This window comes from Superficieibacter sp., from assembly GCF_032071645.1.
GTDB lineage: Bacteria > Pseudomonadota > Gammaproteobacteria > Enterobacterales > Enterobacteriaceae > Superficieibacter.
In genome coordinates, this window is record NZ_DAMAPU010000004.1 from 57,672 (window position 1) to 173,014 (window position 115,343).

The 115,343-nt window shown below is 56.8% G+C and carries 101 protein-coding genes, 7 tRNA genes and 1 pseudogene (2 of these 109 cut by a window edge); 70 read left to right on the forward strand and 39 right to left on the reverse strand.

Features of this window, described 5'->3' with window-relative positions:
* A protein-coding gene (gene fur, locus RT197_RS09370) for a ferric iron uptake transcriptional regulator (RefSeq protein ID WP_312949627.1) crosses the window boundary here: on the forward strand, nt 1–8 show its 3' end. Its footprint begins 445 nt before the window's first position; only the last 8 of its 453 coding nucleotides appear in the window; the start codon falls outside the window, past its left edge; its stop codon occupies nt 6–8.
* Nucleotides 9–56: 48 nt separating this feature from the next.
* On the opposite strand, the gene chiP is transcribed toward fur, so the two are convergent.
* The 3 genes from chiP to nagE form a co-directional block, all read right to left on the reverse strand.
* On the reverse strand, nt 57–1,463 hold the full coding sequence (gene chiP, locus RT197_RS09375) for a chitoporin ChiP (protein WP_312949629.1): 1,407 nt from the start codon (nt 1,461–1,463) through the stop codon (nt 57–59).
* Nucleotides 1,464–1,863: 400 nt separating this feature from the next.
* Nucleotides 1,864–3,528, reverse strand: coding sequence for a glutamine--tRNA ligase (gene glnS / locus RT197_RS09380; protein WP_312949631.1), 1,665 nt, complete (start codon nt 3,526–3,528; stop codon nt 1,864–1,866).
* Between the two features lie 160 nt (nt 3,529–3,688).
* Nucleotides 3,689–5,638, reverse strand: a complete 1,950-nt coding sequence (gene nagE / locus RT197_RS09385; protein ID WP_312949633.1) for a PTS N-acetyl glucosamine transporter subunit IIABC — start codon at nt 5,636–5,638, stop codon at nt 3,689–3,691.
* Nucleotides 5,639–5,965: 327 nt separating this feature from the next.
* On the opposite strand from nagE, the gene nagB reads away from it, so the two are divergent.
* The 12 genes from nagB (at nt 5,966) to RT197_RS09445 (ending at nt 13,225) form a co-directional block, all read left to right on the forward strand.
* Nucleotides 5,966–6,766: a glucosamine-6-phosphate deaminase gene (gene nagB / locus RT197_RS09390; RefSeq protein WP_312949636.1), complete on the forward strand. Its 801-nt coding sequence runs from the start codon at nt 5,966–5,968 to the stop codon at nt 6,764–6,766.
* Between the two features lie 52 nt (nt 6,767–6,818).
* Nucleotides 6,819–7,967: an N-acetylglucosamine-6-phosphate deacetylase gene (nagA, locus tag RT197_RS09395; RefSeq protein WP_312949637.1), complete on the forward strand. Its 1,149-nt coding sequence runs from the start codon at nt 6,819–6,821 to the stop codon at nt 7,965–7,967.
* 9 nt (nt 7,968–7,976) lie between these two features.
* The gene (locus tag RT197_RS09400) at nt 7,977–9,197 is read left to right on the forward strand and encodes an N-acetylglucosamine repressor (protein WP_312949639.1); all 1,221 of its coding nucleotides are present in this window, start codon (nt 7,977–7,979) and stop codon (nt 9,195–9,197) included.
* A 173-nt stretch (nt 9,198–9,370) separates the two neighbouring features.
* The gene (locus RT197_RS09405) at nt 9,371–10,123 is read left to right on the forward strand and encodes an HAD-IIA family hydrolase (RefSeq protein ID WP_312949641.1); all 753 of its coding nucleotides are present in this window, start codon (nt 9,371–9,373) and stop codon (nt 10,121–10,123) included.
* A 244-nt stretch (nt 10,124–10,367) separates the two neighbouring features.
* A complete protein-coding gene (gene asnB / locus RT197_RS09410) occupies nt 10,368–12,032 on the forward strand; it encodes an asparagine synthase B (RefSeq protein WP_312949643.1) in 1,665 nt (554 codons plus the stop codon).
* Between the two features lie 207 nt (nt 12,033–12,239).
* Nucleotides 12,240–12,316 (forward strand) — tRNA-Met (locus RT197_RS09415).
* Nucleotides 12,317–12,323: 7 nt separating this feature from the next.
* A tRNA-Leu gene (locus RT197_RS09420) sits at nt 12,324–12,408 on the forward strand.
* A 77-nt stretch (nt 12,409–12,485) separates the two neighbouring features.
* Nucleotides 12,486–12,560: transfer RNA gene (locus RT197_RS09425), tRNA-Gln, on the forward strand.
* Between the two features lie 36 nt (nt 12,561–12,596).
* Nucleotides 12,597–12,671 (forward strand) — tRNA-Gln (locus RT197_RS09430).
* A gap of 17 nt (nt 12,672–12,688) precedes the next feature.
* Nucleotides 12,689–12,765, forward strand: a tRNA-Met gene (locus RT197_RS09435).
* A 44-nt stretch (nt 12,766–12,809) separates the two neighbouring features.
* A tRNA-Gln gene (locus tag RT197_RS09440) sits at nt 12,810–12,884 on the forward strand.
* A 266-nt stretch (nt 12,885–13,150) separates the two neighbouring features.
* Nucleotides 13,151–13,225: transfer RNA gene (locus RT197_RS09445), tRNA-Gln, on the forward strand.
* Nucleotides 13,226–13,416: 191 nt separating this feature from the next.
* On the opposite strand, the gene ubiF is transcribed toward RT197_RS09445, so the two are convergent.
* Nucleotides 13,417–14,592 (reverse strand): 3-demethoxyubiquinol 3-hydroxylase, encoded by a 1,176-nt coding sequence (gene ubiF / locus RT197_RS09450; RefSeq protein WP_312949645.1) that lies wholly within the window; start codon nt 14,590–14,592, stop codon nt 13,417–13,419.
* Between the two features lie 145 nt (nt 14,593–14,737).
* On the opposite strand from ubiF, the gene miaB reads away from it, so the two are divergent.
* The 9 genes from miaB to RT197_RS09495 all read left to right on the forward strand — a co-directional run bounded on the left by miaB (nt 14,738) and on the right by RT197_RS09495 (nt 23,971).
* Nucleotides 14,738–16,162 carry a tRNA (N6-isopentenyl adenosine(37)-C2)-methylthiotransferase MiaB gene (gene miaB / locus RT197_RS09455; RefSeq protein WP_312949648.1) on the forward strand — a complete coding sequence of 475 codons (1,425 nt, stop codon included), beginning with the start codon at nt 14,738–14,740 and terminating at the stop codon, nt 16,160–16,162.
* A 159-nt stretch (nt 16,163–16,321) separates the two neighbouring features.
* The gene (locus RT197_RS09460) at nt 16,322–17,362 is read left to right on the forward strand and encodes a PhoH family protein (RefSeq protein WP_312949650.1); all 1,041 of its coding nucleotides are present in this window, start codon (nt 16,322–16,324) and stop codon (nt 17,360–17,362) included.
* The gene (gene ybeY, locus RT197_RS09465) at nt 17,359–17,826 is read left to right on the forward strand and encodes an rRNA maturation RNase YbeY (RefSeq protein ID WP_312949653.1); all 468 of its coding nucleotides are present in this window, start codon (nt 17,359–17,361) and stop codon (nt 17,824–17,826) included. Before RT197_RS09460 ends, ybeY begins: the two co-directional genes overlap by 4 nt.
* A 96-nt stretch (nt 17,827–17,922) precedes the next feature.
* On the forward strand, nt 17,923–18,801 hold the full coding sequence (gene corC, locus RT197_RS09470; protein ID WP_312949656.1) for a CNNM family magnesium/cobalt transport protein CorC: 879 nt from the start codon (nt 17,923–17,925) through the stop codon (nt 18,799–18,801).
* 5 nt (nt 18,802–18,806) lie between these two features.
* On the forward strand, nt 18,807–20,342 hold the full coding sequence (gene lnt, locus RT197_RS09475; protein WP_312949658.1) for an apolipoprotein N-acyltransferase: 1,536 nt from the start codon (nt 18,807–18,809) through the stop codon (nt 20,340–20,342).
* A gap of 420 nt (nt 20,343–20,762) precedes the next feature.
* Complete coding sequence (locus tag RT197_RS09480) at nt 20,763–21,671, forward strand: amino acid ABC transporter substrate-binding protein (RefSeq protein ID WP_312949660.1); 909 nt, start codon at nt 20,763–20,765, stop codon at nt 21,669–21,671.
* 160 nt (nt 21,672–21,831) lie between these two features.
* The gene (gltJ, locus tag RT197_RS09485; protein WP_312949662.1) at nt 21,832–22,572 is read left to right on the forward strand and encodes a glutamate/aspartate ABC transporter permease GltJ; all 741 of its coding nucleotides are present in this window, start codon (nt 21,832–21,834) and stop codon (nt 22,570–22,572) included.
* Nucleotides 22,572–23,249: a glutamate/aspartate ABC transporter permease GltK gene (gene gltK / locus RT197_RS09490; RefSeq protein ID WP_312949665.1), complete on the forward strand. Its 678-nt coding sequence runs from the start codon at nt 22,572–22,574 to the stop codon at nt 23,247–23,249. The genes gltJ and gltK overlap by 1 nt, the downstream gene beginning before the upstream one ends.
* Nucleotides 23,246–23,971 carry an amino acid ABC transporter ATP-binding protein gene (locus RT197_RS09495; RefSeq protein WP_312949668.1) on the forward strand — a complete coding sequence of 242 codons (726 nt, stop codon included), beginning with the start codon at nt 23,246–23,248 and terminating at the stop codon, nt 23,969–23,971. Before gltK ends, RT197_RS09495 begins: the two co-directional genes overlap by 4 nt.
* An 86-nt stretch (nt 23,972–24,057) precedes the next feature.
* On the opposite strand, the gene RT197_RS09500 is transcribed toward RT197_RS09495, so the two are convergent.
* Nucleotides 24,058–25,008 carry a hypothetical protein gene (locus tag RT197_RS09500; protein ID WP_312949670.1) on the reverse strand — a complete coding sequence of 317 codons (951 nt, stop codon included), beginning with the start codon at nt 25,006–25,008 and terminating at the stop codon, nt 24,058–24,060.
* A gap of 175 nt (nt 25,009–25,183) precedes the next feature.
* Nucleotides 25,184–25,666: a zinc ribbon-containing protein gene (locus RT197_RS09505; protein ID WP_312950445.1), complete on the reverse strand. Its 483-nt coding sequence runs from the start codon at nt 25,664–25,666 to the stop codon at nt 25,184–25,186.
* Nucleotides 25,667–25,891: 225 nt separating this feature from the next.
* Here RT197_RS09505 and leuS point away from each other — a divergent pair, with 225 nt between their 5' ends.
* The 14 genes from leuS to lipA all read left to right on the forward strand — a co-directional run bounded on the left by leuS (nt 25,892) and on the right by lipA (nt 40,884).
* Entirely contained in the window at nt 25,892–28,474 is a 2,583-nt protein-coding gene (leuS, locus tag RT197_RS09510; RefSeq protein WP_312949673.1) for a leucine--tRNA ligase, read from the forward strand.
* A gap of 14 nt (nt 28,475–28,488) precedes the next feature.
* On the forward strand, nt 28,489–29,070 hold the full coding sequence (gene lptE, locus RT197_RS09515) for an LPS assembly lipoprotein LptE (RefSeq protein ID WP_312949676.1): 582 nt from the start codon (nt 28,489–28,491) through the stop codon (nt 29,068–29,070).
* Complete coding sequence (holA, locus tag RT197_RS09520; protein ID WP_312949678.1) at nt 29,070–30,101, forward strand: DNA polymerase III subunit delta; 1,032 nt, start codon at nt 29,070–29,072, stop codon at nt 30,099–30,101. The genes lptE and holA overlap by 1 nt, the downstream gene beginning before the upstream one ends.
* Nucleotide 30,102: 1 nt before the next feature.
* Complete coding sequence (gene nadD, locus RT197_RS09525; RefSeq protein ID WP_312949681.1) at nt 30,103–30,744, forward strand: nicotinate-nucleotide adenylyltransferase; 642 nt, start codon at nt 30,103–30,105, stop codon at nt 30,742–30,744.
* 256 nt (nt 30,745–31,000) lie between these two features.
* Nucleotides 31,001–31,318 (forward strand): ribosome silencing factor, encoded by a 318-nt coding sequence (rsfS, locus tag RT197_RS09530; RefSeq protein WP_312949683.1) that lies wholly within the window; start codon nt 31,001–31,003, stop codon nt 31,316–31,318.
* A gap of 3 nt (nt 31,319–31,321) precedes the next feature.
* Nucleotides 31,322–31,789, forward strand: coding sequence for a 23S rRNA (pseudouridine(1915)-N(3))-methyltransferase RlmH (gene rlmH, locus RT197_RS09535; protein ID WP_103677433.1), 468 nt, complete (start codon nt 31,322–31,324; stop codon nt 31,787–31,789).
* A 27-nt stretch (nt 31,790–31,816) separates the two neighbouring features.
* On the forward strand, nt 31,817–33,718 hold the full coding sequence (gene mrdA / locus RT197_RS09540; RefSeq protein ID WP_312949688.1) for a peptidoglycan DD-transpeptidase MrdA: 1,902 nt from the start codon (nt 31,817–31,819) through the stop codon (nt 33,716–33,718).
* A 1-nt stretch (nt 33,719) separates the two neighbouring features.
* A complete protein-coding gene (mrdB, locus tag RT197_RS09545; RefSeq protein ID WP_312949690.1) occupies nt 33,720–34,832 on the forward strand; it encodes a peptidoglycan glycosyltransferase MrdB in 1,113 nt (370 codons plus the stop codon).
* Between the two features lie 13 nt (nt 34,833–34,845).
* Nucleotides 34,846–36,006: an endolytic peptidoglycan transglycosylase RlpA gene (rlpA, locus tag RT197_RS09550; RefSeq protein WP_312949693.1), complete on the forward strand. Its 1,161-nt coding sequence runs from the start codon at nt 34,846–34,848 to the stop codon at nt 36,004–36,006.
* A gap of 138 nt (nt 36,007–36,144) precedes the next feature.
* The gene (gene dacA / locus RT197_RS09555) at nt 36,145–37,359 is read left to right on the forward strand and encodes a D-alanyl-D-alanine carboxypeptidase DacA (RefSeq protein WP_312949696.1); all 1,215 of its coding nucleotides are present in this window, start codon (nt 36,145–36,147) and stop codon (nt 37,357–37,359) included.
* A gap of 102 nt (nt 37,360–37,461) precedes the next feature.
* Nucleotides 37,462–37,725 (forward strand): DUF493 family protein YbeD, encoded by a 264-nt coding sequence (ybeD, locus tag RT197_RS09560; protein ID WP_015965386.1) that lies wholly within the window; start codon nt 37,462–37,464, stop codon nt 37,723–37,725.
* An 86-nt stretch (nt 37,726–37,811) separates the two neighbouring features.
* A complete protein-coding gene (gene lipB, locus RT197_RS09565; protein WP_312949702.1) occupies nt 37,812–38,453 on the forward strand; it encodes a lipoyl(octanoyl) transferase LipB in 642 nt (213 codons plus the stop codon).
* 301 nt (nt 38,454–38,754) lie between these two features.
* Nucleotides 38,755–39,708 carry a YbeF family transcriptional regulator gene (locus RT197_RS09570; RefSeq protein ID WP_312949704.1) on the forward strand — a complete coding sequence of 318 codons (954 nt, stop codon included), beginning with the start codon at nt 38,755–38,757 and terminating at the stop codon, nt 39,706–39,708.
* 210 nt (nt 39,709–39,918) lie between these two features.
* Nucleotides 39,919–40,884: a lipoyl synthase gene (gene lipA, locus RT197_RS09575; protein ID WP_312949707.1), complete on the forward strand. Its 966-nt coding sequence runs from the start codon at nt 39,919–39,921 to the stop codon at nt 40,882–40,884.
* Between the two features lie 88 nt (nt 40,885–40,972).
* Here lipA and tatE read toward each other — a convergent pair whose 3' ends face one another.
* A complete protein-coding gene (gene tatE / locus RT197_RS09580) occupies nt 40,973–41,176 on the reverse strand; it encodes a twin-arginine translocase subunit TatE (RefSeq protein WP_312949710.1) in 204 nt (67 codons plus the stop codon).
* A 127-nt stretch (nt 41,177–41,303) separates the two neighbouring features.
* Nucleotides 41,304–42,092, reverse strand: coding sequence for a deaminated glutathione amidase (locus tag RT197_RS09585; protein ID WP_312949712.1), 789 nt, complete (start codon nt 42,090–42,092; stop codon nt 41,304–41,306).
* A 77-nt stretch (nt 42,093–42,169) separates the two neighbouring features.
* On the opposite strand from RT197_RS09585, the gene crcB reads away from it, so the two are divergent.
* Nucleotides 42,170–42,550, forward strand: coding sequence for a fluoride efflux transporter CrcB (gene crcB / locus RT197_RS09590; RefSeq protein WP_312949714.1), 381 nt, complete (start codon nt 42,170–42,172; stop codon nt 42,548–42,550).
* Nucleotides 42,551–42,614: 64 nt separating this feature from the next.
* On the opposite strand, the gene cspE is transcribed toward crcB, so the two are convergent.
* From cspE to RT197_RS09625, 7 genes are all read right to left on the reverse strand, one after another.
* Nucleotides 42,615–42,824: a transcription antiterminator/RNA stability regulator CspE gene (gene cspE / locus RT197_RS09595; protein WP_000034826.1), complete on the reverse strand. Its 210-nt coding sequence runs from the start codon at nt 42,822–42,824 to the stop codon at nt 42,615–42,617.
* Between the two features lie 193 nt (nt 42,825–43,017).
* On the reverse strand, nt 43,018–43,599 hold the full coding sequence (gene pagP, locus RT197_RS09600) for a lipid IV(A) palmitoyltransferase PagP (protein ID WP_409529684.1): 582 nt from the start codon (nt 43,597–43,599) through the stop codon (nt 43,018–43,020).
* A gap of 107 nt (nt 43,600–43,706) precedes the next feature.
* Nucleotides 43,707–46,826, reverse strand: coding sequence for an efflux RND transporter permease subunit (locus RT197_RS09605; protein ID WP_312949724.1), 3,120 nt, complete (start codon nt 46,824–46,826; stop codon nt 43,707–43,709).
* On the reverse strand, nt 46,823–48,256 hold the full coding sequence (locus RT197_RS09610; protein WP_312949726.1) for an efflux RND transporter periplasmic adaptor subunit: 1,434 nt from the start codon (nt 48,254–48,256) through the stop codon (nt 46,823–46,825). Before RT197_RS09610 ends, RT197_RS09605 begins: the two co-directional genes overlap by 4 nt.
* Entirely contained in the window at nt 48,253–49,509 is a 1,257-nt protein-coding gene (locus RT197_RS09615) for a TolC family protein (RefSeq protein WP_312949728.1), read from the reverse strand. Before RT197_RS09615 ends, RT197_RS09610 begins: the two co-directional genes overlap by 4 nt.
* A gap of 12 nt (nt 49,510–49,521) precedes the next feature.
* Complete coding sequence (locus RT197_RS09620; protein WP_312949730.1) at nt 49,522–49,833, reverse strand: copper-binding protein; 312 nt, start codon at nt 49,831–49,833, stop codon at nt 49,522–49,524.
* Between the two features lie 57 nt (nt 49,834–49,890).
* Nucleotides 49,891–50,283, reverse strand: coding sequence for a DUF2946 domain-containing protein (locus RT197_RS09625; protein ID WP_312949733.1), 393 nt, complete (start codon nt 50,281–50,283; stop codon nt 49,891–49,893).
* A gap of 353 nt (nt 50,284–50,636) precedes the next feature.
* Between RT197_RS09625 and dcuC the strand changes: the two genes are divergently transcribed.
* The 7 genes from dcuC to ptsP all read left to right on the forward strand — a co-directional run bounded on the left by dcuC (nt 50,637) and on the right by ptsP (nt 59,356).
* On the forward strand, nt 50,637–52,010 hold the full coding sequence (dcuC, locus tag RT197_RS09630) for an anaerobic C4-dicarboxylate transporter DcuC (RefSeq protein ID WP_312949734.1): 1,374 nt from the start codon (nt 50,637–50,639) through the stop codon (nt 52,008–52,010).
* 106 nt (nt 52,011–52,116) lie between these two features.
* Complete coding sequence (rna, locus tag RT197_RS09635; protein WP_312949736.1) at nt 52,117–52,911, forward strand: ribonuclease I; 795 nt, start codon at nt 52,117–52,119, stop codon at nt 52,909–52,911.
* A 187-nt stretch (nt 52,912–53,098) separates the two neighbouring features.
* A complete protein-coding gene (locus RT197_RS09640; RefSeq protein ID WP_103677414.1) occupies nt 53,099–53,428 on the forward strand; it encodes a PTS fructose transporter subunit IIB in 330 nt (109 codons plus the stop codon).
* Between the two features lie 20 nt (nt 53,429–53,448).
* The gene (locus tag RT197_RS09645; RefSeq protein WP_312949740.1) at nt 53,449–54,696 is read left to right on the forward strand and encodes a PTS fructose transporter subunit IIC; all 1,248 of its coding nucleotides are present in this window, start codon (nt 53,449–53,451) and stop codon (nt 54,694–54,696) included.
* 16 nt (nt 54,697–54,712) lie between these two features.
* The gene (gene ypdF / locus RT197_RS09650) at nt 54,713–55,807 is read left to right on the forward strand and encodes an aminopeptidase (RefSeq protein ID WP_312949741.1); all 1,095 of its coding nucleotides are present in this window, start codon (nt 54,713–54,715) and stop codon (nt 55,805–55,807) included.
* Complete coding sequence (ypdE, locus tag RT197_RS09655; protein ID WP_312949742.1) at nt 55,798–56,838, forward strand: aminopeptidase; 1,041 nt, start codon at nt 55,798–55,800, stop codon at nt 56,836–56,838. Before ypdF ends, ypdE begins: the two co-directional genes overlap by 10 nt.
* 22 nt (nt 56,839–56,860) lie before the next feature.
* The gene (ptsP, locus tag RT197_RS09660) at nt 56,861–59,356 is read left to right on the forward strand and encodes a phosphoenolpyruvate--protein phosphotransferase (protein ID WP_312949744.1); all 2,496 of its coding nucleotides are present in this window, start codon (nt 56,861–56,863) and stop codon (nt 59,354–59,356) included.
* A 3-nt stretch (nt 59,357–59,359) separates the two neighbouring features.
* On the opposite strand, the gene RT197_RS09665 is transcribed toward ptsP, so the two are convergent.
* Complete coding sequence (locus tag RT197_RS09665) at nt 59,360–60,208, reverse strand: AraC family transcriptional regulator (protein WP_312949746.1); 849 nt, start codon at nt 60,206–60,208, stop codon at nt 59,360–59,362.
* Between the two features lie 82 nt (nt 60,209–60,290).
* Nucleotides 60,291–61,121 (reverse strand): alpha/beta hydrolase, encoded by an 831-nt coding sequence (locus RT197_RS09670; protein WP_312949749.1) that lies wholly within the window; start codon nt 61,119–61,121, stop codon nt 60,291–60,293.
* 243 nt (nt 61,122–61,364) lie between these two features.
* Between RT197_RS09670 and rnk the strand changes: the two genes are divergently transcribed.
* A complete protein-coding gene (rnk, locus tag RT197_RS09675) occupies nt 61,365–61,775 on the forward strand; it encodes a nucleoside diphosphate kinase regulator (protein WP_312949751.1) in 411 nt (136 codons plus the stop codon).
* Between the two features lie 186 nt (nt 61,776–61,961).
* The gene (gene uspG, locus RT197_RS09680; protein ID WP_312949754.1) at nt 61,962–62,390 is read left to right on the forward strand and encodes a universal stress protein UspG; all 429 of its coding nucleotides are present in this window, start codon (nt 61,962–61,964) and stop codon (nt 62,388–62,390) included.
* A gap of 64 nt (nt 62,391–62,454) precedes the next feature.
* On the opposite strand, the gene ahpF is transcribed toward uspG, so the two are convergent.
* Both ahpF and ahpC read right to left on the reverse strand, forming a co-directional pair.
* On the reverse strand, nt 62,455–64,020 hold the full coding sequence (gene ahpF, locus RT197_RS09685; protein ID WP_312949756.1) for an alkyl hydroperoxide reductase subunit F: 1,566 nt from the start codon (nt 64,018–64,020) through the stop codon (nt 62,455–62,457).
* A 196-nt stretch (nt 64,021–64,216) separates the two neighbouring features.
* Nucleotides 64,217–64,780 carry an alkyl hydroperoxide reductase subunit C gene (gene ahpC / locus RT197_RS09690; protein ID WP_312949759.1) on the reverse strand — a complete coding sequence of 188 codons (564 nt, stop codon included), beginning with the start codon at nt 64,778–64,780 and terminating at the stop codon, nt 64,217–64,219.
* A 582-nt stretch (nt 64,781–65,362) separates the two neighbouring features.
* Between ahpC and citR the strand changes: the two genes are divergently transcribed.
* The 3 genes from citR to RT197_RS09705 all read left to right on the forward strand — a co-directional run bounded on the left by citR (nt 65,363) and on the right by RT197_RS09705 (nt 68,369).
* On the forward strand, nt 65,363–66,262 hold the full coding sequence (gene citR / locus RT197_RS09695) for a DNA-binding transcriptional repressor CitR (RefSeq protein WP_312949762.1): 900 nt from the start codon (nt 65,363–65,365) through the stop codon (nt 66,260–66,262).
* Nucleotides 66,263–66,534: 272 nt separating this feature from the next.
* Entirely contained in the window at nt 66,535–67,758 is a 1,224-nt protein-coding gene (locus RT197_RS09700) for a DUF3440 domain-containing protein (protein WP_312949764.1), read from the forward strand.
* Nucleotides 67,743–68,369, forward strand: a complete 627-nt coding sequence (locus RT197_RS09705) for a ParB/RepB/Spo0J family partition protein (protein WP_312949766.1) — start codon at nt 67,743–67,745, stop codon at nt 68,367–68,369. Before RT197_RS09700 ends, RT197_RS09705 begins: the two co-directional genes overlap by 16 nt.
* On the opposite strand, the gene RT197_RS09710 is transcribed toward RT197_RS09705, so the two are convergent.
* The gene (locus RT197_RS09710) at nt 68,370–69,530 is read right to left on the reverse strand and encodes a pyridoxal phosphate-dependent aminotransferase (RefSeq protein WP_312949767.1); all 1,161 of its coding nucleotides are present in this window, start codon (nt 69,528–69,530) and stop codon (nt 68,370–68,372) included. It abuts the gene before it with no gap.
* A 115-nt stretch (nt 69,531–69,645) separates the two neighbouring features.
* Here RT197_RS09710 and mtnC point away from each other — a divergent pair, with 115 nt between their 5' ends.
* Together mtnC and RT197_RS09720 are read left to right on the forward strand one after the other, a co-directional pair.
* Nucleotides 69,646–70,335, forward strand: coding sequence for an acireductone synthase (mtnC, locus tag RT197_RS09715; RefSeq protein ID WP_312949769.1), 690 nt, complete (start codon nt 69,646–69,648; stop codon nt 70,333–70,335).
* Nucleotides 70,332–70,874: an acireductone dioxygenase gene (locus RT197_RS09720; RefSeq protein ID WP_312949772.1), complete on the forward strand. Its 543-nt coding sequence runs from the start codon at nt 70,332–70,334 to the stop codon at nt 70,872–70,874. The genes mtnC and RT197_RS09720 overlap by 4 nt, the downstream gene beginning before the upstream one ends.
* Before the next feature lie 18 nt (nt 70,875–70,892).
* Here RT197_RS09720 and mtnA read toward each other — a convergent pair whose 3' ends face one another.
* Complete coding sequence (gene mtnA / locus RT197_RS09725; protein ID WP_312949775.1) at nt 70,893–71,915, reverse strand: S-methyl-5-thioribose-1-phosphate isomerase; 1,023 nt, start codon at nt 71,913–71,915, stop codon at nt 70,893–70,895.
* A gap of 104 nt (nt 71,916–72,019) precedes the next feature.
* On the opposite strand from mtnA, the gene mtnK reads away from it, so the two are divergent.
* Nucleotides 72,020–73,219, forward strand: a complete 1,200-nt coding sequence (mtnK, locus tag RT197_RS09730) for an S-methyl-5-thioribose kinase (protein WP_312949778.1) — start codon at nt 72,020–72,022, stop codon at nt 73,217–73,219.
* Between the two features lie 51 nt (nt 73,220–73,270).
* Here the strand turns inward: mtnK and RT197_RS09735 are convergent, their stop codons facing one another.
* The 4 genes from RT197_RS09735 to RT197_RS09750 are packed head-to-tail and all read right to left on the reverse strand — an operon-like array spanning nt 73,271 to nt 78,089.
* On the reverse strand, nt 73,271–74,512 hold the full coding sequence (locus RT197_RS09735) for an LVIVD repeat-containing protein (protein WP_312949779.1): 1,242 nt from the start codon (nt 74,510–74,512) through the stop codon (nt 73,271–73,273).
* Entirely contained in the window at nt 74,509–75,573 is a 1,065-nt protein-coding gene (locus tag RT197_RS09740) for a sugar ABC transporter substrate-binding protein (RefSeq protein ID WP_312949780.1), read from the reverse strand. Before RT197_RS09740 ends, RT197_RS09735 begins: the two co-directional genes overlap by 4 nt.
* A 21-nt stretch (nt 75,574–75,594) precedes the next feature.
* Nucleotides 75,595–76,590 carry an ABC transporter permease gene (locus tag RT197_RS09745; protein WP_312949782.1) on the reverse strand — a complete coding sequence of 332 codons (996 nt, stop codon included), beginning with the start codon at nt 76,588–76,590 and terminating at the stop codon, nt 75,595–75,597.
* Nucleotides 76,587–78,089 carry a sugar ABC transporter ATP-binding protein gene (locus RT197_RS09750; protein ID WP_312949783.1) on the reverse strand — a complete coding sequence of 501 codons (1,503 nt, stop codon included), beginning with the start codon at nt 78,087–78,089 and terminating at the stop codon, nt 76,587–76,589. The genes RT197_RS09745 and RT197_RS09750 overlap by 4 nt, the downstream gene beginning before the upstream one ends.
* Nucleotides 78,090–78,250: 161 nt before the next feature.
* Here RT197_RS09750 and RT197_RS09755 point away from each other — a divergent pair, with 161 nt between their 5' ends.
* The 3 genes and pseudogenes from RT197_RS09755 (at nt 78,251) to RT197_RS09765 (ending at nt 80,074) form a co-directional block, all read left to right on the forward strand.
* The gene (locus tag RT197_RS09755; RefSeq protein WP_312949785.1) at nt 78,251–79,339 is read left to right on the forward strand and encodes an oxidoreductase; all 1,089 of its coding nucleotides are present in this window, start codon (nt 78,251–78,253) and stop codon (nt 79,337–79,339) included.
* A 179-nt stretch (nt 79,340–79,518) separates the two neighbouring features.
* Nucleotides 79,519–79,704 (forward strand): annotated as a pseudogene (locus tag RT197_RS09760) (type II toxin-antitoxin system RelE family toxin); the annotation flags it as partial.
* The gene (locus RT197_RS09765; protein ID WP_312949786.1) at nt 79,679–80,074 is read left to right on the forward strand and encodes a helix-turn-helix transcriptional regulator; all 396 of its coding nucleotides are present in this window, start codon (nt 79,679–79,681) and stop codon (nt 80,072–80,074) included. The pseudogene RT197_RS09760 and the gene RT197_RS09765, both read left to right, overlap by 26 nt.
* Here the strand turns inward: RT197_RS09765 and RT197_RS09770 are convergent.
* The 7 genes from RT197_RS09770 to entC form a co-directional block, all read right to left on the reverse strand.
* Nucleotides 80,071–80,268, reverse strand: a complete 198-nt coding sequence (locus RT197_RS09770; RefSeq protein WP_312949788.1) for a YbdD/YjiX family protein — start codon at nt 80,266–80,268, stop codon at nt 80,071–80,073. The two genes, RT197_RS09765 and RT197_RS09770, sit on opposite strands and share 4 nt — an antisense overlap.
* Before the next feature lie 54 nt (nt 80,269–80,322).
* A complete protein-coding gene (cstA, locus tag RT197_RS09775) occupies nt 80,323–82,428 on the reverse strand; it encodes a pyruvate/proton symporter CstA (protein ID WP_312949790.1) in 2,106 nt (701 codons plus the stop codon).
* Between the two features lie 198 nt (nt 82,429–82,626).
* On the reverse strand, nt 82,627–83,040 hold the full coding sequence (gene entH / locus RT197_RS09780; protein WP_312950448.1) for a proofreading thioesterase EntH: 414 nt from the start codon (nt 83,038–83,040) through the stop codon (nt 82,627–82,629).
* 2 nt (nt 83,041–83,042) lie between these two features.
* A complete protein-coding gene (entA, locus tag RT197_RS09785) occupies nt 83,043–83,798 on the reverse strand; it encodes a 2,3-dihydro-2,3-dihydroxybenzoate dehydrogenase EntA (protein WP_312949793.1) in 756 nt (251 codons plus the stop codon).
* On the reverse strand, nt 83,798–84,655 hold the full coding sequence (locus RT197_RS09790; protein ID WP_312949795.1) for an isochorismatase: 858 nt from the start codon (nt 84,653–84,655) through the stop codon (nt 83,798–83,800). The genes entA and RT197_RS09790 overlap by 1 nt, the downstream gene beginning before the upstream one ends.
* A 15-nt stretch (nt 84,656–84,670) precedes the next feature.
* Nucleotides 84,671–86,281: a (2,3-dihydroxybenzoyl)adenylate synthase EntE gene (entE, locus tag RT197_RS09795; RefSeq protein ID WP_312949798.1), complete on the reverse strand. Its 1,611-nt coding sequence runs from the start codon at nt 86,279–86,281 to the stop codon at nt 84,671–84,673.
* A gap of 9 nt (nt 86,282–86,290) precedes the next feature.
* Nucleotides 86,291–87,466: an isochorismate synthase EntC gene (entC, locus tag RT197_RS09800; RefSeq protein WP_312949799.1), complete on the reverse strand. Its 1,176-nt coding sequence runs from the start codon at nt 87,464–87,466 to the stop codon at nt 86,291–86,293.
* 141 nt (nt 87,467–87,607) lie between these two features.
* On the opposite strand from entC, the gene fepB reads away from it, so the two are divergent.
* Entirely contained in the window at nt 87,608–88,606 is a 999-nt protein-coding gene (gene fepB / locus RT197_RS09805) for a Fe2+-enterobactin ABC transporter substrate-binding protein (RefSeq protein ID WP_409529685.1), read from the forward strand.
* On the opposite strand, the gene entS is transcribed toward fepB, so the two are convergent.
* Nucleotides 88,603–89,853: an enterobactin transporter EntS gene (gene entS, locus RT197_RS09810; RefSeq protein WP_312949801.1), complete on the reverse strand. Its 1,251-nt coding sequence runs from the start codon at nt 89,851–89,853 to the stop codon at nt 88,603–88,605. The genes fepB and entS overlap by 4 nt on opposite strands.
* A 144-nt stretch (nt 89,854–89,997) precedes the next feature.
* On the opposite strand from entS, the gene fepD reads away from it, so the two are divergent.
* Genes fepD through fepC form a run of 3 tightly spaced genes read left to right on the forward strand, consistent with a single transcriptional unit; the run spans nt 89,998 to nt 92,785 of the window.
* Nucleotides 89,998–91,005, forward strand: a complete 1,008-nt coding sequence (fepD, locus tag RT197_RS09815; RefSeq protein ID WP_312949803.1) for a Fe(3+)-siderophore ABC transporter permease — start codon at nt 89,998–90,000, stop codon at nt 91,003–91,005.
* The gene (gene fepG / locus RT197_RS09820) at nt 91,002–91,994 is read left to right on the forward strand and encodes an iron-enterobactin ABC transporter permease (protein ID WP_312949805.1); all 993 of its coding nucleotides are present in this window, start codon (nt 91,002–91,004) and stop codon (nt 91,992–91,994) included. The genes fepD and fepG overlap by 4 nt, the downstream gene beginning before the upstream one ends.
* Nucleotides 91,991–92,785: an iron-enterobactin ABC transporter ATP-binding protein gene (fepC, locus tag RT197_RS09825; protein ID WP_312949807.1), complete on the forward strand. Its 795-nt coding sequence runs from the start codon at nt 91,991–91,993 to the stop codon at nt 92,783–92,785. Before fepG ends, fepC begins: the two co-directional genes overlap by 4 nt.
* Before the next feature lie 60 nt (nt 92,786–92,845).
* Here fepC and entF read toward each other — a convergent pair whose 3' ends face one another.
* From entF to fes, 3 genes are read right to left on the reverse strand one after another with little or no spacing between them, the layout of a single operon-like run.
* Nucleotides 92,846–96,730 carry an enterobactin non-ribosomal peptide synthetase EntF gene (gene entF / locus RT197_RS09830; protein ID WP_312950450.1) on the reverse strand — a complete coding sequence of 1,295 codons (3,885 nt, stop codon included), beginning with the start codon at nt 96,728–96,730 and terminating at the stop codon, nt 92,846–92,848.
* 10 nt (nt 96,731–96,740) lie between these two features.
* Nucleotides 96,741–96,944 carry an MbtH family NRPS accessory protein gene (locus RT197_RS09835; protein ID WP_312949810.1) on the reverse strand — a complete coding sequence of 68 codons (204 nt, stop codon included), beginning with the start codon at nt 96,942–96,944 and terminating at the stop codon, nt 96,741–96,743.
* A 12-nt stretch (nt 96,945–96,956) separates the two neighbouring features.
* Nucleotides 96,957–98,159 (reverse strand): enterochelin esterase, encoded by a 1,203-nt coding sequence (fes, locus tag RT197_RS09840; protein WP_312949813.1) that lies wholly within the window; start codon nt 98,157–98,159, stop codon nt 96,957–96,959.
* A gap of 250 nt (nt 98,160–98,409) precedes the next feature.
* Here fes and RT197_RS09845 point away from each other — a divergent pair, with 250 nt between their 5' ends.
* The 6 genes from RT197_RS09845 (at nt 98,410) to RT197_RS09870 (ending at nt 105,652) form a co-directional block, all read left to right on the forward strand.
* A complete protein-coding gene (locus tag RT197_RS09845) occupies nt 98,410–100,653 on the forward strand; it encodes a TonB-dependent siderophore receptor (RefSeq protein WP_312949816.1) in 2,244 nt (747 codons plus the stop codon).
* 53 nt (nt 100,654–100,706) lie between these two features.
* Nucleotides 100,707–101,351 (forward strand): enterobactin synthase subunit EntD, encoded by a 645-nt coding sequence (entD, locus tag RT197_RS09850; protein WP_312949819.1) that lies wholly within the window; start codon nt 100,707–100,709, stop codon nt 101,349–101,351.
* A 135-nt stretch (nt 101,352–101,486) separates the two neighbouring features.
* Nucleotides 101,487–102,428, forward strand: coding sequence for a D-ribose ABC transporter substrate-binding protein (locus RT197_RS09855; RefSeq protein WP_409529686.1), 942 nt, complete (start codon nt 101,487–101,489; stop codon nt 102,426–102,428).
* An 11-nt stretch (nt 102,429–102,439) separates the two neighbouring features.
* Nucleotides 102,440–103,048, forward strand: coding sequence for a DUF2291 family protein (locus RT197_RS09860; RefSeq protein ID WP_312949822.1), 609 nt, complete (start codon nt 102,440–102,442; stop codon nt 103,046–103,048).
* The gene (locus RT197_RS09865; RefSeq protein WP_312949825.1) at nt 103,048–104,562 is read left to right on the forward strand and encodes a sugar ABC transporter ATP-binding protein; all 1,515 of its coding nucleotides are present in this window, start codon (nt 103,048–103,050) and stop codon (nt 104,560–104,562) included. The genes RT197_RS09860 and RT197_RS09865 overlap by 1 nt, the downstream gene beginning before the upstream one ends.
* Before the next feature lies 1 nt (nt 104,563).
* A complete protein-coding gene (locus RT197_RS09870; protein WP_312949828.1) occupies nt 104,564–105,652 on the forward strand; it encodes an ABC transporter permease in 1,089 nt (362 codons plus the stop codon).
* A 41-nt stretch (nt 105,653–105,693) separates the two neighbouring features.
* On the opposite strand, the gene RT197_RS09875 is transcribed toward RT197_RS09870, so the two are convergent.
* The gene (locus RT197_RS09875) at nt 105,694–105,846 is read right to left on the reverse strand and encodes a hypothetical protein (protein ID WP_312949831.1); all 153 of its coding nucleotides are present in this window, start codon (nt 105,844–105,846) and stop codon (nt 105,694–105,696) included.
* A 462-nt stretch (nt 105,847–106,308) separates the two neighbouring features.
* Between RT197_RS09875 and RT197_RS09880 the strand changes: the two genes are divergently transcribed.
* Complete coding sequence (locus tag RT197_RS09880) at nt 106,309–107,652, forward strand: MATE family efflux transporter (protein WP_312949834.1); 1,344 nt, start codon at nt 106,309–106,311, stop codon at nt 107,650–107,652.
* 15 nt (nt 107,653–107,667) lie between these two features.
* Here the strand turns inward: RT197_RS09880 and RT197_RS09885 are convergent, their stop codons facing one another.
* On the reverse strand, nt 107,668–108,618 hold the full coding sequence (locus RT197_RS09885) for a sugar-binding transcriptional regulator (RefSeq protein WP_312949836.1): 951 nt from the start codon (nt 108,616–108,618) through the stop codon (nt 107,668–107,670).
* A 309-nt stretch (nt 108,619–108,927) separates the two neighbouring features.
* On the opposite strand from RT197_RS09885, the gene RT197_RS09890 reads away from it, so the two are divergent.
* From RT197_RS09890 to RT197_RS09905, 4 genes are read left to right on the forward strand one after another with little or no spacing between them, the layout of a single operon-like run.
* Nucleotides 108,928–109,758: a transketolase gene (locus tag RT197_RS09890; RefSeq protein WP_312949838.1), complete on the forward strand. Its 831-nt coding sequence runs from the start codon at nt 108,928–108,930 to the stop codon at nt 109,756–109,758.
* On the forward strand, nt 109,751–110,698 hold the full coding sequence (locus RT197_RS09895) for a transketolase C-terminal domain-containing protein (protein ID WP_312949840.1): 948 nt from the start codon (nt 109,751–109,753) through the stop codon (nt 110,696–110,698). Before RT197_RS09890 ends, RT197_RS09895 begins: the two co-directional genes overlap by 8 nt.
* A gap of 35 nt (nt 110,699–110,733) precedes the next feature.
* Entirely contained in the window at nt 110,734–112,152 is a 1,419-nt protein-coding gene (locus tag RT197_RS09900) for an L-fucose/L-arabinose isomerase family protein (protein WP_312949843.1), read from the forward strand.
* A 13-nt stretch (nt 112,153–112,165) separates the two neighbouring features.
* Nucleotides 112,166–113,689, forward strand: coding sequence for an FGGY-family carbohydrate kinase (locus RT197_RS09905; RefSeq protein WP_312950454.1), 1,524 nt, complete (start codon nt 112,166–112,168; stop codon nt 113,687–113,689).
* A 791-nt stretch (nt 113,690–114,480) separates the two neighbouring features.
* Here RT197_RS09905 and RT197_RS09910 read toward each other — a convergent pair.
* Nucleotides 114,481–115,343, reverse strand: partial view of an aspartate aminotransferase family protein gene (locus tag RT197_RS09910; RefSeq protein WP_312949845.1) — the 3' portion only. It continues 475 nt past the right edge of the window; 863 of the gene's 1,338 nt are visible here — the last part of the coding sequence; the start codon falls outside the window, past its right edge; the stop codon is at nt 114,481–114,483.

Genomic DNA, 115,343 nt, shown 5'->3' on the forward strand with positions numbered 1-115,343 from the left:
GCAAATAAACAAAAAACCAGCCATCCGGCTGGTTTTTTTATCATCACATCTGACGGTCAGAAGATGGTAAACGGGGCGATGACCATAAATTTGACGTCGCGCTCATCCTGGAAGATGTTGCCGTAGCCGCCGGAATAGCTCGGAATGTCAGAATGGTTGTCATACTCGGTAAAGTGCAGTTTGAACATCGTGCCTTTTGCCCGACCGTCCTGAAGGGTATAGACCGCATCCAGGCTGTACGAAGACTCTTCGATGCTTCTGTCTTTATCGTAGTAAGCGTCGGGGTTGCTCTGCCAGGTGGACGGTTTAGCATCCCAGGCATAGACATAAGACGCGCCTACCGCGAAGCCTGGCAGATCCCAGTTTTTCAGATCGTACATCGCGCCGAAGAACACCGCTTTTTCATCGTTGGCGTTAAAGTCAGAGCGGTTATCCCACCAGATATCAAGGCGACCGTTGGAAGACGCGTAAGTCGGCGTCATACGTTGCAGGAAGTAGCCCTGCTGACCGTCCGCTTTCACCCAGGTGCCTTCCAGACGTAAATCCACCACTTCCGCCACTTTATAACCGAAGGTCAGCGCCTGAAGCCACGCCGTGCCATCATAGAGATCGTTAATGGTATGGTCATCGGCTTTATCGCGCGTGCCGTAGAACTGATAGCTGGTGGTAAACGGATTGCCGCCCAGATCGATTTTATAGCTGGCTTTGGCAAAATACTGATCGATGTACCCTTCCGCCTGACCAAAGGCCGCTTCCAGCACAAAATTATTTTTGAAATCGTATTTTGCGCCCAGGGAGTGCAGGTAATCGACGTTGGTCTTCTGGTCGTTCTGGTAGAATTTGTCCATCTCCAGATGCCACGGCGATTTGTACTCGTTGGTCCACATATACGAGAAGCTCAGCGCGCCGGTTTCGCCGTAGTCAAAGTTTGCCCCCGCTTCTGCCCCCTGATAGGTGCCGGGCATAAAGCTCCAGTGTGGAGCCAGCAGCGTCTGACCGGTTGGCTGAATATAACCCGCCCGCGCCCAGGCCGGACCGTATTTGAATTTTGCCGCCGCTTTATACAGGCTTATCCCGCTTTTATCGCCAGACCAATTTTCGTCATAGGCTTTATTACTTTTAGAGAACGCTATTTCGTTCGGGTGAGCGCTGTCTCCGTTTTCGGCCATTTCAATGGCGGTAAAAGCGGCAACATCAACGCCGAACATATCGGCGATATAACCGGACTGGAAATCAAGATTGGCGTTCCAGGTGGAGTGCGAAAGGTTGGTTTTATATTTGTCTTCGTCGGTGACGTCTTTACGATCACGCTCACGTTGCCAGTAGTAGATCCCGCCAGTTAAGGTGGAATCGTCAATAAACCCTTCAGCTCTGGCCTGCGATGCGGCCATAAAACCAGACATTGCGGTGACACCGGCAATAGCCAGCGCCAGCGTACTACGTTTGCCACTGAACGTACGCATAAGTTCATCCTCTTTGACTTTAAAAACGCCGACTAACGCGGCGATAAAAAAATAAAATTACAAGGCAGCACGCTAAAAGTGGGCGGACTGATGGCATAAAGAGTATTTTTCGCGACGCGAATTATCAACACTTTTAGAAGGGTAAAATGCAGGATTATGACGAAGCGCACATAATTAAACGCATCTTGTAACATTTATATCAGCGCCGAAGAATACCGTGCTGACGAGGTATGCGCATGATTAGCCAATACATTAGTTTGAGGAATATATTATCGGTTATTAATATGATCGGGGAAGTCAATGAGAATTAATTCGCGCCGCGAATATAACTATGATTTTTTATGCAGGCAGGAAAGTAAAAACGCCGCAGCTGCGGCGTTTTAAAAGCAAGAGCGACAATTTATTCGCCGATTTTCGCCCAGGTATCACGCAGACCTACGGTGCGGTTAAACACCAGCTTCTCTGCCGTGGCATAGCGGCTGTCGAGGCAGAAATAGCCTTCGCGCTCGAACTGATAAGCCTTACCCGCCTGCGCATTTTTCAGACCCGGCTCGGCAAAGCCCTGTTTGATCACCAGCGATTCCGGGTTGAGGGTGGCGAGGAAATCGTCCGCTGCTCCAGGGTTAGGAATGCTGAACAGGCGGTCGTAGAGGCGAATTTCTACCGGCAGCGCGTGCGCGGCGCTGACCCAGTGAATAACGCCTTTCACTTTACGTCCGTCAGCCGGATCTTTGCTCAGGGTGTCAGCATCATAAGAACAGAAGATGGTGGTGATATTGCCTTCGGCATCTTTTTCCACCCGCTCTGCTTTGATGACATAAGCATTACGCAGACGCACCTCTTTGCCCAGCACCAGACGCTTGTACTGTTTGTTGGCTTCTTCGCGGAAATCCGCGCGATCGATCCAGATTTCGGCGCTAAACGGGACTTCACGGCTGCCCATTTCCGGTTTATTCGGGTGGTTTGGCATGGTGACCATTTCGCTTTCGCCCTGGTAGTTTTCGATCACCAGTTTTACCGGATCGATCACCGCCATTGCGCGCGGGGCATTTTCATTCAGATCTTCGCGGATGCAGGATTCCAGCGAGGCCATTTCAATGGTGTTGTCCTGCTTGGTCACGCCGATGCGCTTGCAGAATTCGCGAATTGACGCGGCGGTGTAACCCCGGCGACGCAGGCCGGAGATAGTCGGCATACGCGGGTCGTCCCAGCCTTCAACGTGCTTGTCAGTGACCAGCAGGTTCAGCTTGCGCTTGGACATCACGGTGTATTCCAGATTCAGGCGCGAGAATTCGTACTGGCGCGGATGAACCGGGATGGTGATGTTGTCCAGCACCCAGTCGTACAGGCGACGGTTGTCCTGGAACTCCAGCGTACACAGCGAATGAGTAATGCCTTCCAGCGCATCGCTGATGCAGTGGGTGAAGTCGTACATCGGGTAGATGCACCACTTGCTGCCGGTCTGATGGTGATCGGCAAACTTAATGCGGTAGATAACCGGATCGCGCATGACGATAAACGGCGAGGCCATGTCGATTTTAGCGCGCAGGCAGGCTTTACCTTCTTCAAAACCGCCGGTACGCATTTTCTCGAACAGCGCGAGGTTTTCTTCCACGCTGCGGTCGCGATACGGGCTGTTTTTGCCTGGCTCTTTCAGCGTGCCGCGATATTCACGGATTTCATCGGCAGACAGCTCGTCAACATACGCCAGACCTTTGTTGATCAGTTCAATCGCATACTGATGCAGCTGATCAAAATAGTTTGAGGAGTAGCGAATGTCGCCCGACCAGTGGAAACCTAGCCACTGCACGTCATTCTTGATCGACTCAACGTATTCGATGTCTTCTTTTGCCGGGTTGGTGTCATCAAAGCGCAGATTGCACTGGCCCTGATAATCCTGAGCGATGCCAAAGTTCAGGCAGATGGATTTTGCATGTCCAATGTGCAGGTAGCCATTCGGCTCCGGCGGAAAACGGGTATGAACGGTAGTGTGCTTACCACTGGTCAGATCTTCGTCAATAATCTGACGAATAAAGTTAGTCGGGCGGGCTTCAGCCTCACTCATCGCGGGTTCCTCAAAGCATAAACAACGTATAACGGCGTATGATCTTATAAGCAGGACGGGCTGACAACTATTAAATGGGTGACGGAGAAGAATTATGGCGAGGATGGCGGTAAAAAAAGCGGCGGAGGTTTCCCCCGCCGCTTTACGCTACTGTTAGCGGTTAGCCTCTGATTTCAAACAGTGGCGTTTGCCCGGCGACAACCTGACCCTGCGCTTTCAGCACCAGTTCAGCATAATCGTCGCTGTTGCTGCATACGACCGGGCTAATCATCGAACGCGCGTTCGCGTTGAGGAACTCGAGATCCAGTTCCAGTACCGGCTGGCCTGCGGTCACGGTTGCGCCCTCTTCCACCAGCCGCTTGAAGCCCTGACCATTCAGCGCCACGGTGTCGATGCCCATATGAACCACGATTTCCGCGCCGTTTTCTGTTTCCAGGCAGAAAGCGTGGTTGGTATTGAAGATCTTCACGATGGTGCCCGCAGCAGGTGCAACCACGATTTTATCCGTCGGTTTTACCGCCACGCCGTCGCCGACGGCTTTGCTGGCAAAAGCTTCATCCGGCACCTGCTCCAGCGCCACAATCTCACCGGTGATCGGCGAAACCAGTTCAGCAATCACGCGGGCATTGGCAACTGCCTGCGGTTTAACCGCTGCCACTGTTGCTGTCGGAGCGGCGGCGTCCGCTGCGGATGCCGCGACCGGACCACGTGCCACCACGCGTTTCATCGCATCACCGATCGATTCGGCTTTCGCCCCCACAATGACCTGGATGGTTTGTTTATTCAGTTTCACCACCCCGGACGCACCGAGGCGTTTACACATCGCATCGCTGACGCGGGCAGAATCGACCACGTTCAGACGCAGACGGGTAATGCAGGCATCGATGGCTTTCAGGTTATCCGTACCGCCAACCGCCGCAATGTAGTTGGTTGCCAGTTGGGTCAAGCCTTCTTCCGTGTTGCTGTTCGCTTCTTCTTTAACAATATTGACTTCTTCATCTTCACGACCCGGCGTTTTCAGGTTGAACATGCGGATCACCGCGCTGAACACCACGAAGTAGATAGCGAAGAAGATCAGCCCCATGACCATCAGCATCCAGACGTTGCTGCTGGCGGCGGGCAGGTTGTACATCAACGCATAGTCGATGGCACCCGCAGAGAAGGAGAAGCCCGCGTGAATATTCAGCGCGGTCGCCACAAACAGGCTGATCCCGGTTAACAGCGCGTGCAGGAGATACAGCAGAGGAGCCAGGAACATGAACAGGAATTCCAGCGGCTCGGTAACACCGGTAAGGAACGCGGTGATAGCCACAGACAGCAGCATACCGCCCACCATCGGACGACGCGCTTTCGGCGCAGCAAGGTACATCGCCAGCGCCGCACCCGGCAGGCCGAACATCATGATCGGGAAGAAGCCGGACATAAACATCCCGGCCGTGCCGTCACCGGCATAGAAGCGGTTGATGTCACCGTGGAACACCACGCCCGCCGTGTTGGTAAATTCACCAATCTGGAACCAGGCGATAGTATTCAGCACCTGATGCAGGCCGGTTGGGATCAGCAGACGGTTAATAAAGCCGAAGATACCGGAACCCAGTGCGCCTGCAGAGACAATCCATTCACCACCGGAATGAATTGCGTGCTGTACCGGCGGCCAGACGTAGCCAAAAATCGCCGCCAGGATCAGGCAGAAGAAGCCCGTGGCAATCGGCACAAAGCGTTTGCCGCCGAAGAAGCTCAGGAAGTCCGGCAGTTTGATATCGGACCAGCGGTTGTACACTGCCCCGCCGACCAGACCGGTGATGATACCGGCCAGCACGCCCATGTTGATTTCCGGGTTGATGGTAACCATAGCTTTGGTCAGTACGAAATAGCCCACCGCCCCCGCCAGTGCCGCTGCGCCCGCGCTGTCTTTCGACCAGCTTGACGCCACGCCGATGGCAAAGATTAACGCCAGATTATCGAAGATTGCGCCGCCTGCCTGTGCGATAAACGGCACGTTAAGCAGATCGGGCTGACCGAAACGTAGCAGCAGCGCTGCGACGGGTAAAACAGCGATGGGAAGCTGTAACGCCCTACCCAGCCGCTGAAAAAAACCTAAAATGTTCATTCCTGTTCCCCCTATGAGACCCTGATAAGGCTTGTTTAAAACAGCCTTTTTATTGTGAGATAAATATACTAACCATCACTTACATTCACCTAGCTTATGAGTGTCTGGAAAATTAATTCGTATCGCAAATTAAACACCTCTTTTTTGTGACTCCAATCACCAAATATCGTATTAACTTCGCCATATCGCTGGTCACATGACAAAACTTATTTTATTATTCAAAAAATCAAAACGGATTGACCCCGCTCGGTGGCAAAGTGCATTACTCTTATCACTGGATACACGCTCAATCTGCACACTTTTTTCTTATACTTCAGAGGTGAAAAAATGAGACTGATTCCACTGGCAACGGCCGATCAGGTCGGAAAATGGGCAGCACGTCACATCGTTAACCGCATCAACGCCTTCAAACCGACTGCGGATCGCCCGTTTATTCTTGGCCTGCCTACCGGTGGCACCCCGCTGACTGCTTATAAAGCGCTGGTTGAGATGCACAAAGCAGGCGAAGTGAGCTTTAAGCATGTTGTGACCTTTAACATGGACGAGTACGTTGGCCTGCCGAAAGAACACCCGGAAAGCTACTACAGCTTTATGCACCACAACTTTTTCGATCACGTTGACATCCCGGCAGAAAACATCAATCTGCTGAATGGTAACGCGCCGGATATTGACGCAGAATGTCGTCGTTATGAAGAAAAAATTCGTTCTTACGGCAAAATCCACCTGTTTATGGGCGGCGTAGGCAACGATGGTCATATCGCGTTTAACGAACCGGCTTCTTCTCTGGCATCGCGTACCCGTATTAAAACGCTGACCCATGACACCCGCGTGGCAAACTCTCGCTTCTTTGATAACGACGTCAATCAGGTGCCAAAATATGCCCTGACCGTGGGCGTTGGCACCCTGCTGGATGCGGAGGAAGTGATGATTCTGGTGCTGGGCAATGTGAAAGCGCTGGCGCTTCAGGCGGCGGTTGAAGGCAACGTGAACCACATGTGGACCATTAGCTGCCTGCAACTGCATCCGAAAGCAATTGTGGTGTGCGATGAGCCATCCACGATGGAACTGAAAGTGAAGACGCTGAAATACTTCAACGAGTTAGAAGCCGAAAATATCAAAGGTCTGTAAGAATGACGTTACCGTCCTGCGGGACGGTTAATTTTTACCACCGGGGGTCGACATGTATGCATTAACCCACGGCCGGATTTATACCGGTCACGAAATCCTTGATGACCATGCGATTGTCATCGCTAATGGCCTGATCGAACGTCTCTGTCCGCTGGCAGAACTCTCACCGGATATCGAACAGCGTTCGCTGGACGGAGCCATCGTTTCCCCCGGTTTTATTGATGTCCAGCTTAATGGCTGCGGCGGCGTACAGTTTAATGACACCGCAGAAGCCGTAAGCGTGGAAACGCTTGAAATTATGCAGCGCGCCAATGAAAAATCGGGCTGCACCAGCTACCTGCCGACGCTGATTACCACCAGCGACGATCTGATGAAACAGGGCGTGCGCGTGATGCGCGAGTACCTGGCGAAACATCCGCATCAGGCGCTGGGTCTGCATCTGGAAGGGCCGTGGCTGAATATCGTCAAGAAAGGCACGCATAATCCGCAGTTTGTGCGGATGCCGGATGCCGCGCTGGTCGATTTCCTCTGCGCAAACGCCGATGTCATCACCAAAATCACCCTTGCCCCGGAACAGGTTGCACCAGAGGTCATCAGCAAACTGGCGGCGTCGGGCATTGTGGTTTCCGCCGGTCATTCCAATGCGACGGTAAAAGAAGCTAAACGCGGCTTTCGCGCCGGGATCACCTTCGCCACCCACCTGTACAACGCAATGCCTTATATCAGCGGACGTGAACCCGGTCTGATTGGGGCCATTTTCGATGAGCCGGACGTGTGGTGCGGGATTATTGCCGATGGCTTACACGTTGATTATGTGAATATTCGTAACGCCAAACGCCTTAAAGGCGATAAACTTTGTCTGGTTACGGATGCGACCGCGCCCGCAGGCGCTGATATTGACCAGTTCATTTTTGCTGGTAAAACAATATACTACCGCAATGGACTGTGCGTGGATGAAAACGGCACCCTGAGCGGCTCGTCGCTGACCATGATCGAAGGCGTGCGCAACCTGGTGGAACACGTCAACATCGCGCTTGATGAAGCGCTGCGTATGGCAACGCTGTATCCGGCTCGCGCCATCGGCGTGGACAAACAGCTCGGCAGCATTGCACCGGGAATGGTCGCTAACCTGACCGCCTTCACGCGCGATTACAAAATCATTAAGACCATCGTTAATGGTAACGAGGTCGTCAACGGGTAAAGAAAAAGTATGACATCAGGCGGACAAGCTCAGATTGGTAATGTTGACCTCGTTAAGCAGCTCAACGGTGCGGCTGTCTACCGCCTGATTGATCAGCACGGGCCTATTTCGCGCATTCAGATCGCCGAGCAAAGCCAGCTTGCGCCCGCCAGCGTGACCAAAATCACGCGTCAGCTTATTGAACGCGGTTTGATCAAAGAAGTGGATCAGCAGGCCTCGACCGGAGGCCGCCGCGCTATCTCTATCGTTACTGAAACCCGCAACTTTCATGCTATCGGCGTGCGCCTGGGTCGTTATGACACCACGCTGACGCTGTATGATTTAAGCAGTAAGGTGCTGGCGGAAGAGCACTATCCGCTGCCGGAGCGCACCCAGGAGACGCTGGAACACGCGCTGCTCAACACCATCGCCCTGTTTATTGACACCTGCCAGCGTAAAATTCGCGAACTGATTGCCATTTCGGTGATCCTGCCGGGGCTGGTCGATCCAGAAAGCGGCATTATTCGCTATATGCCGCATATCCAGGTAGAGAACTGGTCGCTGGTCGGAGCGCTGGAAAAACGCTTCAATATTACCTGTTTTGTCGGCCACGATATCCGCAGCCTCGCACTGGCGGAGCATTACTTTGGCGCAAGCCAGGACAGCGCGGACTCCATCCTTGTGCGCGTGCATCGCGGGACCGGGGCGGGGATCATCTCCAACGGGCGCATTTTCATCGGCCGCAACGGTAACGTTGGGGAAATCGGCCATATTCAGGTCGATCCGCTGGGCGAGCGCTGTCACTGCGGCAATTTTGGCTGTCTGGAAACCATCGCCGCTAACGCCGCTATTGAACAGCGCGTGCGTCAACTGCTGGAAAAAGGCCATCAAAGCCGGGTGAAGCTGGAAGAGTGCAATATTAAAGCCATCTGCAAAGCGGCGAATAAAGGCGACGCGCTGGCGATGGAAGTCATTGAACACGTCGGACGCCACCTGGGTAAAACCATCGCGATTGCCATCAACCTGTTTAATCCGCAGAAAGTGGTGATCGCCGGGGAAATCGTCGAGGCTGAAAAAATTCTCCTGCCCGCCATCGAAAGCTGCATTAATACCCAGGCACTGCAGGCATTCCGTAAAAATCTGCCGGTAGTGCGCTCTACCCTCGATCACCGTTCGGCGATTGGCGCTTTCGCGCTGGTTAAACGCGCCATGCTGAACGGCATTTTGCTCCAGCGCCTGCTGGAAAGTTAACGCTACCCTGACCTCTACCCTGAATAATTCAATTTGCAGGAAGGCGGCAAGAGAACGAATCCCGATGAGCTTACTGTAGTAAGTGATTCGGGTGAGTGAACGCAGCTAACGCACCTGCAATTTGAAGTATGACGGGTATATATTGTCACCTTATTGCCGAAAACAGGTTGTCCATGACCATTCAGAACATTATTTGTGATATCGACGGCGTGCTGATGCACGATAACGTCGCCGTGCCGGGCGCAGCGGAGTTCTTAACGCGCATTCTGGAAAAAGGCCTGCCGCTGGTGCTGCTGACTAATTACCCTTCGCAGACCGGACAGGATCTGGCGAACCGGTTTGCGACCGCCGGTATTAATGTCCCTGACAGCGTTTTCTATACCTCCGCAATGGCGACCGCCGATTTCCTGCGCCGTCAGGAAGGGAAAAAAGCCTACGTCGTTGGCGAGGGCGCGCTGATCCACGAATTATATAAAGCCGGGTTTACCATCACCGACGTTAACCCGGACTTTGTGATCGTCGGCGAAACCCGCTCCTATAACTGGGAGATGATGCATAAGGCTGCTTTCTTTGTGGCTAACGGCGCGCGGTTTATCGCCACGAACCCGGACACCCACGGGCGCGGTTTTTATCCCGCCTGCGGCGCGCTCTGCGCGGGTATCGAAAAAATCTCCGGGCGTAAGCCGTTTTGCGTTGGCAAGCCCAGTCCGTGGATCATCCGCGCGGCACTGAATACCATGCAGGCGCATTCCGAACAGACGGTAATCGTCGGCGATAATCTGCGCACCGATATCCTCGCTGGTTTTCAGGCCGGGCTGGAGACGATTCTGGTGCTCTCTGGCGTATCGACTATTGATGACATCGACAGTATGCCTTTTCGCCCGTCGTGGATTTATCCCTCGGTGGCAGAGATTGACATCATCTGAGCAAAGCCACGTCTGCGGACGTGGTTTTTTACGTTTACCCCGCATGGAAAACATCTCATTTAATAAAAACGATAAAATAATGCAGATCCGCTAATGTTAGCGCGCAAAAGGTATTCTTTTTTCAACATCCAATAATCATCATTGCACTTTTTACGATCTGGCTGCCAAAACCCTTGCGCCCTGCCCCGCTTTGCGGCATTTTCTTAAGCAGGCATTAAAGGCAACAGGGTTAACGGAGAAGGTTATGTGTTCTATTTTTGGCGTACTGGATATTAAAACTGACGCGGTTGAACTGCGTAAAAAAGCGCTTGAGCTGTCGCGTCTGATGCGTCATCGCGGTCCCGACTGGTCCGGCGTTTACGCAAGCGATAAAGCCATTCTGGCGCATGAGCGTCTGTCCATTGTTGACGTGAATGCCGGTGCCCAGCCGCTGTATAACGATAAAAAAACCCATGCGCTGGCGGTCAACGGTGAAATCTACAACCATCAGGCGCTGCGTGCCGAATATGGCGATCGCTACCATTTCCAGACCGGCTCCGACTGCGAGGTGATCCTCGCGCTGTATCAGGAAAAAGGGCCGGAGTTCCTCGACGAATTGCAGGGTATGTTCGCCTTTGTGCTGTATGATAGCGAAAAAGACGCTTACCTGATTGGCCGTGACCACATCGGTATTATCCCGCTGTATATGGGTCATGATGAGCATGGCAACCTGTATATTGCTTCAGAAATGAAAGCGCTGGTGCCGGTATGCCGCACCATTAAAGAGTTCCCGGCGGGCAGCTATCTGTGGAGTCAGGACGGCGAGATCCGCCCGTATTATCATCGCGACTGGTTTAGCTACGATGCGGTAAAAGATAACGTCACCGACAAAAACGCGCTGCGTCAGGCGCTGGAAGAATCGGTGAAAAGCCATCTGATGTCCGACGTTCCTTATGGCGTACTGCTGTCTGGCGGTCTTGATTCTTCGGTTATTTCGGCGATCACCAAAAAATTCGCCGCCCGCCGCGTGGAAGATCAGGAACGCTCTGAAGCCTGGTGGCCGCAACTGCACTCTTTCGCTGTTGGGCTGGAAGGCGCGCCGGATCTGAAAGCCGCGCAGGAAGTGGCTAACCATCTGGGCACCGTGCATCACGAGATCCACTTCACCGTGCAGGAAGGTCTCGACGCGATCCGCGACGTGATTTATCACATCGAAACCTATGATGTGACCACCATTCGCGCCTCCACGCCGATGTACCTGATGTCGCGTAAAATCAAAGCGATGGGCATTAAAATGGTGCTTTCTGGCGAAGGCTCTGACGAAGTGTTTGGCGGCTACCTTTATTTCCACAAAGCGCCGGATGCGAAAGAGCTGCATGAAGAAACGGTGCGAAAACTTCAGGCGCTGCATATGTTTGACTGCGCCCGCGCTAACAAAGCGATGTCGGCCTGGGGCGTGGAAGCCCGCGTACCGTTCCTCGACAAGAAATTCCTGGATGTGGCGATGCGCATTAACCCGCAGGATAAAATGTGCGGCAACGGCAAAATGGAAAAACATATCCTGCGCGAATGTTTTGAATCCTATCTGCCGGCGAGCGTGGCGTGGCGTCAGAAAGAGCAGTTCTCCGATGGCGTGGGCTATAGCTGGATCGACACGCTGAAAGAAGTGGCGGCGAAGCAGGTATCCGATCAGCAACTGGAAACCGCGAGCTTCCGTTTCCCGTACAACACGCCGTCGTCAAAAGAAGCGTATTTGTACCGCGAAATTTTCGAAGAGCTGTTCCCGGTGCCGAGCGCCGCTGAATGCGTACCGGGCGGTCCGTCGGTGGCCTGTTCGTCAGCGAAGGCCATCGAATGGGATGAAGCCTTCAAAACCATGAACGATCCATCAGGGCGCGCGGTAGGCGTACACCAGTCCGCCTATAAATAAGTCTGCGTTATCAATAACGGACCCTGCGGGGTCCGTTTCTTTTTTTGCCGTGCTGTTTTTGATAATCGCCGAATATTGCGTCACGCTGTTCGCAACCTAACCAAACAGTCTTTTTCAGGCCATTTTCGATGAAAAAGGTGTTGACGCTTCAAGGCCCAATACGCATAATGCGCCCCGCAACGCCGATAAGGTAACGCGGAAAAAGATGGCTACGTAGCTCAGTTGGTTAGAGCACATCACTCATAATGATGGGGTCACAGGTTCGAATCCCGTCGTAGCCACCATCTTTTTGCGGGAGTGGCGAAATTGGTAGACGCACCAGATTTAGGTTCTGGCGCCGCAAGGTGTGCGAGTTCAAGTCTCGCCTCCCGCACCATTTCCGATAAGCGTTGTACGGATGGGAACCTTCCGGTTTTATAGCCCGAAGTTTTCCCATCTGAAAAGATTTGTTGTTGGGGTATCGCCAAGCGGTAAGGCACCGGTTTTTGATACCGGCATTCCCTGGTTCGAATCCAGGTACCCCAGCCATATTTTTGATGAGTGCGGTTTTACCGCTCACGGCATTGGGGTATCGCCAAGCGGTAAGGCACCGGTTTTTGATACCGGCATCCCCTGGTTCGAATCCAGGTACCCCAGCCAGTCAAAAAGAAGTAAATGGCTACGTAGCTCAGTTGGTTAGAGCACATCACTCATAATGATGGGGTCACAGGTTCGAATCCCGTCGTAGCCACCAGATTAGAAAGTAGTGGGTCAACCCGGTATTTTCGCAAAATTTGTTGGGGTATCGCCAAGCGGTAAGGCACCGGATTCTGATTCCGGCATTCCGAGGTTCGAATCCTCGTACCCCAGCCAAATTTAAAAGACGTTCATTGCGATGAGCGCAGGTGTTGGCGTTAAGTCCAACAAACAATTGGGGTATCTCCAGGCTGTAAGGCTCCGGTTCGATTCCGGCACGCGCTGAAGAGATAACCAAAAACAATTGGGGTATCTCCAGGCTGTAAGGCACCGGTTCGATTCCGGCACAAGCTGAAGAGATAACCAAAAACAATTGGGGTATCTCCAGGCTGTAAGGCACCGGTTCGATTCCGGCACACGTTGAAGAGATAACCAAAAACAATTGGGGTATCGCCAAGCGGTAAGGCACCGGATTCTGATTCCGGCATTCCGAGGTTCGAATCCTCGTACCCCAGCCACATTAAACAAAAAAGCTCGCTTCGGCGGGCTTTTTTGTTTTCATCAATCGGCTAAATAACCGCTGCTGTCAGCGCGTTCTCAATATTATCCACCGGCTATCACAGCGCAGCGGCCAAAACTCCGGTCAACAATGCCTGTCATTTCAACGCTCAGGTTAGTGCAGGCGTTCCGGTCATGAACGCCCACGCAATTACAGCCCCAACGCGTACTTCAGCGCCCGCCGTTTCAGCACGCCCGCGCGCTGGGCGGCCATCAGCCCGACATTACGCAGCACGCGCAGCGGCCCCAGGTCATTACTGAATCCGGCATAAAACAGATCCATCCCGGACTGCATAATAAAGTTATCCGCCATGCGCCGCATCTGATAGCGTTTGAGGATCTGATGACTGGCCCAGTCCTCGCTGTGGCTGCGGGCGCTTGCCAGCACGTCCAGCAATGCAACAACGTCGCGATAGCCGAGGTTCACGCCCTGCCCCGCCAGCGGATGAATGGTATGGGCCGCGTCGCCAACCAGCGCCAGCCCTGGCTGAACGTACTTCAGTGCATGACGTCGGGTCAGCGGAAATGCCCCGGCGGCAACCGGCGTCACGTTACCGAGACGCGCCGGAAAGTGCTGCGCAATCTCGCGCTGAAGCTGCGGCAGACTCAACGCCTGTAACTGGCGAATACGCGCGGGCGAGTCGTACCACACCAGCGACGCCCAGTTATCGAACAGCGGCAGAAACGCGCGCGGTCCGGCGGCGGTAAACTGTTGCCAGGTACTGTCACCCGGCAAGTTTTCGCACTGAACGGAAATCAACATGCAGGATTGCTGATAGTGCCACGCGTGAATGCCGATTCCGGCCATCTGTCGCACCTGCGAGTTCGCACCGTCCGCGCCAATCACCAGTGCTGCCGTCAGCGTTGCGCCGTCATCCAGTTCCAGCTGGTAGCCGTTGTGGTCGCGATGCATGGCCTTCAGCGAAGCGGGCACGCGCAACGTCACCTGCGGATGCGCCTCCAGCGCCAGCCACAGCGCCACCTGGAGGATATTATTTTCCACCATATAGCCCAGTTGCGGCAGCTTCAGTTCGGCGGCGTCAAAGGCGACGTGTGCATTCTGCCATTCCCAGGTTTCAAGGCGGGAGTATGGATGCGCCCGCATCCCCTGCACCGCGTCCCAGACGCCGAGGCTGCGCAACAGCGACACCGACGCGGCGCTGATGGCGGAGATCCGCACGTCCGGCTGCGCGCTCGCATCAAAAGCGGGCGGAGCCGCCCGTTCAATCACCGTTACCGAAAATCCGTGCTGCGCCAGTCCCAGCGCCAGCGCGCCGCCGACCATCCCACCGCCAATTACGACGACTTCACCCGCTTGATTTGTCATGGTCACTCATCCTTTTGAGAGAATCCCTTAAGTTTACAGGATTTCCACTTTTATTTGGCCAGGAGATGAACTATGGTCACAACCGCGCCAAAGCATTACAATACGCGCCCTGCAATCCTGGTACTATTTTCGCAAGAGCAAGTCGATGACAAAAAAACTCCATATTAAAACCTGGGGCTGTCAGATGAACGAATACGATTCATCGAAGATGGCCGATCTGCTGGATGCCACTCACGGTTATCAACTGACCGAGATAGCGGAAGAGGCAGACGTGCTGCTGCTGAATACCTGCTCAATCCGCGAGAAGGCCCAGGAAAAAGTCTTCCATCAGTTAGGTCGCTGGCGATTATTAAAGGAAAAAAATCCTGACCTGATTATCGGCGTCGGCGGCTGCGTGGCATCGCAGGAAGGCGATCATATTCGCCAGCGCGCGAACTACGTCGATATTATTTTTGGCCCGCAAACGCTGCACCGTCTGCCGGAGATGATCAACTCCGTGCGCGGCGACCGTAGCCCGGTGGTGGATATCAGCTTCCCGGAAATCGAAAAATTCGACCGCCTGCCAGAACCGCGCGCCGACGGCCCGACCGCGTTTGTCTCCATTATGGAAGGCTGCAACAAATACTGTACCTATTGCGTGGTGCCGTACACCCGTGGTGAAGAAGTCAGCCGTCCGTGCGACGATATCCTGTTTGAAATCGCCCAACTGGCGGCGCAGGGCGTGCGTGAAGTTAACCTGCTCGGCCAGAACGTCAACGCCTGGCGCGGTGAGAACTACGACGGCACTACCGGCTCCTTCGCCGAACTGCTGCGCCTCGTCGCAGCGATTGACGGCATCGACCGCATTCGCTTCACCACCAGCCATCCGATTGAATTCACCGACGACATCATCGAAGTATATCGCGATACCCCGGAACTGGTGAGCTTCCTGCATCTGCCGGTGCAGAGCGGTTCTGACCGGGTGCTGAATCTGATGAGCCGTACCCACACCGCGCTGGAATACAAAGCGATTATTCGCAAGCTGCACGCTGCCCGCCCGGATATTCAGATAAGCTCCGACTTTATCGTGGGTTTCCCCGGTGAAACTACCGACGATTTTGAAAAGACCATGAAGCTGATTGCCGATGTCAATTTCGACATGAGCTACAGCTTTATTTTCTCCGCGCGTCCGGGGACCCCGGCGGCCGATATGGTCGATGACGTGCCGGAAGAAGAGAAAAAGCAGCGCCTGTATATTTTGCAGGAGCGCATTAACCAGCAGGCGATGGCCTGGAGCCGCCGGATGCTTGGCACCGTCCAGCGTATTCTGGTTGAAGGCACCTCGCGCAAAAGCATTATGGAGCTGTCGGGACGCACGGAAAATAACCGCGTGGTGAACTTCGAAGGCGCACCGGACATGATCGGTAAATTTGTCGATGTCGAAATCACCGATGTTTATCCGAACTCGTTGCGCGGCAAGCTGGTGCGCACCGAGGAAGAGATGGGCCTGCGCGTGGTGGAATCGCCGGAATCGGTCATTGCCCGCACCCGTAAAGAAAACGAGATTGGCGTCGGGATTTACCAGCCGTAATCTCTCCGGCCTGCCGCACGGCAGGCCTTGTTTTCCCTCCTCGCCTCCCCCATATTTATTCCAGAGCTTGCGCCTTTTCCTGCAAGGTGAATAATGATCAAACTCCGCCGCAACGCTGCTTTTATCGCGCTGTGGCTATACCGGTAAAAGAGGAACAGTTTGAATACAGAATCTCGTGAAATTACCCTTGAACCAGCCGATAATGCCCGCCTGCTAAGCCTGTGCGGACCGTTTGATGACAATATCAAACACCTCGAACGCCGACTGGGCATCGAAATCAATCGTCATGATTACCACTTTACCCTGACTGGCCGCCCGATCTGCGTGACTGCCGCAGCAGATATCCTGCGCACGCTGTATGTCGATACTGCGCCAATGCGCGGGCAGATCCAGGATATTGAGCCGGAACAAATCCACCTCGCTATCAAAGAAGCGCGGGTGCTGGAACAAAGCGCTGAAAGCGTGCCGGAATACGGTAAAGCGATTCATATCAAAACCAAGCGCGGGGTGATTAAACCGCGCACGCCGAATCAGGCGCAGTATATTGCCAATATTCTCGACCACGACATCACCTTTGGCGTTGGCCCTGCCGGGACGGGTAAAACCTATCTGGCGGTGGCGGCGGCGGTTGATGCCCTGGAGCGTCAGGAAATTCGCCGCATTCTGCTGACCCGCCCGGCGGTTGAAGCCGGTGAAAAACTGGGCTTCCTGCCCGGCGATTTAAGCCAAAAAGTTGACCCGTACCTGCGCCCGCTGTATGACGCGCTGTTTGAAATGCTCGGCTTTGAAAAAGTTGAAAAGCTGATGGAGCGCAACGTGATCGAAGTTGCACCGCTGGCCTATATGCGTGGTCGCACCCTCAACGACGCTTTCATTATTCTTGATGAAAGCCAGAACACCACCATCGAACAGATGAAAATGTTCCTGACCCGTATCGGTTTTAATTCAAAGGCGGTGATCACCGGCGACATCACCCAGGTCGATCTGCCGCGCAGTACCAAATCTGGCCTGCGTCACGCCATTGAAGTGCTGTCGGACGTCGATGAAATCAGCTTTAACTTCTTCCACAGCGAAGACGTAGTGCGCCATCCGGTGGTTGCCCGCATCGTTACCGCCTATGAAAAATGGGAAGAAGCCGATCAAAAACGCCGCGCTGAGCAGGCCGAAGAACGCAGGCGCGAAGCGCAGGAGCAAAAATGAGTGAGGTGATCCTCGATTTACAACTGGCCTGCGAAAACAACGCGGGCCTGCCGGAAGAAGCGCAGTTTCAGACCTGGCTGAATGCGGTTATCCCCGCGTTTCAGGAAGAATCAGAAGTCACGATTCGGCTGGTGGATGAAGCAGAAAGCCATGAGCTTAACCTGACCTATCGCGGCAAGGACAAACCGACCAACGTGCTTTCCTTTCCGTTTGAAGCGCCGCCGGGGATTGAACTGCCGCTGCTGGGCGATTTAATCATCTGCCGCCAGGTGGTCGAACAGGAAGCCAAAGAGCAGGAGAAACCGCTGGACGCGCACTGGGCGCATATGGTGGTTCACGGCAGTTTGCACCTGCTGGGCTACGACCACATTGAAGACGATGAGGCAGAAGAGATGGAAGCCCTTGAAACTGAGATAATGCTTGCTCTCGGTTACGAGGATCCGTACATTGCCGAGAAGGAGTAACCCGCGCGCCAGAATGCTGGCGCACAGGTTCAACGTCCGGCGCTGAGGTGACGCGGCGGACGAAATTTTAACTGACATGAGAACCCACACGACGCCATGAGCGACGACAATTCACACAGTAGTGACACAATAACTAGCAAAAAGGGATTTTTCTCCCTGTTATTAAGCCAGCTTTTTCACGGCGAACCGAAAAACCGCGATGAACTGCTGGCGCTGATCCGTGATTCCGGGCAGAACGAGCTGATCGATGAAGATACGCGCGATATGCTCGAAGGGGTAATGGACATCGCCGACCAGCGGGTCCGCGATATCATGATCCCCCGCTCGCAGATGGTCACCCTGAAACGCAACCAGACGCTGGACGAATGCCTCGATGTCATTATCGAATCCGCCCACTCGCGTTTTCCGGTGATCAGCGAAGACAAAGATCACATCGAAGGGATTCTGATGGCCAAAGATCTGCTGCCGTTTATGCGCAGCGATGCTGAAGCCTTCAGCATGGATAAGGTGTTACGTCCGGCAGTGGTTGTCCCTGAAAGCAAACGGGTTGACCGGATGCTGAAAGAGTTCCGTTCTCAGCGTTATCACATGGCTATCGTCATTGACGAATTCGGCGGCGTCTCTGGTCTGGTGACCATCGAAGACATTCTGGAGCTGATCGTCGGTGAAATTGAAGATGAGTATGACGAAGAAGAAGATATCGACTTCCGTCAGCTCAGCCGTCACACCTGGACCCTGCGCGCGCTGGCGTCGATTGAAGATTTTAACGACACCTTCGGCACCCATTTCAGCGACGATGAAGTCGATACCATCGGCGGCTTAGTCATGCAGGCGTTTGGTCATTTACCTGCCCGTGGCGAAACCATCGATATTGACGGCTATCAGTTCAAAGTGGCAATGGCGGACAGCCGCCGTATCATTCAGGTTCACGTCAAACTGCCGGAAGATTCTGCGCAACCTAAAATGGACGAGTAATATCAATGGCATGTGCCTCACTTCTTAAACGCCAGCGCGTACGTCTGCTGCTGGCGCTACTTTTCGGAGCCAGCGGAACGCTGGCTTTTTCTCCTTATGACATCTGGCCCGCCGCCCTCATTTCGCTGATGGGCCTTCAGGCGCTGACGCTCAACCGCCGTCCGCTTCAGGCGGCGGGCATTGGTTTCTGCTGGGGCTTCGGTCTTTTCGGCAGCGGCATTAATTGGGTGTATGTCAGCATCGCGCAGTTTGGCGGGATGCCGGGACCGGTCAACGTCTTTCTGGTGGTGCTGCTGGCGGCTTATATGGCGCTGTATACCGGGCTTTTCGGCGGTATTCTGGCGCGATTGTGGCCGAAAACCAGCTGGCTGCGGGTAGCCATCGCTGCACCGGTCGTCTGGCAAATTAGCGAATTCCTGCGTGGCTGGGTATTAACCGGCTTCCCGTGGCTGCAGTTTGGCTACAGCCAGATTGACGGCCCGCTGAAAGGCATGGCGCCCGTCACCGGCGTAGAAGCGATTAACTTTTTGCTGATGATAGTCAGCGGCCTGCTGGTGCTGGCCGCCGTCACCCGCAACTGGCGGCCGCTGGTGGCAGCGTTGGTGCTGTTCGCCCTGCCCATCCCGCTGCGCTATATCCAGTGGTATCAGCCGGAACCTGAGAAAACAACTCAGGTTTCGCTGGTGCAGGGGAATATTCCCCAGTCGCTGAAATGGGATGAAGATCAGCTCATCAGTACGCTCAAGATTTACCTCGATGCCACCCAGCCGCTGATGGGCAAATCTTCGCTGATTATCTGGCCGGAATCCGCCATTACCGATCTGGAAATCAACCAGCAGCCCTTGCTGAAGGAGCTGGACGGAATGCTGCGGGCGAAAGGCAGTTCGCTGATCACCGGCATTGTCGATGCCCGGCTGAACAAGCAGAATCGCTACGATACCTACAACACCATTATTACGCTGGGTAAAGATTCGCCCTACAGCTACGAATCCACCGACCGCTACAATAAAAATCACTTAGTGCCATTTGGTGAATTCGTACCGCTGGAAACCATCCTGCGTCCGCTGGCACCGTTCTTCGATCTGCCGATGTCATCCTTCAGCCGTGGCCCTTACGTACAGCCGCCGCTGTCGGTTAACGGCTATAAGCTGACGGCGGCAATCTGCTATGAAATCATTCTCGGCGAGCAGGTGCGCGACAACTTCCGCCCGGAGAACGATTTCCTGCTGACGATTTCCAACGACGCATGGTTTGGCAAATCCATTGGTCCGTGGCAGCACTTCCAGATGGCGCGGATGCGCGCGCTGGAACTGGCGCGTCCACTGCTGCGCAGTACTAACAACGGTATTACGGCGGTGATTGGCCCGCAGGGTGAGATCCAGGCGATGATCCCGCAGTTCACCCGTCAGGTATTGACCACCAACGTCACGCCCACCACCGGCCTGACGCCTTATGCCCGTACCGGTAACTGGCCGCTGTGGATCCTGACCGCATTGTTCGGCTTTGGCGCGCTGCTGATGAGTCTGCGCCAGCGCCGTTAAGGTTATTTGCCGTCAAAAATCCCTCGCGCAGAGTAGTGCGGGGGATTTTTTTGCCGCGACATTTTCTTGCCGCCGGAAATACGCCGCCGTTCTGCTCCGCTCCCCGTCATGCTCGTCCTTTCTGGCACACCCTTTGCTTAATATTCATAGCCAGCTGCGAAATTCGCATAAGCGCAACCGGGTCGCACCACAATAGCGCACTGGTGGCACCCGAAAAGTGCATTGCGCTATTTTTGCCTTTTAATGGTGCGGCGCACCTCGCAAAAATAAACATTAATGCAGCAAAATCTTTACATTAAGCCAGACTAAATGTTAACAAATAGCAATAACACTGCACGCTTAAGTCGCAGGTCATAACAACACAAACACTCACAATGGGTATCAACAGCGTCCCGGCGCTGACGATAAAAGGAGTTGGATATGCAATTATGTAAACTGGCCACGGCAATGCTGGTCATGGGCATCTCTGCGGGGGTGGTCCATGCAGAGGATGCTGCGCCTGCGGCGGGAAGCACCCTCGAAAAAATCGCCAAAAATGGCGTGATCGTGGTCGGCCACCGTGAATCTTCAGTGCCGTTCTCCTACTACGACAACCAGCAGAAAGTGGTTGGCTATTCGCAGGATTACTCCAACGCTATCGTTGAAGCGGTGAAGAAAAAGCTGAACAAACCTGATTTGCAGGTGAAGCTGATCCCGATTACTTCACAAAACCGTATTCCGCTGCTGCAAAACGGCACCTTCGATTTTGAGTGCGGCTCCACGACCAATAACCTTGAGCGTCAGAAACAGGCCGCCTTCTCCGACACCATTTTCGTGGTCGGGACTCGTCTGCTGGCGAAAAAAGGCGGCAACGTTAAAGACTTCCCGGATCTGAAAGGGAAAGCGGTCGTTGTGACCTCCGGGACCACGTCCGAAGTGCTGCTGCATAAGCTGAATGACGAACAAAAAATGGATATGCGTATCATCAGTGCGAAAGATCACGGCGACTCCTTCCGTACCCTGGAAAGCGGTCGCGCGGTGGCCTTTATGATGGATGATGCTCTGCTGGCCGGTGAACGTGCAAAAGCGAAAAAACCGGATAACTGGGAAATCGTCGGTAAGCCGCAATCACAGGAAGCCTACGGCTGTATGCTGCGTAAAGGCGATACCGAGTTTAAAAAGCTGATGGATGACACCATCGCCCAGGCCCAGACCTCCGGGGAAGCAGAAAAATGGTTTGATAAGTGGTTTAAAAACCCCATCCCACCGAAAAATCTGAACATGAACTTTGAACTCTCTAATGAGATGAAAGCGCTGTTCAAAGAGCCAAACGATAAAGCCCTGAATTAATAAGAACCAGGGGCAGGAGAACCTGCCCTCTCGATTGTCGAAACAGCACGGACAGACTATACGCCGGGGGGTCGTTCCCCACCCGACGCGAATACCGCAGTAAGCTGTTCAACAATCTTCGAGGGTAGCGCTGCTACCCTTTTTTTTCTGGAGTAGAAGTATGTCCATAGACTGGAACTGGGGTATTTTTTTACAGCAGGCCCCCTTCGGCAACACGACGTATCTGGGCTGGCTGTGGAACGGCTTCCAGGTCACCGTCGCGCTGTCGATAACCGCCTGGATCATCGCCTTTCTCGTTGGCTCGCTGTTTGGCATCCTGCGTACCGTCCCGAACCGCTTTTTATCCGGTCTCGGCACGCTGTACGTTGAGCTGTTCCGCAACGTGCCGCTTATCGTGCAATTCTTTACCTGGTATCTGGTGGTGCCTGAGCTGCTGCCGGAAGATCTCGGTATGTGGTTTAAAGCCGAACTGGACCCGAATATTCAGTTTTTCCTCTCCTCAATGATTTGTCTGGGGCTGTTTACCGCCGCACGCGTGTGCGAGCAGGTGCGCGCCGCCATTCAGTCACTGCCGCGCGGGCAGAAAAGCGCGGCGCTGGCGATGGGCCTGACGCTGCCGCAGGCTTACCGCTATGTGCTGCTGCCCAACGCATACCGGGTGATCGTCCCGCCGATGACCTCGGAAATGATGAACCTGGTGAAAAACTCCGCCATTGCTTCAACTATCGGGCTGGTGGATATGGCGGCGCAGGCGGGCAAACTGCTGGATTACTCCGCGCACGCCTGGGAATCGTTTACCGCGATCACCCTCGCCTACGTGCTGATTAACGCCATTATCATGGTGGTGATGAATTTGGTAGAACGTAAAGTACGCCTGCCGGGCAATATGGGAGGCAAATAATGTACGAATTTGACTGGAGTTCCATCGTCCCCTCCCTGCCTTATCTGCTCGACGGGCTGGTGATAACGCTTAAAATCACCGTGACCGCCGTGCTGATTGGTATCGTCTGGGGCACCCTACTGGCGGTGATGCGGCTGTCGACCTTTAAGCCGGTGGCCTGGTTTGCCACCGCCTACGTGAACGTTTTCCGCTCCATTCCGCTGGTGATGGTGCTGCTGTGGTTTTATCTGATTGTGCCGGGCTTCCTGCAAAACGTGCTGGGGCTGTCGCCGAAAACGGATATCCGCCTGATCTCCGCGATGGTGGCATTTTCGATGTTTGAAGCCGCCTACTATTCGGAAATTATCCGTGCTGGTATTCAGAGCGTCTCGCGCGGGCAGTCCAACGCGGCGCTGGCGCTGGGGATGACTCACTGGCAGTCGATGAAATTGATCATTCTGCCGCAGGCGTTCCGCGCCATGGTGCCGCTGCTGCTCACGCAGGGCATTGTGTTGTTCCAGGATACCTCGCTGGTTTACGTGCTCAGCCTCGCCGATTTCTTCCGTACCGCCTCGACCATTGGCGAGCGTGACGGAACCCAGGTCGAAATGATCCTCTTTGCCGGTGCGGTTTACTTTGCTATCAGCCTGAGTGCTTCGCTGTTGGTCAGCTATTTGAAGAAAAGGACAGTATCATGATTTCCCTGAAAAACGTTTCTAAATGGTATGGTCACTTTCAGGTGCTGACCGACTGCTCAACGGAAGTAAAAAAAGGTGAAGTGGTGGTGGTTTGCGGCCCTTCCGGTTCCGGTAAGTCAACGCTTATCAAAACGGTGAACGGGCTGGAGCCGGTGCAGAAAGGCGAAATCGTCGTTAACGGCACCAAAGTGAACGATAAAAAAACCAATCTCGCCGAACTGCGCTCGCATGTAGGGATGGTGTTCCAGCACTTTGAACTGTTCCCGCATCTGTCGATTCTGGAAAACCTGACGCTGGCGCAGGTAAAAGTGCTGAAGCGCAATAAAGCCGCCGCGCGCGAAAAAGGGCTGAAATTACTGGACCGTGTGGGCCTGTCGGCGCACGCCAACAAGTTTCCGGCGCAGCTTTCCGGCGGTCAGCAGCAGCGCGTCGCCATCGCCCGCGCGCTGTGTATGGACCCGGTCGCCATGCTGTTTGACGAACCCACCTCGGCCCTCGATCCTGAAATGATCAACGAAGTGCTGGACGTGATGGTGGAACTGGCAAACGAAGGCATGACCATGATGGTGGTGACGCACGAAATGGGCTTTGCACGCAAAGTCGCCAACCGGGTGATCTTTATGGATGAAGGGAAAATCGTCGAGGATTCGGCAAAAGAAGAGTTTTTCGCCAATCCACAATCCGATCGGGCGAAGGATTTCCTCGCCAAAATCCTGCATTAATTTTCCTCCGGTCTGACGCCCGGAGTTAATGAAGATCGCCGCATCCCTGTGCGGCGATCTTCATTATAACTACGCGAGTGTACGCATTATTTCAGCGTGCGCAGCGTCTGACTCACCACTTTGGTGGTCGGCTCTTCTTTCGCTTCATCAAATACGGACTGAACAACGTTAACCCTGCCCGGATGGGCCGGGTCGCGCTTCACCAGATCCGCGCCGGTTGCCGTTTCCTGAAGGTTGATATTAAAGGAAATACCCGGCAGGGTTTTGATCCACTGCTTTTGTTGGATATCGTACAGGTAAAGCACGCGCAGGGCGCTGCTCCACCACTGCGGGAAAAGTAATACCCGGTCACGGCCACTGTCGTCCAGCCCGGAAACGGTTTCGACACCGCCCGCCAGACACTGGGGAATTTTGACCGGTAAAACATCGGGAACGCTACTCCATAATGCGCACTCGCAGTCGCCCTCTTCCGTACACACGCCGCCGGTACGTGGATCACTGTCCGTCATCCAGACATAGCTGGTATGGCTGCCGTCGAATTTGCCTTTCGCTACCAGGCTGCTGTCGTCTTTGCTCTGCACCGCACGGGTGATACCGTCGGTTTCGCTTACAATGCGCCAGCCTGAGGTTTCTTTTTTCAGCATAAATTCCGCCGGATAGTTCTGCTCCTTATCAAGATCCAGCCCCGCACGTTTGACAAAACGGACCTGAACCCGATCCTCTTCCGCTGGCTGAATATTCAGCGTGCTGACGATGGACTGCTGATAGTTTTTATTTTTGGCGAGAAACACCTGCTGATTAGCCAGAACCTGCTGCGCGGTTAGCGTTTGCCCGAACCATTCGACCTGCGGCGCGTACAAGGACTGCGGCTGCGCCTGCTCTTGACGGTTAAGGTCGTCATTCCAGCGGTCAATAAGCGCGTTAATTTGCTGCTCATCGGCGGAGGTTAACGTAACGCTGGCCCAGGAGGAAAATGCGCAAAGGCAGAGTGATGCAGAAAAGATCCAGCGAATGAGGCTGGCAAAGCGGGTGTTCATAGTGTCCGTTCCTTGCTGGAATTGAAAAACCGTCACGCGGTAACGGGTTTTATCATAGCAGCGAGAAGCGTTATCCAGAACGGGATTTGCCGTTCTGCCAGGCAGGACACGGGAAGGTTAATCGCGGTCTGGCACGGCAGCATGACCTCTGCCGCCGCGCCCGCATGACTAATTCTTACGGCTCGAACGGCCTTCTCTGGAACTGGTCATGCCCGCATTTCGGGCACAGCGTCAGCACGTCCGGGGTGTAAACCGCTAAATGATAGTGGCACTTTTCACAGACCAGATTGCCCAGCCCCACCACTTCCCCGCTGTGATAGACCCCGTGGTGATTGAGATCCTGGAACACTTCGCGCCATTCCAGCTGCGTTTTATCGGTAATGTCGGCCAGTTGCTGCCAGACGCTTTCTTTAATGACCCGCAGGAAGACGCTATCAGCAACTTCACTCTGACTCTCTTCATAACTCATGGCGAATTCTTCGAGATCGCGGCGTACCGCCCGGATCAGCTCGTCAATCTCGGTTCGCGTTAACTCCCCGGTTTGCGTTACCCGCACCCGCGCCTGCTCCACCAGCGCGTCGATATCCCGGTCACCGTTGCGCAGCCGTTCGGTTAATGTCGCCACCAGCTCCCGGTAAAATTGAGCAACCTTGTTCATCATTTCGTCTCCTGGGTCGTTAACTACCTCTAATAATAGACGTTATTTCACCCCATCCGCCGCGACCGGCTCACAGAGTGTGTAAATTCCTGCAAGCTTTTTGCGCCTGCCAAATGTGCGAAAGGCTGTTTTGACGCGGGCGTTTGGGCTATGCTATGCGGATCTGAATTACCACATCTACAGGCTACATTTGTAGCTGTTAGCAAAACAGGACCACTGGCTGCCATGCAAGAGCAATACCGCCCGGAAGAGATAGAATCCAAAGTACAGCTTCACTGGGATGAGAAGCGCACATTTGAAGTGACCGAAGACGAGAGCAAAGAGAAGTATTACTGCCTGTCGATGCTTCCCTATCCTTCTGGCCGACTACACATGGGCCACGTCCGTAACTACACCATCGGCGACGTGATCTCCCGCTACCAGCGTATGCTGGGTAAAAACGTTCTCCAGCCTATCGGCTGGGACGCTTTCGGCCTGCCTGCGGAAGGCGCGGCGGTAAAAAACAATACTGCGCCAGCCCCGTGGACGTATGAAAACATCGCCTACATGAAAAACCAGCTTAAGACGCTGGGTTTTGGCTATGACTGGAGCCGTGAACTGGCGACCTGCACCCCGGAATATTACCGCTGGGAACAGAAATTCTTCACCGAGCTGTACAAAAAAGGCCTGGTGTACAAGAAAACGTCTGCGGTGAACTGGTGCCCGAATGACCAGACCGTTCTCGCCAACGAGCAGGTGATCGACGGCTGCTGCTGGCGCTGCGACACCAAAGTGGAACGTAAAGAGATCCCGCAGTGGTTTATCAAAATCACCGCCTACGCTGACGAACTGCTGAACGATCTGGATCATATGGATCAGTGGCCGGATACCGTGAAGACCATGCAGCGTAACTGGATCGGTCGTTCTGAAGGCGTGGAAATCACCTTCGACGTGAACGGCTACGACAACACGCTGACCGTTTACACCACCCGCCCGGACACCTTTATGGGCGCGACCTATCTGGCCGTTGCCGCTGGTCATCCGCTGGCGCAGCAGGCTGCCGCAAGCAATCCTGAACTGGCGGCCTTTATCGACGAATGCCGCAATACCAAAGTTGCCGAAGCTGAAATGGCGACGATGGAGAAAAAAGGCGTCGATACCGGCTTTAAAGCCGTTCACCCGCTGACCGGCGAAGAGATCCCGGTATGGGCCGCAAACTTCGTGCTGATGGAATACGGCACCGGCGCGGTCATGGCCGTTCCGGGTCACGATCAGCGCGACTATGAATTTGCGACTAAATACGGTCTGACCATCAAGCCGGTGATTCTGGCGGCTGACGGCTCTGAACCGGATCTGTCAGAACAAGCTCTGACCGAAAAAGGTACCCTGTTTAACTCCGGCGAATTTAGCGGACTGAGCTTCGAAGAGGGCTTTAACGCCATCGCCGACAAGCTGGCCGCCAAAGGTGTGGGCGAGCGTAAAGTAAACTACCGTCTGCGCGACTGGGGCGTTTCCCGTCAGCGTTACTGGGGCGCGCCGATCCCGATGGTCACCCTGGAAGACGGCACCGTGCTGCCGACGCCGGAAGATCAGCTGCCGGTGATCCTGCCGGAAGACGTAGTCATGGACGGCATCACCAGCCCGATTAAAGCTGATCCAGAGTGGGCAAAAACCACCGTTAACGGTCAGCCTGCGCTGCGCGAAACCGACACCTTCGACACCTTCATGGAATCCTCCTGGTACTACGCGCGCTACACCTGCCCGCAGTACAACGACGGGATGCTGGACCCGGAAGCGGCCAACTACTGGCTGCCGGTCGATATCTACATTGGCGGTATCGAACACGCCATCATGCACCTGCTCTACTTCCGCTTCTTTCACAAGCTGATGCGCGATGCGGGCATGGTTAACTCTGACGAACCGGCAAAACAACTGCTGTGTCAGGGCATGGTGCTGGCAGACGCATTCTACTACGTGGGTGCCAACGGCGAGCGTAACTGGGTTTCCCCGAAAGACGCTATCGTTGAGCGCGACGAAAAAGGCCGCATCGTGAAAGCGAAAGACGGCGCGGGCCATGAGCTGGTGTATACCGGTATGAGCAAAATGTCGAAGTCGAAAAATAACGGCATCGACCCGCAGGAAATGGTTGAGCGTTACGGCGCGGACACCGTGCGTCTGTTTATGATGTTTGCCTCTCCGGCAGACATGACCCTCGAATGGCAGGAATCCGGCGTGGAAGGGGCTAACCGCTTCCTGAAACGCGTCTGGAAACTGGTGTACGAGCACACTGCACAGGGCGACGTTGCCGCGCTGAACGTGGACGCGTTAAGCGAAGATCAGCAGGCGCTGCGTCGTGACGTCCATAAAACCATCGCTAAAGTGACCGATGATATCGGTCGTCGTCAGACCTTCAACACCGCGATTGCGGCGATTATGGAGCTGATGAACAAGCTGGCGAAAGCACCGACCGAAGGCGAGCAGGATCGCGTTCTGATGCAGGAAGCGCTGCTGGCGGTTGTGCGGATGCTCAACCCGTTCACCCCGCACATGAGCTTTACGCTGTGGCAGGAGCTGAAAGGTGAAGGCGATATCGACAACGCTCCGTGGCCGGTTGCGGACGAAAAAGCCATGGTCGAAAACAGCACGCTGGTAGTGGTGCAGGTTAACGGCAAAGTACGCGGTAAAATTACTGTTCCGGTGGATGCGACCGAAGAACAGGTACGTGAACGTGCGGGTCAGGAACATCTGGTCGCAAAATACCTTGACGGCGTTACCGTGCGTAAAGTGATTTACGTACCGGGTAAACTCCTCAATCTGGTTGTGGGTTAAACGCGGGAGGAAGCGTGCGACATCTGGTTACTGTGTTGTTATCTTTGGCGGTGCTTGCCACCGCCGGTTGTGGCTGGCACTTGCGTAGCACTACGCAGGTGCCGACAACGATGAAAACGATGATCTTTGATTCAAGCGATCCGAACGGCCCACTGAGCCGCGCGGTGCGCAACCAGCTACGGCTCAACGGTATTGAGGTCGTGGATCAGAAAGAAACAACGCGGAAAGATATTCCGTCCCTGCGCCTGGGCGCGTCGGCAGTATCGCAGGATACGGCGTCGGTGTTCCAGAACGGTCAGACGGCAGAATATCAAATGGTGATGACGGTCAGCGCGTCGGTGCTGATCCCAGGCCATGACATCTACCCGATCAACGCCCGGGTTTATCGCTCATTCTTTGACAACCCACAGCGGGCGCTGGCAAAAGATGCCGAGCAGACCATGATCGTCAATGAAATGTACGATAAAGCCGCTGAACAGTTGATTCGTCAGCTTCCGAGCGTCAGAGCCGCAGATGAAGAAGAGAATAAAGAAATTATCTCTTCCACGCCTGCCGCCACGACGCCCGCTCGCGTGACGACAACGCTGGGCCAGTAATGATTCGGCTGTATCCTGAACAACTCCGCGCGCAGCTCTCTGAGGGGCTGCGCGCGGCGTATCTGCTTTTGGGAAACGATCCGCTGCTGCTACAGGAAAGCCAGGACGCGGTGCGTCAGGCGGCTGTCGCACAGGGATTTGACGAACACCACACCTTTACGCTGGACGCCAGCACCGACTGGAACGCGATTTTCTCGCTCTGTCAGGCCATGAGCCTGTTTGCCAGTCGTCAGACGCTGACGCTGCTGCTGCCGGAAAATGGTCCCGGTGCACCGTTCAATGAACCGCTATCAACGCTTGTCAGCCTGCTGCACGACGATCTGCTGCTGATCGTGCGCGGCAATAAACTCACCAAAGCGCAGGAAAATGCTCCGTGGCTCTCCGCGCTGGCGGACCGCTGCGTGCAGGTCACCTGCCAGACGCCGGAACAGGCACAGCTTCCGCGCTGGCTGGCGGCCAGGGCAAAACAAAATAACCTTCAGATAGACGACGCGGCAAGCCAGCTACTGTGCTACTGCTATGAAGGTAATCTGCTGGCGCTGGCGCAGGCGCTGGAGCGGCTCGCGCTGCTATGGCCGGACGGCAAACTGACCCTGCCCCGCGTTGAACAGGCGGTGAATGACGCCGCACATTTCACGCCGTTTCACTGGCTTGACGCGCTGCTGGCGGGCAAAAGCAAACGCGCGCTGCACATTTTGCGCCAGCTTCAGCTTGAAGGCAGCGAACCGGCGATCCTTCTACGCACCCTGCAACGCGAACTGCTGATGCTGGTGAATCTCAAACGGCAGATGGCGCACTCGCCGCTGCGGGCTTTGTTTGATAAATACCGCGTCTGGCAGAACCGTCGTGGCATCGTTGGGGACGCGCTGAATCGCCTTAGCGAAAACCAATTGCGTCAGGCGGTCACGCTGCTCAGCCGCGCCGAACTGACACTCAAGCAGGACTACAGCCAGTCGGTGTGGTCCGATCTGGAAAGCCTTTCTCTGCTACTCTGTCATAAAGCTTTAGCCGATATTTTTATTGATGGATGATATGACCCGTTTGCAGGCACTGTTTGGCGGCACCTTCGATCCCGTTCATTATGGGCACCTGAAGCCGGTGGAAACGCTGGCGGAGCTGGTCGGGCTGACGCGGGCAATCCTGATGCCGAATAACGTTCCTCCCCATCGCCCGCAGCCGGAGGCCAGCGCCGCCCAGCGCAGAACAATGCTTGAGCTGGCAATCAGAGATAAACCGCTCTTTACCGTGGACGATCGGGAGTTACGGCGCGATACGCCGTCCTGGACTTCGCAAACGCTCCAGGAGTGGCGCGAAGAGCAAGGCCCGGATGCCCCGCTGGCGTTTATTATCGGTCAGGATTCTCTGCTGACGTTCCACACCTGGCACCGTTACGACACGATCCTCGATCACGCGCATTTACTGGTCTGCCGCCGTCCGGGCTACCCTTCAATTATGCCGGATACGGAAAAGCAGGCGTGGCTTGAGCGCCACGTAACGCACGATCCGCAGGATCTCCATACGCTGCCCGCCGGGAAAATCTACCTGGCGCAAACGCCGTGGTATGCCATTTCCTCCACCCAAATCCGCGAGCAACTGGCGCGCCATCAATCCTGCGCCGACCTGCTCCCTCAAGCAGTGCAGGATTACATTATTCAGCAAGGTCTTTACCGTTAATTTTCATCATTCCCGGCGCGCTGCTTATTGACACGCCACCGCAGGCTGTTATTCTCCGCGCCAGACTTTTCCTGCCCTTAACGCCCGCGTGAAAATTGTTTTACAAAAATGGCGATGCATTCCTGTGCAAGGGGTGGGATGATAGCCCACTTTTAAAAGCCTGATCTGAGACATTTGTGTCCCGCTGAAGCCCGCATTTCGGGTATACTGGCAGGCTGTTTATTGTTGTTAATTATCTCGTACCCAGGGGGAACTCTTGCAGGGTAAAGCACTTCAGGATTTTGTCATCGACAAAATAGACGATCTTAAAGGTCAGGACATCCTTTCTCTGGATGTTCAGGGTAAATCCAGCATTACGGATTGCATGATTATTTGTACCGGAACGTCCAGCCGTCACGTAATGTCAATCGCTGACCACGTGGTTCAGGAGTCCCGCGCCGCCGGGCTGCTGCCGCTGGGTGTGGAAGGTGAAAACTCCGCCGACTGGATTGTCGTTGATTTAGGCGATGTGATTGTCCACGTGATGCAGGAAGACAGCCGTCGCCTGTATGAACTGGAAAAACTCTGGGGTTAATGCGTGAAGCTGCAACTGGTAGCCGTCGGCACCAAAATGCCGGACTGGGTGCAGGCCGGATTTACCGAGTATTTACGTCGTTTTCCCAAAGATATGCCGTTTGAGCTGGTGGAAATCCCCGCTGGCAAACGCGGCAAAAATGCGGATATCAAACGTATTCTCGACAAAGAGGGTGAATTGATGCTGGCCGCCGCAGGCAAGAATCGCATCGTCACGCTCGACATCCCAGGTAAGCCCTGGGATACGCCGCAGCTTGCCGTTGAGCTGGAGCGCTGGAAGCAGGATGGCCGCGATGTCAGCCTGTTGATCGGCGGGCCAGAAGGGTTATCTCCCGCCTGTAAAGCAGCGGCTGAACAAAGCTGGTCTCTGTCTGCGCTGACCCTCCCTCACCCTCTGGTACGGGTGCTGGTCGCAGAGAGCCTCTACCGGGCGTGGAGTATCACCACTAACCACCCCTACCACCGCGAGTAACGATGATCAGGGTAGACTAAGCAGCGGATGAAATTACAGAATTCTTTTCGCGACTATTCGGCTGAGTCCGCGCTGTTTGTGCGCCGGGCGCTGGTCGCCTTCAGCGGGATCCTGCTGCTCTCCGGCGTGCTGGTTGCCAATCTTTATAATCTGCAAATCAATCGCTTCACCGATTATCAGACCCGTTCCAACGAAAACCGCATTAAGCTGGTACCCATTGCGCCCAGCCGGGGCATCATTTACGACCGTAACGGCACGCCGCTGGCGCTGAACCGTACTATCTACCAGATTGAAATGATGCCGGAGAAGGTTGATAACGTGCAGCAAACCCTCGACGCGCTGCGCGAGGTGGTCGATCTCAACGATGACGACATCGCCAATTTCAAGAAAGAACGCAGTCGCTCGCACCGTTTTACCTCCATTCCGGTGAAAACTAACCTGTCGGAAATTCAGGTTGCGCGATTCGCGGTCAACCAGTATCGCTTTCCCGGCGTTGAGGTAAAAGGCTACAAGCGCCGCTTCTATCCTTACGGCTCTGCCCTGACGCACGTCATTGGCTACGTCTCAAAAATCAACGATAAAGACGTTGAGCGGCTGGATAAAGAAGACAAGCTGGCAAACTACGCGGCGACGCACGATATCGGTAAGCTCGGCATTGAGCGTTACTATGAAGATATCCTCCACGGTCAGACCGGCTACGAAGAGGTTGAAGTTAACAACCGTGGGCGGGTGATCCGCCAGTTGAAAGAAGTGCCGCCGCAGGCCGGGCACGATATTTATCTGACTATCGATCTGAAACTTCAGAGCTACATTGAAACCCTGCTGGCCGGAAGCCGCGCTGCGGTGGTCGTTACCGATCCGCGCAGCGGCGATATTCTGGCGCTGGTGTCCATGCCAAGCTATAACCCGAATCTGTTCGTCGACGGCATTTCCAGCAAGGATTACTCCACGCTGCTTAACGATCCGAACACCCCGTTGGTAAACCGCGCCACCCAGGGGGTGTATCCTCCGGCGTCAACGGTGAAACCTTACGTCGCCGTTTCCGCACTAAGCGCAGGCGTCATCACGCGCAATACCAGCCTGTTTGATCCCGGCTGGTGGCAATTGCCCGGCTCGGAAAAACGCTATCGCGACTGGAAGAAATGGGGGCACGGTCATCTGAACGTCACCAAATCGCTGGAGGAATCTGCGGATACTTTCTTCTATCAGGTGGCCTATGATATGGGCATCGACCGTCTCGCGGAGTGGATGGGCAAGTTTGGCTATGGTCACTATACCGGTATCGACCTCTCCGAAGAGCGCTCCGGTAATATGCCGACCCGCGAATGGAAACAAAAACGCTTCAAAAAACCGTGGTATCAGGGCGACACCATTCCGGTGGGCATCGGCCAGGGCTACTGGACGGCAACGCCAATCCAGATGAATAAAGCCATGATGATCCTGATTAACGACGGCGTGGTGAAAACGCCGCATTTCCTGATGAACACCGTTGAGAATGGCAAACAGGTGCCGTGGACGCAGCCTGTGCAACCGCCGGTCGGCGATATCCACTCCGGCTATTGGGAGATCGCCAAAGACGGTATGTACGGTGTAGCCAACCGGCCTAACGGCACCGGGCATAAATATTTTATGGGCGCGCCGTATAAAGTGGCGGCGAAATCAGGTACTGCGCAGGTGTTCGGCCTGAAAGCGAATGAAACTTATAACGCGCACAAAATCGCGGAGCGTCTGCGCGACCATAAACTGATGACCGCCTTCGCGCCTTATGATAATCCGCGCGTTGCCGTCGCCATGATCCTTGAAAACGGCGGCGCAGGCCCGGCTGTCGGGACCATTATGCGTCAGATCCTCGACCACATTATGCTCGGTGATAACAACACCGAACTGCCCGCAGAAAACCCGGCGTCAACGGCGGCGGAGGACCAATAGCATGACCGATAATCCGAATAAAAAATCGTTCTGGGACAAGATCCATATCGACCCGGCGCTGATGCTGATTACCCTGGCGCTGCTGGTTTACAGCTCGCTGGTGATCTGGAGCGCCAGCGGTCAGGATATTGGCATGATGGAACGTAAAATCGGCCAGATCATGATGGGGCTGGTGATGATGGTCGTGATGGCCCAAATCCCCCCTCGCGTTTATGAAGGCTGGGCACCCTATCTTTATATATTTTGCGTGATATTGCTGGTGGCCGTAGACGCCTTCGGCGCGATATCCAAAGGCGCACAGCGCTGGCTGGATTTAGGCATAGTGCGTTTTCAGCCCTCGGAGATCGCAAAAATCGCCGTCCCTCTGATGGTGGCACGGTTTATTAACCGCGATGTCTGTCCGCCGTCGCTGAAAAATACCGCCATCGCGCTGGTGCTGATTTTTATGCCAACGCTGCTGGTAGCGGCGCAGCCCGACCTCGGCACCTCAATTCTGATCGCGCTGTCCGGGCTGTTCGTCCTGTTTCTTTCCGGCCTGAGCTGGCGGCTGATTGGCATTGCGGTATTGCTGATTGCCGCTTTTATTCCGATCCTGTGGTTCTTCCTGATGCACGATTACCAGCGCCAGCGCGTAATGATGCTGCTCGATCCAGAAACCGATCCGCTGGGCGCAGGCTATCATATTATACAGTCGAAAATTGCCATCGGTTCCGGCGGCCTGCGCGGTAAGGGCTGGCTGCACGGTACCCAGTCGCAGCTGGAGTTTTTGCCGGAGCGCCACACCGACTTTATTTTTGCGGTACTGGCTGAAGAGCTGGGACTGTTCGGCTTTCTCGTCCTGCTGGCGCTGTACTTGCTGCTGATCATGCGCGGGCTGTGGATCGCCGCACGCGCGCAGACGACCTTCGGGCGAGTGATGGCCGGTGGCCTGATGCTGATTTTATTCGTTTATGTATTTGTAAATATTGGTATGGTGAGTGGTATCTTACCGGTGGTGGGCGTTCCGCTGCCGCTGGTCAGCTACGGGGGTTCCGCCCTGATTGTACTCATGGCCGGGTTTGGTATCGTTATGTCGATCCATACTCACAGAAAAATGTTGTCAAAAAGCGTTTAAGGGGTGGTGCGCAATGCGGAAGCTTTGTCTCGGGATTTGCATAGCAGCAGGGCTGCTGACGTCATGTACGAATGATACCGATCAGCAGCAACAAAACGTCGCGCCTCCGCAGCCTGCGGTCTGTAACGGCCCGGTCACCGAGATCGGCGGGGCCGATCCGCGCTACGAGCCGCTGAACGCCTCGGTCAATCAGGATTATCAACGTGACGGCAAAAGCTACAAAATTGTGCAGGACCCATCGCGCTTCAGCCAGGCCGGGCTTGCCGCTATTTACGATGCCGAGCCGGGAAGCAATCTGACCGCATCGGGCGAAGAGTTTGACCCTATGCAGCTGACCGCGGCGCATCCGACCCTGCCAGTGCCCAGCTATGCCCGTATCACCAACATGGCGAACGGACGCATGATTGTGGTACGGATTAACGATCGCGGGCCGTACGGTAATGACCGGGTGATTTCACTCTCGCGCGCCGCCGCCGACCGCCTGAATACGTCCAATAATACCAAAGTGCGTATCGATCCGATTATCGTTGCCCAGGACGGCTCCTTGTCCGGCCCTGGCATGGCCTGTACGACCGTGGCGAAACAAACTTACGCTCTGCCCGATCGCCCAGATTTAAGCGGTGGCATGGGCAGCGCCTCTTCTGTACCGCAGGCCGCTTCCCAGTCGCCGGGCGACGTGCGGGCGATCGATAACAGCACGTTGCAGCCTGAAGATGGCGGTGTCGGTGCCCCAGTGAAAAGCAGCGGTTTTCTCGGTGCGCCGACCACGCTGAGTTCGGGGGTGCTGGAGAGTAACGAAGCACCTGCCGCGCAGCCTGCGGTTGCTCCGGTCAGCCAGCCTGCCGCGCCGGTCGCCGCAGCAAATAACATCGCTGCTCCGGTTGCTGCGCCCAATAACACCGCCGCGCCCGTCACCGCGCCGGCGGCCAGCGCTGCGCCCGCTGCCAGCGGCAATTATGTGGTTCAGGTTGGTGCCGTCAGCGACCAGGGCCGCGCCCAGCAGTACCAGCAACGTCTTGGCCAGCAGTTTTCGGTTCCGGGCCGCGTTGTGCAAAACGGTGCGGTATGGCGCATTCAGCTTGGGCCATTCAGCTCTAAGCAGGAAGCCACCGCGCTTCAGCAGCGTTTACAAACTGAAGCCCAGCTTCAGTCGTTTATCGCTGGCGCAAATTAATTTTCGGGGCATCTGATTTTGTCAATTTCTGTAAATGACAGCAACAAAGTCATGCGCAATGTCAGATGCCGGTCCGTATAGCTTTTGCTATAGTAGGGCACTTTTTCTAACTCCATCACGGATGTCGTTTTTCTGACCATGAAGACCACTTTTTCCGTTCGTTCCGTGCAGCGCCTGGCGCTCACGTCTGTTCTTTCCGTTGCTACGCTCGTCTCTGCCGCGCATGCCGACGATCTGAATATCAAAACCATGATCCCCGGCGTTCCGCAAATCGATGCGGAGTCGTACATCCTGATTGATTACAACTCCGGAAAGGTACTGGCAGAACAAAATGCCGACGCCCGCCGCGATCCGGCCAGCCTGACCAAAATGATGACCAGCTACGTCATCGGTCAGGCAATGAAAGCCGGGAAGTTTAAAGAGAGCGATCTGGTCACCATCAACAACGACGCATGGGCGACCGGAAACCCGGTGTTCAAAGGCTCCTCCCTGATGTTCCTGAAGCCGGGAATGCAGGTGCCTGTGGCCCAGTTAATCCGTGGGATTAACCTGCAATCCGGTAACGACGCCTGCGTGGCGATGGCCGATTTTTCCGCCGGTAGCCAGGACGCGTTTGTCGGCCTGATGAACAGCTACGTCAATGCGCTGGGCCTGAAAAACACCCATTTCCAGACCGTTCACGGGCTGGATGCTGATGGTCAGTACAGCTCTGCTCGCGATATGGCGTTGATCGGTCAGGCGCTGATCCGCGATGTACCGAACGAATACACCATCTATAAAGAAAAAGAGTTCACCTTCAACGGCATCCGCCAGACCAACCGTAATGGCCTGCTGTGGGATAACAGCCTGAATGTGGACGGCATCAAAACCGGTCACACCGACAAAGCAGGCTACAACCTCGTGGCTTCCGCGACCGAAGGCCAGATGCGCCTCATTTCCGCCGTGATGGGCGGGCGCACCTTCAAAGGCCGTGAAGCAGAAAGTAAAAAGCTGCTGACCTGGGGTTTCCGCTTCTTTGAAACCGTCAATCCGCTGAAAACGGGCAAAGAGTTTGCCTCTGAACCGGCATGGTTTGGCGACAGCGATCGCGCCTCGCTGGGCGTTGATAAAGACGTTTACCTGACCATTCCGCGCGGTCGGATGAAAGATCTGAAAGCCAGCTACGTGCTGAACAACCCGGAGCTTCATGCCCCGCTGCAAAAAAACCAGGTTGTCGGTACGATCAACTTCCAGCTTGATGGCAAAATCATCGAACAACGCCCGCTGGTGGTGCTCCAGGAGATCCCGGAAGGGAATTTCTTCGGTAAAATGATTGATTACATTAAGCTAATGTTCCACCACTGGTTTGGTTAATATTTAGCCTATTGAAAACCGGGCGCTCGCCCCCATATACTATTCATCCTGATAACTCCCGCGCCTGTGGGAGTTATTCTTTTTTGTAACGCCGGAGCTGACATGAAAACCAAACTTAACGAACTGCTGGAATTCCCTACCCCGTTTACCTATAAGGTAATGGGTCTGGCGAAACCTGAGCTGGTGGATCAGGTGGTTGAAGTGGTACAGCGCCATGCGCCTGGTGACTACTCCCCGCAGATAAAACCGAGCAGCAAAGGCAACTACCACTCGGTATCCATCACCATTAACGCCACGCATATTGAGCAGGTTGAAACGCTCTATGAAGAGCTGGGCAATATCGAAATTGTCCGTATGGTGCTGTAAACCATTCAGTTACCCGGTATCCGCCGGGTAACGCATTTTTCTGTGTGATATAATCCCCGGCACGATCCCTCCCCGGAGACTGCGTTTTGCTTCAGGACACCATCCTTATTCGTCGCCTGGGCCTTCAGCCCTATGAACCCGTTTCGCAGGCGATGCATGAATTTACCGACTCGCGCAATGAAAACACCCCGGATGAAATCTGGCTGGTGGAACATATGCCGGTTTTCACCCAGGGTCAGGCGGGTAAAGCGGAACATGTTCTGGTACCCGGCGACATCCCGGTGATCCAGAGCGACAGAGGCGGCCAGGTGACCTACCACGGCCCCGGCCAACAGGTTATGTACGTCCTGCTGAACCTGAAGCGGCGCAAGCTTGGCGTGCGGGAGCTGGTCACAGTCCTTGAGCAAACGGTCGTCAACACGCTGGCACAGTTTGCGGTCGACGCGCATCCGCGCGCGGATGCCCCCGGCGTATACGTTGGCGAAAAGAAAATTTGCTCGCTGGGTCTGCGCATTCGTAAAGGCTGTTCGTTTCACGGCCTGGCGCTCAATATCGCGATGGATCTCTCGCCTTTTTTACGCATCAATCCCTGCGGCTATGCCGGAATGGAAATGGCCCAGCTGAGCGAATGGGTGAAAGACGCCAGCACGGATTCTATTTCCCCTGTATTAGTAGGCCATTTTTTAGCGCTGCTAAACAATCCGCCTTATCAATATATCCCTACTTAACTCGTTAAGCGCGGCGGCGCGTTATTTTTGTGTCCGCCGTCTCTTTATCCCCTTTTTTCTTTACAAGTTCCTGAACTTTCTATATTTTCATTTCGCTTGATTTGTTTTAATAATGAAAGAGTTGTCGAGTGAAACGAGGCGGCGATTTTTGCGATCGCGGGCTTTTCACACATGTGACAAACAGATAAACTTTTAATATTTAAGATAAATATCATTCTCCCCTGCAATAATTGAGACGATAATAACAACAAGATCAGCATCAGCTATCATTCATATTGTGGATGAAAAATGGAGCCTAAGCGTGGATTACAACGACCTGCCAGAAAAACGAATAAAACCACTGCGTGAGGACGATAACCCGCAAATTTTTCGTACACTCCGGAATATTGACCTCAACCTCCTGACTATTTTTGAGGCGGTCTATGTGCATAAAGGGATTGTTAACGCAGCGAAAATTCTCAACCTCACGCCCTCGGCTATTAGTCAGTCGATTCAGAAATTACGGGCAATATTTCCCGATCCGCTTTTTATTCGTAAAGGCCAGGGGGTAACGCCCACCGCTTACGCCAGCCATTTACATGAGTACATTAGCCAGGGAATGGAGTCGATCCTCGGCGCGCTGGATTTAACCGGCAGCTATGATAAACAGCGCACGATCACCATAGCCACCTCGTCATCTATCGGTGCGCTGGTGATGCCGACTATTTATAAGGCGGTACGCGAAGAATTTCCGCAGTTGCTACTGCGCAATATTCCGGTCACGGATGCCATCAATAAATTAAGTCAGTTCCAGGCCGATTTAGTAATCGACAGCTATGTGCTGACCGCGCGCGCCCTCGCCCACCATGTGCTGTATACCGATAAACTGGTGCTGGTCTGCCGCGACGGCCACCCTGCGCTGGGCCAGCCGGTCGATACCGATACGCTGCGCCAGCATCAACACACGCTGCTGATGCTGGACGGACAGAGCCACGGCGACCTGCGTAAACGTATTTACGAACTGTTCCCGGATCGTCAGGTGAGCTTCAGTAGCTACAACCTGTTTACAATTGCCGCCCTGATTGCCGACAGCGATCTGATCGGTCTGATGCCGGAACGCATCTACTCGCTTTTCGCCTCCTGCTGGCCGCTACGCACCATTGACTACCCGCCGCTTAGCGAAGAGAAGATGGATTTTTCATTGCATTACAACAAGCTAAGCCTGCGCGATCCCATTTTGCAAAATGTGATAAAAGTGATTCGCCAGGCGTTCTGATTTATTTCGCATTAAAAAATCTTCGCCCATTCCGCCAGGGCATGTGAACAAAAACAACAACTATTTCACAAATAGCTGCCCTGGCAGGCTGCTTTCATCCCTGCATCAATGTTATACTGCGTGGAGTGAATTCAAAAATAGTTGATAAATACAACATTTCATTGAATTGAAACGCTTTCCTTCGTTATCCGCAACTGGAACACGCACGCTATGAGTAAACCCATTGTGATGGAACGCGGTGTTAAGTACCGCGACGCCGATAAGATGGCCCTTATCCCGGTAAAAAACGTAGCAACTGAGCGCGAAGAGCTGCTGCGAAAACCGGAATGGATGAAAATTAAGCTTCCGGCTGACTCTTCCCGTATCCAGGGTATTAAAGCGGCGATGCGCAAAAACGGCCTGCACTCTGTCTGCGAAGAAGCCTCCTGTCCGAATCTGGCAGAATGTTTTAACCATGGCACCGCCACGTTTATGATCCTCGGTGCTATTTGCACCCGTCGCTGCCCGTTCTGTGACGTGGCCCACGGTCGCCCGATAGCGCCGGACGCCGGTGAACCGCAAAAACTGGCGCAGACCATCGCGGATATGGCACTGCGATATGTGGTGATCACCTCGGTGGATCGTGACGATCTGCGCGACGGTGGCGCACAGCATTTTGCCGACTGTATTACCGCAATCCGCGAAAAAAGCCCGTCAATTCGCATCGAAACCCTCGTGCCGGATTTCCGTGGCCGTATGGATCGCGCGCTGGATATCCTTAACGCCACGCCGCCGGATGTGTTTAACCACAACCTTGAAAACGTGCCGCGTGTTTATCGTCAGGTGCGTCCGGGCGCGGATTACAACTGGTCGCTGAAGCTGCTGGAGCGTTTTAAAGAAGCGCACCCGGAAATTCCGACCAAGTCCGGTCTGATGGTGGGCCTGGGCGAAACCAATGCGGAAATCATTGAGGTGATGCGCGATCTGCGTCGTCACGGCGTGACCATGCTGACGCTGGGGCAATACCTGCAACCAAGCCGTCACCATCTTCCGGTACAGCGTTACGTTAGCCCGGATGAGTTTGATGAAATGAAAGCGGAAGCGCTGGCGATGGGCTTCACCCACGCAGCCTGCGGTCCGTTTGTCCGCTCTTCCTATCACGCCGATTTGCAGGCGAAAGGGATTGAAGTGAAGTAAGCGCGAAAAATATACCCGCTTACATTTGACATAAAAAAACCGGCCATCGCGATGTGCCGGTTTTTTTTTGCAAGCCTTAGCGTTGCCGTTACTCTTTATGCGTGATCCGTTCTGCCGGAATATCGCCTTCCGCGCTTTTCTTCGCAGTCGTGTCGTCATCATTCATGGCTTTCTTGAAGCCCTTGATTGCCGTGCCCAGGTCTCCGCCCAGGGTACGCAGTTTCTTCGTACCAAACACCAGAACAATCAGTGCTGCAACAACCAGCAGTTTGGTAATGCTAATCTCACCCATAGTTACCTTCTTCAAAAAAACAGGCTGCATAAAACGCCACAAAAACCAGCGTCTATTAACGGACATTTGCGGCGAAGACACAATAGCAATCTGTAACAAGGTGAATCAAGTATTGTTTAAAAAAACGTCACAATAGTTGCGGCGGCGCAAACTTTCGGTTGCGTAAAACAGGCAGTTTGCTGCGAAACTGCTCAAGCTCTGCGCGGTCTGCGTCAGCAAGGATAAGCTGCGGCGCATCGGCAGCGCCCGCCAGAGTCACGCCAGCCGGGGAGATAATCCGGCTCTGGCCGATATTTTTGCTGCCGCATTCGCCCGCCGCGACCACATAGCAGGTGGTGTCCAGCGCCCGCGCGGCCAGCAACGTTGACCAGTGGTGCTCTTTCAGCGGACCGCGTACCCATGCGGCGGGCAGCACCAGGATTTCCGCACCCGCCAGCGCGTGTGCTATTGCCAGCTCCGGGAAGCGCAAATCGTAACAGGTCATCAGCCCTGTCTTCATGCCGTTGACGTCAATCAGCGGCGGTACAGTGCCTCCAGCGTCGACCCGCCGTGACTCCTGGATACTGAACGCATCATACAGATGCAGTTTGGCGTACTGCGCGATAATCTCCCCTCCCCGCAGCGCCACCAGCGTATTTACCGCCCTGCCCGGCGCGGAGGGCACGTGGAGCGTCAGCACGGTGGTAAGGTCATTGTTTTGACTCTCTTCACGCAGGCGCGTTAAAAAACCGCCGTCAAGCGGCTGGGCGGACTTTACCGACAGGTCAGGATCGTCATCGTGGCGCGCCAGCAGCGCTTCCGGCAGCACCAGCAGACTCGCGCCACGTTCGGCGGCCTGCGCCATCAGGTTGACGCAAATACGCGCGTTGTTTTCCCAATACGGCGTGACGGCGAACTGCCCGGCGGCAATAATCATATACACTCCACATATTCCCGGTGAATGGATCTGGCGTTACACTGATCCGGTTTATTATGAAATAGCAGGTATTCATCGTGTTACAAGTGCTGATTGCCGTTTTTATTGGCGGCGGGACCGGCAGCGTTCTGCGCTGGTGGCTGGGTCTTAAATTTAATCCGCTGCATCATGCTATTCCTGTCGGGACGTTAACCGCGAATCTGGCAGGCGCGTTGATTATTGGCGCGGGGCTGGCGTGGTTCAACCGGATGACGAATATCGATCCGGTCTGGAAGCTGCTGGTAACCACCGGTTTTTGCGGCGGGCTGACCACCTTCTCCACTTTTTCCGCCGAAGCGTTTTTTCTGCTTCAGGAAGGGCGTTTTAGCTGGGCGCTGCTGAATATCGCGCTGAACCTGCTGGGATCGCTTGCCTTCACCGCCCTCGCCTTCTGGCTGGTCTCGACAACGGCGCGATAGGCCGACTCGCAGACGAAAAAAAACCCGCTCGTGAGCGGGTTTTGAATTCGTGCTGTCGTTGAACTTACAGAGCAGTTACGTTTGCAGCAGAAGGGCCTTTGGCACCGTTAGTGATTTCGAACTCTACACGCTGACCTTCAGCCAGAGTTTTGAAACCATTGGTCTGGATAGCGGAGAAGTGTACGAATACATCTTTGCTACCATCTTCAGGAGTAATGAAACCGAATCCTTTGGACTCATTAAACCACTTAACGTTACCTTTAATCTTAGACATCAAAATTACCTTTACATGAAAAAAGGACACAAATGCTGTGTCGGGTATCAGTACAACAATTGTGGTGCGATTTGTCCAGTCAAACAGTGCGAAAAAGTGATAAAAATCGCTAACTTTTTTAAGCGCATCACATAATTCGCTCTTTTCTGTCCGTTAGCCGATTGACGCTTGTCGCACGGCCGATTTGCCGAACTTAAAACTGAAATCGCAGCCAGGCAAAGTAAACGTTGCCGTTGTTATAGGTGCCTGGAATGTACGTCATCTGAAACGTCGCCGGGCCGTAACCGACCGAAGCCAGCGGCAGCAGCACCGGTATCGGGACGTAATACCAGTTGTCACGGGCGGTGACGCCAGCGGTATAGCCGAGGCCGAGGCGGAAGTTTTCGTCCGCCAGCGGTCGCCACGTTTTCTCCCAGCCGTAGCCCCCTATCGGCTCCAGTTTGTTGTTGGAATCTTTAAAGGCCATAAAGTACAGGCCGTGCCAGTTGCCCTTTTCATCCCAGCGGGATTGCCCGAAACCCGCGCCCCACGGACGCTCGTTATAGCGATCGGTTTTTTCCTTATCATAGGCAAACCGTGCGTGCCAGGTGATTGCCGGAATATAAAGATCGTAATGCTGCGGCTCCTGCCAGGTTTCGGCCGCATTATTACTGACGGTGCGCACACCATCGCCGATCATAGTGCCGATGGTTGCCGCAAACGCCGGAGGCATAATAAAAAAGACAATAAAAACTAAGGATTGTAATTGTTTCACACTCATAACCACTCTATTCATTTCTATGGCATGCTACCATAAAATATATGAATAAAGGCTTAACGAAAGCGGAAAAATCCCTAAGTTTAATCATATTGCATAACGGGCGCTCCGCAGAGCGCCCGCCATTATTTCACCCGATGGAGCAACTTATATACCGCCGGAATAACCAGCATCGACAATAACGGCGCGGTGATCATACCCCCAATCATCGGCGCGGCAATACGGCTCATCACTTCCGATCCGCTGCCGCTGCCCCACATAATCGGCAGCAGCCCGGTCATGATTGTCGCCACGGTCATCACTTTTGGCCGCACGCGCAATACCGCGCCTTCGTGAATAGCGCGCATCAGCGTGATATTTCCGCCCTCGGGTTCGAGACGCTGATATTTCTCAATGGCGTGATTAAGATACAGCACCATAATGACGCCAAACTCGGCAGCGACGCCCGCCAGGGCAATAAATCCGACGGCACCTGCCACCGACAGATTATATCCCAGCAGCCACAGCAGCCAGACCCCACCAATAAGCGAAAATGGCAGCGTGCCCATAATCAGCAGCACGTCTGAAATACGCCTGAAGGTAAGCCACAGCAGCACGAAAATAATCATCAGCGTCACCGGCAGGACTATTTTCAGCTTCGCCGTCGCGCGCTCCAGATATTCAAACTGCCCCGACCATGAAAGCGTTACCCCCTGCGGCAGTTTGACCTGCTGCGCCACCCGCTGCTGCATGTCATCCACCGCGGATTTCAGGTCGCGACCGCGCAGATCGACATAAATCCAGTTCGACAGGCGAGCGTTTTCGCTTTTCAGCATTGGCGGGCCTTCGCTAAGCGAAATCTCGGCCAGTTGCCCCAGCGCCACCTGACTGCCGTTGGCCGTCACCACCGGCAGATTGCGCAGTTTGTCGAGATTGTCGCGTAGTTCCCGTGGATAGCGGACGTTAATGGGATAGCGCTCCCGTCCCTCTGTCGTCTGCCCGACATTTTCGCCCCCGACCAGCGTCGCCACCAGCGATTGCAGCTCCTGCACCGACACGCCATACCGCGCAGCCTGAAGACGATTGATTTTGATATCGACATAGCGCCCGCCGGATAAACGCTCCGCCAGCGCAGAGGTCACGCCCGGCACCTCTTTGACCAGCCCCTCAATCTGGCGAGCGACGCGCTCAATATCCGCGATATTACTGCCGTTGACCTTGATCCCAACCGGGCTTTTGATCCCGGTCGCCAGCATATCCAGCCGGTTACGGATCGGCGGCACCCAGACGTTAGCAATGCCGGGAATGCTTACCGTGCGATCCAGTTCGGCCACCAGCTTGTCGGGCGTCATCCCGTTGCGCCACTGTTCGCGGGGTTTGAAGCGGATGGTGGTTTCCAGCATGGTTAACGGCGCGGGATCGGTTGCCGATTCCGCGCGCCCGGCTTTACCAAATACGCTCTCAACTTCCGGTACGCTCTTGATCAGCCGATCGGTCTGCTGGAGCAGCCGCGTGGCCTCGCGCACGGAGATACCCGGCAGAGTTGACGGCATGTACAGCAGATCGCCCTCGTCCAGCGGCGGCATAAACTCGCTGCCGAGGCGACTGAGCGGCCAGAACGTCACCAGTAGCAGGATCAGCGCCAGCCCCAGCGTGGCTTTCGGCCATTGCAGAACGCGATCCAGCAGCGGCTCATAGGCGCGGATCAGCCAGCGGTTAAGCGGATTGGCTTTCTCATCGGGGATCTTACCGCGAATAAAATAGCCCATCAGCACCGGCACCAGGGTGATCCCCAGCCCGGCGGCGACCGCCATCGACCAGGTTTTGGTAAATGCCAGCGGCGAGAACATTCGCCCTTCCTGCGCCTCCAGCGAGAACACCGGAATAAACGACAGAGTGATGATTAGCAGGCTGCAAAACAGCGCAGGTCCCACTTCCACCGCCGCCTGTTCGGCAATGCGCCAGTAATCGGCGCTTTCTGGCTGTTGGTCAGGGTGATCGTGCCGCCACTGCTCCAGCGTTTTATGCATGTTTTCAATCATTACAATTGCGGCATCGACCATCGCGCCAATCGCAATGGCGATCCCACCGAGGGACATAATATTGGCGTTAACGCCCTGATAATGCATAACGATAAACGCGCCGAGAATGCCGAGCGGCAGAGAGACAATCGCCACCAGCGCCGAGCGGAAGTGAAACAGAAACAGCGTACAGACGGCGGCGACCACGATAAACTCTTCAATCAGTTTATGGCTTAAGGTTTCGACGGCGTGCTCAATCAGCGTCGAACGGTCATAGACCGGCACAATCTCCACGCCTGCGGGCAGCGTTTGTTGCAGCGCCTGAAGTTTGCTTTTCACCGCCCGGATGGTTTCCAGCGCGTTTTGCCCGTAGCGCATGACGATGATTCCGCCAGCCACTTCGCCTTCCCCGTTAAGCTCCGCCACGCCGCGCCGGATCTCCGGACCGATACGCACGTCAGCCACATCCGACAGCATCACCGGCACGCCCTCCCGGCTGGCAATCACCACCTGACGGAAATCATCGGGCCGCTGCAAATAGCCGCTGGTGCGCACCATATACTCAGCTTCGCCCATTTCCAGCACCGCCCCGCCGCTCTCCTGATTTGACGCTTTCAGGGCATCAACCAGTTGCTGATGAGTAATATTCAGCGCCCGCAGACGCGCCGGATCGGGGATCACCTGATACTGTTTGACCATTCCGCCTACGCTCGCCACTTCGGAGACATTCGGCACCGTTTTCAGCTCGTAGCGCAGCGTCCAGTCCTGAAGCGCACGCAAATCAGCAAGACTGTGTTTACCGCTGCGATCCACCAGCGCGTATTCGTAGATCCAGCCCACGCCGGTAGCATCCGGCCCCAGCGCAACCGTCGCTCCCTCCGGCAACTGGGCCTGGATCTGGCTTAAATATTCCAGCACCCGCGAACGCGCCCAGTAAAGATCGACCCCATCCTCAAAGAGGACGTACACGTATGCATCGCCAAACATCGAATAGCCGCGCACCGTTTTCGCGCCGGGCACGGAAAGCATTGAAGTGGTCAGCGGCCAGGTCACCTGATCTTCAATAATTTGCGGCGCTTTACCAGGATAGCTGGCGCGGACGATCACCTGCACGTCAGAGAGATCCGGCAGCGCATCCAGCGGCGCACGCTGAACCGCCCACAATCCCCAGAGCGCCATGCCGATGGCCGCGAGGATCACCAGCAGCCGGTTGCGTAGCGCGGCGCGAATAACAGCAGCAATCATTGCATCGCCTCCCCGCCGGGCATCAGGTGGGTAATCGTTGCCCCCTGCTCGTCATCCAGCGTGAAACTGAACATCACCTTATCGCCGACGTGAATACCGTCAGCGGGCTGCTTCAGCGTAAAGTCCATGGTCATCGCCCCCCATTGCAGTTCCGGGACGGGCTGATGCGCGAGAGTGATGGTGTTGCCCTCAAGCGCTTTCACCACGCCGGTAGTCTGATATTCCTTCACCGCGACCTGCGCTGGCAGCGCGCTGCGCAGGCTGGCTTCGGAGTCGATCAGGAATTGCCCGGACGTGACGACCTGCTGACCTTCGCGTAAGCCGCTACGGATCTCCGTCCAGCCGTTAGCGGTCATCCCGGTCGTTACGCTGGCGGCGCTGAAATGCCCTTCGCCATCCGCCAGCAGTACCCGGCTGGCGCTGCCGGTATCAATCAGCGACTCTTCCGGTACCGCCAGCACCGGCTGCCCGTGCGGATTCTGTGCGGCTTTAACGGTAAGAAACATCCCCGGCTTCAGCTTTTGCTGCGGATTATCCAGCACGATGCGCGCACGCAGGGTCCGGGTGGTGGTTTCAAGCTGGGGTAACAGTTCGCTCACCCGCCCCTGAAACTGCTCACCGGGCCAGCTGGCGACGCTGGCGATAATTTCGCTGCCCGGCGCAAGCTGCGCGGCCTGGGTCGGTGGATAATCCACGATCACCCACACCGGATCGAGCGCGGCCAGTTCAAACAGCGGCGCGGTGGCGGTGACCTGCGCGCCCTCGCGGGTATCCAGTTTCGCCACGTAGCCCGCCTGTTCCGCGCGCAGGGTGATCCGCGTTTGCGGCTGACCACTGCGTTCAAGCTCGCGGACGATCGCGGCGGGCATAAACTGCAGCGCCAGCCGCTCGCGGGCCGCGCGGGTCAGCGTCGCATCCCCCAGCCGCCGCACCGCCAGATACTCCTGCTGCGCCGCTGTCCAGTCGGGGATCCACAAGCGCGCCAGCGGCTCGCCCGCCTTCACCCACTGCTGCGGCGCGCGCACGAACAGCTTTTCCACTACCCCGGAGGCTGGCGAGGGAACGATGCGCAGGCTGCGTTCATCGCTGGTAACGGTGCCGAAGGCGGAAAAGTCCGCTGTCAGCACTCTTTTTTCCACCTTCGCCACTTTCATGCCCAGATTTTGCTGCTGCCGGGCGCTGATGTTTACGCCGCTGTCGGCCTGCCCTTCATCGGCATAGCGGGGCACCAGCGGCATATCCATAAACGGTGACTTGCCCGGCTTATCGAAGCGCTGGTCCGGCACCATCGGATCGTACCAGTAAAGCACGTTGCGCTGCGGCGAAGCGTCTGACGGCGCGGAAGACGACGGGGTCTCGCGACCGGCGTAGTAGCCGACGCCGCCCGCCAGAATCGTCACGGCGATCATTGCCAGCATTCCTTTTTTCATTGGGTTAACTCCTGTGGGATCAGCCAGTGAATTGCCGCCCAGTTACGGGCAACCTCTTTTTCGGCTTTATTCACTGCCAGTTCGCTGGCGAGCACATCGCGACGCGCGCCCAGTAGCGCGGAAAGGGTGGACTGCCCGGCACGATACTGCGCGGTCAGCAGATCCAGCCGCTGCTGCTGAAGGGGAAGAACATCGTCACGCTGTCGGATCCATAGCGTTTGCGCAGCCTGGTATTCCGCAATCAGCGAACTGACCTGCGCGGTATGCTCGCGCTCGGTCTGGGCAACGTTATCGTTAGCCTGCATGGAGAGCGAAACGTCAGCGGCATGATCTTTATCCTGACGGCGCGCCTGAAACAGCGGCAGATCGACGGTAAACATCACCCCGGCCATATCGTCATAACCCTCGGCGCGGTGAGCGTAGTACAGCTCCACCTCGACATCGGGAATGGCGGCGACCGCCGACTGAGCCGAACGCGCTTTGGCGGTGCTCGCCTCACGCGCGGCGGCGATCACCTCCGGATGCAGAGCAATCCCTTCCAGCAGCGTTTTTTCATCGGCGGGCAGGCGCTGATAGGGCGGCAGCTTGCCGCTGATGCCCGTTACCGGTTCGCCGGTCAGTTGCAGCAGACGGGCGCGGGCGACCTGCACGTCACGCTCGGCCAGCGTGACTTCGTCGCGCAGGGTACTGAGCGTGAGCTGAAGTTCCGGGACGCTGTCCGGCATGGCGCTGCCAGTGCCCACGCTTGCCGTTTGCGCCGTCCGCTGGCGTGCGGTTTCCGCCACCACCCGTTTCGCCGTCGCCAGCGCTTTTTCCGAAAGCGCCAGATCCAGCCACGCCTGCGCGGCATCGCGCTGCAACGCGGCGGTCAGCGTAGCGGTCTGGGCGGTCACGCTTTGCGCCTGCGCTTCAAGGGTCAGCGCTTTTCGCTCGCGCTTCTCCTGGCTGACGTAGCGCTGCATCACGCCAACGCGCTGCATGGTCATGCCTTCGCGGGTAAAACGCCGGTCGTTACTGCCCTGCACGGGCAGATTCTCAATACCAAATTTAAGCTGTGGGTCCGGCAGTTCGCGGGCGGAACCGGCCATCGACTCCAGCGCGCGGGCTTCGTTGTGACTGGCGGAAAGCCCGGCAGAATAGCGCTGGGCAGCGGTCAGGGTTTGCGCGAGGGTCCACGTTTCCGCCTGGGCGGAGAGATGAATAACGCCGAGCAATGCCCCGCCGAGCCACAGGCTCAGCGCAGAAAATTTCATAGTTCCTCCGGTTCAGCGCAGCGCGGTCAGCGAGACGATCCGGTAACCGGAATCGTCCTGAACGAAGGTAAAATCAACGCGTTCGCCCGCCGTCAGCGAGACGGGAGCAGAAAGCGCAAACTGCATGGTCATCGGGGGCCAGTTGAGATCGGCAATAGCCTGATGCGCAATGGTCACCGTTTGCGGCGTGATTTTTTTGATAATACCCTGCGCGTGATGCACCGGGGTGGCCTGGGCAGGTTGAGGCTGATGCTCGTGGGCCTGAGCGGAGAAAAGGGAAAACGTCAGCAGCACGCCAGTCAGCGCGCGGATAAAAATAGTCATAACAACTCCAGATAATCGTGAATTTTGGGTAAAAAAATCGGCGAATTATCGGAGTGGCTATTCTCTGAAGCGGCAAAAACGGATGGTGGCAGGCGGGCCTGCGGCGGGCGGGGTCAGCGACCATTCACTGCGTGGTGCGGCCTGGCACGGCAGCGGCATCACATCGAGAGTCATGGCGACCGGCAGCGCCACCACCGGCGGATGATCGGTAATTTTCTGCGCCGTATCCGGCACGCAGTGTTTATCGCACAGTGGCGCTTTCGCCACCGCCGGGTGCGTCATCTGGTGATCCAGATGCTGGATCATCACCGCTTCACCCTGCGGTTGCAGCGCGCAGTCATGAGAGGCAAGCGCCATTTGACTCTGGATCAACAGCCAGCCAAACGCCAGCAAAAGCATCAGCAGATGCTTTTTCAGGAAGCGCAGGCGGTAGATCCCATGGGCGTGCATATCATTTCGCAAGTCAATGAATGGTTAAGCGAGTATACGTAAGTCTAATTTTTAAATTAAAGGATTTTTTAGCTAATTTACGTTTGCCGGATATTCAGGCTCAATTGCCGCTAATTTTAACGTTTATTTATCATTTACGTATCATAAAAACCCATTTTATATATTCATATAATGAATATTACCGCTCCACATTAAATAATGGATGAAATATACTCTGCGCGGTTTTTAGTCGCGGGTTTATTGATTTTTATCAGCACATCCCGCCCACTTTTTCGGCACATTTCGCGCAGAATTCTCACATATTACTGTTCAGGCAGCATTTTCTCTGGGTAACACGGTTACAGGTGACAATAATGTTAACGTTTTTAGAGCTACTCATCGGCGTGGTGGTCATTGTCGGCGTCGCCCGATACATCATTAAAGGTTATTCCGCGACTGGCGTACTGTTTGTCGGCGGGCTGCTGCTGCTGATCCTCAGCGCCATTCTGGGACATCAGATTTTACCCGCCAGCAACCCCAGCACCGGCTATTCCGCGACCGATATCGTGGAATACATAAAAATCCTGCTAATGAGTCGCGGCGGCGATCTCGGCATGATGATCATGATGCTGTGCGGCTTTGCGGCCTACATGACCCATATCGGTGCCAACGATATGGTGGTCAAACTGGCCTCCAAACCGCTGCGCTATATTAATTCGCCGTACATTCTGATGATCGCGGCCTATTTTGTCGCCTGCCTGATGTCGCTCGCCGTTTCTTCCGCCACCGGTCTGGGCGTACTGCTCATGGCAACGCTATTCCCGGTCATGGTTAACGTCGGGATCAGCCGTGGGGCTGCCGCTGCTATTTGCGCCTCCCCCGCCGCGATTATTCTCTCCCCGACCTCCGGCGACGTGGTGCTGGCCGCGAAAGCCGCTGAAATGCCGCTGATTGATTTTGCTTTTAAAACGACCCTGCCGATTTCCATCGCCGCCATTATCAGCATGGCGATAGCGCACTTTTTCTGGCAGCGTTATCTCGACAAGAAAGAGCAAATCACCCACGAAATGCTGGACGTGAACGAGATCACCACTACCGCGCCGTCGTTCTACGCCATCCTGCCGTTTACGCCGATTATCGGCGTGCTGATTTTTGACGGTAAATGGGGGCCGGAACTGCACATCATCACCATTCTGGTGATCTGTATGCTGCTGGCGGCTATCCTCGAATTTCTGCGCAGCTTCAGCACCCAGAAAGTTTTTGCCGGGCTGGATGTCGCATGGCGCGGCATGGCGGATGCCTTTGCAGGCGTGGTGATGCTGCTGGTGGCGGCAGGCGTTTTTGCCCAGGGATTAAGCACGATTGGCTTTATTCAGAGCCTGATCTCCATCGCCACCTCGTTCGGCTCGGCCAGTATCATCCTGATGCTGGTGCTGGTGGTGCTGACCATGCTGGCGGCGATGACCACCGGCTCCGGTAACGCGCCGTTCTATGCTTTTGTCGAAATGATCCCGAAACTGGCGCATCAGTCCGGCATTAACCCGGCGTATCTCTCCATTCCCATGCTGCAAGCCTCCAACCTTGGCCGTACCATTTCGCCGGTTTCAGGCGTGGTGGTTGCGGTGGCCGGGATGGCGAAAATTTCGCCGTTTGAAGTGGTTAAACGCACGTCGGTGCCGGTGCTGGTCGGCCTGATCGTGGTTATCGTCGCCACCGAAATTCTGGTTCCCGGCGCAGCACTGCATTAATGCGCTCTCCCGGCGGCATCGCCGCCGGGCTTTTTCCCGCTCGTCCCGCCATTTTATGCTTTAATAATCTTCAGAAATTAATTCATGCAGACCATCAGGATCACAAATGTTCAGGAAGAGTATCGCCTGCGCCACCCTGCTGTGCGCGGCTAATGCCTGCGCAACGCCGCTCGTCGCCACGCAATATGCCGATTTTGACCGCTATGTGCTGGCGCTCTCCTGGCAGACCGGTTTTTGCCAGAGTCAGCACTATAGCAAGCGCAATGAACCTGACGAGTGCCGTTTACAAAAAGAGAGCGACGATAAAACCACGTTTCTCACCGTCCACGGTTTGTGGCCAGGGCTACCAAAATCTATTGCTGCACGCGGCGTGGATGAGCGGCGCTGGATGCGTTACGGCTGCGCCTCGCGCCCGGTGCCCAATATGCCGGAAGCCCTCGCCAGCCGGAAATGTCAGGCCGCAGAAACCGGCATCTCGCTGGAAATGGCGGATAAACTTAACGGCGTGATGCCGGGTGCGGGCGGCAACTCCTGCCTTGAACGCTATGAATATGCCAAACACGGCGTCTGTTTTGGTTTCGATCCTGATGCCTGGGTCGGCACAATGGTGCGCCTGAATCACGAAATCCGGCACAGCGAGCTGGGCAGATTTATTGCCGCGAATTACGGTAAAACCATTGACCGTAGCGCGCTTAATGCCGCTATCGCCCAGGCCTGGGGCGCAAATAATGTTAAAGCCTTTAAGCTCACCTGCAATGGCAATCCGGCGTATCTGACCGAAATGCAAATCTCGATTAAAGCCACGGCAATTAACACGCCGCTGAACCCTGCTTCCTTTCTGCCACAGCCGCATCCTGGCAACTGCGCGAAGCAGTTCGTGCTGGACCCGGTCGGCTACTGATCCTCTGCTGCCCTGGTCGGGGCAGCGCTTTTCCTCCTGATTTTCATTACGTTTGCTTATAAGCGGACGCCCGTCACATTTCCCATTTCACGCATCAATCGTCAGGTAAATGCATTATTAGTCTGGTAACGCGACGGACTTTTTGCCGCCCATAATCGCCTCAACCGATCAATAAGGAGTTTTCATCATGGCTAAGAAATTTATTGCACTATGCGCCTGCCCTATGGGTCTTGCTCACACCTTTATGGCGGCTCAGGCACTTGAAGAAGCCGCACAGGAAGCGGGATACGACGAAATTAAAATTGAAACCCAGGGCGCGGACGGCATTCAAAATCGCCTCACCGCGCAGGATATCGCCGAAGCCGACATTATCATCCACTCCGTGGCCGTGACCCCGGAAGACAATGAGCGTTTCGAAACCCGCGACGTTTACGAAATCACTCTTCAGGATGCGATTAAAAACGCGGCGGGCATTATTAAAGAGATCGAAGAACTGATTGCCGCAGAACAACAATAACTCTTTCAGGACGATATCTTATGGCCATTAAAAAACGCAGTGCTACCGTAGTCCCCGGCGCGTCCGGGGCCGCAGCGGTGGCAAAAAATGCCCCGGCCACCCGCAACAGCTTCTGGGGCGAGTTGCCGCAACACATTATGTCCGGCATTTCGCGGATGGTTCCCACCCTGATCATGGGTGGGGTGATCCTCGCTTTTTCACAACTTATCGCCTATAGCTGGCTGAATATTCCGGCCGATACCGGCATTATGGATGCGTTAAACTCCGGCAAGTTCAGCGGGTTTAACCTTTCGCTGCTGAAATTCGCCTGGCTTTCGCAATCCTTCGGCGGCGTGCTGTTTGGCTTTGCCATCCCAATGTTTGCGGCTTTTGTCGCCAACTCCATCGGCGGCAAGCTGGCGTTTCCGGCCGGGTTTATCGGTGGCCTGATGTCCACCCAGCCGACGCAGGTACTGAATTTCGATCCTGCCACGCTACAGTGGGCCACTACTAATCCGGTCCCCTCCACCTTTATTGGCGCGCTGATCATCTCGATCGTGGCGGGCTACCTGGTGAAGTGGATGAATCAGAAAATCCAGATGCCGGATTTCCTGCTGGCGTTTAAAACCACCTTTTTACTGCCGATCCTCTCCGCCGTTTTTGTGATGCTGGCGATGTACTACGTGATTACGCCGTTTGGCGGCTGGATCAACGGCGGCATTCGCGCGCTGCTGACCGCTGCCGGTGAAAAAGGCGTGCTGATGTATGCCGCAGGGATCTCAGCGGCCACCGCCATCGACCTCGGCGGGCCGATCAATAAAGCGGCGGGCTTTGTCGCCTTCAGCTTTACTACTGACCACGTTCTGCCCGTCACCGCGCGCTCAATTGCTATCGTCATCCCGTCGATTGGCCTTGGCCTGGCGACCATTCTTGACCGCCGCCTGACCGGAAAACGGCTGTTCAACGCCCAGCTTTATCCGCAGGGTAAGACCGCGATTTTCCTCGCCTTTATGGGGATCAGCGAAGGGGCGATTCCCTTCGCGCTGGAAAGCCCGATTACCGCTATTCCGTCTTACATGATTGGCGCAATCGTCGGCTCGACGACCGCCGTGTGGCTCGGTGCCGTGCAGTGGTTCCCGGAATCCGCCATCTGGGCATGGCCGCTGGTAACGAATCTCGGCGTCTATATGTTCGGTATTTTGCTGGGCGCGGTGATCACCGCCATGCTGGTGCTGTTCCTGCGCAACAGGTTGTACCGGAAAGGCAAACTGCTGATCGACGCGGCGTAAGCACAGGAGAACGATTATGACGCCTCTGGCAACGCTTCGCGCCTGGCTTGAAGAGCAGCATCTGGATGCGGTGCTGATCTCCTCCCGGCAGAACAAACAGCCGCATTTTGGCTTTGCCTCCGGCTCTGGCTACGTGCTGGTCACCCGCCAGCACGCGCATATCCTGGTGGATTTTCGCTACTATGCCGACATCGCCGAACGTACCAGCGGCTATCAGTTGCATCTGCTGACTAACGACCAACCGATGTCGTCGATAGTGAATCACATCATTGCCACAGAAAGCCTGATCCACCTCGGTTTTGAGGGTGAACAGGTGAGCTGGCACACCGGTAGCCGTTGGCAAAGTGAACTGAACGCACAGCTTAAGGCGGTTTCGCTGGATGCGCTGCGGCAAATTAAAACGCCGCAGGAGATCGCCATCCTGCGCGAAGCGTGCCGCATTGCCGACGTCAGCGCGGCGCACATCCGGCGTGTTATTCAGCCCGGAATGCGCGAGCGGGAAGTGGCGGCAGAGCTGGAATGGTTTATGAAACAACAGGGGGCGGAAAAGCCCTCGTTCGATACGATTGTTGCCAGCGGCCCACGCGGTGCGTTGCCACACGGTAAAGCCTCAGAGAAGGTTATCGTGGCCGGAGAACTGGTCACGCTGGATTTTGGTGCCCAATACCAGGGATATTGTTCAGATATGACGCGCACTTTTCTGGTGGCCGGGCGCTATCCGGCCCCGGAAGAAATGCCGCTGTGGTCTGTGTATCACACCGTGCTAGCCGCACAGCTGGCGGCGATTGCCGCTATCCGTCCCGGCGTGGCCTGCTGCGAAGTCGATGCCGCCGCCCGCAACGTCATCGCCGACGCCGGATACGGCGCGCAGTTTGGTCATAATACCGGTCACGCCATCGGCATCGACGTGCACGAAAACCCGCGCTTCTCGCCCTCCGACACCACGATCTTACAGCCCGGTATGCTGCTGACCGTGGAGCCGGGGATCTACCTGGAAGGCAGGGGCGGCGTGCGCATTGAAGATGTTATTCTGGTCACGGCAGACGGGGCGGAAGTGCTTTACACGCTGCCCAAAACGCTGCTGTCCACAGGAGAAGAGCCATGGATGTAGCATTACTCAAAGCCTTAAGCGAAGCGGATGCCATCGCCGCCGATGAGCAGGAAGTGCGGCAAATTCTGCTGGACGAAGCCGATAAACACGGCAAGCCGGTGCTCTTTGACGGTCTCGGCTCGGTGCTTATCCGCCTTAATGAAAGCGCCGGACCAAAGGTGATGGTCTGCGCGCACATGGATGAAGTGGGATTTATTGTACGCAGCCTCTCCCACACCGGGGCCATTGACGTTTTGCCAATCGGCAACGTCAGAATGGCGGCGCGGGAGCTACAGCCGGTGCGCATCACTACCCGTGACGGGATGAAAATCAACGGCCTGCTGACCGGCGAACGCCAGGGCAGCGAGGTCGGCAAACTGCGGGTAGATGTTGGCGCGCGCAGCGCCGAAGAAGCGGAAACGGCGGGCATTGCGCCGGGAGATCGCGTCACCTTCGCTACCGCCTTCAGCCAGTTGCCCAACCAGCAACTGCTGGGGAAAGCCTTCGATGACCGGCTTGGCTGCTATCTGCTGATTAGTCTGCTGCGTGAACTGCACCAGACGCCGCTGGATGCCGAAGTCTGGCTGGTCGCCAGCTCCAGCGAAGAGGTGGGGTTGCGCGGCGGGCAAACTGCCACCCGCAAGGTCAACCCGGATCTGGCGATTGTGCTGGATACCGCCTGCTGGGCGAAAAACTTCGATTACGGTAGCGACAACCACCGGCAGACCGGCAAAGGTCCGATGCTGGTGATCCACGACAAATCAATGATGGCCTCGCCGAAGCTCATCGCCTGGGTGGAAGAGATTGCCGCCCGCGCGGAGATCCCGCTGCAAAAAGATATGTTCAGCAACGGCGGCACCGACGGAGGCGCGGTCCATCTTAGCGGGACGGGTATTCCCACCGTGGTCATCGGCCCGCCTACCCGTCACGGTCACTGCGCGGTCTCGATTGCCGATGGGCAGGATATTACCCTCACCCACCAGCTTCTGGTGGCGATGCTAACTCAAACAAACGCAGAAACCGTGGTTCGTCTGACGGATTTCAGATGCTGATTCTGCGTTGACAGGAGCCGTTATGTTAACCATCCAATTTCTCTGCCCGTTGCCAAACGGGCTTCACGCTCGCCCGGCCTGGGAACTGAAAGAGCAGTGCAGCCAGTGGCGCAGCGACATCCGCTTTATCAACCATCGGCTGAACAGCCAGGCCGATGCCAAAAGCTCGCTGGCGCTGATCGGCACCGGAACATTATTTAACGACAGTTGCAGTCTGGAAATTACCGGCAGCGACGAAGAGCAGGCGCGGCGGGCGCTGGAAAACTACATCGAACAGCGGTTTATCGACAGCGACAGCGAGCTGCCCGCGAACGCCACGCCCGTGGCCCGCCCGCTTCCGCGCTCGCTTTCCCGTCTGAATCCTGACCTGCTCGCCGGGACGGTGCTGGCGGGCGGCGTCGGCAGTGGCGTACTGACGCTCTGGCACAGCGATAGCCTGGACACGTACCGCGCCATTGCTGCCAGCCCGGAAGATAACACCCGTCTGGAGCACAGCCTCGCGGCGCTGGCAGAGCAGTTCAATCAGCAGCTTCAGGTGCTGGGTGGCGAAAGCAAAACCATCGTCAGCGCTCATCTTTCGCTGATCCAGGATGAGGAATTTGCCAGCAATATTCGTCGTCTGATGCGCGAGAGCAAGCTGGGGCTGGCAGCGGCAATTATCGGCAATATGGAGCAAATCAGCGAAAAACTCTCGGCCTCCAGCAGCGAATACCTGCGCGAGCGGGTCAGCGACATTCGCGATATCAGCGAGCAATTACTGCATATTACCTGGCCCGATCTGCGTAAAAAAGTGTCGCAGACCCTGACCCGTCCGACGCTGCTGATCGCCGAAGATCTGACCCCCAGCCAGTTTTTGAGTCTCGATCTGGCCCAGCTTAAGGGAATGATTCTTGAGAAAACGGGCCGTACCTCGCACACCCTGATTCTGGCCCGCGCCGCGTCGATCCCGGTGCTAAGCGGGATCGGCATCAGCGAACTGACGCCGCTGGCGAACCGCACAGCGGTGCTGGACGGGCAGTGCGGCGTGCTGGTGATGGAGCCGGACGATGCCATTCAGGGCTATTACGCCATCGCCCAGCGGCTGGCTGATAAACGCGCGCGCCAGCAGGCGCAGTCCGCTGCGCTTCCGGGGGTTTCGCTGGACGGCAACGTCATCGAAGTGTCGGCGAACATTGGCAGCGCGCTGGAAGCGCCCGGCGCATTCGCCCACGGTGCGGAAGGTATTGGTCTGTTCCGCAGCGAAATGCTGTATATGGATCGCGAACGTGCGCCGGATGAGCAGGAACAGTTTGAAGCCTACCAGCAGGTGCTGCTGGCCGCCGAGGGCAAACCGGTTATTTTCCGCACGATGGATATTGGCGGCGATAAACCGCTCAGCTATCTGAACATTCCGCATGAGGAAAATCCGTTCCTCGGCTATCGCGCGGTGCGAATTTACCCTGAGTTCGCCGATCTGTTCCGCACCCAGCTGCGCGCGATTTTACGCGCCGGGGCATTCGGCAATGCGCTGCTGATGATCCCGATGGTGCACAGCCTGGATCAAATCCTGTGGGTGAAAAAAGAGCTGGCGCAGGTACGCGAGCAGCTTCAGGCGCAGGGGCTGCGCTTTGCCGCCACGCTGCCGCTGGGCATCATGGTGGAAGTGCCGTCGGTGTGTTACATCATCGACCATTTCTGCGACGAGGTGGATTTCTTCAGCATCGGCTCTAACGATATGACCCAGTATCTTTACGCGGTGGATCGTAATAATCCGCGCGTCTCGCCGCTGTATAACCCCATTACCCCGTCCTTCCTGCGGATGCTGCGCCAGATCGTCAGCGTCGCCCATCGCCACGGAAAATGGGTCGGCATTTGTGGGGAGCTGGGCGGTGAACCCCGCTATCTGCCGCTGTTACTCGGCATGGAACTGGATGAACTCAGCATGAGCGGTCCGCGCATTCCCGCCGTGAAAAGCCTGCTGCGCCAGCTTGACAGCGAAGCCTGCCGCGCGCTTGCCGAAAAAGCCTGCGAGTGCCGCAGCGCCGACGAGATTGAAACCCTGCTTCAGGACTTTACCCCGCAGGAAGATGCCCGCCCGCTGCTGGCGCTGGAAAATATCTGCTTCGTCGATAACCTCAGCCGCAAAGAGCAGGTCATTCAGTTCCTGTGCGGCAATCTTGAGGTTAACGGACGCACCGATCGCCCGGTGGAGCTGGAGGAGGACATCTGGCAGCGTGAGGAGATCGTCACCACCGGCGTTGGCTTCGGGGTGGCGATACCACACACCAAATCCCCGTGGATCCGTCATTCCAGCATCAGCATTGCCCGCCTGCCCGCGCCCATCGACTGGGAATCAGAAATGGGCGAGGTGGAACTGGTGATCATGCTGACGCTGGGCGAGAACGAAGGGATTAACCATGTGAAAGTGTTCTCGCAGCTGGCGCGCAGATTGGTTAACAAGGGCTTTCGCGAGGCGCTGTTTTCCGCCCGCGATGCACAGGCCATTCTGGATCTGCTCAACGCCGAACTGACCTTCTGACGGTTACTGAAAGCGAGTGCGATACTCTCCCGGCGTCAGGCCAAACTGACGCCGGAAGAGCCGACAAAAATAGTCGCTATCCGGGTAGCCACAGCGCCGCGCCACTTCTCCCACCGAAAACTGATATTTCTGCAACATAATCCGCGCCTTCGCCATCCGCACCCAGCGCAGATAATCGACAAAACTCATGGTTCCCTGCTCGCTGAACAGGCGGGAAAGGTGATTCGGGGTGATATTAAAAAAGCTCGCCACGCTCGCCCGCGTTAACGGTTGATCGTAACGTTCCTGCAACCAGTTACAGACGCTCTGGTACAAAAATACCGGGCGCGACTGGCTCTGATCCGGCACGGCGTTCACCACTTTACGGCACAGATGCAGCAGGCTTAAGGTCAGCGGCTGGATAATATCCTGATCCTGCGGCGAGCGGCTCAGCAGGGTCAGCGCCGTAAGTATCGCCTCCCCTTCTCCGCGCTGCACGTGCGGCAGTTCAATTTTGCGCAGCGGGACCGGACTGACGCCGCTGCGGTTATCGTAAAATGCCAGCCCCAGCCAGGCGGTGGCAAATACCAGGCTAAGTACCATTCCCGGCTTGTCGAAGAGAGGGGCGTTAGCGGCACGCGGCGGGATAAACAGCATTTCCCCCTGCCGAATGTGCTGCTGTTCAGGCTCCAGCCGGTTGCCATATTCACCGCGCAGCACCACTTCAAGGCGCGGAAAATCAATGCACAGCGCATTGGCATTCACCATTTTTTGTGCGCTGGCAAACCAGACGCGGCCCAGCCGCTGCGGATTGAGCACCAGCCCGCTTAGCAGGTCGGCAAAAAATTGTTGGTCGGCAGGTAGCGCGGGCATAGACGGCATCTCTTCAGCTTAAGATGCGCTATCTTATCCTGGTTAGAAAACCCGGCAACCGCAGGATTGCCGGGTCAGCAGATTAAGACTGGATAAAGGTCAGCAGATCGACATTAATATCCTGCTTGTGGGTGGTGCAGATGCCGTGCGAGCCGCCTTTATAAATCTTCAGCTGCGCGTTGGGCAGGAGGGCCGCTGCCGCTTTGCCACAGGTTTCTAAAGGCACAATCTGGTCGTCATCACCGTGGATCACCAGCGTCGGAATGGTCATCTTTTGCAGGTCTTCACGCAGATCGGTTTCGGAAAACGCCGCCACACAGTCGTAAAGCGCTTTTATCGATCCCTGCAATCCCTGGCGGACAAAGCTACGGCGCACCTCTTTTGACTCTTTCACCCCGAAGCGGTTATAGCCGTAAAAGGCTTTCGTCAGCTCGTAGAAGAAAGCGGCGCGATCCTCGATAACGCCTTCACGAATGCCGTCGAAGACTTTTTTATCGACGCCGTCAGGGTTGAAATCGGTTTTGATCATAATCGGCGTGACCGAGCCAATCAGTACCGCTTTCGCCACCCGATCGGTGCCGTGGCGACCAATATAACGCGCCACTTCGCCGCCGCCGGTTGAGTGCCCGACGTGTACCGCATCTTTCAGATTCAGATGCGCGGTGAGTTCCGCCAGATCGTCGGCGTACTGATCCATATTGTGCCCGTCCCACGGCTGCGCGGAGCGACCGTGACCGCGCCGATCGTGGGCAATCACGCGATACCCTTTTGAGGCCAGATAAAGCATCTGATCTTCAAACGCATCGGCCGTTAACGGCCAGCCGTGGCTGAACACCACCGGCTGACCGCTGCCCCAGTCTTTAAAGTAGAGATAGCTACCCTCTTTCAGGGTGAGTTTATCGAACTTGCTCATGAGATCTCCTGTGGCGGAAGGATGCTGCATTATGCAACGACGCTTAAAAGCATAATCCACAATGATGAACGGTGACGGCTATCGCAAAAATAACCGCCCTTCCGCACCCGCTCCGTGCGCCAGGTCACTTCAAAGTTGCGGCAACTGACAGTATGATGGCCTTAGCTAACCCTCACCACCCGGTGGTGAGGGTTTTCTTTTGGATTGCAGTTAATCACTGCCAACAATAACACGGAGTAAAAAATGTCCAGACCTGCGATTATCATCAACGAGTTCGATGCCGAGCGCATTGACCGTCTGCTGGAGAAACCCGCTTATGCCGCGCTGCCGGTTGCCGACGCGCTGAATGCAGAGCTGGATCGCGCGCAGATGTGTGCCCCTGAATCGTTACCCGCCAACGTGGTCAGCATGAACAGCACCGTCCGCTTCCGCGATCTGACCAGCGGTGAAGAGCGCGTGCGCACCCTGGTGTTCCCGGCGCAGATGACCGACAGCAACGCCCAGCTTTCAGTGCTGGCCCCGGTCGGCGCGGCCCTGCTGGGTCTTGAGGTTGGCAGCGCCATTCACTGGCAACTGCCCGGCGGGGCTTCCGCCCACCTTGAAGTGCTGGAGCTGCTTTATCAGCCCGAAGCCGCCGGTGATTATCAGCGTTAACTTTCTGCCTTAAGCGCTTCGCCGCTTTTTCAGAGGATGTGTCCGCATCCTCTTTCCGCCCTTCTCTCCCTGGCTACAAATCTTTACACCCTCCCCGGCAGCAGACAGCCATTTTGCGAAGTCGCAGACATCTTCGGCAGGCAAAATATGCTTTGCTATCAGGAGTGATCACAAGGAGGAGCAGCTATGTATAACACTATTATTATGCCGGTTGATGTTTTCGAGATGGCCCTCAGCGATAAAGCCGTCCGCCATGCCGAATTTCTGGCGCAGGAAAAAGGCGTAATCCATCTTCTGCACGTCCTGCCCGGCTCCGCGAGCATGACCATGCAACGTTTTGCGGGCGATCTGCGGCGCTTTGAAGAGCATATGCAGCATGAAGCTGAAACCCGGCTGAAGACGATGACGGAGCATTTCAGCATCGACCCGGCGCGGATCAAAATCCACGTGCGGATGGGCAGCGTGCGCGATGCGGTAAACGCGCTGGCGGAAGAGTTACAGGCTGACGTCGTGGTCATTGGCTCGCGTAATCCGTCCATTGCCACCCATCTGCTCGGCTCGAACGCCTCGAGCGTGATCCGCCACGCGCATATTCCGGTGCTGGTGGTTCGTTAACGCACGAAAAAAGGGCCACCCGAAGGTGGCCCACTCACATTGCAGGTATTATCTTACTTTTTTGTTATGCCGTTTTGGTGCGGATCAGGTGGTCAAAGGCGCTAAGCGATGCTTTTGCCCCTTCACCCGTCGCGATGATAATTTGCTTATACGGAACGGTAGTGCAGTCGCCCGCAGCAAATACCCCTTTCACGCTGGTTTCACACTTCGCATCAATCATGATTTCGCCCATCCGGTTGCGCTCAATCGCGCCTTCCAGCCAGGTGGTATTAGGCAGCAGGCCGATCTGGACAAAAATACCGGCCAGTTCGACGTGATGCACATCGCCGCTCACCCGATCACGGTATTCCAGGCCGGTGAGCTTAGTCCCGTCGCCTTTCACTTCAGTGGTCTGGGCATTCAGAATGATATTCACGTTGCTCAGGCTGCGAACTTTATCCTGCAATACCTGATCCGCTTTCATTTCTGGCGCAAATTCCAGCAGGGTGACGTGCTCGACAATCCCGGCCAGATCGATCGCCGCTTCCACGCCGGAGTTACCGCCGCCGATCACCGCCACGCGTTTGCCTTTAAACAGCGGGCCGTCGCAGTGCGGGCAATAGGTTACGCCTTTGGTGCGATACTGATCTTCACCCGGCACGTTCATGTTACGCCATTTAGCCCCGGTCGCGATGATCACGCTGCGCGCTTTCAGCACCGCGCCTGACGCGGTTTCAATCTGGTGGAAACCGCCTTCCTGCGCCGCCGGAACCAGCCTGGTGGCGCTCTGGGTGTCGATCACGTCCACGTTGTACTCATTAACGTGCGCCTTCAGCGCGCCCGCCAGCTTCTGTCCTTCGGTTTTCGGTACGGAAATGTAGTTTTCGATGTCTACGGTATCCAGCACCTGGCCGCCGAAACGCTCACCCATTAAACCGGTGCGGATGCCTTTACGCGCCGAGTAAACCGCCGCTGCCGCGCCCGCCGGGCCAGAACCGACGATCAGCACGTCATAGGCATCACGTGTGTTCAGTTCTTCCGCCGCGCGTTTTTCCGCGCCGCTGTCCACTTTGGCCACAATTTCAGCCAGCGTCATGCGGCCCTGTCCAAACTCTTTACCGTTCACGTACACCGCCGGAACGCCCATCACGTTACGCTCGGTGATTTCGTTCTGGAAAGTGCCGCCGTCAATCGCGGTATGTTTGATGCGCGGATTCAGTACCGCCATCAGGTTCAGCGCCTGCACCACGTCCGGGCAGTTGTGGCAGGAGAGCGAATAGTAGGTTTCAAATTCAAAATCACCGTCCAGATCGCGGATCTGCTCCAGCAGCGCCTGCGCTTCTTTTGACGGATGACCGCCGGTCCACAGCAGCGCCAGCACCAGTGAGGTGAACTCATGACCCAGCGGCGAGCCAGCGAAGCGCGGGCCGTGCGTGGAGCCGGGGTTAGCGATCAGGAAGGAAGGTTTACGTACCGCCAGAGAATTGTCTTCTTTATACGAGACTTTATCTGACAGGGTAGAAATTTCAGCCAGCAATTCCTTGATTTCTGCCGATTTGGCGCTGTCATCCAGCGTGGCAATCAGCTCAACAGGTTTAGTCAGCTTCTCAAGGTAAGCCTTGAGCTGGGTTTTCATGTTAGTGTCGAGCATGGATATCTCCTGGGCTTAAGCATCATCATGCAAGCAGCCTCGTTCGGGCAGCCTGGATGCAACTTGCATCATAGTGCGGGAAGAAAAACGGGTGCAGCGCACCCGCTTAAATTTCAAATTCGCAGGGATTTCACGTTATGGGAAGGCGGCTGGCTTAGAAAGCGGTGCCGCCTGCGGCGCGAAAACACAACGAATTTTAGATTTTACCTACCAGGTCCAGAGACGGCGCCAGAGTCGCTTCGCCTTCTTTCCATTTAGCCGGGCAGACTTCACCTGGGTGAGAAGCCACGTACTGAGCGGCTTTAATTTTACGCAGCAGGTCAGACGCGTCACGGCCGATACCTTCAGCAGTCACTTCAACAGCCTGGATGATGCCCTGCGGGTCAACGATGAACGTACCACGGTCAGCCAGACCTTCATCTTCACGCAGCACTTCAAAGTTGCGGGTCAGGGCAGCGGTCGGGTCACCGATCATCGCATATTTGATTTTTGCGATGGTTTCAGAGCTGCTGTGCCATGCTTTGTGGGTGAAGTGGGTGTCGGTAGAAACGGAGTAAACGTCTACGCCCAGTTTCTGCAGTTCTTCGTAGTGGTCAGCCACGTCGCCCAGTTCAGTCGGGCAAACGAAGGTGAAGTCAGCCGGATAGAAGAAGAATACGCTCCAGCGGCCTTCGGTGTCTTTTTCGGTAACTTCGATGAACTCACCGTTTTTGAATGCCTGGTTTTTAAAAGGTTTGATTTTAGTGTTGATCAAGGACATCTATACTTCCTCCGTGTTTTCGTTGAGGTGTAAGTTAACGAATTTTTTACGATTCGGCTAATGCGTTTCCATTATCAAATCAATAAGCGTTAGCTAACAACTTTCGTTAAGCGATGTATCTTGCGCCACTTGTTACTTAAAAGTAAACAAGCGCTGAAAAATGCACCGTCTGCTATACATAAATATCGCCTGCGATTACATCACTCAGGTATAGAAAGCGCAATCACTCGCGCAGAGGTATGAGCTATGGCTCTGATAGCCTGCGCCATTCAATCGGTGCTGAAGAGTTTATACCCTTAACCAAAAAATCGGCTATTACATTCATCATTTATGCGAATAGATAATAATAGTCATAGTCAATCATAAATGACGACTGAAGCTTCCGGTATTCACCCATCTGATAGCAATAATACTTGTTATCATTTCGAATGCGCTGGTTGCGGCTGATTTTATATGATATATTTGCGATAAATCAATTTATCATCAGTTTTAGCAACCACACGGATTGTGAATAAATAGCCTGTAACGATAGCTATAATTTTATGCTACAGGGTTCGCAGGTAGTAACTATAAGGCTGAAATATGGCTAATCTCTATGATTTAAAAAAATTTGATCTCAATTTGCTGGTTATTTTTGAATGCATTTATCAGCATCTGAGTATCAGTAAAGCCGCTGCTACGCTTTACATTACGCCTTCGGCCGTCAGTCAGTCACTGCAACGCCTGCGCACCCAGCTTGACGACCCGCTATTTATTCGCTCAGGAAAAGGAATTACGCCCACCACCGTCGGCATTAATCTGCACCAGCATCTGGAACAGAATCTTAATCAGATTGAGCAAACCATCAACATTACGCATAGTTCCTCACTGCGTAAAAGCTTTGTTATTTATTGCCCGCAATTGCTGCTCGCGGGCGGGCTGATGAATCCGGTCAGTATTCTCCAGCAAAGCAGCCAGTTCGAAATTGAGCATCACGACCTGCTGATGTCCTCAGAAACGGCAGAAGATCTGCTGGCCTATCGCAAGGCGGATTTAATTTTCTCTTTTGCCCCTACCGCTAACCGCTCCATTTGTTGCAGCCATTTTAAAACCGTACCCATCGTGGTGGTGTGCAGCAAATTTCATCCACGGCTGGGCGAGACCTGCACGCCTGAAGAGCTGGCGCAGGAAAATTTTACTTTCTATGACACCAGCGAAGCGGGCGTCCGCCAGTTTCAGGCCTCTCTGGAAACGGTATTACCGGTGCGTAATATTGCTTTTCGCAGCGATTCATTCATCTCTAATATGAATATGATCAGCGTATCGGAACTGGTTGGATTAATACCATTGCGCGCTTACGAAACATTTAAGAAATCGTTGGGATTAAAAGTGGTCAAACTTTCCGTCCCCCTGCCCGTTGCTGACATTTATATGATGTACAACCGGGCCTCGTTAAATAATGCCATTTTTGCAGAATTCATCAGAAAAATATCAGCGCTTTAAAAGATGTGATTTATTTATATAATAAAACTGAATGATACAAATAATGTTTTACTAATTTAAACAGATGCGCAATAATTTCGGGCGTTAATCTACTTACACAATCATTCATGCTACCTGATAAAACGCAACAGGCATTAAATAGTGACTATGCGAGCATTAGCGGTTGCGCTAATACCAGGTAGTCAGAGCACGGGCAGTTTGAATGATAAAATATATAAATACTGTTGAGACTCATCATTTACCGTCTCTATATTATCTCGGGTAAATATAAAATGTCCCTGCATAAACTTCCGTTGGCTCAGAACATTCTCGAGGCCAGCCGGGATCGAATCCGGTGGACGCTCCAGAATTTCGACCGCGTATGCGTTTCATTTTCTGGGGGGAAAGACTCCACTATAATGCTCCACCTCACCGCTGGTCTCGCCCGGCAGATGGGTAAGAAACTGAGCGTCTTATTTATTGACTGGGAAGCCCAGTTTTCCTGCACCATTACCCATTGTGAACGACTGCGCAACGAGTATCAGGACGTCATCGAACAATTTTATTGGGTCGCGTTACCGCTGACCACTCAGAATGCGCTCACCCAGTTTAACCCGGAGTGGCAATGCTGGGAGCCGGGTACAGAGTGGGTCCGCCAGCCGCCTGAATATGCGATTACCGATCCCGACTACTTTCCTTTTTATCAACCGGGAATGACCTTCGAAGTATTTGTCGCCCTGTTTGCGGAGTGGTTTTCCCTGCGTCGCCCGGCGGCGGTAATGATCGGTATTCGCTCTGATGAATCCTACAATCGTTTTCTGACCATCGCCTCCCAGCGCAAGCAGCGCTTTTCCGACGATAAGCCGTGGACCACGCTGGCTCCCGGCTCACACAGCTGGTACGTCTATCCGATCTACGACTGGAAAACCGCCGACGTCTGGACGTGGTTTGCCAAAAGCCAGATGGCCTACAACCCGCTTTACAACCTGATGTACCAGGCAGGCGTTCCGCCGCGTTATATGCGTATTTGCGAACCCTTTGGCCCGGAACAACGGCAGGGACTGTGGCTTTATCATGTGCTGGAGCCGGAGCGCTGGGCATTAATGTGCCAGCGGGTGAGCGGCGTTCACTGCGGCGGCGTTTATGCCGGGCAGGACAGTAAATTCTACGGCCACCGCCAGCTGATAAAACCCGATAACCATAGCTGGAAAAGCTACGCCTTTTTCTTGCTGGAAAGTATGCCGCAAAAAACCGCCGAGCATTACCGCAATAAAATTGCGGTCTATTTGCACTGGTATAATAAAAAGGGGATGCCAGACATTCCTGATACCCAACCCGGCGATATCGGCGCAAAGGATATCCCTTCGTGGCGGCGGATATGCAAAGCGCTACTCAGCAATGACTATTGGTGCCGAATGCTATCCTTCAGCCCTCATAAGCCGGGAAATTATCAGCGCTACAGTGAACGGATAAAAAATAAACGCAAGGAGTGGAATATTTTATGCAACAACGAATAATGCAGGTGCTGGCAGGCTATCTTGATAAGCTGTCGGAGAAGGAACGCATTGCTGCTATCAATAATTTCCGTTTACTTCTGCATGAATTCAGTCCTTTCAGGGATAACCCCGTTGACTGCGTATTATGGATGAAGCATGAAAACCTCACTCCTAATAATTACAATCCGAATAATGTCGCGCCGCCAGAAAATCGGCTGCTGCTAAAATCACTCGAAACCGATGGCTTTACCCAGCCGATTGTGGTTTCTCAGAATGGCCCCGACCAGTATGAAATTGTTGATGGCTTTCATCGTCATCAACTGGCAAAAAACAAAAATTCGCTGATCCGCGAGCTTAAGGGGTATGTCCCGGTATCCCGACTGAACCACACCCCGGAACAGCGCGCGTCGTCTATAACATCAACGATTCGTCATAATCGCGCCAGAGGCAGGCATCAAATCAACGCCATGGCGGAAATTGTCCGCGAACTGGCCCAGCTCAACTGGTCCGAAGAAAAAATCGGTAAGGAGCTGGGGATGGACGCCGACGAAGTGCTGCGCCTGAAACAAATTAACGGCCTGCTGGAGCTCTTTAGCGACCGCAAGTTCTCCGAGGCCTGGACCGTTAAATAATTACAGTGTGCACAGGCGCTCCGCCGCAGCCAGCAGCGTCGATTCCTGCTTCGCAAAGCACAGCCGGATAAGCTTATGCGGGAAAGGATCGGCGCAAAATACCGACAGCGGGATCGCCGCCACGCCGATTTCCGTTGTCAGCCACTGACAGAAACTCACGTCATCCAGATCCGATACTGCGCTGTAGTCAGCCAGCAGGAAGTAGGTGCCTTCACAGGGCAAAAGCTCCAGCCGACTGGCGGACAGCGCGTTGACGAACACATCCCGCCGCTGGCGATAAAATTCCGGCAGTTCGCGATAATGCTCCGGCTGCGCGCGCAGCATATCGGCGAGCGCAAGCTGGGCGGGCGTATTGACCGCAAAGGTCAAATACTGATGCACCTTACGCAACTCCGCGCTGATCGCCGCTGGCGCGACGCAGTAGCCCACCTTCCAGCCGGTCATATGATAAGTTTTACCAAACGACGAAACCGCCACCGCACGCTCGCGCAGGGATGAATGCGCCAGCACGCTGGCATGACCGTCTGGCGCAAAACAGATGTGCTCATAAACTTCATCGCTCAGCACATAAATTTCCTGCTCGCGAATCGCCTGCCACAGCGCCTCAAAATCCTCTTTGTGCCAGACGCTGGCCGAAGGGTTATGCGGCGTATTGAGGATCACCAGCCGGGTACGATCGCTGAGCAGGGCAGCAAAGGCCTGCCAGTCAACGCGAAAATGCGGCGGCTGGAGCGCCACGCGCTTAAGCACACCGCCGGAAAGTTCGACGGCGGGCGCGTAGCTGTCGTAGCTGGGATCAAAGCAAATTACCTCGTCCCCTTCCCGCACCAGCGCGGTGATCGCGGCGTACAGCGCTTCGGTCGCGCCTGCGGTCACGGTAATGTCGCTGTTCACATCCGGGCGGTAGCCATACAGCCCGGCGGTTTTATCGGCAATGGCTTCACGCAGCGCCAGCGCGCCGGTCATCGGCGCGTACTGGTTGGCTCCCTGCGCGACGTGAAACGCCAGCCGCTCCTGCAAATAGCGCGGCCCGTCGAAATCGGGAAAGCCCTGTGACAGGTTAATGGCCTGATGCTGTTGCGCCAGTGCGCTCATCTGCGTAAAGATGGTGGTTCCGAGATTCGGCAATTTACTTTGTGGGATCAGGGGACTGGTACTCATTCTTTGGTATCCGCTTATCGTGATGCTGTTGAAGCCACTATAACACGATGATACCATTTGGCAATCAAGACGCTTAGACGTCTAAATAACGCTATTTTACCCGACGGGAGCGACCATGATCCGCGCCATTGTGACCGATATAGAAGGTACCACCAGCGATATCCGCTTTGTGCATAACGTTCTTTTTCCTTATGCCCGCGAGCGTCTGGCGGCGTTTCTTACCGCCCAGCAGTTTGCCGAACCGGTGATGTCGATCCTTGATAATCTGCGCGAGGAAATTGGCCGTCCTGACGCCACCACCCAGCAACTTACCGAAACGCTGTTCGCCTTTATTGATGAAGATCGTAAGTCTACCGCGCTGAAAGCGTTGCAGGGGATCATCTGGCAGGACGGCTACGTAAACGGTGATTTTACCGGGCATCTCTATCCCGACGTGCTGCCCGCGCTGGAGAAATGGAAAGCGCAGGGGCTTGATCTGTATGTATATTCCTCCGGGTCCGTCGCCGCGCAAAAATTGTTATTTGGCTACAGCGACGAAGGTGATATTACTCATCTGTTCAGCGGTTATTTCGACACCCACATCGGCGCGAAGCGCGAGGTGCAGTCTTACCGTAATATTGCCGAACAGCTCGGTCATCCGCCCGCCTCGATCCTGTTCCTCTCCGATATTAGTCAGGAACTCGACGCGGCGGCAGAGGCCGGGATGCGCACCGTACAGCTGATCCGTGGCGATAACGACGCCGCCAGCCATCATCCTCAGGTTCATCATTTTGATGACATTAACCCGGAGCAGATCCCTTCATGAGCGCACTGACCATTTATTCTGACAAAGAGGCCAGCCAGCCCACCTGGCACAGCACCGACGCCAGCGAAATCCAGCAGCAGCTTAACGCGCGCGGCGTGCGATTCGAACGCTGGCAGGCGGATCGCGATTTGGGGAATAATCCGGCTGCGGAAACGGTGATCGACGCCTACCAGCACGCCATCGACCAGTTAGTCGCCGAAAAAGGCTATCAAAGCTGGGACGTAATTAGCCTGCGCGCTGACAATCCGCAAAAAGAGGCGCTGCGCAGCAAATTCCTCAACGAGCATACCCACGATGAAGATGAAGTCCGTTTTTTTGTTGAGGGCGCGGGGCTGTTCTGCCTGCATATTGGCGATGAGATTTATCAGGTGCTGTGCGAAAAGAACGATCTGATTTCCGTTCCGGCTGGCACCCCGCACTGGTTCGACATGGGTTCCGAGCCGAATTTTACCGCTATCCGTATTTTCGATAACCCGGAAGGCTGGGTGGCCAGGTTCACCGGCAGCGCGATTGCTGACGGCTACCCGCGCCTGCCCTGATCCTTTCGTCGCAAGCGTTTAAGCTGGCAAAAATACCCCTGCCGCGACTGCGTCCGGCGTGACCACGCCGCTGTCCAGCACCCAGCCGCTGATCAGCGCGGCGGGGGTCACGTCAAAGGCCGGGTTGTACACCTGCGCGCCTTCCGGTGCCCACTGTACCGCGCCAAAACTGCCCGCCACGCCGGTCACTTCGCTGGCGGCGCGCTGCTCAATCGGAATAGCGTCGCCATTCGCGCAGTGCCGGTCGAGGGTGGTTTGCGGCGCGGCAACGTAAAACGGCACGCCGTGAAACTTCGCCAGCACCGCCAGAGAATACGTGCCGATTTTATTCGCCACGTCGCCGTTGGCGGCAATGCGATCCGCCCCGACCCATACCGCATCCACCTGCCCTTTCGCCATCAGGCTGGCCGCCATTGAATCGGTGATAAGCTGATACGGCACACCCAGCTCCCCCAGCTCCCACGCGGTCAACCGTCCGCCCTGAAGGAGCGGGCGCGTTTCGTCAACCCACACGTTTGCTACCCGGCCCTGTTCAAACGCGCGGGCAATCACCCCCAGTGCGGTGCCCACGCCCGCCGTCGCCAGCCCGCCGGTATTGCAGTGGGTGAGCAACCGGCTGCCCGGCACCACCAGCGCACTTCCCGCCACGGCAATGCGCTCACAAAGCTGTTTGTCTTCGGCAACCAGCCGTTGCGCTTCAGCCGCAAGCGCCGTCGCGAAATCGTCCTGCGCCAGCGCCAGCTTCATGCGATCGAGATTGTTCATCAGATTTACCGCCGTTGGACGTGCGGCACGCAGCGTTTCCAGCGCCGCAGACAGCGCATCCCGCCCGGCACCCTGCCCGGCCAGCAGCGCCAGTAACAAGCTGGCGGAGAGGCCGATCAGCGGCGCACCGCGCACCCGCAGCGCGTGAATATGATCCACCAGTGCGGCGACATCGCTGGCGGGCAGCCAGATTTTCTTCTGCGGTAGCGCCTGCTGGTCGAGGATAAAAAGCTGATTTTGGCTCACCCGCAGGCTGGTTGTCTGTAGTGTCTGCATCTCGTTAAATCCCTGTTGCGTTGATGTGTCACATTGTGTCAGGATGAATTCCAGATGTATAGACGTCTGAATGGCTTTATCAGAAAAGAATAAGGAGTGAGGCAATGTCGCAATATCGAACGTTCACCGCCGGGGATGCCGTGGCTTACGCGCAACAATTTGGCGGGCTGGAAAATCCGTCAGCGCTGGTCGGGGCGCAGGAAGTGGGCGATGGCAACCTCAACCTGGTATTTAAAATTTTTGATACTGAAGGCGTCAGCCGGATCATCGTCAAGCAGGCGCTGCCCTATGTGCGCTGCGTCGGCGAGTCCTGGCCGCTCACCCTTGACCGCGCCCGGCTGGAAGCGCAGACGCTGAAGGCGCATTACCAGCACTGCCCGCAGCATACGGTCAATATCCTGCATTTCGATCCTGAACTTGCGGTGATGGTAATGGAAGATCTGTCCGATCACCGCATCTGGCGCGGCGAGCTGATCAAAGGCGTCAGCTACCCGCAGGCTCCTTTCCAGCTTGGCGAATACCTGGCACAAACCCTGTTTCACACCAGCGATTTCTTTTTGCATCCGCACCAGAAGAAAGCGCAGGTGGCGCAGTTTATCAACCCGGAAATGTGTGAGATCACCGAAGATCTGTTCTTCAACGATCCGTATCAGATCCACGAGCGTAATAGCTATCCGCCGGAGCTTGAGCCAGAGGTTGCCGCGCTGCGCGACGATCCCCAGCTTAACGTGGCCATTGCCGCGCTCAAACACCGCTTCTTTTCTCACGCTGAGGCGCTTCTGCACGGGGATATTCATAGCGGATCGATTTTCGTCGCTGAAGGCCGCCTGAAGGCGATTGACGCCGAGTTTGGTTTTTTTGGTCCGGTGGGTTTTGACGTCGGAACCGCCATCGGCAATCTGCTGCTGAACTTCTGCGGCGCGCCGGGTCATCTGGGCATCCGCGATGCCGCCGCCGCGCGCGAACAGCGTCTGAGCGATATTCGCGATTTATGGAATACCTTCGCCGAACGCTTCCAGGCGCTGGCGGTGGAGAAAACGCGGGACGACGCGCTGGCTTATCCGGGCTACGTTTCGCAGTTTCTGCAAAAGGTCTGGCACGATGCCATCGGCTTCTGCGGCAGCGAACTGATCCGTCGCAGCGTCGGGCTTTCCCACGTTGCGGATCTCGACACCATCGCCGATGAGGAAATGCGCCACGCCTGCCTGCGCCACGCGATTTCGCTGGGAAAAGCGCTGATAGTGATTGGCGAACGCATTGAAAATGTCGAAGAGCTGATTGCCCGCGTCAGGCAGTACAGTTAATTATTCCTGATACCGACAGCGCCCATCATCGCCAGGCGCTGTCGTCCGGCCTTATCCCCGATATTCAATCACCGACAGCCCGCCGTTATAGTCCGTACTGTAAATAATCCCCTGCGCGTCAACAAACACATCGCAGGACTGGATCACCTGCGGCCTGCCGGGGCGCGTATCCATCATCTTCGCGGGCGCGGCAGGCACCAGCGCGCCGGTTTCAACCGGGCGGTATGGATCGGAAATATCATACGCACGCACCCCCGCATTCTGGTAAGTCGCAAAAATCAGCGTTGAGCTGATGAAACTCCCCGGCCGGTTTTCATGCAGGTTATGCGGACCAAAATGCGCGCCCTTCGCCACGTAGTCGATTTCTTTCGGCTGCGGGAAGGTGGAAATGCTCACCGGATTCGACGGCTCGCGAATATCAAACAGCCAGATCAGCTTTTCGCCGTCTTCCTGATTGTCGAGGACCGCTTCATCCAGCACCACCAGCAGATCCCGGTCCGGCAGCGGCAGCGCGGTATGGGTGCCACCGCCAAACGGCGGACTCCAGTTGCGGTGGCTGATAAGCGTCGGCTGGCGACGATCTTTTACGTCCAGCAGCGTCAGCCCGCCGTCGCGCCAGCTTCCGTAGGCGGTATCACCGGCGATGATCGCGTGATGCAGCGCATAGCGTTTGCCTTCCGGCCAGTCTGGCGTTTCGCCTGCGGCCTGATTCATGCCCGGCAGCCACCAGCTCCCGGCGACTTCGGGCCTGCGCGGATCGGCTAAATCAATGGTCAGGAAAATATAATCGGTAAAGCCGTCGATCAGCGCCGACACATAGGCCCAGCGTCCGCCGACGTACCAGATGCGGTGAATGCCGATACCGTTCAGCGACAAAAAGCCAATTTCACGCGGTTTATCCGGCGTGGAAATATCGAAAACGCGCAGTCCGGCGCTCCAGCCGCGATCCTGCACGTCGCTGACCGTCTCGCCGACCTGACGGGTGTAATACACTTTTTCATCGGCAAAACGCGCATCGGCAAACAGATCCCGGGCGTTGATCACCAGCAGCAGATCGTCATGAGCCTGAAGATGGACGTTCCACGTTCCCGGCGGCGCAGCCACATAGCCTGCGGGCTTCGGATTTTTCGCGTCGCGCACATCCACAATCGAAAAGCCCTGCGACACCATATGCCCAATGTACGCAAAGCCACGATGCACCATTAGCTGCACGCCGTCCGGCCGACCACCCTGATCGCTGTGACCGATCAGCCGCATATTGCGGCTGTATTCAGGTGTGGGTAGCGTACTCATTTGTGCTTTGCTTCAAGCGTTGCAAACCACGGGGCGATAAAGTCTTCCGTCTGGCCCCAGCCTGGAATAATTTTGCCAAGACCGGCCACGTTCACCGCGCCCGGCTGGCTTGCCAGCAGCGCCTGCGGGATAGACGCCGCTTTAAAATCATAGGTCGCAGGCGTCTGCTCCCCGGCAATCTTATTGGCGATCAGCCGCACGTTGGTTGCGCCGATCAGTTTCGGATCGACCGCCACGCTCACCTTCCACGGGCTGCCGGATTCACGCATCAGTTGTAGATCCTGGTTAGAAATATCGATGCTGTAGAGTTTAATTTCAGTGCGCCCGTTCTCTTTCAGCGCCTTATACGCCCCCTGGCTGAAGGCATCCCAGGTGCCCCAGATCGCGTCAATTTGTCCTTTTGGATATTTCGCCAGCACCGCGCCGACTTTATTCGCCGTGTCGCCCTGAACGTCAGAAGACACCGCGCCAATCGATTCCAGCTCTTTAATCCCCGGATTCTGCTTCAGCAGCTCCTTATATGCCGCCTGACGACGCTCCATCGGCGGGAAACCGGCGACCCACAGCTTGATGATATTGGCTTTGCCATTGAAATCCTTGACCAGTTGCCCGAAGGACAGATTGGTCAGCGAAACGTCGTCCTGCTGCGTCACCGTGACGCCGGGGATCTCGCCGTTAACCGCCGTATCAAATACGGAAACCTTAATCCCGGCATCGACCGCTTTTTTTACCAGCTCAGTGGCGTAAGGATCGCGCCCCTGCGACAGAATAATCCCGTCGTATTTCTGGCTAATCGCCTGATTCACAAAATCCTGAAATTTGGCATCGTCGCCGTTGCTCAGAAAGGTACTGATTTTAAAGCCAAGCTTTTTCCCTTCCTGGATCGCCCCGGAAACAAACTGGGTGGTATTGTCGTCAGAACCTAAATTGCGGATAACCGCAATGCGGATCGGCCCCTGGTGATCGGCAATGGCCGCCGGAACTGGCGCAGGCGTTGCCGCATAGCCTGGGACCGCGCTGAGTAAACTTAGCGCCAGCAGTGAAAGCGTCATTTTTTTCATTTCTCTATTTCCCCTGAATGGTTAACGTCGCTGGAAGTAAGTCAATGCAAGAGCGCCAGCCAGCACCAGGCCCTTAATAATATCCATTGCGTAATACGGCACTGACAGCATCACCAGCCCGTTAGAAAGCACGCCGAGGATCACCGCACCGACCAGCGTACCCAGCGCATTTGGCTTGCCGGACCCGGCGAGTGAAAAGCCGATCCACGCGGCAGCCACCGCGTCCATCAGATAACCGCCGCCAGCATTGACCTGCGACGAACCAATGCGCGAGGCCAGCAGAATGCCGCCAAGACCCGCCAGCAGTGAGGCGATCAGATAGGCGGCGACTTTATAGCGGGTGGTGCGGATCCCCGACAGGCGCGCCGCTTCCGGGTTACCGCCAATGGCGTACATCCGCCGTCCGTGGGTAGTAAGCGACAGCCCAAGCTGCGCCAGCACCGTCACCACCAGCATCACAATCACAATGGTTGGTACCTGCCCCAGCAGGCTGAAGGCCGCCGGAATAGTGCCTTCCGCCATATCGCCGCTCGGCAGCACCATGTTTTCAGTGATCGAGCCGCCGAAGCTCCAGGTCATCGCCACGCCCTGAATCACAAACAGACTGCCCAGAGTGGCGAGCATATCGGGAATGCGCAGCACGACGATTAAAAAGACGTTAAACAGTCCGACCAGGGTACAGAGCGCCAGCGTCAGCGCAATGGCTTCGCCGGTGCCGAAGCCGTACCAGACAAACAGGGAAATCACCAGCGAGTTCGCCAGCGAAGCGGTCGACCCCACCGAGAGATCAAAACCGCCCACGGTCAGCGAAACAGACACCCCCACGGCGATCACCGTGACAATCGCAATGGAGCGCAGGATGTTGATGATATTAAAGGGATCGAGGAAATTATCTGACGCCACGCCAAAAATGGCGATCAGCGCGACAACGGTAAGCAACATGCCCCATTTATAGAGAAAATCGAAAAATTGCTGACGGCCTGATGCCGTCGCGTTTACTGAAAGGGCTTTGCTCACGCCGCCGTTCCTCCGGTCGAGTAATAAAGAAGTGTCTCTTCGCGGGCCTCCTCGCCCTCAATTTCCGCCACAATGCGCCCGTCCCAGAGCACACAAATTCGGTCGCACAAACCGACCAGTTCGCTGAATTCGCCGGACGCATAGATCACCCCGCGCCCCTCGCGCGCCAGGCCGTCGATCAACTGAAACAGATCGGTTTTGGCTTTGACATCCACGCCTTTGGTCGGCTCGTCAAAAATCAGCACGCTGGCGTTTGCGCGCAGCCATTTGCCGATGGCGACCTTTTGCTGGTTGCCGCCGGATAAGCGCCGCAGTTGCTGCCCCGGTCCGGTAGTACGCACGCCAACGCGGGCGATGGTTTCCTGCGCCCAGCGCCACGCCTGACGATGCCCGAACAGGCTCCAGCGGGAAAAGGTGTTATCCGCACTCACTGCCAGATTCATGACGATGGACTCATCGACAAAAATGCCCTCTTTGCGCCGCTCTTCCGGCACCAGCGCCAGCCCGCGCGTCACGGAGTCCGCCGGATCGCGCGGTCGCCATGGCTGGCCGTTAAGCTCCCCGCGCTCGCTGCGGCTCTTCGTTGCGCCAAACAGCGCCTTGCACAGTTCGGTTTTGCCCGCCCCCGCCAGCCCGGCAATGCCGAGAATTTCCCCTTTGCGCAGGCGCAGCGAAATATCTTTTAACAGCGTGGCGTCGTGCAGTCCGTCCACGCGAAGCAGGATCTCATCACCGCAGGGCGGGCGGCGCGGTGGGTAAATATCACTCAATTCATGACCGAGCATTTTCTCGACGATGGCTTCCGCGCTCAGCGCAGCCAGCGGTCCGCTTTCAATCAGCCTGCCGTCGCGCAATACCGTCAGGGTGTCGCAAATGGCTTTCAGTTCGTGAATGCGATGGGAAATAAAGACGACGGCGATGCCCTGCTGTTGCAGGCGGCGGACGACGGCAAACAGACGCTCGCTTTCATGCCTGTCCAGCGGCGCGGTCGGTTCATCAAGGATCAGAAAGCGGCAGTGGTGCGACAGCGCCCGCGCCAGCAGAATTTGCTGTTTTTCCGCCAGCGAGCAGCTATCAATGGTGCGTCGAACGTCCAGCGTGACGTCCAACTGGGCCAGAGCCGCCCGCGCCTGACGGTGAATCTCACCCCAGCGGTAGCGGTGCCCCGGCTCCGCCAGCGCGTCGAGCATAATGTTTTCGGCAATGCTCAGACCGGGGATCAGCGCGACGTCCACTTCCTGCTGAACCAGATGGATCCCCAGCCGCTTTGCATCGCGCGGCGTGCGGATCGATACCACCGTATTATTGATGGCGATCTCACCTTCATAATGGTCATATGTTCCTGACAGCACGGCCATCAGCGTGGACTTGCCCGCGCCGTTGGCCCCGGTCAGGGCATGGACTGAACCGCCGGTCAGCGTGAAGTCAACCTGGGCGAGCGCCTTCACGCCTGCAAAGGCCAGGCCGATCCCACGCATTTCAAGGCGATTGGCTATCATCGCTGCGCTCCCTGATATTAATGTTTTGATTTAGCGTATATTTCATGCCTTCAACTTGACTGGCAACGACAGAAAAGGCATAACATAAAACAAAATATTATTAGCCATCCAGATGTCCAGACATAACATCAGGTTAGCGATCACGCAAAAGGACAACACACATGAGCAACACTGATATTCGCGTCGTCACCGGCCCCGCCAACTATTTTTCACACAGCGGCAGCCTCGCGCGGCTGACTGACTTCTTCAGCAAAGAACAACTTTCCCGCGCGTTCTGGGTTTACGGCGAACGTGCCATCGCCGGTGCGCGTCCTTTTCTGCCTGAGGCGTTTAACGCGCCGGGGGCGAAGCACCGCCTGTTTACCGGTCACTGTAGCGAAACGGACGTGGCAGAACTGGCGCAGGACGCGGGGGACGATCGCGCGCTGGTGATTGGCGTTGGCGGCGGTGCGCTGCTGGATACCGCCAAAGCGCTGGCGCGGCGTCTGGGTCTGCCGTTCGTGGCGATCCCCACCATTGCCGCGACCTGCGCCGCCTGGACGCCCCTTTCGGTGTGGTACAACGATGCCGGTCAGGCGCTGCATTTTGACATTTTCGACGATGCCAACGTCCTCGTGCTGGTCGAGCCGCAGATTATCCTCAACGCCCCGGCGGAATATCTGCTGGCGGGCATCGGCGATACGCTGGCGAAATGGTATGAAGCGGTGGTGCTGGCTCCGCAGCCGGAAACCCTGTCGCTGACGGTGCGCCTCGGCATCAATGGCGCGCTGGCTATCCGCGATGTGCTGCTGGCGAAAAGCGAGGAGGCGCTGGCCGATCAACAGCGCGGTGTGCTAAGCCAGGCGTTTCGCGACGTGGTGGATGCGATCATTGCGGGCGGCGGTATGGTCGGCGGGCTTGGCGAGCGTTACACCCGCGTCGCGGCGGCGCACGCGGTGCATAACGGGCTGACGGTGCTGCCACAGACGGCAAAATTCCTCCACGGCACCAAAGTGGCCTACGGTATTCTGGTGCAGAGCGCCCTGCTCGGTCAGGACGACGTGCTGGCGCAACTCAACGCCGCTTATCAGCGCTTTCATCTGCCGACGCGCCTGGCAGAACTGGAGGTCGATATTAACAACCGCGAAGAGCTGGATCGGGTCATCGCCCACACGTTACGCCCGGTCGAATCTATTCACTTTCTGCCCGTCACCCTGACCCCGGAAACCCTGCGCACCGCCTTTGAAAAGGTTGAGTTTTTCGGCCGCTAATCCACGCTTTATGCAAGCCTCTGTCGCCTGACGGAGGCGTTTGCGATCCCGCTCGTAATCCCTTCTTTTGCCGCTGTTCACTGCCGCCAATCCGTTCTGTTTTGTCCGACATAAGATAATTTAAAAAATCTAATTATCTTATTATTTACTTATATTCAGGGCGGCGTATAGTGAGGCCAGACATTAAAAAGCTGTCGGCGCCCAAAGATCATTACCGGCTGCGCGTGGGTGATTACCGCATAATCTTTACGCTACGGGGAGAGATGCCCGATATCGGCTATATCGTGTCAGTCAGGCGCAGAACCACTACCACTTATCTGCATGAGGAGAGAATAACCTATGGAAGCGCAGTATATCAGAGATGAGAATGGCGACCCGCAATACGTGGTCATCCCCTACGACGTTTATTTTAAAATGCGTCTGCAAATGGCGGACGTCGAATCAGAAAGTGAAGCCGAAGGCTGGGAAGAAATCCCTTTTGAACGCGACGAATATGATGACGTCTCCCTCCCCGATGAAATTGTCAGCATTATGTGCAATGACGAGGTGAGTTTACAGGCCGCCTGGCGTATTTATAACGGGCTGTCACAGCAGGACGTGGCGCAAAAACTGGGGATCAGCCAGTCCGCCGTTTCACAGCTTGAATCGCCGGACTCCCGTCCGCAGAAGCGCACCCGCGAAAAGCTGGCGGCGATTTATGGCTGTACCCAGGCGCAAATTAGCCTGCTGATTTAACAGCACTTCACGCCGCCCTTACCGCCGTAGCGTGCATCCTGGCGTTCGCGAAAAAACTCTTCCCAGGTCATCGGCGTCTGGTCCGGGTGGGTGATGCGGATATGCTCCACATAGTTGTCGTAATCCGGCACGCCGATCATCATTTTGGCGGCCTGTCCCAGGTACTTACCTGCTTTAGAAAGTGTGTCGAACATAGATGCTCCGGGGTCGTACCCCTCTCCCGTTTCGGGAGAGGGGCATCCGTTAACTTAATGCGCGCCTTTTGACTGCGCCACAATCTGCGCCAGATTTTCCGGCATCGGCTCGTACGGCGTCTCTTTTGCCGTCACGCCGCTGTGCTTCAGCGCCGCCAGCGCGGTTTTAATCGAGAACAGCGCCAGCACCACCACCACCACCATAAAGAAGATGGTCAGACCCGCGTCGAGACGGTTGTTAAAGACCAGTTGCGCCAGCTGCGACTCGGTATACTGCGGCGGAATGTTTCCGCTGTCGATCATGGCCTGGAATTTATTGGCAATCGCCAGGAAACCGACTTTCGCATCTGCGCTAAAGGCTTTCTGCCAGCCCGCCGTCAGGGTACAAATCAGCAGCCAGGCGGTAGGCACCAGTGCCACCCACGCATAACGCTGACGCTTCATTTTGAACAGGACCACCGCGCACAGCATCAGCGCCATTCCCGCCAGCATCTGGTTGGCGATGCCAAACAGCGGCCACAGCGTGTTGATGCCGCCGAGCGGATCGACCACGCCCTGATGCAGGAAGTAGCCCCAGGCCAGCACGCACAGCGCCGTTGCCAGCAGGTTTGCGGGGAGAGAATCGGTGCGCTTCAGACCAGGTGCAACCACGCCCAGCAGATCCTGCAACATAAAGCGTGCTGCGCGGGTCCCGGCATCCACCGCCGTCAGAATGAACAGCGCTTCAAACAGAATGGCGAAGTGATACCAGAAAGAGACATCCATCATCCCGCCAAGCGCCCCGTGCAGAATATAGGCCATGCCTACCGCCAGCGTTGGCGCACCGCCCGCACGGGAGATAATCGACTGCTCGCCCACTTCGCTGGCGATCTGATTCAGCGTGTCCGGCGTGATACTAAAGCCCCAGCTGCTCACCACCTGCGCGGCTGATGCCACCACGTCTGCGGTTCCCGCCGGAGCCAGCACCACCATCGGACTGTTCATGGCAAAGTAAACGCCCGGATCGATAATACAGGCCGCCACCAGCGCCATAATCGCCACGAAGGATTCCATCAGCATCCCGCCGTAGCCGATAAAACAGGCCTGATTTTCATTCGCCAGCATCTTCGGCGTGGTGCCGGAAGAGATCAGCGCGTGGAAACCTGACACCGCACCACAGGCGATGGTGATAAACAGGAACGGGAACAGGTTCCCGGTCCATACCGGGCCGGTGCCATCAATAAATTTCGTCAGCGCGGGCATGGTCAGGGTCGGGCGCATAATCAGAATGCCGATCGCCAGCCCAATAATGGTGCCGATTTTCAGGAAGGTTGAGAGGTAATCGCGCGGAGCCAGCAGCAGCCAGACCGGCAGCACCGCCGCCACAAAACCGTAGCCCACGAGGATCCAGGTCAACTGCACGCCAGTAAAGTCAAAATACGGTGCCCATGTCGGGCTTTCCGCCACCCAGCCGCCGGAAATAATCGCGAAAATCAGCAGCACCAGGCCAATTACCGATACCTCGCCAATGCGACCAGGGCGCAGATAACGGATATAGACGCCCATAAACAGCGCCAGCGGAATGGTAAAGGCCACGGTGTAAGTTCCCCACGGGCTGTGGGTCAGGGCTTTCACCACGATCATCGCCAGCACCGCGAGAATGATCACCATGATCATAAAACAGGCCACCAGCGCGATGATCCCCGCTGTCGCGCCCATCTCCTCTTTCACCAGTTCGCCCAGCGAGCGCCCGTCGCGGCGCGTGGAAACGAACAGCACCATAAAGTCCTGTACCGCCCCCGCCAGCACCACGCCCGCCAGCAGCCAGATCATCCCCGGCAGATAACCCATTTGCGCCGCCAGCACCGGCCCGACCAGCGGCCCCGCCCCGGCAATCGCCGCAAAATGATGACCGAACAGCACTTTTTTATCCGTCGGCACATAGTCCAGCCCGTCGTTATGCCGCACGGCGGGCGTCATCCGCGTCGGGTCTACGGCAAGCACGTTTTTGGCAATATAAAGACCGTAAAAACGGTAAGCGATCAGATAGATACAGATTGACGCCACCACAATCCACAGCGCGTTAATTTGTTCGCCACGATTGAGCGCGATATAGCCCAGAGCGAATGCGCCCACAACGGCGAGCAACGCCCAGATGAGGTATTTCCCTGAATTATTCATAGTGATGTTCCGTAGCATGAGCCAGAGAGATGTTACATTTTGTTTCTAGAGCATTGCGCGGGATTTAACAACTATGAAACGTTCAGGAACGGAGTTAAGACCGTTTATTTACATGACAATGTTAACGGGATCACTTTAGGCGGTAAAAAGGCCGCGCCATTCGACAGCGCAGCGTGACAGGCATTGAGAAGGGAATGTTTAACCCAGCACCGCCGTACTTAACCGGCAGGTGCAGCAGCGTCTTCCCTGCTCGTCGAATACCCCAATTTCCCAGCTCTGATTTTGCCGTCCGAGGTGCAGCGGCTGGCAGACGCCGCGCACTTTCCCCTGCGACACCGCCCGGTGGTGCGACGCGTTGAGTTCCATGCCGACCACGCACTGCCCTTCGCGGGTCATCAGGTAGCCCGCCATCGACCCCAGCGTTTCAGCCAGCGCCGCCGACGCCCCGCCGTGCAGTAAACCGAACGGCTGATGGGTGTGCGCGTCTACCGGCATCTCAGCTTCCAGCGTATCGTCGCCGAGGCGGGTGTAGACGATACCGAGGTGCGCCACCAGCGTATTCAGGCTGGTGGCGTTCAGTTCGTCGAGGGTTAAATGGCGTTTCCAGATCATCATTACGCTCCCAGCGTCGAGCCGCCGTCCACCACCAGATCCTGCAAGGTGATATGGCTGGCGTGGTCGGAGGCGAGAAACAGGATGGTGCTGGCAATTTCCTGCGGACGGGCGATTTTACCCAGCGGGATGCCCAGCTTAAACTGCTCTGCAAAGCCGCGAATGCGCAGTTGTTCCGCGTCATCGCTGCGCCACAGGGTGCGCTGCATATCGGTGTCGGTGGAGCCGGGTGAAACCAGATTACAGCGCACGCCGCTGCCCGCCAGCTCAAGCCCAACCGTCAGCGCCAGACTTTTCAGCGCGGCCTTTGACGCGCCGTAAGCGCTCATGCCGATACGCGGCGTATGCGCGGCGTCGGAGGCCACGGTGACAATCGCCCCGCCCTGCTGACGACGAAACTGCGGCATGGTCTGCTGGAAGAAATTAAACGCCCCGCCCACGTTAACGGCAAAGGTTTGCTGCCACTCTTCGACACTCAGGGCGTCCGTGGCCCCCATGCGCAGAATACCGGCGGCGTTGACCAGCACGTCGAGCCGGGCGATCCCGGCAAGCAGGCGCTGGCAAACCTGCGCCACCTGCGCCGCATCCGACACGTCCAGCGTCTCGGTGGCAAAGGGATATTCTTCGCGCTCAAAGGCCAGATCGAAACCGGTGACCTGCGCGCCCGCGTCGGCAAATGCCTGTGCGGTGGCGAAGCCGATACCTTTGCCCGCCCCCGTCACCCATACCGTTTTACCGCGAAAGTCGAAGCCGGACATTATTTCACCTCGCGGGAAAGCAGCGTCCACCAGGCGTCGAGCGTCGGATTTTTTGCCAGCATCACGAAATCAATATCGCCGTGGACTTTACGCCAGCGCGCCGCCAGCGCCATCATCCGCACCGAATCCAGCCCGTAATCGATGAGATTTTCGTCATCCTCAGGCACGTCGGACTCATCCAGCAACGGCAGGATCGCCGCGCGCAGCGCCTCTTTGCTTTGCGGAACCGGCGCGGGAAGGATCTCGTCGGTCATCAGCACACGACCGGAACGCCCCGCCACATAGTTCAGCGCCATCAGATGTTCTTCACGGCTGAAATCGGCCAGCGCGTCGGCGACCATAAACGGCTGAATATCGCGCATAAACGCGTCGGTGGCGGTAGTCATGCAGCCGATGTGCGCATACACGCCGGTAATAATCAGCTGATTCCGCCCGGTATCTTTCAGTAACTGTTCCAGCGGCGAGCGGTGAAACGCGCTGTAGCGCCACTTCACCAGCACGGTATCGGCCTCGTCCGGCGTCAGCTCCGCCACCACTTTTTGCTGTTCCGGCGAGCGGGTCAGCCCCGGCCCCCACATATCATTCAACAGGGCGCGATCTTCGTCGCTCTGCTCTTTGGGCTGGGCGGTGTAATACACCGGAATGTGATGCTGCTTACAGAACTGGCGCAGCGCGGCGATATTGGCAATCACCTGCTCCATCATCGGACAGTTGTCGCCCCAGAAGCTGACAAAATAGTCCTGCATATCGTGGATCAGCAGCGCAGCGCGCGAGGGGTCGATGGCCCAGCTCACTTTATTTTCCGGCACATCGCCTGCGGTGGGCAGCGCATAGCCCTGTAGTTTTGGAATTGCCATGACTCGTTATCTCCTTCAGACCGGCGAACGGGACGCCAGCCACTGACGCAACTGTTTTTTATCGACTTTACCGACCGGCGTGAGCGGCAAGGCCTCCACACACTCCACGCGATCCGGCAATTTATATTCGGCTACGCCCTGCTCGCGCAGGAAACGGCGCACCTGCACCGCACGCAGCGGCGCGTTGACCACCAGCCAGGCGCAGCTTTTCTCGCCCATCAAATCGTCTTCCATGCTGACCAGCGCGGCGTGGATCACCGACTCATGGCGCAGCAGCAGATTTTCAATTTCTTCAGCGGCGATCTTCTCACCGCCGCGATTAATCTGATCTTTCTCGCGACCCTGCACGGTGATGTAGCCCTGCTCGTCGATGGAAATCAGATCCCCGGAGCAGTAAAAACCGTTCTCATCAAACGCACTGGCGTTATGTTCCGGGCTTTTGAAATAGCCACGGAAGGTATACGGGCCACGGGTCATCAGACGGCCTACTTCGCCGCGCGGCAGCGGATTGCCGTCAGCGTCAGCAACCCAGACTTCATCGTCCGGGCACATCGGGCGGCCCTGCGTATTGATGATGCGATCCAGCGGATCGTCCAGCCGGGTATAGTTCACCAGCCCTTCCGCCATGCCGAAGACCTGCTGCAACTGGCAGCCAATTTCCTCACCAACCCGCGCCGCAAGCGTTGCCGACAGCCGCGCGCCGCCTACCTGAAGCAGCGTAAGAGAGGCCAGTTGAGCATTGCTGCCCTCCTCCTGAATCGCCTGGAGCCACAGACTGACGGCAGGCGGCACCAGCGCCGCCGCCGTGATCTGATGCTGTTCGATCAGCGCAAAGCACAGCCCGGGGCTGGGATCGGCCGCCAGCACCACCGTTCCGCCGGCAAGAAAAACGCCAAGCGCGCCGGGGGAACTGATGGCGTAGTTATGGGCAGCAGGCAGCGCGCACAGAAAGCGCGTCTGCCGATCGAAATGACAGATTTCATTACTGCGCCGCACGCTGTAGTAGTAATCATTGTGGGTACGCGGGATCAGCTTCGGCGTGCCGGTCGTGCCGCCGGAGAGCTGGAAATAAGCGATTTCATCGGCGGGCGACGGCGTGGCGGTAAAGTCCCCGGCAGGCGTGGCGATGGCCGCGCTGAGATCGTGCTCGCCGCTATCGTTGCGCAGCAGCACCACCCGGACCGAATTATGATCCGTCACAAACTGATTAAGAAAATCGTCGTGGGTAAACAGGGCGTGTTCGCGGTCGGCAATCAGCAGCGCCGGTTCGATTTGCGTCGCGTAGGCATTCAGTTCAGAACGCTGATGGTTAAACAGCGCCATGACCGGCGCAGCCCCAATCTTCAGCAGCGCAAAAAAGGTGATATACAGTTCCGCCACGTTACCCAACTGCACCAGCGCCGTTTCACCCGGTTTGATCCCCTGACGTTGCAGGGCGCGGGCGAGGTTATCCGCCGCCTGATTCAGTTGGCGGTAGCTTAGTTGCCGCTCGCCTTCAATCACCGCCGTATGCTCACTATCGGCATGACGGGTGAGGATATCGGTCAGCGGCAGATCCTGCCAGTAGCCCTTCTCACGGTAAAGACGGGCAAACTCTTCAGGCCAGCGGGTAAAGGGAATACTCATCGTCAATTCTCACTGTAAGCCAAAAACATTCAGCATGGTGGAGAGCTTCGCGCCCGTCTCACGCCATTCCGCGACCGGGGATGACGCAGGCACAATTCCGGCCCCGGCGAACAGGCGCACGCTGTTCTGATGCAGCCGCGCGCAGCGGATTGTCACTACCCACTCGCCGTTACCCTGATCGTCACACCAGCCGACGATGCCGCCGAACAGCTCGCGGTTAAACGGCTCCAGTTCGGCGATCAGTTTTTTGGCGACCTGATGTGGGAAGCCGCTCAGCGCAGGGGTCGGATGCAGCAGACAGGCCAGCGACAGCGCGTTTTCCTGCGTCCCGCACTCGCCGGTGACCGGCGTACCGAGATGCCAGAGCGTCGGCGTGGTGATCAGCTGCGGCGAATCCGGCAGGCTTAAATTGCGGCTGCGCGGTGCCAGCACCGTTTTCATCGCCTGGGTGACGAGATCGTGCTCGTGGCGATCTTTTTCCGACGCCAGCAGTTTGTTGCCCGCCTCGCGATCCAGAACGTCATCCGGCTGACGACGCGCGGAGCCTGCCAGCGGCAGCGAGCTGAACTGTGCGCCTTCTTTGCGCAGCAGCAGTTCCGGGCTGGCACCCAGTAACACACCGCCGTCGCCAAGCGGCAGGTGGAAGTTATAACTGGCCGGATTCTGCGCAATCAGGCGCTCCAGCATTTCACCGCTGTTCACCGGCGCGTCGGTATCAATTTCAATCAGGCGGGATAACACCACCTTATCGACATCCGGGGTGGCGGTCAGCGCGGCGGCGCGGGCCACCATCGCCATAAACGCCTCCTGCTGCGGGATCTCCCGGCGGGCGGTGACGTTCAGCGGCGTCTGCCTGAGGAAATAACGCGCCGACTGCTGCTTTTCCTTGCGCGAGAAGTCCTGCCAGCTTTCGGGAATAAACAGTTCGCTGGGCTGGGTGGTGTCGAACGGGATCGCCCCCACCAGCACCGGCTTATCGATACCGGCAGCCCTGGCATTAGCAAACGCCTGATTCAGCGTCTGCTGGAACGCGCCGTGCGCGTCATCGCCACCTTCGGCGGGTTGAGTGACGCGCGTAAAGCAGCCGGTGGTTGTGAAGCTGCGAAACGGCGACATAAAAAGAAAACGGTCTGCATTCAGCGTCGCGTTTGCCTGCTGACGATCCTCAGCCAATGACGTTTCCATATTCTTCTCCAAAAACGGTAAAGATAATAATTATCATTATATTTTGGCTCGCTAACCTAAAAGTAAATGTGCGCTGTGTCAACCGCCAGGAATAGCATCTTGTGCGGCTAACGCTTGCATCCGCGTGAATCAACGCTGAAAATGAGAAGCATTCACCTCTACAAAACAGGACTCTGGTTCGTGAACTCAACCTCTTTCTGGCGTAAATCACTGCTCATACTGGGTATTTTTCTTTTAGGAGTAACCTCAGCGCTGGCGGCGGACTGGCCGCGGCAAATCACCGACAGCCATGGCACACAGACTCTGGAAAGCAAGCCGCTGCGTATTGTCTCGACCAGCGTTACGCTCACCGGCTCCCTGCTGGCTATCGACGCGCCGGTGATCGCCAGCGGCGCGACCGCCCCCAACAACCGCTTTTCCGATAATCAGGGCTTTTTACGCCAGTGGAGCGATGTCGCCAAAAAACGTCAGGTCGCCCGGCTGTATATCGGCGAACCGAGCGCTGAAGCGGTAGCGGCGCAAATGCCGGACCTGATCCTTGTCAGCGCCACCGGCGGCGATTCCGCGCTGGCGCTGTACGATCAGTTCTCTGCCATCGCCCCCACGCTTATCATCAACTACGACGATAAAAGCTGGCAGCAACTGCTGACCCTGCTCGGCGCCATGACCGGTCAGGAAAAGCAGGCTGCCGCCCGTATTGCCGAATTTGACCAGCAGCTTGCCCGCGTGAAGCAGCAGATGAAACTGCCGCCGCAGCCGGTTAGCGCACTGGTTTATACTGCCGCCGCCCGTAGCGCCAACCTGTGGACCGCCGGATCGGCGCAGGGCAAGCTGCTTCAGCAGCTCGGCTTCACGCTGGCAACGCTGCCTGCCGGGCTGCAAACCAGCCAGAGCCAGGGCAAACGTCACGACATTATTCAGCTCGGCGGCGAAAATCTGGCGGCGGGGCTGAACGGTCAGTCGCTGTTCCTCTTCGCGGGCGACCAGAAAGATGTCGATGCGGTGTACGCCAACCCGCTACTGGCGCACCTGCCTGCGGTACAAAACAAGCGGGTCTGGGCGCTGGGCACCGAAACCTTCCGCCTCGACTATTACAGCGCCATGCGGGTGTTACAGCGTCTGTCCGCGCAGTTTAATTAACCCTGCGTCGCTTCCACGGAGGGAGGCGACTGGCGAAAATGACGCAGTTCGCGCAGCAGTAACAGCAGCGCGAACCCGACGATAACCAGCCCCCACCCGCTCACGCTGGCGGAAGCAACCGGGGTCATCACCGCACCCAGCCCGCCCAGCAGCGCCGCGCCGATGGCATCGCCAGTGACGTTCTGCGCCGTCCACAGGCCGTTAATGCGGCCCAGCATCGCTTCCGGGGTCTGGGTCTGGATCAGGGTGTATTGCAGCAGCGAGCTAATCGCGCTCAGCCAGCCAAACAGCGCCAGGCACAGCGCGCCCAACTCCCACATCGGCATCAGGGCAAACAGCCCCATCGCCAGAAACGATCCCAGCGTGGTTGCCAACATAATTAGCCCCGGACGCTCGCTGTGCGCCAGCCTGCCGCTGGTCAACGCGCCCAGCGCCGCGCCAAGTGGAATGGCGGCATATAATAAACCAATTTGCGCCGCCGACATCTGCCAGTTCAGCGCCAGCGCCGGGTAAAGCACCCGCACGGCGCTGGCCATCGTTAACAGCGCGCCGAGCAGCGCAATACCGCCAATCAGCGGACTGCGCAGCAGGAACTGAAAACCGGCCACCAGCGATTTCAGCGGATGCTCGCGCGGCTGCGGCGGAGGCGGCAGTCGGGGAAGGCTTAACAGCGGCAGCAGCGTAATAAACGTACCCGCCGCCGCCAGGCCGTAGTTCCATGCCACACCGCCGGTTGCCAGCAGCAGACCGCCGAGCATCGGCGAAATCACCGATCCCAGCCGCACGGTGAGCATGGTAATCGCCCCCGCCTGCATCAGATTTTCGCGCCCGACCAGCGCGGGCGTCGCCGCCAGCAGCGCCGTCACCCCAAGCGAGGCGAAGAAACCATCCCATAAACCCAGTAAATAGATCACTATCAGCGACGGCTCCGGGAGCAGCGCATTCAGGCACAGGCCGATAAAACCGATGCCACAGGTGCCACGCGCCAGCAGGATCAGCCTCTTACGCTCGTAGCGATCCGCCAGCACGCCGCCGAGCATCAGGCCGATAAACATCGCGCTACCGGTCAGGGTGACGGAAAGCCCCACCTGCCAGGTGGAATGGGTCATGATCTGGATCTGAACGGGAACAGCCACTCCCAGCAAACCGAGCGACAGAATGGAAATAAAGCGGGCAAGAAAAACGGCGCGAAACGCGGGATGGGTCTTCAGCAAGCTGAGATTGAGCAGCCAGGATTGTCGGTTCATGAGAATGCCTTATGGCAACACATTCGCAGTGGGAATGCATTGCGGATAATTTTGTGTATACCAATTCCGTGGCGGCACATGCTACCATAACCCGATAAGATCGATAACGATAATTACTATCATTATCATGCACTGGAAGCTGTTATGTCGCACTCCCCTTCCCCGATCCGGGCCATTGCGCTGCCGGGATTACTGCTGCTGTTGCTGGTAGCCGCCGCGCTCAGCCTGCTGACCGGCGCGAAACCGCTGCCTGTCTCTGTAGTCGTTGACGCATTCAGCGGCACCTGCCGCAGCGCCGACTGTACCATCGTGCTCGATGCCCGCCTGCCGCGCACGCTGGCCGGTCTGCTGGCAGGTGGTGCGCTGGGGCTGGCGGGAGCGCTGATGCAAACGCTGACCCGCAACCCGCTCGCCGATCCAGGCATTCTCGGCGTCAATGCCGGTGCCAGCTTTGCCATCGTGCTGGGCGCCGCGCTGCTCGGTATCTCTTCGCCGCAACAGCAGCTCCTGCTGGCCTTTGGTGGCGCGCTGGCGGCAACGTTGCTGGTCGCCTTTACCGGCAGCCAGGGCGGAGGGCAGCTCAGCCCTGTCCGCCTGACGCTGGCAGGGGTGGCGCTGGCAGCGGTGCTCGAAGGCTTATCAAGCGGCATTGCGCTGCTCAATCCTGACGTCTACGACCAGCTCCGCTTCTGGCAGGCTGGCACCCTTGATATTCGCACCCTGCAAACCCTGAAAGTGGTGGTGCTGCCGGTGACGATTGCCGCCGCCGTCGCGCTGGCGCTAAGCCGCAGCCTGAACAGCTTAAGTCTCGGCAGCGACACCGCCACCGCGCTGGGCAGTAAAGTCGCCCGCACCCAGCTCATCGGTTTACTGACTATCACCGTGCTGTGCGGCAGCGCCACGGCGGTAGTCGGACCGATTGCTTTTATCGGCCTGATGATGCCGCATATTTCCCGCTGGCTAATGGGAGCCGATCACCGCTGGTCCCTGCCCGCCACCTTGCTGGCAACCCCTTCGCTGCTGTTGTTTGCCGATATCCTCGGCCGGGTGCTGGTGCCGGGGGAACTGCGCGTTTCAGTGGTCAGCGCGTTTATTGGCGCACCGGTGCTGATCTGGCTGGTACGCCGCCGTGCGGCGGGAGGAATGAAGTGACCCGGCTTTCCCGACGTCTGATCTTCAGCTGCGGTTTTCTGATCGCGGGCAGTCTGCTGCTGGCGCTGTGGAGTCTGTGCAGCGGCGCGGTGACGCTCCCGCCCGCGCAGGTGCTCGACGCTCTGTTCGGCAACGCGCCGCGTAACGTTACGCTGGTGGTCACCGAATGGCGCTTGCCGCGCGTGCTGATGGCGCTGGTGACCGGCGCGGCGCTGGGCGTCAGCGGCGCGATTTTCCAGTCGCTGATGCGCAACCCGCTCGGCAGCCCGGATGTAATGGGCCTTAACACCGGCGCATGGAGCGGCGTACTGGTGGCGATGGTCTTTTTTGGTCAGCATCTTACCGCCATTACGCTGGCGGCAATGGCAGGCGGCATTCTGACGTCGCTGCTGGTGTGGGGACTGGCGTGGCGCAACGGCATCGAGACTTTCCGCCTGATTATTATCGGTATCGGCATCCGCGCGATGTTGATGGCGTTCAATACCTGGCTGTTATTAAAAGCCTCGCTGGAAACCGCGCTTTCTGCCGGGCTGTGGTACGCCGGTTCGCTCAACGGCCTGACGTGGGCAAAAACCTGGCCCGCCGCGCCGCTGATTTTTCTTATGCTGGCCTGCGCCGCGCTCTTAGTGCGTCGGCTGCGGCTGCTGGAAATGGGCGACGACACCGCCTGCGCGCTTGGCGTCAGCGTCGAACGCTCGCGGCTGCTGCTCATGCTGGTGGCGGTGCTATTGACCGCCGCGTCCACCGCCCTCGCCGGACCGATTTCCTTTATCGCGCTGGTTGCCCCGCACATTGCGCGACGTCTTTGCGGCACCGCGCGCTGGGGCTTAACCCAGTCTGCGCTGTGCGGTGCGACGCTCCTGCTGGCCGCCGATCTCTGCGCCCAGCGGTTCTTTTTGCCGTATCAGCTTCCGGTGGGCGTGGTTACCGTCAGCCTCGGCGGGATTTACCTCATCGCTTTGTTAATTCAGGAGTCACGTAAAAAATGACCGACACGCCAGCCCGTTTGCACGGCGACCAGCTAACGCTGGCATACGGTAAAAAAACCATCGCGGAATCACTCAGCGTAGCCATCCCCGACGGCCATTTCACCGCTATTATCGGGCCTAATGGCTGCGGAAAATCAACGCTGCTGCGCACCTTAAGCCGCCTGATGACGCCGCTTCACGGCCAGGTATATCTCGACGGTGAACAGATCCAGCGCTACGCCAGTAAAGAGGTGGCGAAGCGTATCGGGCTGCTGGCGCAGAATGCCACCACACCCGGCGACATTACCGTGCAGGAACTGGTGGCGCGCGGTCGCTACCCGCATCAGCCGATGTTTTCCCGCTGGCGGCAGGAAGATGAGCAGGCGGTCACCCGCGCGATGCAGGCCACCCGCATCACCGATCTCGCCGCGCAGAATGTGGACACTCTCTCCGGCGGCCAGCGCCAGCGCGCGTGGATCGCCATGGTGCTGGCTCAGGAAACTGCCATTATGCTGCTGGACGAGCCAACCACCTGGCTGGACATCAGCCATCAGATCGAGCTGCTGGAATTATTAAGCGAGCTGAACCGCGAGAAAGGCTACACCCTGGCGGCGGTCCTTCACGATCTCAATCAGGCCTGCCGCTACGCCACTCACCTTATCGCCCTGCGCGACGGCAAAATTATCGCGGAAGGCGCGCCGAAGGAGATTGTGACGGCGGCGCTGATTGAAAAAATCTACGGCATGAAGTGCATGATTATCGACGATCCGGTAGCGCATACGCCGCTGGTGGTGCCGCTGGGAAGGTATTAATTCGCTGCGCCCGTCGGCTGCATGCGGGTAAAAGCTGCCGGGTTGCCCCGGCAACTTTCCTCACCCCAGAATTTCCCTCAGCACCGGGCCAATTGCGGTGAACGCCTGCGGGGAAATAATCTCTACGTGAGCGCAGTCCTGATGATAAACCTCCAGTTCTGCGATCCACGGTGCCCAGGCGTTATGCGGGTCCATTCCGGCGGGCAGCGTGCGGTCGGCGACGAACAGCGTGGCCTTGCCGTCAAACGGTACGCTGTGCGCGGTGGTCAGTAACCTCACCGCGTCGGCGTAGTTGCCTTCAATCGCGCTGAACAGATCGTCGGAGGCCATTCCCTGCCGGGCAGCGAGAAACGCTTCGCGCTCGCGGTCGATTTCCGCCAGCACTTCCGGGTCCAGCCCGTTGGCCTCTTTCTCCGCCCAGTTTTGCGTTTCCGGCGGCCAGGTGTCGAGCAGGCCGAGAAAAGCGACCTCCTCTCCCCGCTGGCGTAAACGCGCGGCAATGCCCTGGGCCAGAGTACCGCCCAGCGAGTAGCCAAACAGGTAGTACGGGCCGTGCGGCTGCTGCGCCAGCAGCGTCGCCAGGTGGCGATCGCAGACCTCGTCAAGCGTGGCCGCCGTTGCCATCGGGCCTTCAGGACGCGGCGACTGAATGCCGGTGATTGACCAGCGCGACGGGAGATAACGCGCCAGCACGCTGAACTGCCACGCGAAGCCGGATGCCGGATGGAAGCAGAACAGCGTCGGCCCGTGGCCCTCACGCAGCGGCAACCGCGTTTCATAGCCCAGCCGCGCGGCCCGATCGTCGCCGGTGGCCGAATCCAGCAGTTCGCTCAGTTTGCCTACCCCGGAGGCGACCATGATTTGCCCCGGCGTCACCTGGCGTGAGAACTCGCGGCTCAGCTGTGCTGCCAGCCGCATCGCCAGCAGCGAATGCCCACCAAGCGCGAAGAAGTCCGCCTCCACGTCATTGACCTCACAGCCTAATAGCCGCGAGAACGCCTGCGCCACCGTCGATTCCGTGCCGGGCCGTGGCGGACGACCGCTATTTTTCGCCGTCAGCGTCGGCAGGGGAAGCGCTTTACGATCCAGCTTGCCGTTGGCGCTCAGCGGCAGTTCGCTAAGCGCGATCAGCACCACCGGCACCATATGCGGCGGAAGACGTTCGCGCAGCAGCGCCAGCAACGCATCGGTATCCGGCGGCAGGCCGCTGTCGGTGACGATATAGCCAACCAACTGACGCGCGTCACCGCCGACGGCCGCCGCTTTATTGAAGACGCAGGCGTGGGTGACGGCCTGCGCCACGTCCGGCAGCGACAGCATCACCCGGTCAATCTCGCCCAGCTCAATACGCTGACCGCGAATTTTTAGCTGATCGTCGCTGCGACCTAAATACTCCACCGCGCCGTTGTCCAGCCAGCGCGCGACGTCGCCGGTGCGGTACATCCGTTCGCCCGGCGCGAAAGGATCGGCGATAAAACGGCTGGCCGTCAGATCCGGGCGACCCAGATAGCCCTGCGCCAGCTGTACGCCGGTCAGGTAGAGATCGCCCGCCACGCCGGGCGGCAGCGGGCGCATGGTCGCATCCAGAATACGCAGCCCGGTATTCCACACCGGATAGCCAATCGGCACGCTGTTACCCGTCACCGCCGCCAGTTCCGCGCCAAAAGCCGGATACCAGCTGACGTCCACCGCCGCTTCCGTCGGCCCATACAGGTTATGCAGCGCCACTCCGGTAAGCTGCTCCCATTCGCGGCACAGCGCGGCAGGCAGGGCTTCGCCGCTGCAAAAAACGCGCTTCAGCGTCCGGCAACTTGCCTGCGCCGATGCCGGGTCGAGCGAGGCGACGAACGCCGCCAGCATGGAGGGAACAAAATGAGTGGTGGTCACGCCGTAATGGGCAAAGAAACGCTGCATGGCGAGCGGATCGCGGTGCGCGTCCGGCTCCGCCATCACCAGGCTCGCCCCGGCGATGAACGGCCAGAAAAACTCCCACACCGAGACGTCAAAACTGCACGGCGTTTTCTGCGCCACCACATCAGACGCATCCAGCGGGTAATGATCCTGCATCCATAGCAGGCGGTTCACAATGGCCTGCTGGCCGACCATCACCCCTTTCGGGCGACCGGTGGAGCCGGAGGTAAAAATAATATAAGCCGTATGCTGCGGACGGGATAATGCCAGCGGCGCATCCTCCGACGGCGGCAGCATGGCGCTGTAGCAGAGCGTTTGCAGGCCGGGGAGCATGTTAAAACGCGCCAGCTGATCGGCGGAGGTCAGCAGTAACGGCGGACGGGCATCTTCCAGCATCATGTGCAGACGGTCGTCCGGGTAGCCGGTATCAAGCGGCAGCCACGCGGCCCCCGCTTCCACGATGGCGTGCAGCGCCAGGGTCAAAAACACCGAGCGCGGCAGCGCCACTGCCACGCTGTCGCCGGGCCGAACGCCCTTCTCACGCAGCAACTGCGCCAGCGCCAGCACCTGCTGGCGCATTTCACGGTAGCTGAGCTGATAATGCGCATCCGCAAGCGCCAGGGCGTCCGGCGTTTTTTGCGCCTGCGATGCCACCAGCGAACTGAGCGTGGCGGGCGGCAGTTCCCGCGCGGTGCTATTGATTTGCGCTATCTGCTGCCGTTCTTCAGCGGAAATTAACTCCGCCTCGCCGCAGCGCAACTGCGGCTGCGCGGCAAACTGCGCCAGCAGCGCACTCAGACGGGCCACGTGCGCCGTCAGGGTCGCTTCATCGTAGCGCTGCTGATTCGCCAGCACTTCCAGCGTCAGCCCGCCCTGTTCATCCGGGAACAGCGCCAGTTCGAGATCGTTGACCGGGCCGGTCGCCAGGGTATGCGTGGTGGCAGTGATGCCGTCGAGATCGAGCTGATACTCAAAGACTTTGATATTAAATACCGGGCCAAACAGCGGCTCATCGCCCGCCGCCCGCCCGCTGTCGCGGACAATCTGCTCTGCGTCATAGCGCTGATGACGGCGCATTTTTTTAAGCTGAGCGGCGAGACGCGTTGCCAGCTGCGCCAGAGTCTCACCAGGATCGAGGGTCACCGCCAGCGGCAGGACGTTCAGCACCGGGCCGGTCGCTGAAAGCGCCGCCGATCCCATCCGGCGCATAAAGATAAACCCGGCGGCGTAGTCGGTGCGCCCGCACAGCCGCCCCAGCCAGAGCGCCACCAGCGCCAGCGCCAGATCGGTACGCTGGCACGTTGGCGCGGCGCTCGCCAGCTGGCTAAACGCGCTGCGGCTGGCGCTGAGTTTCAGGCGTAAAATATCGCTGCTTGCGGCTCTGCCCGGCAGCGGCGCGGATGAGAGCGATGCCGGGGGCGGAAGCTGTTTGCGCTGCTGCGCCCAGAATTGTGCATCGCGGGTCCAGCCTGCGCTTTCGCGGTATTGCTGATACTCTTCAACCACTTCAGCAAACGGCGTGAAGGGTGATGCAGGCGTCGCCTCGCCGCGCTGCCAGGCCCGGTAAATCATAGCGATCTGGCGGGTAATTGCCGGGAAACTGAAGCCATCCACCAGCAAATGATGGTAACGCTGATACCAGTACCAGCTATCGTCGCCCACCTGAATCAGCTTATGGCACACCAGCGGGTGACCGCCGTCAACGCGCAGATTCTGGTCGAGATCGCGCTGCATTAACGCCCGCGCCGCGCCGGGCGCATCGGCCTCGCCCCGGCAGTCAATCCGTTCGGGGAGCTCAAAGTCAGCGTGCTCATCCACCCACTGCCAGACCTCGCCTTCTTCTTCGGTAAAACGCATCCGCAGGGTGTCGGCCTGTTTCATCCCGGCAACAATCGCTTCTGCCAGCAAATCGGCATCCAGCTCGCCGCGCAGTTCGACATAGTGTGCCACGCTCCAGGCGTTGGGCAGGGTGGAGAGTTTTTCCGCCATCCAGATCCCTGGCTGAGCGGCTACCAGCGGCAGGCGTGTGGTCATCATCTTTTCCTTAGCGGACATAATGGGCGGGAAGTAACGTGGTCCAGCGGGTCGCCAGCCAGTCGTTGCAGATTTCCGGCGATTGCGGCTGGCAGACGATCTCCCAGCCTTCCGGCAGCGCACACTGCGCAGGCCAGAGGCTGAACTGCTGCTGCGCATTTTGCAGAATATAAAATTGCCCCTTTTGATCGTCGAAAGGGTTACTGATTTGCATGACTGACTCCTGTTATTTTTGCGGCTGCCAGAGGTGGATCAGGCCAGCGGTCAGCCCGCCGCGCCAGCACAGCACATCGTGCCCGCCTGTCACCTGCCGCCATTCAACCGTTTGTCCGCTTTTACGTAGCTGTTCGCGCATCGCCTGACCCGCGCGCAGGATGATCGGCTCGCGCTCGCCCGCTTCCAGCACAATGCGCAAGCCTTGCGGCCGGACGTCGCCGCGTGCCAGTTGCGCAATCAGCTCTCCCTGCTGCTGCCCGCCGCGATGCGGCCACCAGTACGATCCCGACTGGCTTAGCACGCAGCCGAAACGCTGCGGCCAGTGCAGCGCCGCATACAGTGCAGAGAGGCCGCCGAAGCTCTGCCCGGCAACCAGGGTGGCGGCGGGATTGTCGGTAAAGGGAGCGCGCGCGTATACCTGCGGCAGCAGCTCCTCCTGTACCGCCAGCCAGAAATCGGCGTTGCACGGCAGTTCAACGCTGCGATGAGCGGTATCAATGGCATCGATGAGCACATAAACGGCGGCGGGAAGCTGGCCCTGTCGGGTGAGCGCCGTCAGCGGCGACCAGACCGGCATACTTTCCGCCCAGAACTGCCCGTCGAGCAAAATGGCCAGCGGACGTTGCGGGTTGTTTTCTTCACCCGTGGTGAAGATCCACACCCGGCGCACATTTCCCAGCCGGGCGCTGCGCCACGAGATCGGCTGCGGCGGCGTGCCCACGTCTGCTGGCGTCGTCCAGCCAGGCTGGCACGGCGCGTCGGGCATCTCCAGCGCCGACACCGCGTGACCACGCCCGCCTTTCCAGCTCTGTGGATTCAGCGGATCGGCCACCGCGTGCGGCAGTAGCCTGCGCCAGCCCTCGCGCAGGGCAGCGCGATCCGGCGCATCATTGAGGAATACGGCGGCGGAAAAATCGTCTTCCCGCGCGGAAGGAATAAAACAGTAGCTGCCGCGCCAGCCGGGCGGAAGCAGCACGTCTCCCTGCCAGATATCAGTATCAGCAAGACGTTGCAGCGTCTGCGGCGTGGCGTTCTGGTGATGATCGGTAACGCCGGTAATGTAGAGCCACACCCGGCGCAGCGGCGATGAATTCTGTGTACCCGCCGGATCGCGCCAGTAGAAAGTGGCCCGATAATTCTCCCCTTCCCGCACCACCTGCGGACCGGTTTTTGATTCCCACCAGGCGTCGCTTCCTGTTGATGAATTCACCACGTTATTAACCCTATGTTTACTGACGTGTTTTTAATCCACATCAAATTTTGTTGATAATATTATTGATAACTATTTGCATTTGCAATAGCGTATTGGCGCGCGGTGGCAGCGCAAAATCTTAAAAACATGCTATGGGCTGAGAGTTTCGCAGGAACGGAACGTTTCTCAGCAACCAGGCCATGATAATGCCAGCACTCCAACCTTTGGGATGGATCCAACGGGGATGCGGCAAAGAAAAGCAGGACTCAAAATGAATAAAAAAATCCATTCCCTGACCTTGCTGGTCAATCTGGGAATTTATGGGGTCGCGCTTCCGCTATATGCGCAAGACGCAACAGAAACATCCCCCGATGGCGAAACCATGGTGGTGACCGCCGCACAGCAAAACCTTCAGGCTCCCGGCGTTTCCACGATCACGGCCGACGAGATCCGCAAAAACCCTCCCGCTCGCGATGTCTCTGAAATCATCCGCACAATGCCCGGTGTGAACCTGACCGGCAACTCCACCAGCGGTCAGCGCGGCAATAACCGGCAAATTGATATTCGCGGCATGGGACCGGAAAACACGCTGATCCTGATCGACGGCAAGCCCGTCACCAGCCGTAACTCCGTGCGTCTGGGCTGGCGCGGCGAGCGCGATACCCGGGGCGATACCGGCTGGGTGCCGCCGGAGATGATCGAGCGTATCGAAGTGCTGCGCGGCCCTGCCGCCGCACGCTACGGTAACGGTGCTGCGGGCGGTGTAGTGAATATCATCACCAAAAAGAGCAGCGGTGAATGGCACGGTTCGTGGGATACCTATCTGGATGCGCCGGAGCATAAAGACGAAGGCTCGACCAAACGCACCAACTTTAACCTGACCGGTCCGCTCGGCGGCGATGTCAGCTTCCGCCTGTACGGTAATCTGGATAAAACCCAGGCCGACGCGTGGGATATTAACCAGGGCCATCAGTCAGAACGTACCGGGATCTACGCCGATACGCTGGCGGCTGGGCGCGAAGGTGTGGAAAACAAAGACATTAACGGGGTGCTGCGCTGGGACTTTGCACCGATGCAGTCGCTGGAATTTGAATCTGGCTACAGCCGCCAGAACAACCTCTACGCGGGCGATACCCAGAACACCAATACCAACGATCTGGTTAAAGAAAACTACGGCAAAGAGACTAACCGCCTCTATCGTCAGACTTATTCCATGACCTGGAATGGCGGCTGGGATAACGGCGTGACCACCAATAACTGGGTACAGTACGAACGCACCCGCAACTCGCGCACCCCGGAAGGCCTGGCGGGCGGTACGGAAGGGATTTTCGATCCTAACTCAACGGTTAAGTTCGTGGATATCGATCTTAGCGATGTCCTGCTGCACAGTGAAGTCAGCCTGCCTTTCGACTGGCTGGTGAATCAGAATCTGACGCTCGGTAGCGAATGGAATCAGCAGCGCATGAAGGATATGGCTTCCAACTCCCAGACCTTTATGGGCGGCGATATTCCTGGCTTCGACAGCACCGACCGCAGCCCGTACTCGAAAGCGGAAATTTTCTCGCTGTTTACCGAGAACAATATGGAGCTGACCGACAGCACCATGCTGACGCCGGGCCTGCGTTTCGATCATCACAGCATCGTCGGCGATAACTGGAGTCCGTCGCTGAATCTGTCCCAGGGTCTGGGCGACGATTTTACCCTGAAAATGGGGATCGCCCGCGCCTATAAAGCGCCAAGCCTGTATCAGACCAACCCGAACTACATTCTGTACAGTAAAGGCCAGGGCTGCTACGCCAGCGGCACCGGCGTTGGCTGCTACATGATGGGTAACGACGATCTGAAAGCCGAAACCAGTATCAACAAAGAGATTGGTCTGGAGTTCAAACGCGACGGCTGGCTGGCCGGGCTGACCTGGTTCCGCAACGACTATCGCGACAAGATTGAAGCGGGCTACGCGCCGGTGAGTCAGACCGGTACCGGGAAAGTGAAAACCGATATCTACCAGTGGGAAAATATCCCGAAAGCGGTGGTGGAAGGTCTGGAAGGGACGGTCAACGTGCCGGTTAGCGATACCGTTAACTGGACCAACAACATGACGTACATGTTGCAGAGCAAGAACAAGGAAACCGGCGAGCGTCTGTCGATTATCCCGGAGTACACCCTCAACTCAACCCTGAGCTGGCAGGTTCAGCAGGATCTCTCCGTGCAGTCCACGTTCACCTGGTACGGCAAACAGCAGCCGAAGAAATATAACTATCAGGGGAAAGCCGCAACCGGCAGCGAGACCAACGAAGTTAGCCCGTACAGCATCGTTGGCCTGAGCGCGACCTGGGATGCGACGAAAAACGTCAGTCTGACCGGCGGCGTGGATAACGTCTTTGATAAACGTCACTGGCGTGCGGGTAATGCCCAGACCACCGGCGGCACGACGGGTTATATGTATGGCGCTGGCGCTGAAACCTATAACGAGTCAGGCCGTACCTGGTATATGAGTGTGAATACGCACTTCTGATGATACGGTTGCCCTTCTCCCCGCCGGGAGAGGGGCAAACGGACAGCGCCCTTATGCAAACGACCCACAGCCTGCTCCCCCTCGCCCACCACACTCTGTACCGTATTGATTTTGATCCGGCTACCTTTAGCGCAGGCGATCTGCTGTGGCTGCCGCATTACGCGCAGCTGATGCAGGCCGGACGCAAGCGGCAGGCTGAACACCTCGCCGGACGTCTCGCCGCCGTTCATGCCCTCGCCCGGTATCAGCATAAAAGCGTGCCGGCCATCGGCGAGCAGCGCCAGCCAGTCTGGCCTGCCGGGCTGTATGGCAGCATCAGCCACTGCGCCACCACGGCGCTGGCGGTGGTAGCGCGCCAGCCGGTCGGCGTGGATATGGAAGCCCTTTTCACCCTCCAGCAGTGTCAGGAGTTGATCGACAGCATCGTCGTTCCCGCCGAACAGGCGATTCTGCGCGCCGCAGCGCTTCCCCTGCCGCTGGCGCTCACCCTGACGTTTTCCGCCAAAGAGAGTGCGTTTAAAGCCTGGTCTGCGCTGGCCCATCCGTACCCCGGTTTTTACAGCGCCCGCGTCATCGCGCTCACTTCCCGCGACCTTACGCTGCGCTTCAGCGCGGATTTTTCCTCCCGGCTGGCAGAGACTGACATTCTGCTGCACTGGGCGGATCTCGGCGGACACGTCATCACCGTCACCGCATAATTCGCATCAGGATCGTGATCCTTTTCTCCTTTTAAGAAATTACCTGCGTAAACCATAGACAGTTTCATTCAGGCGCTTTATCGTTAACTTGAATAATAAATCATTATTGAATAAATATTCAATGTGGAGAAAACGATGAACATGACCTTTGCTAAATCCGTCTTACTGGCTTCAACCCTCGCCGCCTCCGGCTCGCTGTTCGCAGCGGACGGGGGGCTGATCGCCATTATCACCCCTTCGCACGATAACCCGTTCTTTAAAGCGGAAGCCGACGGTGCGGCAGCCAAAGCCAAAGAACTGGGCTACACCACGCTGGTGGCCTCGCACGATGACGACGTTAACAAGCAAAACCAGCTGATTGAAACCGCCATCGCCCGCAAAGCGAAAGCCATCATTCTGGATAACGCCGGGGCAGATGCCACCGTCGGGCCGCTGGAAAAAGCCAAAGCGGCGGGCGTACCGGCTTTCCTGATCGACCGTGAAATCAACAAAACCGGCATCGCCGTCGCGCAGATTGTTTCCAACAACTATCAGGGCGCACAACTCGGTGCGGAGAAGTTCGCCAAATTGCTGAACGGGAAAGGTAAATATGTCGAACTGCTGGGCCGTCAGTCTGATACCAACGCCCACGTCCGCTCGCAGGGTTATCACGATGTGCTTGATGATTACCCGGATATGAAAATGGTCGCCCAGCAGACCGCTAACTGGAGCCAGACCGAAGCTTTCACCCGTATGGAAGCCATGCTGCAAACCAACCCGGATATCGTCGGGGTGATTTCCGGTAACGACACGATGGCGCTCGGTGCCGAAGCCGCGCTGAAAGCCGCCGGGAAAAAAGATGTGGTCGTCGTCGGCTTTGACGGCAGCGACTACACCCGCGACTCCATCATCAATAAAGGCAACATCAAGGCTACGGTGCTCCAGCCCGGCTGGCAGCAGGCACAAATGGCCGTCGAACAGGCCGATTACTTCCTGAAAAACGGCAAAGCCCAGAAGGAAGAGAAACAGTTGATGGACTGCGTGCTGATTGATGAAACCAACGCCAGCAAGCTGAACATGTTTAATCTCAGTAAGTAAGCGGAGGCGTTATGTCGTTAAAACAATGGGGTGTCGCGCTGTCAGGCTGTGCCGCCCTGTTGCTGACGGCCTGCACGGTGGTGGATCTGGATGAGAACGGCAAGCCGATAATGCCTGCCGATCCCAATGCCAAAGCCAACTTTGACAACCAGACCCCACAGCAGATCGCGCAACAAACCTGGCAACAACGCGTCCTTGACGCGGCCCATAAACAGGCGCTGGACGCCACCGCCCTGACCACGCAGCTCAAAGCGCCGTCGCCGGGTGCAGAAAGTGTTTTCGTCCGGCTGACCAGCAAAGTGGAAAGCGTTGATATCAGCAACGCGCGTGAACACCGGCTTGTGATGTCGCTCAACGGCCAGCCGCTGGAGATCCAGACCGGCCCGGTGATGCGCGGCAACGCTATTCGTGACGCCACCGGCTTTAAATTTGAAGACTTTACCAACCAGGTACAATTTGCCCAGCTTGCGCGGGCGTACAACCGGGAAGCGGTAAAAACGCTGCCTGCCATTGACGAAAGCTGGACGGGGAAAACCGCCACCGTACTGATGGCCGTGACCCTCAACGGCGGCAAAGCGGAAAACGCCGCCGCGCTGGAGCTGAAGCAGGAGGCACCCTGATGAACGATGACATTATTCTGCGCACACGCGGGATCTCCATGCTGTTTCCCGGCACGATTGCGCTGGACCACGTGGACTACAACGTCTGGCGCGGCAAAGTGAATGTGATTATCGGCGAGAATGGCGCGGGCAAATCGACGCTGATGAAAATTCTCGCTGGCGTCCAGCAGCCCAGCCTCGGTGAAATGTGGCTTAACGGCAAGCAGGTCCATTTTCCAACTACCCGCGCCGCCGCCGCACACGGGATCGGCATGGTGCATCAGGAACTCAACCTGTTCGAGAACCTGAGCGTGGCGGAAAACATTTTTCTCGGTCGCGAGTTACAGAAAGGGATTACGCCGATTGATGAGGCCGCGCAGGAAAAACGTGCTGGCGAGCTGTTGCAGCGTCTCGATCAGCCGATTTCACCGCGCGAACTGGTCGGCAACCTGAAAGTTGGTCAGCAGCAGCTGATTGAGATCGCTAAAGCGCTGGCCGAGGACGCGGATATCCTGATCCTCGACGAACCGACTTCCGCGCTGAGCAAAACCGAGGTGGAGATCCTGTTTCGGGTGATCCGCGAGCTGACCCGCCAGGGGGTATCGATTATCTATATTTCGCACCGCCTGGAAGAGCTTATGGCGATTGGCGATGTGATCACGATTCTGCGCGACGGCAAATTTCAGGCCGAAGCGAAAGTCAGCGATATCGACGTGCCGTGGATCGTGCGTGAAATGCTGGGCAGCGATCCGGTGACTAACTTTCTTCAGCCGGGCCGCACCTTTGGCGCGCCGGTGCTGGAGGCGGAACATATCATCTGCGTCAATGCCAGCGGCAATACGGTGGTCAACGATGTCTCGTTTAACGTCCACGCCGGGGAAATCGTCGGCATATACGGGCTGATGGGCGCGGGGCGCACGGAGTTGTTTGAGTGTCTGCTCGGCACCGAACGTAACTATCTGGGGAAATTATGGCTCGACAGTAAGCCGGTCCCGCAGCGCCTGACGCCCGCCGATCGCATCCGCATGGGGATGAGTCTGGTGCCGGAAGACCGCAAGCGGACGGGGATTTTTCCCATCTCGTCGGTGGCCAGCAACCTGACCATTGCCAGCCTGTGGCGGCGTTTGCAGCGCGGTTTTGCCATCGCGCAAAAAGATGAAGAAAAAGTCGTTGCCAGCACTATCGGCAGCCTGTCGATCAAAGTGTCCTCGCCGGAGGTAGAGATTCAGGCGCTCAGCGGCGGCAATCAGCAAAAAGTGGTGATTGGACGTTCGCTGTTGACCAATCCGAAGATCCTGTTTCTCGACGAGCCGACGCGAGGGATTGACGTCGGGGCCAAAGCGGACGTATTCCGCATGATGGTCCAGCTTTCTGAACAGGGGATCGCAGTGGTTTTCTCCACCTCCGATCTGAAAGAAATTATGGCGGTATCGGACCGCATTCTGGTGATGTCCGGCGGCAAGCTCACCGCCGACATCGTGCGCGATCGGGCCGAAGAGTCGGCACTGGTAACGGCAAGTGCTCAGGGGTTCTGAAATGAAAACAACACAGTCTGTCGCTCTGGCGTCGCGCGGTGGGGCATCGCTCTCGCGTGAAAATGTCCTGCTGATGCTGCTCAAGCTGCGCACCTTTATCGCGCTGTTTTTGATCGTCGGCTTCTTTACTATCACCGTGCCGGGGTTCCTCTCGGCGGGCAGTATGGTGATTATGATTAAACATATCGCCATTAATGCTTTTCTGGCGCTGGGGATCACCTTTGTCATCATCACCGCCGGGATCGACCTGTCGATCGGCGCAACCCTCGGCCTGTGCGGGATGATTGCTGGCTGGCTCATCACGAAAGGCATCGTGCTGCCGATGTTTGGCATCGCCATATTCCCCAGCGTGTGGGTGATTGTTCCCATTGTGCTGCTGATTGGCGCACTCATTGGTTCGGTAAATGGCTGGATCATCACTCGCTATAACGTCGCACCGTTCATCTGTACGTTAGGCACGATGTACGTGCTGCGCGGGGCGGCGATGCTGACTTCTGACGGGCAGACGTTTCCCGGTCTGTCGGGCAATCCGCAGCTCGGCAATACCGGCTTTGATGAGATTGGCGCAGGCTCGCTGCTCGGCATTCCCTGGGCCATCTGGCTGATGATCGTGCTGGCGCTGGTCATCGCCTACGTCGCGCGCCGCCTGCCCTTCGGTCGCCACGTTTACGCCATTGGCGACAACGAACGCGCGGCAGAGCTTTCCGGCGTGAAGGTGAAGCAGGTGAAAGTGCTGGTCTACACCCTCTCCGGCTTTTGCGCCGCCATCGCCGGGATCGTCGTATCCGCCCAGCTTCTCGCCAGCCACCCGGCAAACGGGACGGCGTTTGAGATGAACGCCATCGCCGCTGTGGTGCTGGGCGGCACCTCGCTCGCAGGCGGACGCGGCACCATTCTCGGCACCCTCATTGGCGCGTTTGTGATTGGCTTCCTCGCCGACGGTCTGGTGATGATGGGCGTCAGCGAGTTCTGGCAGATGGTGATTAAAGGGATTGTGATCATCGTGGCGGTAATTATCGACCAGATGCAAAACCGGATGCAGCAAAAAGCGGCCGTGGTAGCGCAAAAGGCGGTGATTGAAGGGAAATAAAATAAGGGATGAGGCGGGCGCAAGCCCGCCGTAATGCGTAGTTACCCGAGATAACGCGTGGTCGCGGTCATCGGCATGTCTGCAACCACGGCAAAAATGACCCCTGCCGCCACTGTCAGCCAGACGCCGTTATCCGCCTGCCAGAATTTGTGCCCACTTTTCACCCTCTCCTGCGCTTTTACGATCGGCTTCATCGCCGGACATTCCTTATAGTCAACATCTCGCGCTCATTATCGCACCGCTGCGAAGTCAGATCCGCATACAAAGGAAATGGCGATATTTATTCTCGTTTTTCCGTTAACAGAATGAGCGGATCATCAATAATACTTTCGGTTAGCCATCTGTATGACTTCTGTTATTTTCATTAATAATATATGAAACCCCGCTGTTACAAAGCAGCCACCTAAAAATATTAGCAACAATTTACTTTTAAATGCGTTTTTAAATAGTAGTATTTGCAGTCGCAGGACGCGGCGGAGCGCAGTGTTCATGTGAAAAGTGATGAAAATTCTCAGGCACAGGTATTGATGCTGACTTTCTGGTCGGGCATCCGCGTCAGGTTTATTATCCTGAACTCGCTGCTTTAGCGCCTTTAATCACAACACATTCACAACTCGCTCTATTAAAAAACACTTTCGTTCGAAGGGAGATCGTCAATGATGTCTGTCGCCAGCAATAAATTTAAGCTCGGCTTATATGCCCTTGCCTGGCCCATATTTATTGAGCAACTGCTTCGTTTAATGATGAATTATGTCAATGTCTTTATGCTGGGGCATTATTCTGACGAAGCCGTCGCCGCGACCGGCGTTGCCAACCAAATTCTGACCATCTCTATTATATTCTACGGATTTCTCACCGTCGGGGTGCAGATTGTGGCGGCGCAATTAATTGGCGCAAACAAAAAACGGCGCATTGAACATGTTATTACTAACGGCCTGGTCGTGGCCTTTTTAATTGGCATTGTGATGAGCGCGATTTTTATTATTCTGGGGGATGATTTTTTACGCCTGCTCGGTCTTAATGAAAAATTAGTCGCCGTCGGTTCGCCATTTATTAAAATTATCGGCGGCACATCGGTAATTATTTCTCTGTATTCCTCAATCTTGCCAATTCTGCGCACGCACGGCTTTGTGCATCAGGCGATGATCGTGCCGGTTACCGCCAGCGGTCTGAACGTGGTGCTGAATTATGTCTGTCTGTACGGCGGGCTGAGCTATCTGGATCTGGGCGTAACTGGCGTCGGCATTGCCACCAGCTTCGCGAATATTATCGGAATGATAATGGCCGTCTGGATGCTGAAAAAATATATTGGCTATACCTTTAACTGGCGCAAACTGCGGCAGTGCTCGAAAAAAATGCTCGGATCTATTTTACGCTTCGGTCTGCCTTCGGCGGGTGAAAACCTTTCCTACGCCGGATCGCAGCTTGTCGTCACCGCCATTATTGCTTATCTGGGAACGGAAGCCTTAACCACCAAAATTTACGCCTCCAGTATCAGCCAGTTTGTTGCGCTATTTGCCATGTCTGTCGGTCAGGCCTCGCAAATCATCATCGGGCGGGCCACCGGCGCGGGTGAAATTGACCGCGCCTATCAGCAGGGAATGAAAAGTCTGCGGATTGGCCTGATTATCGCCCTGCTGGTCAGCATTCTGCTTTATCTGTTTGCCCGCCCGGTTATGCAGCTCTTTACGTCCAGCAGCCAGATTATCGAAATGACCAAAGAACTGTTTCTGTTCTCCATTCTTCTGGAACTGGGTCGGGCGACCAATATTATTGTGATTAGCAGCCTTAACGCCACCGGCGACGTGCGTTTCCCGTTTATCTGCGGAATTATCGTGATGTGGATCGTCAGCCTGCCCTTCTCCTGGATATTAGGCATTTCCGCGGGGCTGGGGCTGGTCGGCGTGTGGCTGGCCTATATTATTGATGAAGGGCTGCGCGCCGTGCTGATGTTCCGCCGCTGGCGCAGCCGCATCTGGACAACGAAAGCGTTGTTCTGACGCGCAACACGGCTATCATTCTTTCACCAGGCTGCGCGCCGTCGGGTAATCGGTAATGAGCACGTCGATATAATTCCCCTGTAGCGCGCCGCGAATGGCGTTACTTTTTTCCGGGCCGCCTGCCAGCGCGATCACCTGCGGGCAGGCGCGAATTTGCGACAGTTCCATGCCAATTACCGGATCTTCTTCATGACTTAACACCGGGTTGCCTGCCGCGTCGTAATAATGCAGGCAGATATCCCCGACCGCCCCGCGCGAGGAGAGCAGTCGGAGCATTTCTTCGTTGTAGTAGTTACCGGAGTTTTTCAACAACTGCGAAGGTTCAAGCTCGCCGATGCCGACAATCGCCACGTCAACCTGGGAGAATTTTTCGACTACCGCCGCCACGTCCGGGCTGCTGACCAGCCGGGAGCGCTCCTCGACGGAATGTTCGATGCTCTGGGATGGCAGCAGCCACGCCGGGCAGCCAAGATGCGCTGCCAGTTGCTGGGTCAGGATCGTCGCCTGCACGTTGCCGTTCGGCCCCACGCCGCCCAGGAGCTGGATCACCCCGGCGGCGCGAATATTCTGCGGATGCATTTCATCGACCATACAGCGGATAGTGCTGCTCCACGAAGAAATCCCTACCAGATCTTCCGGGCGCAGGCGCGTTTCAACGTAGTGTGCCGCCGCGCTGCCGATGGCGTGCTTGATTTGCGCATTGCCGGGGGCATCGCCGGTATCCACCACAATCGCCTGACGAATACCGTACTGCTCTTCAATCGCCTTCTCCAGGCCGACAAAAATATTGGTCGGCTGCACGACGGTGATCTTCACCAGCCCTTCTTTCTGGCAGCGCGTCAGCGCGCGTGATACAAAAGATTGTGAAAGATGCAGCAACGATGCGATCTCGGACTGCTTTTTATTTTCACTGTAATAAAGCGTGGCGATCTTCACCAGCAAGCGCTGCTCATCCTGCTTCGACATAGCGTTCCCCTTGATTTACTGCCTGTTATTTTTATGCATTGCTGAATATATAACAAGTGAGCTTCCCGTCCTGCGCACGATCATTTGTGATCGCACTCGCTTTTCTATACATCGGCGCGCGTCATCCCGTAGACAAACCCCTCAACAAGGCATATGTTTAGCTCATGAATAATAAATCAGTAGTGAATATATATTCCAAGCGATAAAAAAGGGAGGATGTCAGGCACATTTATCCCCCCGCGTTCGGAGCATTTTTTCACCTGGCTGGAATATTTATTCATACAAGATTATACATTCAAGAGGTGCTTTATGAATCCGTTTTCGCTCTCCGTCGAGGAGCTTGAGAAAAAAGCGCGTGCCGTCCGTCGTCGCATTATTGTCCTCAATGCGGAAAGTCCGGCAGGAGGTCATACCGGGGCTGATTTATCGCAGGTTGAACTGCTCACCGCCCTCTACTTTCGTATTCTGAACTGCTCGCCAGCGCTGCAGGAGAGCGACGAGCGGGATATTTACATCCAGTCGAAAGGCCATGCGGTTGGCGGCTATTACTGCGTGCTCGCCGAAGCGGGATTTTTCCCGACCGAATGGCTTTCCACCTACCAGCACCCCGATTCCCACCTGCCCGGCCATCCGGTGAAGCATAAAACGCCGGGTATTGAACTCAATACGGGCGCGCTCGGCCACGGCCTGCCGGTGGCGGTGGGTATTGCCCTCGCCGCTAAACGCAGCAACAGCAAGCGCCGGGTTTTTGCCATCACCGGGGATGGCGAGCTGGCGGAAGGCAGCAACTGGGAAGCCGCGCTGGTCGCAGCCCATTACAAACTCGATAACCTCGTCATTATCAACGACAAAAACAACCTGCAACTGGCGGGTTCGACCAAAGAGATCATGAATACCGATCCGCTGGATGAAAAATGGCGCGCGTTCGGCATGGAAGTGACCGAATGTCGCGGCAACGATATGGCGGACGTGGTTGCCACACTGGAAGGATTGCAGCCCAACGGCAAGCCGCACGTGGTGATCGCCAACACCACGAAAGGCGCGGGGATCTCCTTTATTCAGGGTCGCCCTGAATGGCATCACCGTGTTCCCAAAGGTGAAGAAATTGAACTGGCGCTGGAGGAACTGAAAGATGAGTAATAGCGAACACCTCGCCACGGTAATGGTAAATGCGTTTATTGATGCGGTCGGGCGCGGCGTGGATCTGGTGCCGGTGGTGGCTGACTCAACCTCAACGGCCAAAATATCGCCGTTTATCAAACAGTATCCCGATCGGCTGGTCAACGTCGGTATTGCCGAACAAACCCTGGTCGGCGCGGCTGCCGGGCTGGCGATTGGCGGAAAAGTCGCCGTCACCTGTAACGCCGCGCCGTTTTTGATTTCGCGCGCCAACGAGCAGATTAAAGTCGACATTTGCTACAACAACACCAACGTTAAGCTGTTCGGGCTGAACGCCGGGGCAAGCTACGGCCCGCTCGCCAGCACCCATCACAGCATCGATGATATTTCCGTGCTGCGCGGCTTCGGCAATATCGAAATTTATGCTCCTTCCTGCCCGATTGAGTGTCGGCAGATCATTGATTACGCGCTGGAACATATTGGCCCGGTGTATATCCGCCTTGATGGCAAAGCCCTGCCGGAACTGCATGATGCTGACTATCGCTTTGCGCCCGGTAATATTGACGTGCTGCGCAAAGGCACGGATATCGCGCTGGTAGCGATGGGTTCGACGGTGCATGAAATTGTCGAAGCCGCCACACAACTGGCGCAAGCCGGTATTGAGGCCAGCGTAATCAGTGTACCTTCTATTCGTCCCTGCAATACATCCCAGCTACTTGACCTGCTGAAACAGCACCAGGCGGTGGTCAGCGTGGAAGAACATAACGTCAACGGCGGCGTCGGCAGCCTGGTGGCGGAAGTGCTGGCAGAAGGCGGATGCGGTATCCCACTGCGGCGTCTCGGTATTCCAGACGGGCAGTATGCCATCGCGGCCGACCGCGCATCCACGCGCGCGCGCCATCAAATAGACGCGGCAGGCGTAGTGAAAAACGCAACCGCGCTGTATCAGGCACAACGATAACAATAATTACGCTGAACCTTACTGGAGATTAAGCAATGTCCCGAATCCCTCAACAACTTACGATGGCGGTCATTATCGGCAACCGGGGATTTTTCCCCAGCTACCTGGTCGCGGAGGCGCGCGAACAGGCGGTGGCACTGTTTAGCCGCCTCGGTATTAACACTATTATGCTGGATGACACGCAGACCGAGCTGGGCGGCGTGGAAACCCGTCAGGACGCAAAAATCTGCGCCGATCTGTTTCGCCGCCATCGCGATGACATTCACGGCGTGGTGGTATTACTGCCCAACTTCGGCGATGAAAAAGCGGTGGCGGAAACGCTGCGCCTGTCCGGGCTGAACGTGCCGGTGCTGGTACAGGCTCAGGAAGATAACCTCGATAAAATGGGCCTTGCCACCCGCCGCGACAGCTTCTGCGGCAAAATCTCACTGTGCAATAACCTGCGCCAGTACGGTATTCCGTTTACTCTCACCACCCAGCACGTTTGTGCGCTTGACGGAGAGGTGTTCGCCGGGGATTTAAAACGCTTTGAGCAAATTTGCCGGGTAGTCAGCAGTATGCGCGGCGTGCGCGTGGGCGCCATTGGCGCGCGTCCGGCAGGCTTCAACACCGTGCGCTACAGTGAAAAACTGCTGGAGCGGCTGGGCATTGCGGTGGAAACTCTCGATCTTTCCGAAGTCTTTACCCGCATCAAACTACTGCGCGATGACGATATCCGGGTCGATGAAAAACGCCGCCTGCTGATCGACAACGCCGACGCCAGCGGTATTCCGGCAGACAAACTGGTCACGATGGCCAAACTGTTTGTGGTCATCAGCGAATGGGTGATCGCCAATGATATCGATACCACCGCCATTCAGTGCTGGACCTCGCTGCAGGAAAATCTCGGCATTAACGTCTGCTCGATTATGAGCGTGATGTCCGGGCAGCTGATGCCCAGCGCCTGTGAAGTCGATGTGATGGGCGCGCTGTCAATGTACGCGCTGGCCAGCAGTAATATGAGTCCGGCCTCGATTGCTGACTGGAATAACAATTTCGGCGACGATCGCAACAAATGCGTACTGTTTCACTGCGGTAATTTTGCTGCCGCCAGCCTCGACGCGCCGCATATGGGCACCGCCGATATCATCGGCACCACGGTGGGCAAAGAAAACACCTGTGGCGCGGTGCATGGCCGTCTGCGCAGCGGCGAGCTGACCTATTTCCGTCTGAGCACCGACGATTTAACCGGTGAGATCAAAGCCTACGTTGGCGCAGGAAAATCGGTGGACGATCCGCTGGATACGGTGGGTTGCCGGGCGGTCATCGAAGTGCCGCACCTGGAAAATCTGCTCAACTGGATTTGCCGTAACGGGTTTGAACATCACGTGGCGATGAACCACTCCGCCAGCGCCGACGTCCTGCATGAAGCATTTACGCGCTACCTCGGCGTCAGCACCTATCTTCACCAGTAAGACGGCGGAACAGATCATGGCGGAGAATAAAGAGATTGTGATTGCCCTCGATGAGGGCACCACCAATGCTAAAGCCGTGGCGATGGATGCGGCAGGCCGCGTGGTGGCGACTTTTTCCAGGGCGCTGAGCATCCGTACGCCGCGCGAAGGCTGGGTGGAACAGCCCGCCGAACTGCTGATTGATGCTTCACTTGATGTCGTGGCGCAGGCGGTTGCTGCCGTCGGCGCTGAGCGCGTGGCGGCGCTGGCAATCAGCAACCAGCGCGAAACGGCGGTGGGCTGGTATCGTCGCAACGGGCAGGCCATCGGCCCGGCGATTAGCTGGCAGTGCTCGCGCACGGCAGCGTTTTGCCAGTCCCTGCGCCAGCAGGGGCACGAGGCGCAGATCAAAGCCGTCACCGGCCTGCCCGTCGCGCCCCTCTTTTCCGCCTCAAAAATGCGCTGGCTGCTGGAATCGGTGCCAAACGGCCTGCAATTAGCCGATGAGGGCGAGATTTGCCTCGGCACGGTAGACAGTTGGCTGCTGTGGCATTTCACTGGCGGCACGGCATTTTGCTGCGACTACTCCAACGCCTCGCGCACCCAGCTTTTTAATCTTCACTACGGACAGTGGGACGACGGGATGCTGGCGCTGTTTGGCATTCCGCGCGCCGCACTGCCGGAGATCCGCCCCTCCAGCGGCGAATTTGGGCGGACGCAAGGGCTGAAAAATATTCCTGACGGCATTCCGGTGCTGGCGATGATCGGCGATTCTCACGCCGCGCTTTTTGCTCACAGTCTGGGTGAAGAGGGGCGCGTGAAGGCAACGTACGGAACCGGCTCGTCGGTAATGGCCCCGGTTTCTTCGGCGCAGCACGACGTCAACGCGCTCGCCACCACCGTCGCCTGGCACGATGGTGAACGGCTGGTTTACGGGCTGGAGGGTAATATTCCCCACACCGGCGATGCGGTGGCCTGGATGGCGGACAGCACCGGTCTTAGCGAACTGCCTGCGGCTGAGCTGGCGCAGCAGCTTAACGCTCTGCCTGCCTCGGTTGAGTCCACGCTCGGCGTCTATTTCGTCCCGGCCCTGACCGGGCTTGGCGCACCGTGGTGGGACGAACAGGCCAGAGGGATGATCCACGGCCTGAGTCGGGGCGTAAAGCGCGCGCACCTGATCCGCGCGGCGCTTGAATCCATCACCTATCAAATCGCCGATGTCGCCGTTGCCATGCGCCAGCACAGCGATTTTGCGCTGAAAGCGTTGATGGTGGACGGGGGACCCACTAAAAATGACTGGCTGATGCAATATCAGGCGGACCTGCTGGGTTGCCCGGTTATGCGCAGCGATGTGGCCGAGCTTTCCGCCACCGGCGCGGCGCTGCTGGCACGCAAAGCGCTGCTGCGGGTGGATGCCGACGGGCTGCGCCCGTTGCTGCCGGAGCATGCTGTTTTTCAGCCGGATATGGCGCGGCACGGCAGATTACAAAAACGCTGGCACGAATGGCAAAGCGCAGTGGAGAAGGTGCGCACGGTGAAGGCGCCGGGCTCGGTTTAGTTGAAGCGTGGCGAGGGTCAGGGAGGGGGAAATGTATATCCCACACGCCCACCCAATTCACCGGACGCCTCCCCTCACCCCAGCCCTCTCCCCGGGGGAGAGGGGGAAAACCGACGCCGGACGTCACCCCGTACTCGGTCAGTTCCCTCTCCCCGGGGGAGAGGGGGAAAACCGACACCGGACGTCATCCCGCACTCGATCAGTTCCCTCTCCCTTGAGGGAGAGGGTCGGCACCTTACCGGCAATTCCCCCTCACCCCAGCCCTCTCCCCAGGGAGAGGGGGAAAACCGACGCCGGACGTCACCCCGCACTCGGGCAGTTCCCTCTCCCTTGAGGGAGAGGGTCAGGGAGAGGGGCGACACCTTACCGGCAATTCCCCCTCACCCCGACCCTCTCCCCGGGGGAGAGGGGGAAAACCGGCACCGTACGTTACCCCGCGCTCGGTCAGTTCCCTCTCCCTTGAGGGAGAGGGTCAGGGAGAGGGGCGACACCGTACCGGCAATTCCCCCCCCCCCCCCCCCCCCCCCCCCCCCCCCCCCGGAAAACCGGCACCGGACGTCACCCCGCGCTCGGGCAGTTCCTTCTCCCTTGAGGGAGAGGGTCGGCACCTTACCGGCAATTCCCCCTCACCCCGGCCCTCTCCCCGGGGGAGAGGGGGAAAACCGACGCCGGACGTCACCCCGCGCTCGGGCAGTTCCCTCTCCCTTGAGGGAGAGGGTTAGGGAGAGGGGGGAAAGCACGCCCCAACCGCTTACGTCAGGCTTCCCCCCCTCTCCGTCCCCAGCAATTCCCTACTTCACCAGCCCGCCAAACTGTCCCAGCACGCGGTCAAAAATCGCTAACCCCTGCTGAACCTGTGCCGTGCTGATGGTACAGGGTGGCACCACGTGAATGCGGTTTTCGACCACAAAACTCAGCACTCCCGCCTCAGTTAACGCGCTTTTGATCGCTGCCATATCCGCTGCCGCGACTGCCGTTTTGCTCTGCCGATCGGTCACCAGTTCCAGCGCCTGAAAAACGCCGCGCCCGCGCACATCACCTATCAGCGGGTGTTTTGCCGCCAGCGCCTCCAGACCCGGACGCAGTATCTGATCGCCGGTGAATGCCGCGTTCTCCACCACTTTTTCCTCCTTCATGGCATCAATGGTGGCAACAATCGCCGCCATCGCCAGCGGATGCCCGGAATAGGTCAGCCCCCCGGCAAAAAAGTGGTCGTCAAAATAATGGGCGATCGGCTCGCTAATCAGTACGCCGCCCGCAGGGGCATAGCCCGCGTTCACCCCTTTCGCAAAGGTGATTAGATCCGGGACGATACCGTCCTGCTCAAAAGCAAACCAGCTTCCGGTGCGACCGAATCCGGCCATCACTTCATCAAGGATCAGCATGATGCCGAACTCATCGGCCAGCGCCCGCACGCCCTGCATATAGCCCGCCGGAGGGACCAGTACGCCCGCCGTGCCGGGGATCGACTCCAGCAAAATGGCGGCGATGGCTTTTGGCCCTTCGCACTCAATCATCCGCCGCAGATGCGCCAGCGCGCGCGTGCATTCTTCCTGCTCATTGCTGGCGTTAAATTCGCTGCGATAAAGATACGGGTTGAAGAAATGGACGTGCCCGCGCGAAAACTCATTCGGTACTCGCCGCCAGTCGCCGG

What these genes read in the sequence shown, in the direction of transcription:
- mtnC (WP_312949769.1), top strand. Translation starts at nt 69,646, where the DNA reads ATGATCCGCGCCATTGTGACCGATATAGAAGGTACCACCAGCGATATC.
- RT197_RS09865 (WP_312949825.1), top strand. Translation starts at nt 103,048, where the DNA reads ATGAACGATGACATTATTCTGCGCACACGCGGGATCTCCATGCTGTTT.
- RT197_RS09890 (WP_312949838.1), top strand. Translation starts at nt 108,928, where the DNA reads ATGAATCCGTTTTCGCTCTCCGTCGAGGAGCTTGAGAAAAAAGCGCGT.
- entD (WP_312949819.1), top strand. Translation starts at nt 100,707, where the DNA reads ATGCAAACGACCCACAGCCTGCTCCCCCTCGCCCACCACACTCTGTAC.
- RT197_RS09895 (WP_312949840.1), top strand. Translation starts at nt 109,751, where the DNA reads ATGAGTAATAGCGAACACCTCGCCACGGTAATGGTAAATGCGTTTATT.
- mrdA (WP_312949688.1), top strand. Translation starts at nt 31,817, where the DNA reads ATGAAATTACAGAATTCTTTTCGCGACTATTCGGCTGAGTCCGCGCTG.
- RT197_RS09790 (WP_312949795.1), bottom strand. Translation starts at nt 84,655, where the DNA reads ATGGCAATTCCAAAACTACAGGGCTATGCGCTGCCCACCGCAGGCGAT.
- RT197_RS09645 (WP_312949740.1), top strand. Translation starts at nt 53,449, where the DNA reads ATGGCCATTAAAAAACGCAGTGCTACCGTAGTCCCCGGCGCGTCCGGG.
- RT197_RS09740 (WP_312949780.1), bottom strand. Translation starts at nt 75,573, where the DNA reads ATGAAAAAAATGACGCTTTCACTGCTGGCGCTAAGTTTACTCAGCGCG.
- asnB (WP_312949643.1), top strand. Translation starts at nt 10,368, where the DNA reads ATGTGTTCTATTTTTGGCGTACTGGATATTAAAACTGACGCGGTTGAA.
- chiP (WP_312949629.1), bottom strand. Translation starts at nt 1,463, where the DNA reads ATGCGTACGTTCAGTGGCAAACGTAGTACGCTGGCGCTGGCTATTGCC.
- RT197_RS09770 (WP_312949788.1), bottom strand. Translation starts at nt 80,268, where the DNA reads ATGTTCGACACACTTTCTAAAGCAGGTAAGTACCTGGGACAGGCCGCC.
- RT197_RS09885 (WP_312949836.1), bottom strand. Translation starts at nt 108,618, where the DNA reads ATGTCGAAGCAGGATGAGCAGCGCTTGCTGGTGAAGATCGCCACGCTT.
- ybeY (WP_312949653.1), top strand. Translation starts at nt 17,359, where the DNA reads ATGAGTGAGGTGATCCTCGATTTACAACTGGCCTGCGAAAACAACGCG.
- RT197_RS09855 (WP_409529686.1), top strand. Translation starts at nt 101,487, where the DNA reads ATGAACATGACCTTTGCTAAATCCGTCTTACTGGCTTCAACCCTCGCC.
- entA (WP_312949793.1), bottom strand. Translation starts at nt 83,798, where the DNA reads ATGTCCGGCTTCGACTTTCGCGGTAAAACGGTATGGGTGACGGGGGCG.
- rlpA (WP_312949693.1), top strand. Translation starts at nt 34,846, where the DNA reads ATGCGGAAGCTTTGTCTCGGGATTTGCATAGCAGCAGGGCTGCTGACG.
- ahpC (WP_312949759.1), bottom strand. Translation starts at nt 64,780, where the DNA reads ATGTCCTTGATCAACACTAAAATCAAACCTTTTAAAAACCAGGCATTC.
- miaB (WP_312949648.1), top strand. Translation starts at nt 14,738, where the DNA reads ATGACAAAAAAACTCCATATTAAAACCTGGGGCTGTCAGATGAACGAA.
- fepD (WP_312949803.1), top strand. Translation starts at nt 89,998, where the DNA reads ATGTCGCACTCCCCTTCCCCGATCCGGGCCATTGCGCTGCCGGGATTA.
- uspG (WP_312949754.1), top strand. Translation starts at nt 61,962, where the DNA reads ATGTATAACACTATTATTATGCCGGTTGATGTTTTCGAGATGGCCCTC.
- gltK (WP_312949665.1), top strand. Translation starts at nt 22,572, where the DNA reads ATGTACGAATTTGACTGGAGTTCCATCGTCCCCTCCCTGCCTTATCTG.
- holA (WP_312949678.1), top strand. Translation starts at nt 29,070, where the DNA reads ATGATTCGGCTGTATCCTGAACAACTCCGCGCGCAGCTCTCTGAGGGG.
- RT197_RS09870 (WP_312949828.1), top strand. Translation starts at nt 104,564, where the DNA reads ATGAAAACAACACAGTCTGTCGCTCTGGCGTCGCGCGGTGGGGCATCG.
- RT197_RS09400 (WP_312949639.1), top strand. Translation starts at nt 7,977, where the DNA reads ATGACATCAGGCGGACAAGCTCAGATTGGTAATGTTGACCTCGTTAAG.
- RT197_RS09615 (WP_312949728.1), bottom strand. Translation starts at nt 49,509, where the DNA reads ATGAAATTTTCTGCGCTGAGCCTGTGGCTCGGCGGGGCATTGCTCGGC.
- ybeD (WP_015965386.1), top strand. Translation starts at nt 37,462, where the DNA reads ATGAAAACCAAACTTAACGAACTGCTGGAATTCCCTACCCCGTTTACC.
- dacA (WP_312949696.1), top strand. Translation starts at nt 36,145, where the DNA reads ATGAAGACCACTTTTTCCGTTCGTTCCGTGCAGCGCCTGGCGCTCACG.
- dcuC (WP_312949734.1), top strand. Translation starts at nt 50,637, where the DNA reads ATGTTAACGTTTTTAGAGCTACTCATCGGCGTGGTGGTCATTGTCGGC.
- mrdB (WP_312949690.1), top strand. Translation starts at nt 33,720, where the DNA reads ATGACCGATAATCCGAATAAAAAATCGTTCTGGGACAAGATCCATATC.
- RT197_RS09880 (WP_312949834.1), top strand. Translation starts at nt 106,309, where the DNA reads ATGATGTCTGTCGCCAGCAATAAATTTAAGCTCGGCTTATATGCCCTT.
- RT197_RS09670 (WP_312949749.1), bottom strand. Translation starts at nt 61,121, where the DNA reads ATGAGCAAGTTCGATAAACTCACCCTGAAAGAGGGTAGCTATCTCTAC.
- RT197_RS09640 (WP_103677414.1), top strand. Translation starts at nt 53,099, where the DNA reads ATGGCTAAGAAATTTATTGCACTATGCGCCTGCCCTATGGGTCTTGCT.
- RT197_RS09860 (WP_312949822.1), top strand. Translation starts at nt 102,440, where the DNA reads ATGTCGTTAAAACAATGGGGTGTCGCGCTGTCAGGCTGTGCCGCCCTG.
- ypdF (WP_312949741.1), top strand. Translation starts at nt 54,713, where the DNA reads ATGACGCCTCTGGCAACGCTTCGCGCCTGGCTTGAAGAGCAGCATCTG.
- RT197_RS09750 (WP_312949783.1), bottom strand. Translation starts at nt 78,089, where the DNA reads ATGATAGCCAATCGCCTTGAAATGCGTGGGATCGGCCTGGCCTTTGCA.
- RT197_RS09495 (WP_312949668.1), top strand. Translation starts at nt 23,246, where the DNA reads ATGATTTCCCTGAAAAACGTTTCTAAATGGTATGGTCACTTTCAGGTG.
- cstA (WP_312949790.1), bottom strand. Translation starts at nt 82,428, where the DNA reads ATGAATAATTCAGGGAAATACCTCATCTGGGCGTTGCTCGCCGTTGTG.
- RT197_RS09875 (WP_312949831.1), bottom strand. Translation starts at nt 105,846, where the DNA reads ATGAAGCCGATCGTAAAAGCGCAGGAGAGGGTGAAAAGTGGGCACAAA.
- nagA (WP_312949637.1), top strand. Translation starts at nt 6,819, where the DNA reads ATGTATGCATTAACCCACGGCCGGATTTATACCGGTCACGAAATCCTT.
- rnk (WP_312949751.1), top strand. Translation starts at nt 61,365, where the DNA reads ATGTCCAGACCTGCGATTATCATCAACGAGTTCGATGCCGAGCGCATT.
- entS (WP_312949801.1), bottom strand. Translation starts at nt 89,853, where the DNA reads ATGAACCGACAATCCTGGCTGCTCAATCTCAGCTTGCTGAAGACCCAT.
- fepB (WP_409529685.1), top strand. Translation starts at nt 87,608, where the DNA reads ATGAGAAGCATTCACCTCTACAAAACAGGACTCTGGTTCGTGAACTCA.
- RT197_RS09585 (WP_312949712.1), bottom strand. Translation starts at nt 42,092, where the DNA reads ATGATTATTGCCGCCGGGCAGTTCGCCGTCACGCCGTATTGGGAAAAC.
- nadD (WP_312949681.1), top strand. Translation starts at nt 30,103, where the DNA reads ATGACCCGTTTGCAGGCACTGTTTGGCGGCACCTTCGATCCCGTTCAT.
- RT197_RS09500 (WP_312949670.1), bottom strand. Translation starts at nt 25,008, where the DNA reads ATGAACACCCGCTTTGCCAGCCTCATTCGCTGGATCTTTTCTGCATCA.
- RT197_RS09610 (WP_312949726.1), bottom strand. Translation starts at nt 48,256, where the DNA reads ATGAAAAAAGGAATGCTGGCAATGATCGCCGTGACGATTCTGGCGGGC.
- corC (WP_312949656.1), top strand. Translation starts at nt 17,923, where the DNA reads ATGAGCGACGACAATTCACACAGTAGTGACACAATAACTAGCAAAAAG.
- ptsP (WP_312949744.1), top strand. Translation starts at nt 56,861, where the DNA reads ATGTTAACCATCCAATTTCTCTGCCCGTTGCCAAACGGGCTTCACGCT.
- RT197_RS09605 (WP_312949724.1), bottom strand. Translation starts at nt 46,826, where the DNA reads ATGATTGCTGCTGTTATTCGCGCCGCGCTACGCAACCGGCTGCTGGTG.
- entH (WP_312950448.1), bottom strand. Translation starts at nt 83,040, where the DNA reads ATGATCTGGAAACGCCATTTAACCCTCGACGAACTGAACGCCACCAGC.
- RT197_RS09735 (WP_312949779.1), bottom strand. Translation starts at nt 74,512, where the DNA reads ATGAGTACGCTACCCACACCTGAATACAGCCGCAATATGCGGCTGATC.
- RT197_RS09845 (WP_312949816.1), top strand. Translation starts at nt 98,410, where the DNA reads ATGAATAAAAAAATCCATTCCCTGACCTTGCTGGTCAATCTGGGAATT.
- pagP (WP_409529684.1), bottom strand. Translation starts at nt 43,599, where the DNA reads ATGAATAGAGTGGTTATGAGTGTGAAACAATTACAATCCTTAGTTTTT.
- RT197_RS09405 (WP_312949641.1), top strand. Translation starts at nt 9,371, where the DNA reads ATGACCATTCAGAACATTATTTGTGATATCGACGGCGTGCTGATGCAC.
- RT197_RS09900 (WP_312949843.1), top strand. Translation starts at nt 110,734, where the DNA reads ATGTCCCGAATCCCTCAACAACTTACGATGGCGGTCATTATCGGCAAC.
- RT197_RS09835 (WP_312949810.1), bottom strand. Translation starts at nt 96,944, where the DNA reads ATGCAAATCAGTAACCCTTTCGACGATCAAAAGGGGCAATTTTATATT.
- fepC (WP_312949807.1), top strand. Translation starts at nt 91,991, where the DNA reads ATGACCGACACGCCAGCCCGTTTGCACGGCGACCAGCTAACGCTGGCA.
- RT197_RS09765 (WP_312949786.1), top strand. Translation starts at nt 79,679, where the DNA reads ATGGAAGCGCAGTATATCAGAGATGAGAATGGCGACCCGCAATACGTG.
- ahpF (WP_312949756.1), bottom strand. Translation starts at nt 64,020, where the DNA reads ATGCTCGACACTAACATGAAAACCCAGCTCAAGGCTTACCTTGAGAAG.
- nagE (WP_312949633.1), bottom strand. Translation starts at nt 5,638, where the DNA reads ATGAACATTTTAGGTTTTTTTCAGCGGCTGGGTAGGGCGTTACAGCTT.
- RT197_RS09665 (WP_312949746.1), bottom strand. Translation starts at nt 60,208, where the DNA reads ATGCCCGCGCTACCTGCCGACCAACAATTTTTTGCCGACCTGCTAAGC.
- tatE (WP_312949710.1), bottom strand. Translation starts at nt 41,176, where the DNA reads ATGGGTGAGATTAGCATTACCAAACTGCTGGTTGTTGCAGCACTGATT.
- RT197_RS09480 (WP_312949660.1), top strand. Translation starts at nt 20,763, where the DNA reads ATGCAATTATGTAAACTGGCCACGGCAATGCTGGTCATGGGCATCTCT.
- RT197_RS09720 (WP_312949772.1), top strand. Translation starts at nt 70,332, where the DNA reads ATGAGCGCACTGACCATTTATTCTGACAAAGAGGCCAGCCAGCCCACC.
- RT197_RS09705 (WP_312949766.1), top strand. Translation starts at nt 67,743, where the DNA reads ATGCAACAACGAATAATGCAGGTGCTGGCAGGCTATCTTGATAAGCTG.
- entE (WP_312949798.1), bottom strand. Translation starts at nt 86,281, where the DNA reads ATGAGTATTCCCTTTACCCGCTGGCCTGAAGAGTTTGCCCGTCTTTAC.
- cspE (WP_000034826.1), bottom strand. Translation starts at nt 42,824, where the DNA reads ATGTCTAAGATTAAAGGTAACGTTAAGTGGTTTAATGAGTCCAAAGGA.
- nagB (WP_312949636.1), top strand. Translation starts at nt 5,966, where the DNA reads ATGAGACTGATTCCACTGGCAACGGCCGATCAGGTCGGAAAATGGGCA.
- mtnA (WP_312949775.1), bottom strand. Translation starts at nt 71,915, where the DNA reads ATGCAGACACTACAGACAACCAGCCTGCGGGTGAGCCAAAATCAGCTT.
- lnt (WP_312949658.1), top strand. Translation starts at nt 18,807, where the DNA reads ATGGCATGTGCCTCACTTCTTAAACGCCAGCGCGTACGTCTGCTGCTG.
- RT197_RS09700 (WP_312949764.1), top strand. Translation starts at nt 66,535, where the DNA reads ATGTCCCTGCATAAACTTCCGTTGGCTCAGAACATTCTCGAGGCCAGC.
- ypdE (WP_312949742.1), top strand. Translation starts at nt 55,798, where the DNA reads ATGGATGTAGCATTACTCAAAGCCTTAAGCGAAGCGGATGCCATCGCC.
- gltJ (WP_312949662.1), top strand. Translation starts at nt 21,832, where the DNA reads ATGTCCATAGACTGGAACTGGGGTATTTTTTTACAGCAGGCCCCCTTC.
- citR (WP_312949762.1), top strand. Translation starts at nt 65,363, where the DNA reads ATGGCTAATCTCTATGATTTAAAAAAATTTGATCTCAATTTGCTGGTT.
- lipA (WP_312949707.1), top strand. Translation starts at nt 39,919, where the DNA reads ATGAGTAAACCCATTGTGATGGAACGCGGTGTTAAGTACCGCGACGCC.
- entF (WP_312950450.1), bottom strand. Translation starts at nt 96,730, where the DNA reads ATGACCACACGCCTGCCGCTGGTAGCCGCTCAGCCAGGGATCTGGATG.
- glnS (WP_312949631.1), bottom strand. Translation starts at nt 3,528, where the DNA reads ATGAGTGAGGCTGAAGCCCGCCCGACTAACTTTATTCGTCAGATTATT.
- leuS (WP_312949673.1), top strand. Translation starts at nt 25,892, where the DNA reads ATGCAAGAGCAATACCGCCCGGAAGAGATAGAATCCAAAGTACAGCTT.
- ubiF (WP_312949645.1), bottom strand. Translation starts at nt 14,592, where the DNA reads ATGACAAATCAAGCGGGTGAAGTCGTCGTAATTGGCGGTGGGATGGTC.
- RT197_RS09625 (WP_312949733.1), bottom strand. Translation starts at nt 50,283, where the DNA reads ATGCACGCCCATGGGATCTACCGCCTGCGCTTCCTGAAAAAGCATCTG.
- RT197_RS09710 (WP_312949767.1), bottom strand. Translation starts at nt 69,530, where the DNA reads ATGAGTACCAGTCCCCTGATCCCACAAAGTAAATTGCCGAATCTCGGA.
- RT197_RS09620 (WP_312949730.1), bottom strand. Translation starts at nt 49,833, where the DNA reads ATGACTATTTTTATCCGCGCGCTGACTGGCGTGCTGCTGACGTTTTCC.
- mtnK (WP_312949778.1), top strand. Translation starts at nt 72,020, where the DNA reads ATGTCGCAATATCGAACGTTCACCGCCGGGGATGCCGTGGCTTACGCG.
- RT197_RS09755 (WP_312949785.1), top strand. Translation starts at nt 78,251, where the DNA reads ATGAGCAACACTGATATTCGCGTCGTCACCGGCCCCGCCAACTATTTT.
- rna (WP_312949736.1), top strand. Translation starts at nt 52,117, where the DNA reads ATGTTCAGGAAGAGTATCGCCTGCGCCACCCTGCTGTGCGCGGCTAAT.
- entC (WP_312949799.1), bottom strand. Translation starts at nt 87,466, where the DNA reads ATGGAAACGTCATTGGCTGAGGATCGTCAGCAGGCAAACGCGACGCTG.
- RT197_RS09505 (WP_312950445.1), bottom strand. Translation starts at nt 25,666, where the DNA reads ATGAACAAGGTTGCTCAATTTTACCGGGAGCTGGTGGCGACATTAACC.